Origin of the sequence: Embleya sp. NPDC059237 (genome assembly GCF_042754105.1) — a bacterium.
Classification (GTDB): domain Bacteria; phylum Actinomycetota; class Actinomycetes; order Streptomycetales; family Streptomycetaceae; genus Embleya.
In genome coordinates, this window is the sequence record NZ_JBHZAE010000014.1 from 55,863 (window position 1) to 168,700 (window position 112,838).

The window sequence follows — 112,838 nt, forward strand, 5'->3', positions numbered from 1 at the left end:
TCTCCTGACTCGACTTCGATGACGATGCGCCAGTCGTCGGGGTTCGGTTTCAGGGTCAGGAAGTGGCGCGGGCCGAGCGTTACGAGGCGTCGAATGCGCCGGGGAAGGTCCGGAGTTGGATCCGACATGCGCGGTGGGCAGGCGGCACGTCGATCGCGAGCCGATTACCGGCCACTTGGTACCGGCGTCCCGGCCGGTGGTCAGGTGCCGAGGATGGTGGCTCGGACGGTTGGCCAGGCGGCTGCGCCGAGCTTGGCGTCGGCATCGGGGGTGCCGCCGTGGTCGAAGTGGGGGGATGGGGGTGGAGGGGCCTCGCCTGGGAATACGGTTCGGTGGCCCGCGTCGGGGCGGGAGATGAGGGCTGCTTTGCGTCCGGTTGCCGCGTAGCGGTCCGCGAGTTCGTGCGCGAAGCGCATCGAGGGCCACATCCGGTCCGCGCCGCCCGCGATCAGGACCAGGTCGGCTGCGGTCCTCTCCACGGGGATGGTCGCGGCGGGGAGCCGGTCCGGGTGCGTCGCGAGGCTGCGTTCGTACCAGCCGAGCACGGACACCGGAGCATCTCGAGGTTCCGTCGGCTGCCAGGAGTCGTCGTAGGGGACGAAGGGGAGCGGCTGCCCCTGCCAGGTCCAGCCGGAGCGACACGGGCGCTCGCAACCGTCGCGGCCGGCGCCGACGTTGGCCCGGACGACCGACGTCGGGGCGAGCGCGATCACGGCGTCGGCGCAATCCGAGACGGTGGACACCAGTAGCGCGGCCTCGGCGCCCTTGGACACGCCGAGAACACCGACGCGTTCCGTGCCGCGCTCTCGCAGCCACCCGGTCGCGGCGACGAAGGTCTCCAGCGCGACCTCGCAGATACCCGACGGCTGCCCGGACCCGCCGAACCACCGGATCGACACCGCCGTAACCCCGGCGCGGGCGAAGAGTCGACACCGCTCGCGCTCGATCCGTCCGCTCGAACCGGACAACACCAGAACACCCGCCGCCGCAGGACCACTGATCGGCTCCGCCAGAAAGCCCTCCCACGGGGAGGCCGACTCGTACTCCACGATCTCGACGCCCAAGGCTCCCCCGACTCCGCACCAACGGCTCGGATTTCGACGGCACGAGCCTACCGACGAGTCAATCTCGGGCGGCAACACCCAAGTCCGCCTCGATGACAGAGCATCTCGAAGACGTGTACGGCGTCGCCCGGCCGCGGGTAGGTGGGTAATTCGCCGAACTTCGGCCGCTGGAGCGGGTGGAGGCGGCCGGAGGTGCCTCGTCCTCCTCGAAGACGACCGGGTCCTCGACGTCGGCCTCGATGGTTGCGATGCAGTGTATCGAGTAATACGGTGTATCGACATGAGACACCGCATCGCCGTAGTCGGGAGTGGTCCCGCCGGCCTTACCTTTGCCCGAGTCCTGTACCGCCATGGCCACCCCGTCACCATCCTCGAACGTGATCCCGCCCCCGATGCGCGCCCCCCGGGTGGCACGCTGGACCTGCGCGAGGGGATGGGCCAACTCGCGCTGGACAGGGCCGGGTTGGCGGCGGAGTTTCGGGCGCTGTCTCGTCCCGAGGGGCAGGCCATGCGCATTCTGGACCCGGACGGGGCCGTCCTGCGCGACTGGCGACCCCGTCCGGACGATCGGGCCAATCCCGAGATCGACCGCGGGCAACTCCGCGACCTGCTGCTCGGCCCTCTCGACGTCCGGTGGGGGAGCGGCGTGACGGAGGTGGTGCCGGGGACCCGGGACGGCGTACTGCTCCACTTTGCGGACGGGCGACAAGAGACGTTCGACCTCGTGATCGGCGCGGACGGTGCCTGGTCTCGGGTCCGCCCGGCCCTCTCGTCGGTGACGCCGCACTACACCGGCATCACCATGGTCGAGACCTCCCTGGACGACGTCGACAACCGCCGGCCCGACCTGGCCCGGATGATCGGCGACGGCTCCATGGCCGTGTACGGCGTGAACCGAGGTCTTGTCGCCCAACGCAACAGCGGCGGCCACGTCAAGGTGTACGCCCAGTTCCGCGCGCCGCTGGAGCGGCACACGAACCAGGAACCGGCCGACGTCGAGGCCGTGCGATCAAGCCTGTTGGCCCTGTTCGACGGCTGGGCCCCTCCCGTACTCGACCTGCTCCGCCACGGCACCGATTTCGTCCACCGCCCGCTCCACGTGCTGCCCGAGTCCCACACCTGGACCCACGTCCGCGGGGTGACGCTCCTGGGCGACGCCGCCCATCTGATGCCGCCATTGGGGGCGGGCGCGAACCTCGCGATGCTGGATGGCGCCGAACTCGCCGAGTCGATCGCCACCGGCTCCGGGGATGTGGACGAGGCCGTGCGTACGTTCGAGGAACGGATGTGGGTACGGGCCGCCAAATGGGCGAAGATCACGACGGCCGGTCTGGACCGCCTCGTGAGCCCGAACCCCGCCGACGCCATCGCCCTGTTCGACGAGGTCCAGTCGGCCTGACCACTTCGCCGGCGGGATCAGGAACGGCCCGGCACCGGCTGTCCGGCGCCGTAGGCCGCGGCCATGGGGGACTTCGCGTTGGTCACGAAGCTCCGGATGCCCGCCAGGTAGGCGTCGCGGTCGACCAGTCCGTCACCGTCGGTGTCGAGGGCGTCGAATGCCGCGGCGGCGTCGGTTTCGGCGTTGCCCCCGGCCGTACGCAGGCGGATGAACTCGGCGCGGTCCAGGCGTCCGTCGGCGTCGGCGTCGGCGATGTCGAACAGGGAACCCAGCGCGGGTCGGCAGGAGCGTTCGAACGCGTCGTGCCCGACCCACGTGCGGTATTCCTCGAATGTCACGCGCCCGTCGCGGTCGGCGTCCATGTCCCGGAAGACCGCCTCGTGAGCCGCCCGCGACGCAGTGACGACCGAATGGTCGGCGTCGCGGCCGACGGCGGAGGCGACGCGGTCCACCCGTGAGAGGTATTCCTCGTGGGTGATGGCGCCGTCGCCGTCGACATCCAACATGGCGAAGATGCGGTGCTGCGGTGAGTCGGACACTGCGTTTCCTCCAGGGTGCTCCGCGGTTTTGCAACCGCAAGATACCCCGAAGGTGCCAAAATGCTCATTTGCAGAATAAGTAATATATAGGGCTTAATGCCCTCGGGTGGGATCGGTGTGAGACTGGGCGAGGAAGGGGTGGTCCTCGTGCCGGACACACCGCGCGTGTTCTCCGTTCCCGACGACGCCGTCGACGAGAATCGCCTGGAAGAGCTGATCATCGAGGCGCAGACCGCGCTGCCGGTCGAGTTGCCCGCGCTGGCGAATCGGTGTGCCGACCTCCTCGGCCTGGACACCGCGTCGATCTACCTCGTCGACCTGCAACAGCGTCTGCTCGTGCCACTCGACGAGGCCGCGGAGTCGTTGCGGATGGAAGGCACGTCGGCCGGATGGGCGTACCGCACGGTCTCCCCCCGGGTGGCCGAGGTCGACGACGGCCTGATCCTGTGGATGCCCCTGGTCGACGGCGCGGAGCGGCTGGGCGTACTGGCGGTGTGGACCGCCGCGCTCGACGCGGTGCGCATGCGCCGCAGCCGGATGCTGGCCCATCTGCTCGCCATGCTGATCACCTCCAAGCGGGCCTACAGTGACTGGCTCGCCGCCCGTACCCGCACCGAGTCCATGGGCGCGCCCGCCGAGATGTTGCGGGCCTTCCTGCCCCCGCGCACGATCGGCAGCAGGCGGTGCGTGTCGACCGCGGTCCTGGAACCGGCGTACGACATCGCGGGCGACGCCTTCGACCATTCGGTGGTCAAGAACATCCTGCACACCATGATCCTGGACGCCATGGGTCACGATCTGACCGCCGGACTGACCTCGTCGGTCGCCATGGCGGCGGCGCGCAACGCCCGCCGAAACGGGGCCGAACTGCCCGACATCGTCGGCTCCGTCGACCGGGCGCTCGCCCAATGGCTGCCCGACCACTTCTGTACCGGCGTGCTGTGTCGGCTCGACGCGGAGACCGGAGTGCTGCACTGGGTCAATTGTGGTCATCCTCCGCCGCTGCTCATCCGTGCCGAGCGGGTACTCCCCGGGGCGCTGGACCGGCCCCCGCAACCGCCGATCGGCCTGGCCGGTTCGCTCGCCCCGGCGGCCCGGCAGGTGCACGAGGCGACCTTGGAACCGGGCGATTGTGTCCTGCTCTACACCGACGGCGTCGTGGAGGCCCGGGACGCGAACGGCGCGGAGTTCGGCCTCGACCGGTTCACCGACTTCATCATCAGCTCCTCCTCCGCGGGGCAGCGCCCGGAAGAGGTGTTGCGGCTGCTCATCCACGCCATCCTCGACTACCAGCGCAACCCGCTGCGCGACGACGCGACCATCCTGCTCTTCGAATGGAGTCCGCCGCCCCGGTGACGCGGAACGGCACGCCGCGACCGTGACCGTGACCGGTTCAGGGTCACCCCGTTCCGCACGTGCGTCGGTAGGACCGACCCGGGATCAGCTGCCGCCATTCCTCCCGGGTCAGGTCGCGGGCGAGCGTGGCGCACAGGTCGGTCGCCGTGCGGGCGGGGTCGGTGTCCCACAGGCGGACGACATGGTCGTCGCCGCCGCTGGCCAGGGTGTGACCGTCGGGCCCGAAGGCCACGGTGCGGACCTGTCCGGTGTGACCCGTCAGGGTGGCCAGACGGGTGTGGTCGGCGACGTCCCAGATCATCACGGACGTGTCCGCGTCGGCCGTGGCCAGGATGCGGCCGTCAGGGCTGAAGGTCAGCGAGATCGTGGCGCCGGCGGTGTTCAGTAGCGTGGCCCGCCGGGTCTGTCGAGCCGGGTCCCACAGCTGCACGGTCTGATCGATGCCGGCGGTGGCCAGGGTGCGGCCGTCGGGACTGAAGGCCACCGCGCGCACCTGCCCGGTGTGTCCGGTGAGCACGGCCGTACGGACCCACCGGGTCGTATCCCATAGGGTGACGCGCCCGTCGTAGTTGGCGGTGGCCAGGGTATGGCCGTCGGGGCTGAACGCGATCGCGTTGACGCCGCTGCCCTCCGTGCCGGTGTCCACGACGAGTCGGGTCAGGGGTGTGTGTCGCACGGCGTCCCGCACGATGACCGTCTTGTCGACGCTCGCGGTGGCGATCATGCGGCCGTCCGGGCTGAAGGCCACGTCCGTCACCCGTTCGTCGTGGCCGATCAGCCGCACCGGCGGGGCGCCGCCCGCGAGGTCGAACAGCGTGAGGACCTGCTCGTTGGGGTCGGGTGGTTGGGCGGGGCCGTTGGTGCTGTCCGGGGACACGCCCGCCACGGTGGCCAGGGTCCGGCCGTCGGGACTGAAGGCGACGCCCCGGATCGCGCTCGTCCCGGGGGCGAGCGCGCGTGGGCCGGTGCCGCGAGCGAGGTCCCACAGCAGCGTGGCCCGATCGGTGCCGCTCGTGGCCAGGGTGCGTCCGTCCGGGCTGAACGCGATGTCGTTGACCCGGTCCGAGTGCCCGTCGAGCGGACGCCTGGTGGGATCCCACAGGGAAACCGTGCCGCTTTCGCCCGCCGCGGCCAACCGGTCGCCACGCGGATGGAACGCGATGCCGTAGATGTTGGAGCCGTGCCCGACGAAGGTGGCCCCGAGGCTGTGTCGCGCCGTGTCCCACAGCTTGATCAGGTGGTCCTGGCCGGCACTTGCGAGCGTGCGGCCGTCGGGGCTGAAGGCCACGGCCCTGACCTCCGCGTCGTGGCCGCGCAGGACGGCCACACTCGTGCCGTGGGCGATGTCCCACAGCTGCGCGGTGCGATCCCGGCTGCCCGTGGCCAGCAGTGTTCCGTCGGGGCTGAACACCACGGAGTCGACGGAGGCGGTATGGCCGGTCAACACGGTCAGCGGGGCGCCGTCCTCCGCGCGCCACAGCCGAGCCGTGTGGTCCGCGCCGCACGTGGCGATCGTGCGGCCGTCCGGACTGAACTCCACCGACCACACCCGGCCGGCGTGCCCGGTCAGGGTCAGCCGGCGCTGCCCGCTCTCCACGTCCCACACCGCGGTGGTGCCGTTGTCCCCGGCCGCCGCCACGGTGCGGCCGTCGGCGCCGAACGCGACGCTCTTGATCGAGGCCCCGTAGCCGGTCATGGTCGCGCGCGGCCTGCGCTGCGCCACGTCCCACACCACGACCCGGCCGTCGTCCCCACCCGTGGCCATCGACCGCCCGTCCCGGCTGAAGGCCACCGCCCGCAACCAGCCCGGGTGGTCGGTCAGCGTCGCCAGGCGCACGCGGCGGACCGAATCCCACAGCACCACCTTCCCGTCCCGCCCGACACTGGCCAGGGTGCCGTCCGGGCTGTACGCCACCTCCGACACCGCATCGACGTGACCGGTCAACTCGGCCTGGTAGAAGCGGCGCGTGGACATGCTCAGCAGCGCGCCACGCGCCTCCGCCGTGTGCGCGGTGCGATACGCCTCCACGCTCAGCAGCATCGCCGTCCCGGGCCGGGAATCGGCCAGGTTCAGCGCCTGGGCGGCCAACTGCCGCGACAGCGCGGTGTCCCGGGACCGAAGCGCACTGCGGCGCTGCTCCACCGCCACCCCGCCGACGACCGTCACCGCGACCAGCAGCAGCGCCAGGCCCGCCGCCAGATACCGCAGACGACGGGTGCGTCGGGCGGCCACCATCCGCTCGCGGTCCTCGGCGGCGATGCTCGCGGCGAGGAAGTCCCCTTCCAGCTCGGTCAGTTCGTCGCGATGCCGATCCCGCTCGGCCCACTCCCGAGCCACCGCCAGCCGGGTTCCCCGGTACAGCGTGCCCGGGTCGCGCGCGAAGTCGGCCCAGACGCCGGCCGCCTCCGTCAGTCGTCGGTGGGTGAGGATTCCCTCGCGGTCCTCGTCGATCCAGGCCCGCAGCCGGGGCCAGGCGGTGATCAGCGCCTCGTGGACAAGCTCGACGTTCTCCCCGTCGAGGGTGACCAGACGGGCCTGCACGAGCTGTTCGAGGATCGACGCGATGCCCTGCGCCGGCCCTGTCCCCGGCGCGGCCGTGCCCGTGCCGACGGCCTCCAACTCGGCCCGGGCGACCGGGCGCCGGGTGTCCTGCGCTCCCTCGCCCGGCGTGATCAGCCGCAGCAACACCCGACGGACCAACACGAGTTCCTCGGACGAGAGCCGGGAGCACACCTGCTCCGCCGTGGCCGCGATCGCGCCGTGGACGCCACCCGCGGCCTCGTACGCCTCCACCGACAGGGTTCGGGCGCGACGCCTGCGCCAGATCTCCCGCATCACGTGCGACAGCAGCGGCAGTCCGCCCGGCTCGCCCTGCACCTCCTCCACCAGCCGTGCGGTCAGGGCCCGCTCGACGATCAGGCCGTGCGCCTGGGCGGGCCCGACGATGGCCTGACGCAACTCGGCGGGCGTCATGGGCCCCACCAGGAGGGTGGTTTCGCGCAACGCCTCGGCGAGTTGCCGGTGTTCGGCGCAGCGGCCGTAGAAGTCGGCGCGCACCGCGATGACGACGCGCACCCCGCCCTCGGGCCGTCGTACGGCCGCGATCAGGCCGTTCAGGAACTCCGTGCGTTCGGCCCGGTACCGGCAGAGCGTGAAGATCTCCTCGAACTGGTCGACGATCACGACGATGTCGCCGGTGTGCCCATCGCCGTCTTCGTCGCCGTCCCCGTCGTCGCCCCGAGGGCCGAACGCGGTGAGCACATCGGCGGGATGCGACCCGGGGGTACGGATCCGGATCTCGGCGGGACGCCCGAACGGGGCCGCGCCGGCAGGGTCGCCGTCGGATTGCCACAGCCGGGGTATCAACCCCGCGCGCAGCAGCGAGGACTTGCCGCTGCCCGAAGCCCCGACGAGCGCGGCCAGCCGACGGGTACGCACCAGGTCGAGAACGTCGTCGATCAGTCGATCCCGGCCGAAGAACTGCTCCGAGTCCTCGATCTCGAACCGGGCGAGGCCCGGATAGGGCGACGGGACGTCGTCGAGCGGTCGGGAATCCTCGTCCGCCGCCTCCTGCCAGCGCCGCTTCCACGTGTCCGGATCCCCGCCGCACGCGACCGCATAGGCCAGTGCAACCTTCAGCGTCGGCAACTGCTCGCCGGCCGCCGCGCGGGACAACACCGTGACCGAAACGCCGGCCTGCCGGGACATCTCGCGATACGTGGGGCCGCCCGCGTCGGCCCGTAATCGCCGGAGTTCGTGGGCGAAGCGCTGCACCGGCCCGGCACCCGGGTCCAGTGGCTTCTCCGGCCGTCCCGCCACCGGTTCCCCTCCCGTGAGCGTCGCCGAAGGGACGCCGAATCCCATACCACCCGGAACGGTACCCGCGTGCCGCCGGCCCCGACCAGTAGCGAATTCGGTCGGATACCGAAGATCACTCCGGAGAATCCGTTGATCTCGACGATTGTTTCGGGCGCCCGACCTGCCTGCGCAACAATTCCCCGCCCCGAAGGCTTGGATGTGTCCCCGGCGGCACGACCACCGGACCGCGCCGGGGCACGGTCTTGTTCGATACGAACGGGGGATCATGGAAACGGTGTTCGACCAAGAGGCGTTGCTCCGGGACGGCAACCCGGCCCCGGAGCCACCCGCCCACGGAGCGCGCGTGTCGATCGTGACCCGAGGGATCGTCCGGATATCCGCGATCTCGCACGGGTCGCGGGCATGCCGGCGCACACCGGCGGCGATCCGGCGCTCGGATCCCGAGGTGTACCTGCTCGCCCTGCTCCGCCACGGCCGTCAGCGCGTCGAACAGGCCCACAACCGGGCCTCGTTGGGGCCCGGCGACCTCGTCCTGGTGGACAGCTCCCGTCCCTTCGACGCCGGTGCCGAGGCCCCGGACACGGCGTCCGGGTCGGTGGTGCTGCAGTTCCCGAAACGACTGCTGCCCGTGCCGGAGTCCAAGGTCGCGCGACTGTTGGCGACCCCCCTGTGCGGCACGCGCGGAGTCGGCCGGCTCCTGGCCCGGTTCATGACCGACGTGGCCGACGAGCCCGCGCTCTACACACCCGATGACCATGCCCGGCTGGGCCACATCGCGCTCGACCTGGCCGTGGCCGTGGTGGCCCACCACACCGACGGCGAGGGTGCGTCGGCGGCAAACTCCTCACAACACGTCCTGTTCCTGCGGATCACCTCGTTCGTCGACCGTCACCTGCACGTACCGGAACTGAGCCCCGCGGTGATCGCGGCGGCCCACCGGATCTCGACCCGCTACCTGCAGCGGATCTTCCGGACGCACGGCACGTCGCCGAGCGCCTACGTCCGCCACCGGCGCCTGGACCGCTGCCGACGGGACCTGGCCGACCCCGCCATGGCGCACCTGCCCGTGCACGCCGTCGCCGCGCGCTGGGGGTTCACCCGGCCCGCCGAGTTCAACCGGGCCTTCCGCACCGCCACGGGCATACCGCCCGGCGCGTACCGTGTCGCCGCCGGGAGCAACGCCGAGGACGTCCCCACGATCGGCACACAACCGCGTCCGCCGACGCCCGTCGGCTCGTCGGGCACGGGGTTCCGGTGCGGCGGGTCGCCCGCGCGGCCCGCGGTCGCGACGTGGCAGCGCAGGCTCCGAACGGCGTAGGCCGGGCGCGCGCGGGCGACCTACACGATCGGATCGGCCTGGAAAAGATCCGGCGCCGTCGGCGTCACATCGTCGAGGAACGCGGTCACCATCGGCCCCAACACCGCCGACTCCCCGAAGATGCCGACATGCGACGTCGCCGGCAGGATCACCAGGCGCGCGGCCGGAACCTCTTGCAGCATCCCGGAGCCCGCCGCCGCCTCGTCGCCGCCACCGCGCAGCCGGAACATGGTCAGTGCGTGTTCCGGCCGCACGGCATCGGCATCCCCGGCGATCACCATCGTCTTCGCGGCGATCGAGCGCATCTGCGCGTCGGTGATGTGCTGGTCGTCGATGCCCAGGACCTTCATCTTGGCGACGTAGGCGTCGAACGCCGCGGCGTCCGGCGTATGTTCGCGAAATGCCCGCTCGACGGGCGTACCGGCAAAGGCCGAGGCGTCGAGCCCGTCGATGGCCTTGGACACCGACGGGTACCAGCCGTCCCGGCGACAGGTGGCCGACAGCGAGACCAGTTTCCCGACGAGCGCCGGATGCCGCAGGGCCAGTTGCAGCGCGACCCCGCCGCCCTGCGAGTAGCCCAGCACATCCGCGCGCTCGACCCGCAGCGCCCGCAGCAACGCGCCGGCGTCGTCGGCGAATTGCTCGTACGACATCGGGCGCGAGGTGTCCGGAGTGCGGCCGTGCCCCTGCTGATCGAAGACGATCACGGTGCGCCGATCGGCGAAGGCCGACACCCACGACGCCATCGACTCGGTGCCCATGAACCCGCCGGGGATGAGCAACAACGGAGGCGTAGCCGACGCGCCGAGTTCGCCGTGCACTTCGTAATAGAGACTCAGACCGTTGATCGGCAGTCGGCCGGTGCGTGGCGGCTTCATCGCCGTGCCTTGTCGGCATCCGGGTTCGGGCCGTACAGCCGGGCGACATCGGGCGAGCCGAGCCACTTGGAGTAGGTGGGCGACTTCGGCCAACCCTCGGGTGAATCCTGCCATTCCTCCTGCCGACCCCACGGCAGGATGTCGATCAACGGGAAGGTGTAGCTTAGTTGTTCGGTACCACGACCGGCGGTGTGCCAGGTGCGGTGGACCGTGTCGCCGTCGCGGAGGAACACGTTCACCGCGAAGCCCCCACCGGGCGGCGCGCCCACGTCGGCGCCGAACGAGCTTTCCGCCGACGAGTACCACTCCATCGTGTTGCCGACCTTGGCCCGGTAGGCGAGCGCTTCGTCGATGCGCCCGTTGGTCACGATGACGAAGCGGGCATCGTAGTTGTCGAGGAAGTCGAGCCGGACGTACTGCGACGTCAGTCCGGTACAGCCGCCGCACTGCCACTTTGCGCCCTCGGACCACATGTGGTGGTAGGTGATGAGCTGGGAGCGCCCGTCGAATACGTCGACCAGCCGGATCGGGCCGTCCGGACCGATCAGCGTGTAGTCCGGGAGCTCGACCATCGGCAGCCTGCGGCGCTGTGCGGCGATGGCGTCGAGTTCGCGGGTGGCGGCCTTCTCCCGCGCCCGCAGGTCGTCGAGCGCGGCCTGCCACTCCTGTTGCTCGACGACCGGGGGCAGGGCGCCGGTGCTCTGGTCGGTCATGGTTCCTCCCGGGTCGGATGAAGCTGCTCTGAGGTATGGACCGGAAACGTCGGCGGAACTCATCGGTGCGTGGCGGCCCGCGACACTGTCACGCTGTGTGACGGTCGGCGCCGATCGGCCCCGGGTCGCGATCCCACCCGTCGCGCCCGGGGTCGGGTATCGGCCACCCGGACGGGAGCAATCGCACAAACGCCCTGTATGAAGCGAATTGCCACAAGGCCGAAAAACGGCTGGTCCCTCACGCGCCGTGTGGATTCAATTACTGCTCATGCCCCATCCGACTACGGAGAGAGGCTGAAGATTGACGACTCATCGCGGCGTCGATCCTCGACGGCAACCCTCGCCCGTGACGGGGTCCCGGCCGTCGGTCGTGGTGCTCGACGCTCCGGGGGCGGGATACGCCGAGGGCGCCGAACCGGAAGGGGAGGTCATCGGCCCCCACGGCGACGTGCGGCCGCTGATCGTACCGGCACATCGGCGTGACCTGCTCTTCGACATGGAGGCCGACTACGTCATCCTGTGGCACCGGGTCGCACTGGACGCCGAGTTCTTCGAGAAATCCGCCGGCTGCCGGGCCGTGGTCTGCGCCAGCGTCGGCTACGACCACGTCGACATCGACGCGGCCAGGGCACACGGCGTCCCCGTCTACCACGTTCCCCATTACGGAACCGAGGAGGTCGCCGACCACACGCTGGCGCTCTTCCTCGCCCTGGAACGGCGCCTCGGCGAGCTGCGCGACCATGTGGCGAACGGCGGATGGGACTGGCGGGCCATCGGCGATCCACGACGGCTGCGGGGACTGGTCTGGGGTGTGGTGGGTCTCGGACGCATCGGGCTCGCGGTGGCCCGGCGGGCCGAGGCGTTCGGGCTCCGGGTCGTGTTCTTCGACCCGTACAACCATCCCGGGATCGAGAAGGCGCTCGCCGTGGAGCGGCGCCACGACCTGGACCGACTGCTCGCCGAATCCGACGTCGTCAGCCTGCACGTACCGCTCACCGCGGACACCCGCCATCTGCTGGACGCCGACCGGCTGCACCGCATGCGGCGGCGGTCCGTCCTGATCAACACCGCGCGCGGCGGGCTGATCGACCTCTCGGCGCTGGAAGGCGCGCTGGCCGAGGAGCGACCCGCGCGGGTGGGCCTGGACGTCGTCGACGGTGAGCCGGACATCCCCCACTGGCTGCGGAACCACCCCAGGGCCCTGATCAGTCCCCATGCGGCGTTCTACTCCTCCTCGTCCCTCACGGAACTGCGCACGCGTGCCGCCGAAGCCGTTCGCCAGATGATCGGAGGGGAGCCGATCACCTCGGCTGTCCCGGTGTCATGAGCCACGCATGAGCTACGCCTGAGCTACGCCCGACCCATGCGCCTCACTCCACTCCGAGGAGAGCAGGATGACCACCGACGCAGTCCGGTGCGCCGCGGACGGGGAGTCCACCCCGGACGACGAATGGACCGACTGGAAGTGGCAGCAGCGCAACGCGATCCGCACGGCCGGACAGTTCCGGACGCGCTTCCCCGGGTGTGACCAGGAGATCCTGGATCGCATCACCCGGCACAACTTCTCCAAGCGTTTCCAGGTGACGCCCTACTACCTGAGCCTGGTCGCCACCGACCCGACCACGGGCGGACCGGCGCTCGACGACCCGCTGTGGAAGCAGGTCGCCCCGCAACGGTTCGGCGGCGACGGCGGCGACGAACCGTACGCCTACGACGGCAAGACCGAGAACTGGGAACTCCCGCACGAGATGGTCACGCCCATCGCGCAGCACAAGTACGACAACCGCGTGATCCTGCGGTACGCGAACGTGTGTCATGCCTACTGCCAGTTCTGTTACGAGGCGCTGCGCACGCTCGACAAGGACTCCGCGAAGGCGAGCTTCGATCGCGACCACTGGCGGGCCACCCTGGACTACTTACACGCGCACCCGCAGGTCGAGGAGATCATCCTGAGCGGGGGCGAGCCGCTCATGCACGCCAACGGCCAGATCGACCAAGTGCTGGGTGAGGTCTCGGCCGCCCGGCCCGATCTGCTGGTGCGCTTCCATACCCGGGCCCTGACGTTCAACCCCTACCGGATCGACGACGAACTCGCCGCGATCCTGGCCCGGCACGGCGTCGTCTCGATCGGGCTGCACGTCACCCACCCCAGGGAGCTGACGCCGGAATTCGACGTCGCGGTCAAGAGGTTGCAGGCGGGGGTGCCCATCATCTTCGCGAACGTTCCGCTCCTCGGCGGTGTCAACGACTCCCCGGAGACCATGCGGGAGTTGTGCATGGGTCTGTATCGACGGGGCGTGCACGCGGGCTACCTCTACCACTTCATGCCGCACAGCCCCGAGTCCGAGTGTTTTCGCATCCCGGTGCAGCGCGGGGTGGAGATCATGCGGTCGCTCAAACGCCGGATCTCCAACCCCGCCGTCCCCGAGTACGTGCTGCCGCACGCCACGGGCAAGTACACGGTTCCGCTGGTGGACGTCGGCTCCACCGACGGCCTGCCTCGACACGTCCTGGACGACGAGGGTTTTCGGGTGTTGGAAATGGTCAACTGGCAGGGGGACCATGTGCGTTATCCCGACCCGGAGGTGGTGTGACGGCGATCCCGCGACGCGAGCGCGTCGCCTCCCTCGCCGCCGCCCGGCTGGAGAAGACCGTGTCCGCCGACGCGGTGCGGCACAACCTCGGGGTGCTGCGCGCGGCCGCCGGGGGCCGGCGCGTCATGGCCGTGGTCAAGGGCGACGCGTACGGGTTCGGCGCACCCGACCTCGCCCGCCTCCTGGTCGACGCGCGGGTGGACGCGCTGGCCGTGGACACGGTCGCCCAGGGGGCCGAGCTTCGGGAGGTCGGCATCGAGGTCCCGATCCTGGTGATGGACGTGGATGTCGCGGACAACGCCGCCGCCTGCGCGCGCCATCGGCTCATGCCGGCGGTCGCCACGGCGGAGCAGGTCCGGCGCCACGGCGCGGTGCTGCGGGATCGGGGCGGCGCGCCGGCTACGGTGTGGCTGCGTACCAATGTCGGGTTCAACCGGTTCGGGCCGCGCGAGGACGAGGGGTTCGGTGCCGTACTGGACGCGCTGCACGAGGCGCGTGACGCTGTGCGGCCGGCCGGGGTGTTCGCCCACCTGTCCAGCGCCGGTCGGGACGAGGGGGAGACCGCGGCGCAGGCCGATGCGTTCCGGGCCCGGCTGGCCTCGACCCGCGCCGTGCTGGGGCCTCGGGTGGTGGCCTCGCTCGCGGCGACGCACGGACTGCTGCACCCCGACGCGCTGCGCGGGACGGACTGGGTGCGGCCGGGGCTCGGTCTGTACGGGCTGCTCCAGGCCGACGATCGGGTACGCGCGACCCCGGCGGGTGCGCGTCTCGACGGGCTTCGGCCGGCGGTCTCCGTACGCGCCCGGGTCCTGGACGTGGTCACGGTGACCCGCTCGGAGGGGTTCGGATACGACCGGTCCGCGTCGGTCGCTCCCGGCCGGCGCCTGGGCTCGGTCGCCATCGGCTTCTCGCACGGGCTGGCCGGATCGGCCGCGGCGCCGCGCGGACTGCTGCGCGGGCGAAGTTGCGCCATGGTCGGCCGGCCCGGCATGGACTGCACCCAATTCGACGTGACGGACGTGCCGGGCGGCGCCCGCCCCGGGGACTGGATGACCTTCATCGGGCCGGAGCACGAGGGCGGCGGGCCGGCGCGCACCGCCCGGGATCTGGGCGCGGAGCTGGGGCTGAGCCTGTACGAACTCCTTGCGACCCTGCGGATGCCCGTGCGCGTCGAGGATTCCCGGCCGCGCCGAGACGGCATCGAGGCTTTCGAGGACTGACCACCGCCCCCGTAGCGAACGTGGAGGACAAACATGGTCGAGGACCCGGGTATGGAACGGATTCCGCCGCGCGAAGGTGTGCGGCGGCCGGCCGCGGACGTTCCGGAGGGCTCGGTGGAGAGCCTGCTCAACGCCGCCCTGGACGGTGCGGTCGAACCGCTCGAACTCGACGCCGGTCGTCGTCGCCTGCTGGCCGCACTCGGCGAAGCCCAGGAACGCGGGCGCAGCCACGGCGACGCGGCGGCCCTGCTCGACGTACACCGCAGCGCGTACACCGTGTACGAGGGGCTGCTCGGCCACCCGCTGGGCATCGCCGTGCACGAACGCACGGCCTGGTTCAACGCGTTCCGCCTGCTGTACGAGGACGAGGTGCTGCGTGCGGACACGGCCGAGATCCAGGACCGGCTGCCGTCCCCGCAGGACGCCGCCAGTCCCGACTTCGTGCGGGACTGGTTCGTCACCGAGGCCAAGGAACGCAACGAACTCGACCGCCTCGTGGAGACCTGTCTGGAAGAGCGGGCCACGATCGACCAGTTGGCCCTGTTCATCCGGGCCGACGGATATCTCAACTACCGCTTCTTCGACGCGCTGGTCCTGGCCCAGCCGCACTTCATGGAGACGGTCAAGCACGAGATCAGCCGTCATCTGTGGGACGAGTGCGGCGCGGGCGAACGACACCGGGCGCACACCCTCCAGTTCACCCGCAGCCTGCAGACCCTCGGACTGACCCTGCCGACCGTGCCGCCGTGGGAGGACTGGCGTCCCTACGCCGGGCACAACCTGTACTTCGTGCTGGCCTGCAACCGCCGGAACCACTTCAAGGCGCTGGGCAGCCTGGCCATGCCGGAACTGTTCGACGTGGACCGCGACGCCTCGGTGATCCGCGGCCTGGAACGGCACGGCTACGGCGCGGCGGAGGACTTCGAGTTCTTCCACAACCACGTGGAGGGCGACGCGGAGCACGGGCCCGAGTGGCTGGACGGAGTCGTACTGCCGATCGTCGAGGCCGAACCCGAGGCCGGCATCGAGTTGATCACGGGCGGAGCGCTTCGGATGCTCGCCATGCGCCGATACAACGAGTACCTCGCCACACTGCTCGGGGTGGGGCCGGCCGCCGAGCCGAACCCGTGAGCCCGGCGGCGGAGAATCCGTTTCCGTCGCTGGAGATGACGGAACGGGCCACGGGTCTGCGCGCCCGCGAACGATTGAGCACCAACGAGAACGAGTTCGGCCCGTCGGCCGAGGTGATCCGGGCGATCCACACCGCGGCCGCCCAGGCGCATCGGTATCCCGACTGCGAGCACTTCGCGCTGCGCGAACGGCTGGCCGCCGGGCTGCGGACCGACCGGGACACCGTCATGGTGGGCCCGGGTGTGGACGGGCTTCTCGCCATGACGACGCGGGCATTCCTCGGCGCCGGCCGGACGGCGGTGACCAGCGAGTCCACCTATCCGACATTCGGCTACTTCGCCCGGGCCGCCGGATCCGACGTGCACGCGGTGCCCTACCGGGCGGACGCGCCAGACCTGCGGGCGCTGGCGCGGCGCGCGCACGAGTGCCGTGCCGATGTCGTCTACCTCGCGGATCCCGACAACCCCGGCGGCGGTTCGCACGGCGCGGCGGCGGTGTCGGCCCTGGCCCGGGCTCTGCCGGCGGCGACGCTGCTCGTGGTCGACGGTGCCTACGCCGAGTACCAGAGTCCGGCCGAGCAGTTGAGCGCTCGACAGGTCACGGGCACACGGATGTTGTGGCTGCGGACGTTCTCCAAGGCGTATGCCCTGGCCGGGCTGCGGATCGGGTACGCGGTCGGGGACCGGTCGCTGCTCGACGCTCTGGCCCGCGGTGCCGAGCACTACGTGGTGGGCCGGGTGGCCGAGGCGGCGGCGCTGGCCTCGCTCGACGCCGAGGCGCACCTGGCGCGTGTCGTCGAGCGGACCGCGGAGGGGCGAGCGCACTACACGGCCGCCCTGGGCCGACTGGGCCTGAGTGTGCTGCCCGGAACGACCAACTTCGTCACCGTGCGGCCGACCGATCCGGCGACGGGCGAACACCTCGCCGAGGCGCTCGCGGCGCGGGGGATCTTCGTCCGCCACCTGAAGGTCCCCGACCTGGCGGGCTGCCTGCGGATCACCATCGGGCCGGCCGGTCAGCGGGCGAGGGTGCTCGACGCGATCGCGCGGTGTTCGGAGGAGCGGGTTGCGGCGGCTGCTCCCTAGCGCGCGAACGGCCCTCCCCGAACCGCTTTTTGTGCTCGGCCCTCTTGGAATCGTTCCCTGCGAACAGCGCCTTCGGCACAGCCCTCTCGGAACAGCTCTCTGCGAACAGCGCTTTCGGCACAGCCGTCCCGAACAGCCCTCTGTGAAGGAGAACCCGTGTCCCTGTCACCCTCCGAACCGGCGGCGGAGCAGATCGCCGAATCGGTATGCCCCGGCCACCCGGACAAGGTCGCCGACCAGGTGTCGGACAGCGTGCTGGACGCGTATGTCGCCGCGGATCCCCGCGCCCGCGTCAACTGCGAAGTACTGGTCACCCGGGGCGTCGTGGTGGTCACCGGACAGATCACCTCCACCGCCGATGTGGACGTCGAGGCCGTGGTCCGCGGCGTGCTGGCGGACGTCGGCTACCACGAGCCGGCGCGGCACGGCCTGAGTGCGAACACCAGTGGGATACAGCTGTTGTTGGACCGCCAGTCACCCGAGATCGCCCACCGCGTCGACCTGGGTGGGGCGGGCGATTCGGGCATCGTCTACGGCTACGCGACCGACGAGACACCCGAACACATGCCCCTGGGCTGTGTTCTCGCGCACGACATCGCCCGCCGGGTCGCCGGCACTCGCGACGACGACGGCGCCCGGCTCCTGGGACCGGACGGCAAGGTCCAGGTCCAGTTGTCCGGCGAACCGGCGACCGTCGGGGAGGAGACGCTCCGAGCCGTGGTCGTGGTCTCGGCGCAACACCCGCAGGCGCTCTCGCCGGCTGATCTGACCGAGACGGTGACCGAAAAGCTCGTCGTGCCCGCGCTGCGGGACCGTGGTGTGCGTCCCGACCGGATCTACGTGAACCCGGCGGGCACGTTCGTGGTGGGCGGGCCGTCCGCCGACGCCGGGCTCACGGGGCGCAAACTCATGGTGGACTCCTACGGCGGTCTGGTGCGACACGGCGGTGGCTGCTGTTCGGGCAAGGACGCCACCAAGGTCGACCGTTCGGGCGCCTATGTGGCCAGATACCTGGCGACCAACCTGGTCGCGGCGGGACTGGCCCGGCGCTGCCGGGTCGGGCTCGGGTACGCCATCGGGCATCCCACACCCGTATGGGTGAACGTGGATTTCGCCGGTACCGGCGTCGTGGACGCGGCGGAGGTGGCCCAGGCGCTGCCGGCCCTCGTGGACCTGCGGGTGGAGGCGGTGATCGAACGCCTGGAACTGCGCACGGCACGGTTCCGGCCGACCGCCACCTACGGCCACTACGGCCGTCCCGACCAGGACTTCACCTGGGACCGGACAGGATTGGTACCGGAGATACGGGAGCGTTTCGACCGCACCGGATGACGCGGCCGGTGGTCGGCGGTCGCCGTACGAGCCGGGTGGCCGGGTACTGCGGTCGGGTGTATGTCCGCGTATGCCCGGCCGCCGGCGCCCCGCGTTGTGGAAGGCTGTCAGCCGCGTCGCGACGGTCGGCCGCTTCCGCGGTGGTCGGCTTTTGACCCAACGCGCGACGCTTCGTCGTGCTCCATTGAATCCAAGGTGTGTTCCATGTCCATCGCATCCGCGGCACACGTGCTTTCACCGGCCGAACTGCGCAGCGTGTTCGAGCAGGACAAACAGGACGAGCTGGTCGGCATCGAGATCGAGTCGGCCGCGCTGAACCCGCGTACGGCGGAGGCGATTCCGTACGAGGGCGAGACCGGAATCGGGGCCTACCTCGCCCGGCTCGCGGCCGAGCCCGGCAACGAAGCCGTCCACGACTACGGCACGCTCGTCGGTGTCCGGCTGCCCGACGGTGGCCAGGTCTCCCTGGAGCACGGCGGGGCCGTGGAGTATTCGTCGGCTCCCGCGGCGTGTGTCGCGGACCTGATGAGGGTCGTGCGCACGACCCTGGAACGGCTCGCCGCCGTCGCGGACCGATTCGGTTTCGCTCTCGTGCCGGGCGCGCAGTACCCGTGTACGGCCTTCGAGGACGTGCGGTGGATGCCGCACTCGCGTACGTCGCTGATGCGCGACCACTTCGCGAGCCTGGGGCGGGAAGGGGAGTGGGGTCCGCGGATCATGTCCATGATCGTGTCGACGCAGGTGTCGTTCGACTTCACCTCGCCCGACGATCTCGCGGACAAACTCCGGGTCCAGGCCGCGGCCTCCACGCCGGCGGCCGCGCTGTTCGTCAACGCGCCGATGGACGCCGGAAAGCCGAGCGGACTGTTGTCGCGCCGGATGCGCTTCTGGAGTCGTGCCGACCCGATTCGCACCCGCGTCGTTCCCGTGACGCTGCGGGAGGACTTCACCGTCGACCTCTTCATCGACTGGGCCCTGGGCCTGCCGATGATGCACCGGGGCATGCCGGACGGAAGCCGCAAGCGCGTGCCCCCCGTGCCGTTCCGCACCCTGCTGGCCGAGGGCTTCGAGGACGGCACCCGGCCGGGACTGCGGGACTGGCGCGACCATCTGTCGCAGATCTTCCCGGACGTGCGGCTGCGCGACACCCTGGAACTGCGCGCGGTGGACGGGCTCCCCTACGCGGACCTCGCCGCGGTACCCGCGTTCTGGAGCGGATTGACCTACCACGCGCCCACGCGCGCGGCCGTATGGGAGTTGCTGCGCGACATCACCGCCGAGCAGCACCTCGTGGCCCTCGACGACATCGCCCGGCGCGGCATGCAGGCGACCCTGGCCGGCCGCCCCGTGCGCGAAACGGCGGCCGAACTGCTCCGTCTGAGCAGGACGGGGCTGCGCGCCCGTGTCGAAGCCGGCCTCGAACGTGCCGAGACACTGTCGTACCTGGAGCCGCTCGAAGCGGTCGCCGCGACGGGCGAGACTTTCGCCCACCGCACCCTCGCCCAGTGGCACCGAGACCCCATCGCCTTCCCGGCGAACTACGTCGAGACCCACCGGATCCCGAGCGCGGGATGACGCCGGCGCGGGATGCGGGTTCGGTTCAGCTTCCGGTGGTGATCATCGCGAGGAGAACGATGACGAGTAGGGCGATGTAGGCGATGGAGTGGACGCGGTCCGGGACGTGGCGGCCGAGGCGCTTCACCAGGGCGATCGTAGGTAGCGAGCCGCTGAGCAGGGCCGCGGAGGAGAGCAGGTCGACGTAGCCGACTCGGCCCGCGTGTGTCGAGGAGGTGGCGGCGAGCGCGTAGACGATGCTTCCGACCGCGGCGACGGGAAGGCTCAGTGGGTTTGCCATCGCTGCCGCATCGGCCATGGGGAGGCCTCTGCGCCGCAGGAGCGGGACCGTCATGACGCTTCCGCCCACTCCCAGGCACGCGGCGACCGCGCCTATTCCGGCTCCGCCGAATGTGGTGGTGAGCCGTCCGAGGGCCGCCGGTTGTGCCGCGTGTGCGGGTACGAGGAATCCCTTTCGCACCAGGCTGTCGATGATCGTCACGGCCAGATAGGCGGCGAAGAGGAGGTGCAGCTGCGGGCCTTCGACCCGGGTGGCTGCGAGGGATCCGAGGCCGGCGCCGATCGCGACGAAGGCGGTCAGCGGCCACATGTACTCCCGGCGGAGCCGCCCGGCGCGCAGTTGTACCAGGGTGGCGGTCAGCGCGTTCACGAGCATGACCGCCGTCGACGTCGCCACCGCGACATGCATCGCATCGGCGCCGGAATCGGCCGTGACGGTCCGGAAGCCGTAGACGACCGGGACGGTGATGAACCCGCCGCCGAAACCGAAGAGCACCGTCGTGACGCCGGTCAGGCAGCCGAACAGGAAGAGGACAAGGAAAAGGGTCGGCACTGCCGGAACGCTACGGGCGTCCGTAGCCGGCGGGCAATCGATCGTTCGCCATGTTCTTACGCGCAGCGGACAGGAGGGGGTAGCTTCGCCGTATGCGCAACATCCCCGTCGCGGAGGTGGACGACCTCGACCGTGCCGTGCTGGCCGTCGGCACGGACTATCCCCACGACCACCTGCTCCCGTTCCACGAGCATCGGCGCACCCAGTTCCTGTACGCCGTCACCGGCGTCATGCAGGTGGAGACGATCGACGGCACCTGGACCGTTCCCGCCGACCGTGCGGTGCTCATCCCGCCCCTGACCGCTCATCAGGTCACCATGACGGGGGTCTCCACGCGCAGCCTGTACATCGAGCCGAGCGCCGTCCCGTGGTTTCCCACGCGCTGCCGCGTCGTCGACGTCTCCGCGCTGCTGCGGGAGCTCATCCTCGTCGCCGTCGACATGGAACCCCGTTATCCCGACCACGGTCGCGACGCCGTCGTCATCGAACTGCTCCTGCACGAGATCAGAAACCTCACACCGCTTCCGCTCGATGTGCCGCTGCCCTCGGACCCGGGGCTGCGCCGATTGTGCGACGCGTTTCTCCGCGAGCCCGACATCCACGACCCGCAGGCTCGCTGGGCGACCGCGCTCAACGTGAGTGAACGCACGCTCAGTCGTCTGTTTCGTGGCGGCACGGGCTTGAGCTTCACCCAATGGCGACAGCGCGCCTGCGTCCTGCACTCCCTGCGGCCCCTGGCGGCGGGGGTTCCGGTCTCCCGGGTCGCGACCACACTCGGCTACGAGAATCCCGCCGCTTTCACGGCGGCGTTCAGGAACCTTCTCGGCCGCCCACCGACCGCGTATGGACCGGCGTGACGTCGGTCGGATGCCGCGGCTCGCTATGTGTTCGCGGGGAGGTGCGGCTCGAAGTGGCGGAAGGTGAGACTGACGCGAGGGCTGGCCGCGGGTTCCCGGGGGACGGCGTGGGTCCAGCCGCGTTGGGTCACGGCGGTCATGAGCAGCAACGAGCCGTGCACGAGGGCGAGTTCGTGGCGGTGGTTGCGGTCGAGGCTGCGGAAGGCGAGGCGGCGCGTCGCGCCGAGGGAGACGATCGCGATCGCGCTGCCGGGGGTGAGACCGTCGTAGGAGTCCCGGTGGAAGCCCATGGTGTTGTCGCCGGTCTCGTACAGGTTCGCCAGGCAGTTGTCGAAGGGATGACCGGCGTGTGAGCCGGCGCGGGCGCCGATCGCGGCGATCCGCGGGGGCATGGGTGCGACATCGTGCCGCCGTCCGGAGTAGTCGTACGGCACGCCGAAGCAGGCGGTCCGGCGCGCCCGCATGTCTTCGTCCCAGGTGACCTCGGCCAGGACCCGGGCAAGGTCGGTATCGGGATCGACGAGCGCACCCGGGTGGTAGCGGATGTCGAGAGGTGGCGGTGGCATCGATTCTCCACGTCACGTCACGTCCTGGCCGATGTCGACGGCCCATCGGATCGCGACTACCGGGAATGTAGTGCTCATTGGTCTTACGCGCGCCTGGTTTAACCCCCGCACGTCACGTATTGCCTGTGTCGGTCAGGATTGCGCCGGCGATGACGTCGAAGAGGTGAGCGGCGCGTGGGGTGGGTGCGGGTTGGTCGCCCAGCCAGGCGAGCATGGCCATCAGCGCGAACAGGTCGTCGCCGTCGAGGTCGCCGCGCGCCGTGCCCGCGGCCTGGGCGCGGGCGAGGAGCCGCGCGCCGGCCGCGCGCAGGGTGACGCACGAGGCGTGGAGCGCGGATTCGGTGTCCGCGATGGCGGCTGCCATCAGTACGGTCACGCCCCGATACTCGGTCGTCCACGCGACGCAATCGCGTACCCACGAGACGAGGGCTTCGTCGGGCGGGTTCGACGTCTCGGCGAGTGTGGCCGCCTTTTCGACGCGGGCACGATCCGCGTCGCGATCGACAGCACGTTCACCCTCGCGGACGCCCGGACAGCGCACGAACGCGCCGCCCGGGGGCACATCCGGGGCAAGATCGTACTCACGATCCCCTAAGGCGCGTTTCCCGTCGAGATCGGCGGGAGCTCCGACCGAGGGCGTCGAGCCGGATCATCGACCACGCTCCGCACGCGAACTCCAGCACCGGGTACGTGAGTTCGGACTTGCCGTCCGACCCCGGACCTGAGTACCGATCGGACGAGTCGAAGGAGGACTCCGGTCCTCGGACCGGCGGACGATGTGCGCCGAAAGCCCGGGTTCCTAGCCTGGGCGCCATGCCAAACGCAACGCCGCGTGTACCGCGTGCCCTCCCCGACCGCCCGTCCGATCAACGGATTCACCCGCATTCGCGGGCAGTCAGGCAAGTGCTGCGTACCTTCGTGCCCCTCGTGCTGTGCGTGGGTGCGACCGCCGGCGGGATCGGCACCGCATATGCGGGATCGTCGACCGACGCCAATTCTCCGGCCACCGCGTCGGTCTCCGCCGACGCCGCCACGCCCGCCGGCCCGGAGGACGCCGCGGCCGCGGCGTTTCGCTCCCCCGAGGCGGCCCTGGGCCGGGTGGCCCACCCGCTGCGCACCACCGAGCCACGCGGCGGCCTGGCTGATCTGCGTCCGTTCGGCCGCATGGTCGGCGACGCCCGAGTGGTGGGCCTGGGCGAGGCCACCCACAGCTCGCACGAGTTCCTCACCGTCAAGCACCGGGTCCTGCGGTACCTGGTCGAGGAGAAGGGTTTTCGGGCCTTCACCCTCGAAGCCGCGTGGAGCACCGGACTGCGGCTCGACGCCTACGTCGTGCGTGGCGAGGGCGACCTGAAGAAGATCATGGACGAGGAGTTCCAGGGCTCCTACCGGTTGTGGAACAACGCCGAGTACCGTGATCTGCTTCAGTGGATGCGCGCGTACAACGTCAAGCACCCGAAGGACCCGGTTCGCTTCGTCGGCGACGACAACGGGTTCGCCGGTGCCGAGCTGTACGACAAGGTCGGCGCCTACGCGGCTGCGGCCCGCCCCGAACTGGTTCCGCAGCTCACCGAGTTGTATCGGGGCCTGCGGCCCGCCACCGACGTCGACACGTACATCAACGAGTACCTGTCCAAGCCGATCGCCGAACGTAAGGCGATCGCCGAGCGGACGGGCCGGGCGGTGGAGTTGCTCAGGCAACGGCCCGGTACGGGCAGCGACGCCGACGCGCAGGCCTGGGCCGTTCAACACGCCACCGCGATCAACCAGATGACCACGCTGTACGCCTTCGACTGGGACGACCCCCGAAGCATTCCCGAAGCCATGACCTACCGCGACCGGAGCATGGCGGACAACGTCGTCTGGTGGCAGCGGCACACCGGCAACAAGATCATGCTCGCCGCCCACAACACCCATGTCGCCCTGAACACCTACGCCCCCGCCACTCACCCGAAGGTCCAGGGCGCCTTCCTCCGCGAGCAATTGGGCAACGGCTACCTGAGCGTCGGACTCACCTTCGACCAGGGCTCGTTCAACGCCTTCGGCCAGGACGGCGGCATCCACCGCTTCGCCGTCGGCCCGGCCGCACCCGGCACCGCCGAGTACACCCTCGACCGGGTGCGCTACCGCGACTTCGTGGTCGACCTGCGCAACGCCCCCGGCGAAGCCCGCACCTGGCTTGCCGAGCCGCACACCATCAAGAACATCGGCGCCACCTACCCCGGGATCGCGGACGCCCCGCAGATCCAACTCGCGAAGACACACGACGTGGTGATCCACCTCCGGCAAGTGAACGCGGCCGACATGCTCGACTAGGCCGTGTATCGGGTTGCCATCAACCCTGGGATCCGTCGTCGAGGCGGTCCCGATCCGGTGGATCGTCGTGTTGTGACTTCGAGAGCAACCGACGGATGTGGAGTGGGAGTTCAGCGGACCGTACCTGCCGATCGGTGCGTACGGTCCGTATCCCGAGCGATGATCGTCACGGCCGGCGTGCCGGCGAGCGTGCTCGCGCCCCGGCGCTGCCTCGCAACGGGCGGGCCTGAAGGTGGCCAGGGGAGGCGGCTCGGGTGCTCGCCTCCCCTGGTGCGGGGTGTGCGCAGGACGCGGAAGGTCTCAGGTCACCCGAGTTGCCCGGGCCGGTAGTCGCCGGCGGGCGTCCCGACCATGACATTGCCGCGGTTGAAGGCGTTGATGACGGCGATCTGGGCGACCAGGTCGGCGAGTTGGTCCTCGTCGTAGTACTTGGCGGCGTTCGCCCAGACCTCGTCCGGGACGCCGCCCGCCGCGTCGGCGATGCGGGTGCCCTGTTCGGCCAGTTCCAGGGCGGCGCGTTCGGCATCGGTGAACACGGTGGCCTCCCGCCAGGCCACGACCAGGTTCAGCCGTACCGAGCTTTCCCCGGCGTGGGCGGCGTCCTTGGTGTGCATGTCGATGCATCCCGCGCAGCCGTTGATCTGACTGGCGCGGAGCATCACCAGTTCCCGCGTCGCGGCCGGCACCGTCGAGTCCGCGAGCGCTTTGCCGGCCGCGATGAGGTGCTTCATGGCCTTGGCCGCGACGGGGCTGGTCATGAAGTTCAGACGGGCGTTCATGGTGCGCTCCTTGTTGTTGTCCGCTGTTGCCCCTCTAAGACAAGGGGCCTTGGCGGCTTGTGACAGGAGCGGGTGTGACGTGCGTCTCTCGGTCGAGCGATGCGTGCGGGGGTTGGGCGAGGAGGCCGTCGATGATCACGCGGAGTTTCCAGGCGGCCCTGGCGTCCTGGTTGCCGCCGGTGAGGCTCGGGGTCAGGGATCGCAGGGTGGGGTATCGGTCGGCGGGCAACGTCCGGAAGGTCGCGTCGAGTCGGGCGGTGAACGTCTCGGGCGTGGGCGGGTCGGCGCCGGCGCCGGTGTTCTCCAGGGCGGTCGAGTAGACGTACTGGCCGAGCAGGTCGATGGCCCAGGAGCAGGCGTCGTCGTCGAGTCCGCCCGCCCGGAGCAGGCGCGCCATCTCCTCGGTCAGGCGCAGGCCGTGCGGGCCGGGGAGGGCGTCCCGCAGGCCGACGGAGGCGATGTCGTTGTGGCCGGCCAGGGCCGCGACGATGCGTGCGACGAGCAGTTCGAGGCGGGTACGCCAGTCCCCGGCGCCCTCGTCGGGCACGACCACGTCGGCCACCGCGTGGTCGAGGACGAGCGCCATCAGCTCCTGCCGATCGCGGACGTACACGTAGAGCGAGGCGGGGCCGGTCTCCAGGGCCTGGGCGACGCGCCGCAGGCTCACCGCTTCGCAGCCCAGCTCGTCGACCAGCGCGATGGTCGCGGCCAGCACGGCGTCCAGGCCGAGCATGGATTTCGAGGGGCGGGAGCGTGAGCGGGCTTGCGGCATGGTCTGAGCCTACCTTGACGAATGCTGTTCGTTAAGGGCATTCTGCTTGACGAACAGTGTTTGTTAAGCGTGAGAGGGAGACCTGTGACCGTTCCCGCTTCGACGTCGGCTTCGGCGTCGACGTCGGCCGTTCGTACGGCGCCGCCGCGCGCCCATCCGCGTCGGTGGCGGATCCTGGCGGTGGTGCTGCTCGCCCAGGCGCTGGATCTGCTGGACGCGACCGTGATGAACGTGGCCGCCCCGTCGGTGCGCGCCGGGCTGGGTGGTGGTGCGGCGATGATGCAGTGGCTCACCGCCGGGTACACGCTCGCCTTCGGCGTCCTGCTGATCGTCGGCGGGCGGCTGGGTGATCGGTGGGGTCGGCGGCGGTTGTTCGTCCTGGGCGCCGCCGGGTTCACCGCGGCCTCCGCGGTGTGCGCGGCGGCGCCTTCGCCGACCGTGCTGGTGGCGGCTCGGGTGGTGCAGGGTGCGCTCGGCGCGCTGATGATCCCGCAGGGCTTCGGTGTCCTGACCTCGGTGTTCGACGAACGCGAACGCGGCCGCGCGTTCGCGACGTTCGGGCCGGTGATGGCGCTTGCCGGCGTCGGCGGCCCCGTCCTCGCGGGCGGCCTCATCGCGCTCGACCCGGCCGGACTCGACTGGCGGCTGATCTTCCTGATCAACCTTCCGCTCGGCGCGCTCGCCGTGGTCGGGGCGCTGCGGTGGATGCCGGCCGACCGTGGGGACCCGCTCGTGCGGATCGACCCGCCGGGCGCGCTCCTGGTCGCGATGGGGTCCGCGCTCGTCGTGCACCCGCTGATCCAGGGGCGGGAGGCGGGTTGGCCGTGGTGGACGTTCGCGGAGATCGCCGCCGGCATCGCGGCCTTCGCCGCCTTCGGCCGACGTCAACGCACCAGCCGCTCGCCGGTCCTGGTGCCGAGCCTGCTGCGCAAACCCGCGTTCGTCGGGGGCCTTGCGGTCACCGCGGCGTTCTTCACCGGCCTCGGCGGACTGCTGCTCGTCCTGTCCCTGCACTTCCAGCTCGATCTCGGTCGGTCCGCGTGGGGAACCGCGCTCCACCTGTCGCCGCTCGCGGTGGGTATCGGGCTCGCCTCGCTCTTCGCCCCGGCGGTGTCCGCCCGGCTCGGCCGCTCGCTCCTGCATCTGGGGCTCGGGGTCGAGGCGCTCGGCACGCTCGGCCTGGCGGCGGTGGCCGGGTCGGGGTCCGCGGTCTGGGCGCTGTCGATACCGACCCTGGTCGTGGGCCTGGGGGTGGGCCTGGTGTCCGGCACGCTGGTCCGGTCGATCCTGGCGGCGGCCGAACCCGCCGAGACGGGCAGCGCGTCGGGAACGCTCAACGCACTCCAACAACTTTCCACGGCCCTGGGTGTGGCGGTGTTGGGCACGGTGTACTTCGCCGCGCACGACGCCGGCGCTCCGGAGACGGGAGCGCACGGTCTGGTGATCGGTGCGCTGGTGGTCACGGCGACCTGTCTGGTCGGCGCGGGCCTGGTGTTCCTACTGCCACGTGCACGCGACGAGCAACCCACTTCGGCCCCTTCGACTCCTGCGACTCCTGCAACCCCTTCGACCCATTGATCACGTGAGGACACCGTCATGAGCAACGTCATCGTCTTCGGAGCCAACGGCCGTACCGGGCACCTCGTCGTCCGCGAGGCCCTGCGACAGGGCCACGACGTCACCGCCGCGGTGCGCGACCCGGCCCGGTGGCAGCCCCCATCCCCGGAGGAATCGCCCGGTACGGGGAAGTCGAACGTCGTGCGGGCCGACGTGCGCGACGCCGCCGACGTACGCGCCGCCGTCGAGGGCCACGACATTGTGGTCTGCGCGATCGGCCCGCCGGGGCGGCACGCACACGGGCTCTACTCCGACGCGGCGCGGGCGCTGGTGTCCGCGATGGAAGGGGCGGGCGTACCCCGGTTGATCGCGGTCACGTCGGGGGGAGTGCATGACCGTGACCCCAACTTCCCTTGGTGGTATCGCAATCTCGTCGCCCCCCTGGCTCGGGAGTTGTACGACGACATGCGGTTGATGGAAACGATCGTGCGCGGAAGCACCCTCGACTGGACCTTCGTCCGCCCCGCGCGGTTGCAGGACGAACCCCCCACCGGCAACTACCGCGTCGTCGACGCGAGCAACCCCAAGGGCGGCCGAAAGGTGACCCGCACCGACCTCGCCCGCTTCATAGCCCACGAACTCGACGAACACCACTGGTCCCACGCCGCCCCAACCCTGGCCGAATAACGCGCGAGGCGGTACAGCCGGCGAACACGACCACCTACGCGAGCGTGAGCATTGCCTCGGTGACCTTGGCGATCGCCGTGTTGGGGATCGTGGTGGCGGCGTCGAGGATGAGCAGTTGTGCTTCGGGGATTTCGTGTGCGATTGCCTCGCTGTTGGCGAGGGGGAAGAACGGGTCGCGGCGACCGTGGACGACGAGCGTGGGGATCTCGATGTCGGGCAGGCGTTCGCGCCAGCGGGGTGCGCAGTCGAGCCTGGAGAACACCATGCCCATCTGGTTGGCCATCTGGACCGGGGGCGTGGTGTTGGGTGTGCGGTCCCAGATGCGTGCGGCGATCGTGCGCGCGGCGACGGGGTCGTTGCCGAGGATCTCCGCGCCGGCGGCGGCGAATTCCGCGACCGCCTCGCGGTCGGTCCAATCGGGCATCGCCCGCGCGAACAGCCGGCCCATCGTCGCCTGGTCGTGCTCGGGGAGGTCGTCGTCGGCCGGGCCGGGGGCGACCGCGCGGGTGCCGACCAGGGTGAGCGCCGAGAACGCGCCCGGATGGTCGAGTACGGCTACCTGGGCGACCATCCCGCCGACGCCGATCCCGCCGAGGTGCGCGGGCCCGCCGCCGAGCGCGTCGACCAGGGCCGCCGCGTCGGCGGCGAGGTCGCGCAGCGTGTAGGCGGGCGCTTCCGGGTCCTTCGTCGTCGACTCCCCGCTGTCGCGCAGGTCGTAGCGCACCACGCGGCGCCCGCCGGCGGCGAGGCGCTCGCACAGCGCGTCGGGCCAGGACAGCATCGTGGTCCCGCCCGCAAGCAGGACGAGCGGTGCGTCGTCGTCCCCGAACGACTCGACGCCCATGGCGATTTCGTTGGCATGCACAGTGGTCATCGGTTCACCCGGAGATGTCGTGGGAGAGGTGCGTGGTCAGCGATGTTGCGGGTTGTACCAGGGCAGACCCGATCCGTCGGCCAAACTCATCGCTCACGCATGTACGGCCTGACGCGGCGGTGCACGTAATGGCCGGGTGAAGCGCCGCGGGCGCGGCGACGGTGCGGTTCACGATCGGTCGCAAAGGTCGGCCCGTAGCGCGTGGTCGTATACGTCGCAGCCCGGCGCTGGACCGGAACCGGGCCGCCGGCACCGAGAGGGTGCGGCGGCCCGGTTGGGTCGGGCTCGGGCATTGGGTTTTGATCCGACCTCGGGGCGCGGGGCGTTCGGCTTTTGGCACGGCCCCGGGTGGCTGGTTTCGTCAGATGGTGAGGACGAGTTTGCCTTGGAGGTGGCCGGTGTCCAGGTGTCGGTGGGCTTCCGTGATGTCTTCGAAGGGGAAGGTCTTTTGGATGTGGACTTGGAGTCTGCCCTGGTTGACCAGGTCGACGAGACCGCGTAGGGCGATGGGGTCGGGGTCGACGGCGATGCCGCTGAAGTGCATGCCGGCTGCTTCGTAGGCGGCGATCAGGCGTTGGTCGTCCTCGGCGACCGCTGTTACGAGCCGCCCGCCCGGGTGGAGAACGGCGAGGGAGCGTTCGGCGGTGTCGCCGCCGATCGTGTCCAGGACGACGTCGATGTCGCGGGCGGCCTTGGTGAAGTCGACGGTGGTGTAGTCGATTACCTCGTCGGCGCCGAGCGCCTCGACGAAGCTCCGCTTGTTCGGGCCGGCGGTGGTGATCACGTGTGCGCCGCGTGCTTTGGCGATCTGGATCGCGATGTGGCCGACTCCGCCGCCTCCGCCGTGGATCAGGACGCGGTGGCCCTCGGTCACGGCGGCGAGGTCGACGAGGCCCTGCCAGGCCGTGAGTCCGGCGATCGGCAGTGCCGCGGCCTCGATGTGCGAGAGCGACGGCGGCTTGTGGGCCAGGTGCAGGGCCGGGGCGGCGACCACCTCGGCGTACGCGTTCGCCGCGCGCGGGAACAGGGGCATCCCGAACACCTCGTCGCCGGGCCGGAACCGCCACGTCAGCGGGCCCTCCTCGACCACCCCGCTGATGTCCCAGCCCAGGACGAACGGTGGCCGGCCGAGCAGCGGGAACTCGCCCGCGCGCAGGCGCGCCTCCAGCGGGTTCAGGCCGATGGCCTTGACGCGGACCAGGACCTCGGTCGGCAGCGGGCGGGGTTCGGGTGCGTCCACGACGGTGAGGACCTCGGGGCCGCCGAGGGTGTGTTGGGTGACGACTCGCATGGCTCTCCTGATGTGAGGAAGGGGGAGAGATCCAGGCTAGGTTTTTGATGGGTACCGGCAGGTACCTTGGGGGCCATGAGCGGATTCGGTGCCGGCGATCCCTTCCTCGCCGACTGTCCGGGGCGGCTGGCGGTCGAGTTGATCGCCGACAAGTGGACGGTGGTCGTGCTCTACGGCCTGAGCAGGGGCCCGGTGCGTCATGGGGAGTTGGTCGGGCTGATCGGTGGGATCTCCCGCAAGGTGCTCACCCAGACGCTCCGACGGCTCCAGGCACACGGGCTCGTTCGACGCCACGCCCATGCCGAGGTGCCGCCGCGGGTCGAGTACGAGTTGACCCCGCTCGGGGCGACGCTGATCGATCCGATCCACATGCTGACCGAGTGGGCCAGGGCGCACGGCGACGCGGTGCTCGACGCGCTCGACGCCGATCCCGAACCCGTCGCCCACGGCGACTGAGGCCCCGTCAGAGCGTGGCTTCGGGTCAGTCGGGGGAGGCGGGTTCGGGATCGGGGCGACGGCTATTCGGTCAGACGCCCGCGACGGACTGGATCCATGTGCGGTACGCGGTCACGTTCGTGTACGCGGTGGTGCTCTGTCGGTCGCTGGTGGAGGCGACGCCGACCTGAATGCCGTTCGCGTTCATCGGACCACCCGAATCGCCGCCCGCGGTGATGCCGTTGCCGTAACCGGCGCAGATCGCCGAGCCGTTGTACGCGTCGCGGCAACCGCCGGTGACGGTCACGTTGGCGACTTTCAGGAACTGCGACTGGCAGTTGATCTCCTGGCCGCACCGGGACGTCGCGCCCCAGCCGTAGACCTGGACGCTCTGACCCACCGTCACCGATCCGGGCTGGCCCAGCCGGGAGTAGGTCGCCGAGACGGAGCGGTCCAGGCGTACCAGAGCCAGGTCCGCCGACGGATTGGTGTAGGTCTGGGCGCCGTTGGCCACGGTGCCGCCGGAACTCTGGTCGAGGCTGCCGATCCGGAACGTCAACTGCCCACCGCTGACGCAGTGTTTGGCAGTCAGGATCCAGGTGGGGGCGATGATGGTCGAGGTACAGGTCTGCCTGCCGGCGGAGAACAGGCGGGCCGCCCAAGGGGCGTTCTGTGCGTATCCGCCACCGATGATCGGCCGGGGACCTTCGGCCGACGGGTTCTCGTTGGAAACCTCGACCGGAGCGGGGGAGGCGGTGGCGGTGGCGCCGAGGGTGAGCACCATGAGCAATGCGGCCAAGAGGGCGGGGACGATCCTGGTTATTCGCAAAGTTCCTCGTTTCCGACGACACGCGATATCTCACGCGTGGGGTACAGGGGACACCAGGATCCCCAACGTCGGATTCCACGGGTAATAGCAATCTCCCCTTTTGGTGATGTTATGGCCAGGAAAAGAATCGCACCGGTGTCGGCCGGAGTTCCGTCGATCCGGTCGTTGTGGCTTCGGTCATGGCGTCCTTCGACGTGGATGCGGATGATCCTGTGGAGCGCGATGTCCGTGCTCACCACGACAGACGGGAAGCCCGACCCATCGTGAACTCGGCCCTCAAGTCGATCCTCGCCGCCCTCCTGGCGTCCGGCCTGCTCCTGGCGACGGCCGGCTGCCGACTCTCGGACAAAAAAGACGACAAGGATGAGAAGTACGTCACCGGCGCCGCGGATACCCGCCCGTACGAGGAGTGGCTCGCGGCACGCTCGGAGATACCGGCCGACCTCGCGCTCGCGGGGCGGTTCCGCACCGTTCCGGGCCACGACGAGGCCAGGGGCGGGACACGCGTACTGCGCTATCGCATACAGATCGAGGAGGGCCTGTCGATCGACGCCACATACTTCGCGCGCGCCGTGCACGAGACGCTCAACGACACGCGCAGTTGGGGTGGCGACGGGACCATCGCCCTGGAACGGGTGGGTTCGGGCGACTCCGACTTCGTCGTGACCCTCGCCAGCACCGGAACCGTCAACACCTGGTGCGCCAAGGACGGCCTGGACACCGGCGAACAACGTGTCTCGTGCAACGTCGCCTCCACCCGGCGGGTGATGATCAACGCGTGGCGGTGGGCGACGGGATCCACGACGTACGGCGACGACCTGGCGAACTACCGACGCATGCTGATCAACCACGAAGTCGGCCATCGCCTCGGTCACATGCACGAGACGTGTGACCGGTCGGGCGCACCCGCGCCGGTGATGATGCAGCAGACGTTGACCCTCGTCACCGGCAGCGCCACGTGCTCGCCCAACCCGTGGCCCCGCCCATGAGCCGAATTGGGTGATTCATCCATCCGGAACGGCTCGCTTCCCGTTACGCAGGCCCCGAGATTGTCGGCCCCACCCTCGCAGTCTCGCCACCTGAACCACTAGGCAACGGCGCGACACGAGCGGAAAATTGTCGGCGGGGTTGGTCAGCCCCACCGGGGAACCGCACCCGTGGTGAACCGGATTTCGGGGCCTGTCGTTTCGACAGCGTCGTCGAAGCGTGGACGGGCTCCGAGTACTCGGCCGGGCAATGGCCCGAGCCTCATCCTCGGAGGAACAGGTGACCGTCACTCATCACGGTGACAGGCTCAATGGCGAGCCCGTCACGATCGCGACATCCACCACACGGATCGCCTCGTGGCTGGAGGACATCGCGACGGTGGACCGGATCCACCACTACCTGGACGCGCAACTCCGGAACCGCACGACGGCTCCGGGCGCCAGATCGCTGCGTGCGATGCGCCTGCACAACGACGAGGCACAGGCCTCGATCCTCGCGGCCGTACGCGCCGGTGTCGCCGGTGACGCCGGTGCCACCGCCGGCGGTGCCACGGACCCGACGGGTGCCGCGCTCGCGCGGGAGGTGAGCGAGCACGCGTCGCGCTGGACGCACGCGCTGGCTCGCCTGATCGAGCACCCGGGCTGGTTCGACCACCTCTGCGACGCGCTGATCGCGACCCACCAGGTGGTACGGGTCGGCCCCGCCAAACCCTGCGCTCGCTGCGGGAACGACGGCGAGCGTGTGGTGTACACCAGCCTGTACCCGGGCGTCATGGACCGGGTCACCGTGTCCTGCGACCCGTGTGGTCGAACCGCCCATAACCCTTACGGCGAACCCGGCCCCGAGATCGACGTCCGCCTGGTCGCCCGTTCGGGCTCCGCCGTCCTGGAGATCGCGACGGTCGCGGACCCGCGAGCCGTGGCCCCGACGGCGATGCACCTTCGGTTCGCTCCCGGTGACGTGGAGGGCGGCCCGGTGAAGCCGTCGCCCGGGGAGCACTTCCGGTTGGAACCGGGCGGACGTTCGACCACGACCATGGAACTGCCCGACGCCGTGGGGGTGGGCGCCCGGCTCGAAGTCCTGTGCGTCAACGGTTTTCAGGTCTCGACCCGGAGCTTCGCGCTCCCCGGCCCGGCCGCGATCCCCCGCCCCCGCGCCACGATGTCCCGCCGCCGAGACGCCCGCAAGGTCGCGCCGAAGCGCGGTGCGGGGACCACCGACCCGGCGGTCGCCGCCGTCTCGTCGAAGGTCTGACAATCCCCGGAGGCCTGACTCCCGGCCCGAGACCCGACTCCCGCCCCCGCGCAGCGGCGGCGGGAGTCAGGGGGTGCGGCCGATGAAGGCGAGCAGGCGGGTTTGTGCGTCGGCGTCCTCCGGGACCTCGACCCGGGGGCCGTAGTGGCCGCTGCCGCGCAGGACTTCGTCGAGCGGCAACATCCCTTCCAGGAGCCGGGCGCACGTGGCCTGGTCCAGCCGCTCGTCCTGGCCGGTCGCCCGGGCCAGGTCCCAGGTGTGCATGAAGACGTCGACCGTATAGAACCGGTCGATCGCCTCGCTCAGCGGCAGTTCGCCGATATTCGGGTTCACCAACATCTTGCCGGTGGTGGCGGGGTCGTCGAGGAGGGCCTGCACCGCCTCGTTGTGCACGGTCCAGGCGGCCTCCGGGTCGTCGTCCACCGGCGGCCCCTTCGGCAGTTCGATCCCGGCGCCCGATCGGAGAAACGCCGGGAACCACTCGACCAGATGGCGCACCACGTCCCGGGCGGTCCACCCCTCGCACGGTGCCGGGTTGTCCCACGCGGCGGCCGGCACGCCGTGTACCCGCTCGGTGAACACGCCCGCGACGCGGCGGTGTTCGCCCGCGGCGGCGGTTTCGTGCGGCAAGGCCGTCTCGTCGTGGTACGGGTCGTTCGTGGCAGTCATGCTGCCGCCTCCTCGGTGTGGGATACGGAAGGGCGTCGCGCGCCCATCTCACATCATCGACCCGGGGGTGGGGGAGCGCAGCTCTCGGTGACGACCGCCGGCGGGCGTTCGGTGAGTTGGTGCAGGCGCAGGGCGAGTTGCAGTTCGAGTGCCTGCTGCGGCCCGTTCCAGTCCGGGCCCAGGAGGGCTTCGACGCGGTCCAGGCGTTGTACGACCGTGTTGACGTGGATGTGCAGTTCGTCCTTGGCGCGGGTCAGGCTGCCGCCGCACGCGAAGTAGACCCGGAGCGTGCGCACCAGCTCCGTGCCGCGCCGCGCGTCGTACGCCAGCAGCGGGCCCAACGCGTCGCCGACGAACGTGTCGACGTCCTGCCGGCCGCCGAGTACGACGCCCAGGAACCCCAGCTCCGCGGCGCACGCGCCGTCGCCGGTGCGGCCCAGCACGATCAGGGCGCGCAGGCAGCGGGCCGCCTCGGCGTGGGCCGCGGCGATGCCGCGCGCACCGACGGCGGGACCCGCCGCGGCGACGGTGACCGGCGCTCCGATACGTACCCCGAGCCGGCTCGCGGCGCGTCGGGCCGCCTCGCCGGGCGGTGTGCCGTCGTCCGGCAGGAGCAACACCGTGGACCCGGCGTGCTGCGCGGTCACGCCGCTGCCCGCGAACAGGTATTGCCGGGCGCGCGCCGCGAGCCGCTCCCGGTCCGACGTCGCGGTGTCGGCGACGAGGACCAGGTGGGGGCGGTCGAGGTCGATCCCGGAACGCCGCGCCCGGGCCGACAGCGTCACGGGATCGCGGTCGGGATCGGTCAGCAGGTCGGCCAGCAACTCGCCGCGGACCCGGTTCTCCGTCTCCGCGACCGAGCGGCGCAGCAGCAGCAGGAGCGCGGCCACGACGCCGGCCCGCTCGAAGACGTGCCGGTCGGCGTCGTCGAGATCGGCGCGACGCAGCACCAGGCTGCCGAGCGCCTCGGGCCCGGCCAGGACGGCGCAGACCCACCCGCCGTGCCACGCCACCGCGCGTCCGAGCGCGTGCGACTCCTCGGCGGCGCGGACCAGTTCGGCGCCGTCGAGCGGGGTGGAGCCGTCGTCCGTCGTGGTGCCGGTCAGGTCCAGGCCGGCGGTGTCGTGGATGGCGACCGCCCCGCCGAGGAGTTCGGCGACCGCGGCGGCCACGTCCGGCAGGTCGCCGCCGCGCAGCACCAGATCGGTGAGTTTGTCGTGCGCCTCCTCGGCGCGCTGCACCGCGTCGGCGTGGGCCCGGATCACGGTGTTCGCCTCGGCCAGTTCCGCGAGCGCCGCACGGGTGTCGGCCATGGCGCGCGCGGTGTCGATGGCGATGGCGGCGTGCGTGGCCAGCGAACTCATCAGCGCCACTTCGTCGCCGCCGAACGTGCGCGGCGCCCGGTCGGCCGCCATCAGGACACCGACGACCTTGCCCCCGTCCCCGCGCGTGGAACCCAGCAGGAGGGGCACGCCGAGGATGGCGACCAGACCCTCGTCGAGTACGCCCTCGTCGACCCGATCGACGTGCCGGAAACGGGTGTCCGTGCGGTAGTCGGGGGTCGCGTACGGTCGCGCGGTCTGTGCGACGAGGCCGCCGAGGCCGTCCCCGAGGCCCAGGCGCAGGGCCTGGAAGATCGGGGAGACCGATCCGTCGGTCACCCGCATGTAGGTGTCGCCGGCCTCCTCGTCGGGCAGGGTGAGGTACGCGGTGTCGGTGCCCAGCAACATCCGCGCCCGTCGGACGATCGAGCGCAGCACCGAGTCCAGGTCGCGCAGCGCCGCCAGGTCGCTCGCGGTGTCGAACAGCGCGGTCAACTCCCGCTCCCGACGCCGGTGTTCACGCAGCGTGCCACGGATGCGCAGGGCCTTCGCCGTGGCGTCGTCGAGGTCCGCGAGATCGTCGGGCGCGGCACCGGCCGCGCGGGCCTGCGCGGCCAGGGCCCGGAAGTCCTCGGCGGGCGCGTCCGCGGAGAGGAGGTCGAGGAGATCCCGGGCGAACCGCGCGGGTCGCACGGGGTGTTGCTCTGCCATGGTGGTCCGTCCGTCCGTTCGCCGTGCGAGTCAGTGTGCGGTCCAGCCGCCGTCCAGGACGAAGGACGTGCCGGTGACGTGGCGGGCGTGCGGTCCGCACAGGTACAGGGCCGCCGCGGCGACCTCCTCGGGCTCGATCAGCCGTTTGATCGCCGTGCGTTCCAGCAGGATGTCGCGGACGACGTCGTCGGCGGGGATTCCGTGCGCGGCGGCCTGGGCGGCGATCTGGCCCTCGATCAGCGGCGTGCGGACGTAGCCGGGGCAGACGCAGTTGCTGGTCACCCCGTGCGGGGCGCCTTCCAGGGCGGCGACCTTGCTGAGCCCCTCCAGGGCGTGCTTGGCGCTCACATACGCCGACTTGAACGCGCTCGCCCGCAGACCGTGCACTGAGGAGATGTTGACGATGCGCCCCCAGTTCTGCGCGTACATGTGCGGCAGGACGCGGCGCATGATGCGAAAGGGCGCCTCCACCATCACCTTGTGGATGAGGGCGAACCGTTCGAGGGGGAACTCCTGGATCGGGGCCACGTGTTGCAGGCCGGCGTTGTTGACCACGATGTCGACCCGGGTCGGCAGCGCGTCCACGGCGTCCGGGTCGGCCAGATCGGTCCCGTGCGCGGTGCCGCCGATCTCCTCGGCGACCGCTTCGGCCGCGTCGACCGCGATGTCCACGACGTGCACGTGTGCGCCGGCGGCGGCGAACGCGAGGGCGCAGGCGCGTCCGATCCCGCTCGCCGCCCCGGTCACCAACACGACGCGTCCGGCGAGGAAGGGGTCGTCGGGGGGAGTGGGCGAGAGGTCGCCGGTGATCGCACTGGTTGCCATGGCCATATCGTAGGAAAGGCGAGCCTGCGGGCACATGGAGTCCGTCGCCATAGTCGTGGGGTGTGCCGTGGGCCGAGGCGCCATGTCGGGCCTGCGGATGCGGCGGTGTCGCCGGGCGCGTATCGAGCGGCCCCGACCGGGGGTCACCACGTGCCGATGTCGCCGTCGTCGACGTCGTCGTTCCAGGCCACCGTGCGGTTCGACGGCGGGTTCGTGCCGTGTTCGACCCAGTCTTCGAGGGCCTTGAACACGGTGCGGTACGCGGGTAGGAGCGGACGCAGCCGAGTGGGGAAGAGGTCGCAGAACCCGTCGACGTGGTTGCCGCCCTCGATGCGGTACTGGCGGTGCAGCCGGCCGCGACCGGCGGCGGCGACGAGGTCGGCGTAGCGGTCGGAGTGCAGCGTGATGGGCAGGAACGCGTCGAGGGTCCCGTGCAGGGAGAGCAGCGGCTTGCCGATCGCCCCGGTGAGCGCGACCCGGGCGACGGCCTCGTGTACGGCGCGGGGGCGGTTCGGGTAGTCGTAGTCGGCGTCGCTGCCCGCTTCGCCGGGACCGGCGAAGGGGACTCCGGCGGGCGGTAGACCCGGGCCGGGGTGGTGCGGGTCGAAGACGGCCCGGTATGTGCGTTGGGTGGCATCCCAGTAGGTCCGGTGGTGGATGTCCCACAGGAACTCCGAGCCGGCCGGCAGCCCCGCGTCGATCAGCCGTGCCGCCGCGTCCGGATCACCGCCGTCCCGGTAGCGCGGATAGTGGGCCAGGGCCGTCGGCAGGTAGGTGAACAGGTTGGGTCCTTCGGCCAACCACAGCGGGCCCTCCCAGTCCACGCCGCCGTCGTACAGGTCCGGGTGCCGCTCCAGCTGAGCGCGCGTCAGGTAGCCGCCGTTGGAGATCCCGGTGACGTAGGTGCGGTGCGCCTCCGTGCCGTAGTGGCGGCGCACCACCAGGCGTGCGGCTACGGCGAGTTCGTACAGGCGCCGGGACCAGTCGACGAGCGCGTCGCCGGGGCGGCGCCCCGCGGTGTGGAAGTCGGGGCCGGAGTTGCCCTTGTCGGTGGCCGCGTAGGCATAGCCGGCGGCGAGCGCCCCATCGGCGATGATGCGGTCGGTGGCGTATTGGCGGCGGATCCCCGGGGCGGCGGTGACGACCAGTTTGCCGTTCCAGTCGTCGGGGAGACGCAGTACGAACTGCGCGTCGTGGTGCCAACCGTGATGGGGATTCAGCCGGGTCTCGGCGGGGAAGCAGCCGTCGATCTGCAGCCCCGGCACCGGACGTTCGGGCCGTGGAGTCCCGGACGCGTGCAGGTTTTCCCAGTCCGCGAGGGCGGTGTGCCCCGTGACGGCGGTGCCGACGGTGGTCAAATCCGCGAGGCGCACGACCTGTTGGCGTTCGGCTCCCGGCACGTGGACCGTGCGGCCGGTGTCGACGCGCACGGCGCGCGCGGCGCCGCCTTCCGTGGTGTCCGCCATCGCCGGCTCCTTCGGAGAGTGGTGGGATACGCCCGTACCGCGCGGGAGCGCCATGCCGGGGCGCCGCGCCGGAGCGCCGCGCATCCGCACGACGGTACGGGCGTACCCGGATGTCGTCCATGGCGACGAGCCACACATGTCGGCGCCCGGGCATGGTCGCGGAGCACACCAGCCGCCGGATCGGCCGCCGGCGCACGGCGATTGCACCGGCGCACGGACCGGTACGTCGTCGCTCGGTCGACCCCGGACCAGGGGTGTGACCCACACCTCCGGCCGCTCGTCGTGTGGGCCATCCTCATGGGCCCGGCCCACGTGTCCCGCCTACCGTGTCGGGGCGGGCCGCTCCGGGCCCGCCGGGCGGAGGAGTTGACGATGGTGCGGAAGTCGGGCGGCTGGATTCTCGCGGTGTTGCTCGCGCTGCTGACCGGGCTCGTCGGAGCGCCGGCCGCCTCGGCCGCGGCGCCGGCCTACCTCACGATGGAGGCGAGCTACACCTCGCCGGCCAACGGCTGGGAGCGCGTCGAGCGTTATCTCGACACCACCGCCGGTTTCCACCAGGAGCAGTACCCGCCGGACGGTCGCGGTGACCAGGACGGTCAGCGCCTGACCTTCTTCGGCGGGGTGAAGCAGCCGTATTCCGGGCGCTTCCTGCTCTATTCCGCGCCCGGCTGGAACAGCGGCGCACACCAGGTGCCGGTGCTGCTGGTGCACGGCGCCAACGACAACCCGGACCGGGCCTGGGCCAACCCGGGCGAGTCGGGTGGCTACGGGTGCGGGACGGCGTCCTGCCCGAACACCGGTCTGATGCAGTACCTCTCCACGCGGGGATACCGGGTTTTCGCCATCGGCTTCGCGCACAAGCAGGGCGACAACCTGATGCAGGCTCAGGAGGTGGGCGACGCGGTCGCGTTGATCCGCGCCCGGTTGGGCGTTCCCCAGGTGGATCTGGTCGGCTGGAGCAAGGGCGAGATGTCCACCAGGGCGTACGTCTCCTCGGTCAAGCCCTCCTGGGGGCGGCCGTACGCCGGCGACGTACGGCGGCTGGTCACCCTGGGCGGCCCCAACGGCGGCTACGACTACCCCTTCGCGCACGGCTGGGCGCACGATTTCAGCATCTGGCCGGAGTGCGGCGGCAAGGTCAACGCGCCCTCGCCGCACCTGCGCATGACGTGCTACGGGACGTATCAGGCACACCCGGAGTACGCGTTCACCCCGACCGGCGGCTACGACGACTACCCGGGGCAGCGGCAGATGTTGGCCCGCTGGGACGGTACGTACGGGGTCGACCAGAGCCAACAGGACTGGTACACCACGTACTACGGCGGCCAGGGGTTCTACACCGACGGCACCGGCATCCAACCCGCCATCGCCGCGGGCTCGTTGATCACACCGCTGCACCAGGCCGGCATCCCCGCCCAGGTCCGTACCTTCCTGCTGGCCGGCGGTACACCGAGCATCCTCGGCATCTTCAACGAGAACCGAGGGCCCAGCGACGGCGTGGTCTTCGTCTCCAGTGCCCTGGACACCACCGGAGTCGGTACGGTCGGCGGGACCGCGCTGGTCGCCGGCGCCAACCACCTCGAACTCGGCTGGAACACCACGGTCGCGGCCAAGGTCGCCGGCTGGCTCGACTGAAGGAATCAAGGATGCTGCTGCCCACCATCGCCGCCGGTCGGATCGCGACCTCCCGGCTCACCGTCAACTGCCTGCAGATTGAAGGACGTTCCGGTGAGCCGGTGGTCTTCGTGCACGGCAACGTGTCGTCCTCGCTCTTTTGGCGACAGGCGATGCTCGAACTGCCTTCGCACTACCGGCCGATCGCGCTCGACCTGCGCGGCTTCGGCGACACCGACCCGCTGCCGGTGGACGCGACCCGCGGCCTGCGCGACTACAGCGACGATCTGAGCGCGCTGATCGAGGCGCTCGACCTGGGCCGGGTACACCTGGTCGGCTGGAGCCTGGGCGGAGGCGTGGTCCTGCAACAACTGCGGGACCACGCCCAGCGGTTGCGCTCGGCGACCCTGGTCAACCCGGTCTCGCCGTACGGGTTCGGCGGCACGCACGGGATCGACGGCCGGCTGAACAGCCCGGACGGCGCGGGCTCCGGCGGCGGCGCCGCGAACCCGGAGTTCGTGCGGTTGCTGGCGGCAGGCGATACCGGCGGGGAGTCACCGCTGTCACCCCGCGCGGTGTTCGACGCGTGCTACGTCAATGCGCCCGTGGAGCCGGCCGACGCCTATGTGGCCTCGATGCTCACCACCCGGATCGGCGACGACCACTACCCCGGCGACTCCCGCACCAGCGAGGTCTGGCCGGGCCTGGCTCCGGGCGACCGCGGCGTGCTCAACTGCCTGGCGCCGACGCACTTTCGGATCGACGACCTGGAACTCGCCGAGGCCCGGCCCCCGGTGTTGTGGCTGCGGGGCTCGGCCGACGTGATCGTCTCGGACACCTCGCTCTTCGACCTGGCCCACCTGGGCGCACTGGGCGCCGTTCCCGGCTGGCCCGGCGCGGAGCACTGCCCGGCCCAGCCGATGATCGCCCAGACCCGCGCCGTCCTGGCCCGCTACGCGGCGGCCGGCGGCCCGGTCCGGGAGGCGGTGATCGAGGGCGCGGGCCACAGCGTGCACATCGAGCGCCCCAAGGAGTTCCTGACGGAACTGCTCCGGGTGCTGCACGAGGCCACCCCCGAAACCCCGGCCGGGTGACGCCCCGCGGGCAGCGTGCGGCCGCCGGGGACCCGGATGTCACATGTGTCCCCGGATCGTGCCGTTCCGGTAACAGCGGCCGGCGAGCGCGGTTCGCGGCTTTAGGGTCGTGATCACAAGCACGGCGCCGCCGTCGGGTACCCGGCACCAGGGGGGTTACGGGTACCCGCGTCACATACACGGCGGCGTCGTGGTCCGCGACAGACACCGAACTGGGGGGTTCACGGTGCGTATCACCATGCCGCGTCGCGCGGCGACCAAAGTTGTTGTACCGCTGACCGCGCTCGCGCTCTTCGGCCTTACGGCCTGCGAGAAGTCGGGCGGCGACGCCAAGGACGAGCCGTCCGCGTCCGCTTCGGCATCCGCCGACAGCGGCAAGGGGGACAAGAACGCGACCCCGGCGACGGACCGGCAGTTGTCCGCGGCCCTCATCGACGGCAAGGACCTCCCCGCCGGATACGGCGGCGGCAAGGTGTCGAACGAACGGTCACCGGACAAGCCGGGCCAGGTGGTCAGCCCCGCCGAATGTGTGGCGCTCGGCAGCGGCGGCACGTCGCACCCGGTCGGCCACGCCGAGCGGTCGTACGCCCTCGCTCCCGCGGACCCGGAGTCGGACGACTCGGTGCGGGTGAGCCTGTCCAGCGCGCCGCGCGATGTGCTGCAAAAGCAACTCGACGACGGGATCAAGGCGCTGGGTTCCTGCGCGCACTACACACTCACCGAAGGCGGCGACGTCACGACCTTCGCCGTGACCGACGTCAAGGTCGGCGTGCGGGGCAAGGACAGCGTCTCGTACAAGGTCGCGGTTTCCGGCAACGGCCGACTGCTCGGCACCGCCGTCAACACCCTGGTTCTCCGGGGCACCACCGGTCTCGCCGTCACGTCGTTCGCGACGCCGGGCAAGGGCGACCCCGCCGATACCGGCCCGTTCGTGAGCGCCCAGCTCTCCCGGCTCGACAAGATGCCTCCGGACACGGGGAGTTCCCCGTCCGAGCCGGCGCGGCCCACGGCCAAGCCTTCGGCCACGCAGAGCGCCGAGAGCAGGACGATGCCGACCGCCGACACACTGACGGCGGCCCTGCTCAACGCGCAGGAGATTCCGGCGGAGTACTCGGCCGAGGCCCCGGAACCCGCGACGCCCGAGGCCGCACCCCGACTGTCCGACCCGCGTTGTGCACCGTTGATGGACACCTCACTGGACCAGCGCACCGCCGCGATTCAGCAGAAGTATCGCAAGACGACCCTCGACGCGACCGTACAGCCCACCGAGGGTGTGGTCACCGAACTGTCGAGCGGCCGACACGCGGTGCTGAAGCAGGAGTTCGACGCGTACGTCGCGGCGCTCAAGGTCTGCTCGTCGTTCTCCGAGACCAACGACGACGGCACGGTCGACCGGTACACGATCACCGAGGTCTCCGTCGGACGCATCGGCGCGGACACCGTGGCGTTTCGGATGCGCGACGACCACCCCACGAACGGACGCCTGTACGCCTACCTCGTGGTGGCCGTGAAGGGCAACGTCGCCATGCAGATGGCGTCGTTCGCACAGGCCGGCCCGGCCGAGGTGCCGTCCGCGATGATCACCGGCCAGCTGTCCAAGGTGGCCCAGATCGCGGGCTGACGACCCGTCATGTGAGGCGAGCATGCCCGGGCGGCGGGGCCACGAGGTGGTCGACCTCGTGGCCCGCCGCTCAGTCCACGTAGCGGGCGGGGGGTGGGGTTGCGGTGGGGTCGGAGAGGTTCGCGGCCAGCCACTTTCGGTAGGAGGCCATCCATGGGCTGTTCGGGCCGCCTGCGCGGTAGTTCTCCAGGATTGCGTTGACCCGGCGGACGAGGTCGGTGTCGTTGGGATTCATCGCGACGCCGTACAACGTTTCGTCCAGGCGTGGTTCCAATACGCGGATCATCGGGTCCTGTGCGGCGAGTCCCGCGGCGAGTGAACCGTGTGTGAGGATCGCATCGGTCTGACCCTCCTGTAGGCGCACCAGGCAGTCGAGATGGTTGTCGGCGAGGTCGACGATCGCGCCCAGGTTCGCCTGTGCCAGTACGTCCACGGCCGTGGTGCCCGCGCCCACGCACACCCGCCGTCCGCGAAGCGACGCGTCGAATGCCCGCACGGGCGATCCCTTGGGCACCACGAGCTGCTGGCCGCTGCGGAAGTAGACGGTGGAGAAGGCCACTTCGGACTTGCGTTGACACGTGATGGTCATCGTCCGCACCATCACGTCGACGTCTCGGGCCCGGAGCCGCGGGACACGCTGGTCGGGGGACATGGTCACGAACCTGACCCGGGCGTTCGGGCCCAGGATCCCGCGGGCGATGGCCCACACGATGTCGATGTCGAACCCGACCACCTCGCCCGTCGCCGGGTCGACGGACCCCCATAGGTAACTGTTGAGGTCGATGCCCGCGACCAGGAGTCCGTTCTGCCGGATCCGGGTGATCGCCGGCCCGTCGTCGGCGTTCGTCGGCCGCAGACTGGCCCACGGATCGCACGCGGGCGGCGGCGCGGCCGGCGGCGTGGCGGGCGGTGTCGCCGCCGGCGCTCCGACGACCGCCGCGGGTAACGGGCGCCGCGTGGGCGGGGAACCACCGCATCCGACCGCCAGACCCATGAGCACGACCACTACCAGACATCCGGCCGCCACTCTCACCTGTTGTAAGCGCATCGTCCGCCACGTCCTCTCCGTACGGCGCCTGTCGGAGGCGCCGCGCGCACGATCCGCACCCGCCCCCCGGTTCGATCGACACCATCGTTGCGTCCCGAGAGGAGGCAGGTGTGGGTATCTCCCCATGCGGCCGGCCGGCTCACGGCCGATGCCCGGTTTATGGCGACATGGCGACTCGGCCGGGCCTCCGGCCCGAGGTTCGGCAGATTCAGCCGGGCCGGCTCGCCTGGGGAGTGGGCCGCTCGGGCTGCGCGTTGTAGCCGGCGATGTCGCAGTGCAGCGGGCCGCACAGGCCCGGCTTGCCGAGTTCGCGGAAGTTGACGTCGACGTCGGTGGCGGGTCGGCCGCCCGGAACGCGGGCGTTGGCCGCGGTGCAGGTGAGTTGGTGGATCGCGTCCACCGGCACTCGCCCGGCGTCGAGGGGCAGCGTGAGCGTGACGCTGCCGCCCCCGGTGTCGACAATCGACCCGGCCGGCCACCTCCCGCAAAAACCCCACCCAGAGGCCTCGTCATCGTTTCATCACACCCCGTGAGAGAAACGGTCATCCATCACGACCGACATCGCGGTGGCTGTCGGTATCGGTCTGCTCGCGACGTTGGCGGGAGCGGGGGTGATCCGAAACTCTTTGGTTTTTGTGCTGTATTCGTGGTCGTCGGGCAGAAGTCGGCCATGGGCACAGCGATGCGGGTTCCGCAGACGCGGGACATGAAGGGTGAGGAGTTGTCGGCCGACGAGGCGTGGGCGACGCTGCGTCGGTACGGCGGGTGGACGCTGGTCAAGAACGCGTTCATCCGCTTTCGGTACGCGGACGGGTTCACGCACTCGCGTGCGCTCGCGCTCCAGGCCGTGTTGTCGGTGCTGCCGTTCGCGATCGCCGTCGTGGGTCTGTCCAGGGTCTTGCACACGGACAAATTCGGCATGTTCGTCTCGTCGGTCCTCGGTCGGCTGTCCACCGGCCCCAGTTCGGCCGTCGTGCAGGACACGCTGCGCGACGCGGGTGAGGGCAGCGCGGCAGCGCTCTTCCTGGGGCTGCTGTTCGCGCTGGTCAACGTCGCGACGGCGATGAGCCAGATCGAGCGGGGCGCCAACCGGATCTACGGCGTGGAACGCGACCGCCCGTTCCCGCGCAAGTACGGCCGCGCCGCGGTGATGACCCTCGTGGTGGGCATCCCGATCGGTCTCGGCGTACTGCTGACCGTGGCAGGACGTGACATCGTCGGAGCGGCCGGCGACGTCTACGGCTGGAGCGACACCCAACAGGCGTTGGGGAACACGATGCGCTGGCCGGTGGGCATCGGGCTCGCGCTGCTCTCGGCGTCCGCGGTGTTCCGGTGGTCGCCGCGCCGTCGCCAACCCGGCTTCACCTGGCTGGCGTTCGGGGCGGCGGTGTACGTGGCGTTGTGGGTGTTGCTGACGTGGCTGCTGGGCCTGTACGTCCGCTTCAGCAGCTCGTTCGACTCGGTGTACGGCCCCCTCAGCGCGTTCGTGTCGTTGATCCTGTGGGCCTACCTGACCTCGATCGCGCTGTTCCTGGGCTTGGCATTCGCCGCACAACTGGAAGCGGTCCGCGCCCACCTCCCCGAACCCATAAAGCCCGATCCCGGAGCCTGACGCCGGCGGGCGCCCCGGCCAAATCGTCTTCGTGGGTGGGTGGTTGGGGAGGGTGTGGGGTTTTTGACAGATTGTGCCGTGCCGGTTGCGTTTTATTGACGGTCGACTTGTGCCTGTGTGAGCGTTTCGTTCGCTCGGGCACGAACCCGACGCACCTGACGGTCGGTTCCGTTCACCTCGCGGGGCCGGCGCGAGTCGGACTCGTGGTCGAGGCCTGTCCTCCATCCAAGGAGCCTCGATGAAACGCAGCACGGTGACGGTCGGGTCGGTCCTGGCCCTACTCGCCGGCCTCGTGGTCGGTACCTCCCAGTCGAACGCGGCGACGCCTCCGCCCGCGCCCGGATTGGCGGCGGCCGTGTCCGCCGCCGACCGGGCCGCGACGAGCGGCCTGGACGTCCTGGCCAAGGGCCCCGACGAGAGTTACGTGCGGCAGCAGGTCACCCCGTGGGTCGACAACCTGTACTCCGTGGCCTACGAGCGCACCTACCGCGGGCTGCCCGTGGTCGGCGGCAGCGCGGCGGTACTGGCCGACGGCAACGGCACCGTCCGGGCCGCCCAGTCGGCCACCGATCAGCGGATCGACGTCCCCGTCAAGCCGACGGTCGGCAAGGACGCGGCCGAGAACGTCTCGCGTGCGCAACTCAAGGTCGTCGAGAAGGTCGACTCTCGACGCCTGGTCGTCCGGGTCCGGGAGGGTGGCGCGAACCTGGCCTGGGAGACCGTGCTGATCGGCAACACCGACACCGCGCCCAGTCGGCTGCACGTCTTCGTCGACGCCCGCTCGGGGCAGCTGCTCGACTCCTACGACGACGTCAAGGGCGGCACCGGCACCAGCCAGTGGAACGGCCCCAACCCGCTGACGATCACCACCAGCGGCAGCGCCGGCAACTACAAGATGACCGACCTGACCCGGCCCGGCCTGTCCTGCTCCGACTACAACGGCGGCGTCTTCACCAAGGCCACCGACACCTGGGGCAACGGCAACGCCGCGAGCAAGGAGACCGGCTGCGTGGACGCCCTGTGGGCCGCGCAGAAGGAATGGAACATGCTCCGCGACTGGCTCGGCCGCAACGGCCACAACGGCACCGGCGGAAGCTGGCCGGTCCGCGTCGGGCTGCCCGCGGTCAACGCCTACTGGACCGGCTCGCAGATCCAGATCGGCCACAACCAGAGCAACCAGTGGATCGCGTCCATGGACGTCGTGGGCCACGAATTCGGGCACGGCATAGACCAGTTCACCCCCGGCGGCGCCGGCTCCGAGGCCGGTCTGGGTGAAGGCACCGGCGATATCTTCGGCGCGCTCACCGAGGCGTACACCAACGAGCCCTCGCCCTACGACCGCCCGGACTACCTGGTCGGCGAGACGGTCAACCTGGTCGGCAACGGCCCGATCCGCAACATGTACAACCCCTCGCAGATCAGCAACAACCCGAACTGCTACAGCGCCTCGATCCCGGGCACCGAGACCCACGCGGCGGCCGGGCCGTTGAACCACTGGTTCTACCTGCTCGCCGAGGGCACGAACCCCGGCGGCGGCAAGCCCAGCAGCCCGACCTGCAACAACACGCAACTCACGGGCGCCGGAATCCAGACCGCGGGCAAGATCTTCTACGGCGGCATGTTGCTCAAGACGAGCGGCATGACCTACAAGAAGTACCGCACCGCGACCCTGAAGTCAGCCAAGGCGCTCGACTCCACCTGCGGCCTGTTCAACAAGACCAAGGCCGCCTGGAACGCGGTGAGCGTCCCGGCCCAGCCCGGTGACCCGACCTGCCCGTGATGCCGAACGCACCTCGATAGGCATCCGACGACAGGCACCCGACGTCCGTTCCCCAGACGAGGCCGCGGCCCCCGCCGCGGCCTCGTTCGCCGTGTCGGGTTCCGCGCATCCGGCGCCGTCGACGGGAGCCGTTCCCGGAACGTCCCGGGAGATCGGATGGCTGAGGACCCGAGGGTGTGGGGGCGACGCCGCGAGCGGCCGATGGGTGGTGGTCCAACCAGCCCTGTTTTCCGGTGCGCCCGGCCGTCATACTGGAAGTCATCGGACCTCTGGAAGGATCATCGGCATGGCTGTGACGGACGAGGCCATCGACAGGATCAAGGAGATGATCGTCTCCGGGGAGCTGCGGCCCGGCGACAAGCTTCCGAAAGAGGCGGACCTGGCCACCAAGCTGGGGTTGTCGCGCAACTCGCTGCGCGAGGCGGTCAAGGCGTTGTCGCTGATCCAGATCCTGGACGTACGCCAGGGCGACGGCACATATGTGACCAGTCTGGAACCGGGCCTGTTGATGGGCGCGATCGCGTTCGTCGTGGACTTCCACCACGACAAGAGCGTGCTCGACTTCCTCCAGGTCAGACGGATCCTGGAACCCGCCGCGACCGCGCTCGCCGCGGCCCGGATCGACGCCACGGGGATCGCCGAGCTGCGCGGCCTCGCGCAGGTCGACGAGCCGCAGCCGACCACCGAGCAACTGATCGAGCAGGATCTGCGCTTCCACCAGGCCATCGCGGGCTTCAGCGGCAATCCCGTGCTGTGCTCGCTGCTGGACTCGCTGTCCAGTCCCACGATGCGCGCCCGGCACTGGCGCGGCCTGACCCAGAGTGGTTCGTGGGAGCGTACGGTGCGCGAGCACCAGGCGATCGTGGACGCGCTGGAGAGCGGCGACGCGGAGGCCGCGCGGGCGTGGTCGACGGCGCACATCGCGGGCGTCGAGCAGTGGCTGCGCAAGGTGGCCTGACGCGCGGTCGGGCCGGGCCCGGCAGTGCCCGACCCGACCGCGCCCGGCAGTGCCCGACCGCGCGGTCAGGCCAACGACGCGGCGTGTGCGGGGTCGATCGCGTGCCGAAGCGGCCGGTCCTCGGTGAAGCGGCGCACTTCCTCGAGCACGAGCTGTCCGAGGCGGTGGCGTTCGGCGCCCATGGCGCCGGCCAGGTGCGGTGTCAAAACGACGTTGGGAAGGGTGAACAGTGGCGAGTCGGCGGCCGGGGGCTCGGGGTGCGTGACGTCGAGTACGGCGGTGAGGTCGGGCCTGGCCCGCAGGACCTCCGTGGCGGCGGTCTCGTCGATCAGCGCGCCCCGCGCGGTGTTGATCAGTGTCGCGCCCGGCCGCATGGAGCCCAGCAGCCGTGCCCCGATCGAGCCGCGGGTCTCGGGCAGCAGCGGCGCGTGGAGGCTGACGACATGGCAGCCGGCGAAGAGTTCGTCGATGGAGACCAGCCGGACTCCCGCGCGCTCGGCGGTGTCCGAGGAGGCGATGGGATCCGTGGCGAGCACCTCGACGTCGAAGCGCGCCAAGTGGGCGGCGACCAGCCGGCCTATGTGCCCGAGCCCCAACAGGCCCACCCGTGACCGGTAGGCGCCCGGGACGTCGGGATTGGTGGGGAAGCGGCGGTTGTGCGCCACCTCCCGCGCGATGTGGTGGGCCTGCTTCAGCCCGAGGAGGACATGGGCGAGGGTGAACTCCGCCACCGGAACCGCATTGGCCGCGGCGGCCGAGACGATCGGGATGCCGCGGTCCCAGAAGGCGGGTGTGGTCAGATGCCGGACGGATCCCGCCGCGACGAGAACCGCCCGCAGCCGTGGGGCATGTGACAGGAGGGCGCCATCCAGGACGGGTGCACCCCAGCCCGTGAGCAGAAGGTCGACGTCCCGCAGCACACCCGGGTCCGCGGCCAACTCCTGCCTGGTGAGGGGAGGGCCCTGCCAGTGCACGAGCCGGCCGAGCCCGGCCAGCACTTCGGGCGGGTAGACGTCGGCCCGGCGTGCTTCCTCCATGACCAACAGCGCTGTCGGTACGGTGGCCGGTTCGTTCATGGCGGGTCGGTCTCCTCGGCCTGTCCGATGGTGGACCGACAGCCGGACGATCGGCGGTCCCTGCTCGGATGCGGTGGCAAACGTCTGACTGAATGTCGCGATTGGTACGGCCTGGCCCGGGTTCGGCGCGGGCCGGCCCGGGTGTTGTCCGGCCTGAAGCTCACGGAAACCATACATCGGATCATTGAAATGTCATCGCTGTGACCTTGACTGCTCGAACTTCTCGACTCGGACGACTACTCGCCGTTCCCGTCGATGCCCAAAATCCACGCGTAAGCGCCCATCCACCGGTGCCAGGCCGTCTCTACCGCCCGTCGGATCACGTGGAGCCGGTGCGGGAGCGCGCCGGACGAGTGTTCTCGTCGGCCGCTGAAACCTCTTGTATTCATCGGACTATTGACCGGCGAATCGGACCCCGTTACCGTCCCAGCAAGCGCTTTCCAGGCCACTGCGATCCGGCGAAAACAGGAGTAGTCATGCAAAGATCGCGATGGATCGGTGTCGGGGCCCTCGCCTCCGCCCTGATCCTCACCAGCTGTACATCCGGGCCTGCGGGAGTGGATGCCAAGCAGAACTCCAAGGCGCCTCTCGAGCTTTGGACCCGCACGACGCCGGGCGGACCGGGCGAGAAGGGTGCGCAGGAGCTGGCCGCCGCCTTCGAGAAGGCCACGGGCTTCAAGGTCGAGGTCACGGCCATCTTCGACGACTTCGAGACCAAACTGCAGCAGCGCGCCGCCCAGAAGAAGCTTCCCGACATCGTCATGAACGACGCGACGCAGATCGGGACCATGCACAGCCAGGGTCTGCTCCGCGAGATCGACATGGGCAAGATCAAGGACAGCGCCCAGATCATCGCTCAGGGACTGCAGTCCGGGAAGAGCCTGGACGGCAAGCAGTTCGGCCTGCCCATCTCCGCGCAGGCGTCCGCGCTGCTCATCCGCAAGGACTGGCGCGAAAAGCTCAAGCTCGAGCCCCCGCGGACCTGGGACGAGTTCGCCGCGATGGCCGCGGCCTTCACCACCCAGGACCCCGACGGCGACGGCAAGAACAACACCGCCGGGCTCGCCGCGCCGCTGTCCACCAAGCGCGGCTACGCCTCCTGGTATTTCTCCAACTTCCTCTGGGCCGCGGGTGGCGACTTCATCACCGAGACCGGCAAGGGCAAGTACAAGCCGGCCATGACCACCCCTGCATCGGTGCAGGCCATGCAGTGGTTCCGTGACCTCGGCTGCAAGAGCAAGGCGATCCAGCCCGGCGCCGTGACCATGGACACCCCGCCGACGAACGAGACGTTCGAGGCGGGCAAGGCCGGGATGTACGTCGTCGGCCCGTACCTGCTGCCGCGCTTCGACAAGTCGCTCGGCGCGGACAAGTACGAGGTCGTGCCGATGCCCAAGGGGCCGAAGGACGCCACCGTCCTCGCCGAGGGCAGCTCCGTCTACCTGATGGCCGGCTCCGACAACCGCGCCGGCCAGGACGCCTTCGCCGCCTTCGCGGTCTCCGTCGAGGGCCAGAAGAAGGGCATGGAGGGCACCACCGGCTACACCGTGCAGATTCCCGTCAACACCAACGTGGACATCGCCCAGATCCGCACCGACCCGCGCTGGAAGACCTACGCCCAGGCGTATCAGGACTCCGGCCGCTACGCGCCGTCCATCCCGAACTGGACGCCGGTGCGACAGGTGACGGCGGACGCGGTGAACGCGCTGATGGCGGACTGCGGCCTCGACATCAACGCCAAGTTGCGTGAGCTCGACAAGCAGCTCGCCGACATCCTCAAGGAGCAGGGGATCGCCGCGTCATGAGCCTCGACCAGGCGGATCCGGCCGCCCTGCCGGCGACCGGCCCCGCCCCGCGAAAAGTGGGTCGCCGGGGCGGCGGGGCCGCCGACCGCCGGGTCCGCGGCCGCAGGGGAGGGCGGTGGTGGACGCCCTGGCTGTTCCTGGCCCCGGCGCTGATCCTCTCCCTGTACTTCAAGTTCATTCCCATGGTCAACGCGGTGACCATGTCCTTCCAGGACGTTCAGCCCTACCTGGGAAACCGGTGGGTCGGCACCGAGAACTACAGCACGGTGTTGCAGTCCCACGGCTTCCGCGAGGCCGTGTGGCACACGATCGTCCTCGCCGTCGGCCAGACCTTCGGCGCGATGGCGCTCGGTTTCGCACTGGCCCTGCTGATGGAGGGGCAGAGCCGCCGGCTGGGATTCGTGCGCTCCGCCGCGTTCCTTCCGGTGGTGGTGCCGATGGCGGTCGTCGCCGAACTGTGGCGGATCATGTACCACCCGACCGGCGACGGCATGCTCAACTCCATTCTCGCTCTGGCGGGAATGGGCCCATCGGGGTTCATCAACGACCCCGACACCTCGATGGCATCCATCATGGTTACCGGCATCTGGCGCGGCGCCCCCTACGACATGATGATCTTCCTCGCCGGTCTGACGAGTGTGGACCGCGGTCTGTACGAGGCGGCCAGGGTCGACGGTGCCTCCCGGTGGCAGCGGGTGCGGCATGTGACGGTGCCCGGGCTGCGATCGGTGTTCTCGATCCTGTTCATCCTCGCCGCCATTCGCGGACTGCGCGTGTTCACCGAGGTGTTCCTGCTGACCAACGGCGGGCCCAACGGCTCCACCGAGGTCGTCATGACCCTCATCTACAAGCTCGGACTCGAGCAGAACCGGCTCGGAGTCGGCGCGGCGGGAGCGGTCCTGCTGTTCGCGGCGACGCTGATCCTGACCATCATCGTCCAACTGCTGCGGCGGAGGGAGAGCAAGTGAGCGAGTCGACCGAAACCGCGCTGGGCCTGACCGAGAGCCGCAGCATCGGCGGACGGATCCTGAAGGCCGTCGTCTACCTCCTGGTCCTGACCATGTTCGCGGGTCCGCTGCTGGCCCTGCTCGTCGGCGCCTTCGGCGACATCAAGGACCCGACGCAGCTGAGCATCGTGCCTTCGGGCTTCACGTTGGACAACTTCAGCATCGCCTTCGACCAAGGGGTGCTCAAGTATCTGCTGAACTCCTTCTTCGTCGTCGGCTTCGGGCTGCTGCTCCAAGTGTCCGTCTCCGTCCTGGCCGGATACGCGCTGGCCAGGAAGGTCTTCCCCGGCATGACGCTGGCGTTCGTTGCCATCCTGGCGACGCTGATGCTGCCCGAGGAGATCCTGGCCATCCCGCTGTCCGTCGTGCTCGCCGACCTGCCGGTCGTGCACTTCAACCTCATCGGCACCCTCGCCGGAATGATCGTTCCGCTGGGCGCCTGGGGGTTCTCCATCCTGGTGATGACCGAGTTCATGAAGGACGTGCCGCGCGAACTCGAGGAGGCGGCGCGCATCGACGGCGCCGGGGACTTCCGGATCTTCGCCCAGATCATCCTGCCGATGTGCAAGCCCGCGCTCGGCGTCATCGGGGTCTTCGGCTTCACCATGATCTGGGACCAGTACCTGCTGCCCCTGCTCGTGGCCACCGACTCCTCCTCGTACACGCTGCCACTGGCGCTGCGGACCCTGCGGATCGATCCGGCCGTGACCCCCGGCGTGGTGATGGCGGCCTCGCTGCTGGCGCTGCTGCCCTCGGTGATCGTCTTCCTGTTCTTCCAGCGGTCCTTCGTCAGCGGCCTGTCCTCCGGGGCACTCAAGGGCTGACCCGCACACCCGTCGGCCCCCTTCCCCACCCCCCTCCCGTACGACCAGCCCGACGCGCACGAAAAGCCGGCGCGCGCCGACGGCCGACGAGAAAGAGCGATTCCCCATGACCGCGAGCGCTGACACCCCGCAGGCGCATTCGTCCGCGACCCCGGATCCCGAGGCAGGCCCGGAGACGAACTGGTTCACCACCGCCCGGTTCGGCATGTTCGTGCACTGGGGTCTGTACTCCCTCGCCGCACGGCACGAGTGGGTCAAGAACCGGGAGGAACTGACCGACGAGCAGTACCAGGTCTACTTCGACCACTTCGACCCGGACCGCTACGACCCCGTCGAGTGGGCCAGGACGGCCAAGGCCGCGGGCATGCGCTACGTCGTGCTCACCACCAAGCACCACGACGGCTTCTGCCTGTGGGACAGCGCCCTCACCGAGTACAAGGTCACCAACACCCCGTACGGCCGCGACCTCGTGGGGCCGTTCGTCGAGGCGTGCCGCGCCGAGGGGCTCAAGGTCGGCCTCTACTACTCGCTGATCGACTGGCACCACCCGTCCTTCCCGGTGGACGGCACCCACCCGCAGCGCGACGACGAGGCGTTCAAGGCCGCCAACGCCGACCGGGACATCCGCGAGTACCAGCGCTATCTGCACGGCCAGGTGCGTGAACTGCTGACCTCGTTCGGACGGATCGACTACCTGTTCTTCGACTTCTCGTACGTCGGGCGCGCCTGGTGGGGCGGCAAGGGACCCGACGACTGGGACTCCCCGCAACTCCTGAAGACGATTCGCGAACTGCAGCCGCACGTCCTCGTCAACGACCGGACCGGCCTGCCCGGGGACTTCGTCACCCCCGAGCAGTACCAGCCGTCCGGCCCGATGACCGAGAATGGGCGACCCGTGGTCTGGGAGGCCTGCCAGACGCTCAACGGCAGCTGGGGCTACGACCGGGACAACCTGGACCACAAGAGCCCCGACCTGCTGATCCGCATGCTCGTCGACGGCGTGTCCAAGGGCGGCAACCTGCTGCTCAACGTGGGGCCCGACGGCCGCGGCGCGCTCGACCCGCGCGACACCGCCATCCTCGACGAGATCGGCCGGTGGACGCGGCTGCACGAGCGGTCGATCCGCGGCTGCGGCCCCTCCTCGTACACCGCCCCCGCCGAATGCCGGTACACCCAACGCGGCGACCGGCTCTACGTGCACCTGTTCGCCTGGCCGCCGCGTCACCTGCACCTGCCCGGCCTGGCCGGGCGGGTGCGCTACGCCCAACTGCTCAACGACGCGTCCGAGATCATCCCGGTCCACATCGACCCGGACCGGCCCGCGGTCAACACCGAGATGGGCGGCCAGCCCGCCGGAACGCTCACCCTCCAGATCCCGGTCGGGCGCCCCGACACCCCCGTACCCGTCATCGAACTGTTCCTGGACGCCCAGGCGCCCCGGGACGCCGACGACACCACCGGGGACACCCCGATCGCCGGCTGATCACCAGCCGCAACACCGTCCGTACCTCCACCACATCCTCACGGAGGCACCATGCAACGCCGCACGTTCCTGATGGGTACCGCGGCAGGGGTGGCGCTGGCCGCCGCCCCCGTCGGCGGAGCGCTGACCGCGAGCGCGAGCGCGGCCCGCGGCGCCGTCCGCACACTGGACGAGCTGCAGGCCGCGATCGACCGGGCACGACCCGGCGACCGGATCGTGGTGGCCGACGGGACCTACACCGTCCCCTCGGACCGCCCGCTCACCATTCGGAACAAGCAGGGCATCGGGTTCGCGCCGATCACCATCGAGGCCCGGACGCAGGGCGGCGTCGTCCTGGAAGGCGAACACAGCTTCGTCTTCGAAGCGTCCACTCACATCACCCTGAGCGGCTTCTCCTTCCGGCAGCGGAACACGCTGGACATACCACCGGACTGCTCGCACATCAGGCTCACCCGCAACGACATCCACCTCGCCGACATCGAGGGCGTGCACTGGGTGATGGTGCGCGCGGACGACAGCACCGTCGACCACAACCACTTCCACGGCAAGAGCACCCTCGGCATCTACCTCGGCATCGAGGGCGCGAACACCGAGGAAATGGCCCAGCGCGTCCACGTGTACCGCAACTACTTCTCCGACCACACCTTCACCGGCTCCAACGGCGGCGAACCGATCCGGCTCGGCGTCAGCCCCCGGGCCCTGTCCAGTGCCCACGCGATCGTCGAGTACAACCTGTTCGAGCGGGCCAACGGGGACCCCGAGGCGATCTCGGTGAAGAGCTCGGACAACACCATCCGGCACAACACCATCCGCAACAGTTTCGGCGGAATCGTCCTGCGGCACGGCAACCGCAACCGGGTGGAGGCCAACCACTTCATCGACGGCACCGAAGGTGTGCGGATCTATGGCAACGACCATGTGATCGTCAACAACCACCTCTCCGGCCTGGCCGGGCGCGCCCTGGTGATCGGCAGCGGATCGGAGCGCGATCACGTGCCCGGCGAGACGCCCGAGGCGCGCCGCGGCAACGACGCCCCCGACCGCATCCTGATTGCCCACAACACCCTGGTGAACAACGGCGGCACGATCTCCGGCGAGAGCCAGCGCCCGCACGAGCCGCGCGATGTCACCGTTGCCGACAACCTGTTCGTGGCGGACACGGGCCAACTGGTCGCCATGGCCAACACCGTGCGCTTCACCTGGTCCGGCAATCTCCTGTGGGGCGCCGCCGCGGACGGCAACATCCCCGCCGGCGGCGGAACCCGGGTCGACCCGAAGCTGGTGAAGGACGCGTACGGCATCGCCCGCCCGGCCGCCGGCAGCCCGGCGATCGACGGCGGCACGCCGCGCCGGCCGCGCATCACGCACGACATCGACGGACAGCCCCGCACCAGGACGCCCGACGTGGGCGCGCACGAATACTTCCGCCGGGCGCCGAAGTGTGGCCCCCTGACCCCCGCCGACGTCGGTCCCCTGGCCGACTGAGCGACCCGCCCGCCCACTTCGACGCAGGAGGCATCATGCAACGACGCACGTTCCTCAAAGGCTCCGCCGTGGCCGCACTCGCCGCGGTACCCCTCACCACCTCACTGTCGGGCAGCGCGTCCGCGGCCGACATCCCGGTCGCCTCCCTCGCGGCGCTCCAGAGCGCGATCAACGGCGCCGCGCCCGGTGACCGGATCGTCGTCGCCGATGGAACCTACACGGTCCCCACTGGCGGCTCGATCACCATCTCCGGCAAGAACGGCACGAGCGCCGCACCCATCACCATCGTGTCGAAGACGCGCGGCGGTGTGGTGCTGCGGGGCGAACGCAGCTTCGTGCTGAGCAATTCGACCAACATCGTGATCAGCGGCTTCGCCTTCCGGCAGAGCACCACGCTGGAGATCCCGACGAACTGCCCGGCGATCCGGCTGACCCGCAACGACTTCCAGTTCGCGGACAACGGCGACCCGTACTGGGTCGTCGTGCGGGCGAACGACACCAAGATCGACCGGAACCACTTCCACAACAAGACCACCACGGGCATCTTCGTCGTCGTCGACGGTCCCAACAAGACCGACATGGCGCAGAACGTACAGATCTTCCGCAACCACTTCTCCGACCACAGCTTCACCGGGGACAACGGCGGCGAGCCGATCCGCTTCGGCGTCAGCGGCAAGGCCCTGGCGAACGCCGGCGGAAAGGTCGAGTACAACCTGTTCGAGCGCTGCAACGGCGACCCCGAGGCCATCTCGGTGAAGTCCTCGGGCAACACCATCCGATACAACACCATTCGGGACAGCAAGGGCGGCATCGTGCTGCGCCACGGCAACGGCTCGACGGTGGAGGGCAATTACCTCATCGGCGGCGTCGACGGGGTGCGGATCTACGGCAACGACCACGTGATCGTCAACAACTACCTGAGTAGTCTGTCCGGCCGCGCCCTGGTGGTCGGCAGCGGCAGCACCCGGGACCACACCCCGAGCGAGACGGAAACCCAGCGGCGGGGCAACGACGCCTGCGACCGCGCGGTGATCGCGCACAACACGCTGCTCAACAACGCGGGCATGTTGGAGGGCGAGACGCGGGCGTTCGAACCGCAGAACGTGACCATCGCCGACAACCTGCTGGTCGGCGACTCCGGCGACCTCGTGGCCATGGGAGCCACCACCGGCTTCACCTGGAAGAGCAACCTGCTGTGGGGAGCGGCCGGCAACGGCAACATCCCCGCCGGCGGTTTCACCCGGGCCGACCCGCTGCTCGCCCAGGGCACGGACGGTGTGTCGCGACTGACGGCGGGCAGCCCGGCGATCGGCGCGGCCACGCTGAACATCACCCTGGCCGACGACATCGACGGAGACCAGCGCGGCAGCGTACGGGACATCGGTGCCGACGAGTATTCGACGGCGCCCGCACTCCGGCACCCCCTCACCGCCGCGGACGTGGGCCCGAACGCTCCCTGAGCGACCGGCGGTGACGGGGCACCGGACACCCGACCGGTTCGTGCAACCGACCGCGCCCGACCTTGCGAAGCGGTCCGCCCGGTCCCGTCCGGGCGGACCGCTTCGGACCCCGCAGACCACTCACAGGCCGACCGCAGGAAGGCAGGGCCATGACCGAGGAGAGCCAACGGAGCGCGGCGGACCACCCCCCGCTCCGCCCGTCGGCCGCGTCGGACGCCGGGCGGATCCGTCCGGGCCTGTGCTCGGTCACCTTCCGCCGGCTGCCCGCCGCCGAGGTCGTGCGCCTCGCGGTCGACGCGGGCCTGGAGGTGATCGAGTGGGGCGCGGACGTGCACGCGCCGGCGGAGCGGCCCGGCGCGGTCCGTGCGGTCCGTGAGGTCTCCGCCCGCCACGGGCTGGTGTGTTGCTCGTACGGCTCGTACTTTCGCGCCACTCCCGCCGAACTGGCCGGATTCCCCGCCGTCGCCCGGGCCGCCGTGCTGCTCGGGGCACCCCGGATACGGGTCTGGGCGGGCGCGACCGGATCGCGGGAGGCCCGGCGCGACGAGCGGCACACCACCGTGCGCGGCCTGCGGGAGGCGGCCCGGATCGCCGCCGACCACGGCCTGGAACTCGCGACGGAATTCCACGGCAACACACTCACCGACACCGTCGCCTCGACCATTCGGCTGCTCGACGAGGTGGACGCCGACAACGTCCGCACGTACTGGCAGCCGCCACAGAACGCCCCCGACGAGGAAGCGCTGGCCGGGCTCGTCGCACTCGGCGACCGGGTCACCGCCGTGCACGTCTTCTCGTGGTGGCCGGGCAACAACCGGCTGCCGCTCGCGGATCGCCGGGACCTGTGGGTCGCGGCCCTGGGCCTACAGGCGGGCCGGGGCATCGAGGCACTCCTGGAGTTCGTCCCCGGCGACGACCCTGCGGTGCTGGCACGCGAGGCCGAGACGCTGCGGCGCGCGGCAGGATGAACCCCTCGACCCGACATGGTCGAGACTGTGATCCGGCGGGCCACGCGTGGGATGTCCCGCCGGGCCGCCACCCATCGACGCCAGGACGGCAGGCATGCACTTCAAGGACGACGACACGCTCCTGTTCATCGGCGACTCCATCACCGACGCGGGCCGCGACCGCACGGACCCCACGTCGCTCGGCGGGGGATACGTGCACGAGATCGCCCGGACCCTGCGCGAGCGGGCACAGAACGGACCCGGGCCTCGCGTCGTCAACAGGGGCATCAACGGCCACCGCGTGTACGACCTCGAATCCCGCTGGAGCACCGACGTCCTGGACCACCGGCCCACGGTCGTCACGGTCAAGATCGGCATCAACGACACCTGGCGACGCTACGACCGTGACCTCCTCAGCCCGGTCGACGAGTTCGAGGCATGCCTGGACCGGCTGCTCGCGGCCACCGCGCGGAAGTCCTCCGCGCGGCTGGTCGTGATCACCCCGTTCCTGCTCCCGGTCGGGCCGGACCAGGAACGCTGGTTCGAGGACCTGTCACCGCGCACCGACGCCGTGCTGCGGGCGGCTGCGCGCAATGCGGCCCAGGTGGTTCGCGCCGACCTCCTGCTGCCCCGCGCGGCGCAGGAGCGGGAATCGGCGGAGCTGGCCCCGGACGGAGTGCATCCGAGCCCGCTGGGACACCGACTGATCGCCGACGCGTGGCTCGCCGAGGTCGCTCCCGCCGCCCACGACGTACGGCGGTAGCCGACTCCGGGACCGCGTACCGCTCTATCCGCTCTATCCGCTCTATCCGCTCGGCCGCGGGCCGCGCCGGGCCCGGGCCGTCGAGTCGCGGACGACCAGCTTGACCGGCAGGGTCATCGGCTTGCCGGTGCGCGGTGCCGGTTTGCCGCGCGAGGACAGCAGCGCGTCGACGGCGGCCCGTCCCTGGGCGCGCAGCGGGGCGGCGACGGTGGTCAGTCCGGGCCGGACGATGCGCGTCGGGAAGATGTCGTCGAAGCCGACCACGCTGACGTCCCGGGGCACTCGCACGCCGCGCGCCTGGAGGGCGAGCACGACCCCGATCGCGAGTTGGTCGTTGTACGCCACGACGGCGGTCGGCAGGTCCTCGGGGAGCGCGTCGACGGCTTCGCGACCGCCCGCGACCGTCGGCGCGAACGGGCCCACACGCTGCACCCGCAGGCCCAGCCCGGTCGCCGCCTCGCGCAGGCTCCGCAACCGCATCCCGTCCGCCCACGAGGCCTCCGGGCCGGCCACGTAGGTCACCGTGCGATGACCCAACCGGGCCAGGTGTTCCGCGGTCACGAGCATGCCGTGCGGGTTGTCGAGGGTGATGCTGGGGACGTCGGCGACATCCCGGTTGAGCACGACCACCGGCCGCTGCTTGGCGGTCATCCGGATGGCCGAGTCCGACAGCCGGGTACCCGCCAGGACCAGTCCCTCGACGGCGGGCAACGCCCTTTCCAGACTGGCGCGTTCCACCCGGTCGTTCTCCTGGGCATCGATCAGGAGCAGGACGAACCCGGCCTCGGCGGCGGCCGACTCGGCGCCCCGGATGATCTCGGCGTAGAACGGGTTGGTCACGTCGGAGACCACCAGCGCGAGCATCGAGGTGCGGCCGGTGGGCAGCCCCGACGCCAACGGATTGACCCGGTAGCCCAGCTCCGCGGCCACCCGCCGGATGCGCTCCGCGGTCGCCGCGTTGACCCGGCCGGGCCGGGCGAACGCCCGGGACACGGTGGACGCGGCCACCCCCGCGGCCCGGGCGACATCGTAGATCGTCGGCGCCTTCCCGCCGGTCGGTGCGCTCGGTGCGCTCGGTGCGCCGTCACGCTCGCTCACCCGATCTCACTTCCGTTCTCGCGGGAAAACCCCACGTCCGGGGCGGCGACACCGGTGGTCGGACGATGCCGTGACCGCCCACGGGATGGTGGGAGGCAGCGCACTGTACCCCGTTTCGTCGCCGCCACCCACCGCGCGGCGGCGCCCCGGGTTCAGGCCGGTTCGGGGGCGAGCGTGCGCGGAGTGGGGGCGCCGGTGGTCAGGGCCGCCCGGTGGGCGGCGGTGGTGGTGGCGGCGAGGACGACGTGCACGGGAAGGCCGAGCCGGGCGGCGAGGGCGGCGGCGGGGGCGTACTCGGGGGTCGCCTGGAGGATTCTGCCGCCGCGGTGGCCCACCTTGACCGGGAGGCGATCGCCGAGCACGTCCACGTGCATCCAGCCTCGTTGCAGCTCGGTTTTGCGGACCGGCCGTTCGCGGACGCCCAGGGTGGTGGTGAGGCGGAAGACGGCGTCTCGCAGGGGTTCGGCGCCCTGTGGTGGGCACAGCACGGAGAGCGTGTGTGCGGGGCGGCCCTTCTTCATCAGGATGGGGGTCAGCCAGGCGTCCGAGGCGCCGGCCTCCATGAGGGAGGCCAGGACGCTGGGCCACGCGCGCGGGTCCAGGTCGTCGATGTTGGTTTCCAGGACGACGGCTTCGGCGGCGTCCGCGGCGGCGTCGCCGCTCGCGGCGGGGACCGGGGTGCCGAGGAAGACGCGCGTGACGTTGGGGCGTCCGGGGATGTCCCGGCTGCCGGCCCCGACGCCGGTGCGCTCCAGCCGCAGGTGCGGCAGGGGCGAGCACTCGCGAGCCAGTGTGGTGAGCAGCGCCAGGCCCGTGGGAGTGGCGAGTTCGCCCTCGCCGCCCGCGAACACCTGCCACTCGGCGGCGAGTTCGGCCACCGCGGGGGCCGGGACGGGAAGTTCGCCGTGGGCGGTGCCGACGCGGCCGAAGCCCAACGCCACCGGACCCGCCGTCAGTTCGGTCACGGTGAGGTCGTGCAGCGCGGCACACACCCCGACGACGTCGGCGATGGAGTCCCAGGCACCCACCTCGTGGAAGTGCACCTCCTCCGTGGTGGTGCCGTGTACGTGCGCCTCGGCGACGGCGAGGCGGGCGAAGGCGGCCAGTGCCGACGTGCGGACCGGATCGGCCAGGGGAGCCTGCTCGATGAGGCGGCGTACGTCGCGCCATGTGCGGTGTGCGTGGTCGTGCGCACTCGGCGTCACCTCGATCCGCGTCGCCCGCATCCCGGCGCGCGTGACCTGCGTTTGTTCCAGACGTACCTCGCCCGGGACCACGGCCTCCACCGCGGCGCGTACGGTGCTCAACGCGGCCCCGGCGTCGACGAGGGCGGCGAGCAGCATGTCCCCGGCGATGCCGGCGGACGCGTCGATCCACGCGGCCCTCACGGGCGCAACCGATGCAGGATCTCGCCCGCCTGCGGCACGACGAGGGTGTCCGGATCGGCCGCGAACGCCGCGAAGTCCACCGCAGCGGGGTCCAGATGGCCCAGGTTCGCGCCGCGGACGATGTCTTCGGGAATGCCGGTCGCCAGGGTGACGGTCAACCGGCAGCGCTCGCCCTGCTCTTCGTCGTACGTACCCGCGCCGCGCAGGTGGGTGGAGTGCGCCAGGACGCCCCAGTGCAGATGCTTGAACCGGTCCCACTGCTTGGTGAAGTAGTCGCGGCAGTGGTAGCCGATCTGCTCGATCTCCGGGTGCATCGCGGCGATCGTGCGCACGTGCGGCGCGTACAGGATGACCTCGCCGCCGTCCGCGACGACCGGTTCGAGCTTGTAGAAGCCCTTCGCCGCGGTCCAGATGTCCTCGTACTTCTCCGGGATCACGGACACCACCCGCCGTACGGGTGCGTCGAGGTAGCGGACGTGGACCTGCGCGGACACGTCGGCCGCCGCCGACCACGCCGCCTCCGGGGTTCCGTACGCCATCGCGTGCAGCGCCCCGGTGCCGGATTCGACCACCACGCACAACGCGCGCCGGCGGCTCGGAATCAGCGCGGCCGCCTCGTGGATCAGCGCGCGCACCGGAGTGATGCCGCGCGTGCCGATGATCTCCGCACTGGTGATCAGGGCCCCGAGCCAGTGCGACAGGTCGATGATGTCGGCGCCCGCGACGCCGGGGAAGAAGTACTTGTCACCGCCGGAGAAACCGACCACCTCGTGCGGGAAGACCGGGCCGACGACCAGGGCCACGTCGTGCTCCACGACGGCCCGGTTCAGGCGTACGTCGACCTCTTGGCGCAGCAGCCCGCCGGACAATTCGGCCACCCGGTCGGCGCCGATCGTGCCGACCGAGGCGAACGTCGACGGCTCCCACCACTCGTGGTTGAGCACGGTCATGCCGGGCAACGGCGGGATGTGGGCGGCCAGTTCGGCCTCTCCCATCGGCGCGTGCGTACCCAACGCGACCAGCACCGTCAACCGGGAGACCCGGCCGTACAGCGCCTCGTGCACCGCGGAGAGCAGCAGCGGAAGCGGGCAGCTGCGGGTGCCGTCGGGTACCACCAGGCAAACGCTCCGGCCGTCGAGGTCCTCGCCGGCCAGTTGCTCGGCGACGAAGGCTCGCACCCGGTCCTCGGGCAGGACGGTGCCCGGCCCACCGATCTGTGCTGTCATGGCGGCCAGAGGACCATGGTGTCCGACGTGGTGCAAGTGCCCGGGGCAACACATGGCAACCGGTTGCCGCGCCGAGCCGGCGGCGGCGAACATGCCGTCATGCCAAGCCCCCGCCCCACGACCCGACCGCTGTCCCGCGCGGTCGACGCACGCCCCGCCGCGCCGGTGCGCATGCTCCATCTCGGCCTGGGCGGCTTCTTCCGAGCCCATCAGGCCTGGTACACCGAGCACGCCGGAGACGCCGACCGGTGGGGGATCGCGGCGTTCACCGGGCGCAGCACCACGGTCGCCGAGCGGCTGACCGCCCAGGACGGGCTCTACACGCTGGTCACCCGCGGTCCCGACCGCGACCGCCTAGAGGTGGTCGGTTCGCTCACCTCGGCGCACCCCGGCGGCGACCACGCCGCGTGGCTGGACCACTGGCGGCGGCCGGAACTCGCCGTGGTCACCCTGACGGTCACCGAGGCGGCGTACGCCCGAGCGCCCGGAGGCGGCCTGGACACCCGACGCGCCGATGTGAGCGCCGACATCGCCGCGCTGCGCGCCGATCCGACGGCCCCGGTGTCGACGGTCGCCGCGCGGCTGCTGGCCGGGCTGGCCGCCAGGCGGCGCGCGGGTGGTGGCCCCGTGGCCGTCGTGCCGTGCGACAACCTGCCGGGCAACGGCGAGGTCACCGCGCGGATGGTCGGCGAACTGGCGGACACGATCGGGCGCCCCGAATGGCGCGAGGCTGCCGCGCACGCCTCGTATGTCGCCACCATGGTCGACCGGATCACCCCGTGGACCACCCCGGAGGACGTGGCGGCCGTGCGCGACGCGACCGGGCGTGCCGACGAAGCCCCCGTCGTCACCGAGCCGTTCACCGAGTGGGTGCTCAGCGGCGAGTTCCCGGCCGGGCGGCCGCGCTGGGAGGACGCCGGGGCCCGCTTCGTCGCCGACGTCACGCCGTACGAGGAACGCAAACTGTCGCTGCTCAACGGCGCCCACTCGCTGCTGGCGTACGCGGCGCCGCTGCGCGGGCACGCCACCGTCGCCGAGGCCGTGGCCGATCCGGTCTGCCGGGTGTGGATGCGCGAATGGTGGGACGAGGCGTCGGCCCACCTGGACTTCCCGGAAACCGTGCTGACCACCTACCGGGACGCGCTGACGGACCGCTTCGCGAACCCGCGCATCCGGCACACCCTCGCCAAGATCGCCGAGGACGGGGCCCAGAAGATCCCGGTGCGCATACTTCCGACGCTCTACGCAGAGCGGGCCTCCGGGGCGATGCCGTCCGGCGCGATCCGCGTCATCGCCGCGTGGATGCTGCACCTGCTGGGAAAGAACGGGATCCCGGTACGCGACGGCGCCGCGCCGGTGCTCACCGGATCACCGGCCGAGGCCGTGCCCGCGGTGCTGGCCTTCCTCGATCCAGCCCTGGCCGGGGACGTCGAACTGGTCGAGGCGCTCACCGCGCGGGCCTGGGAACTCGGCTGACCGAAGTCGTCGTCGGCGGCGTGGACATGCGCCGCCCGGATATGCGCTGCGGACCTGCGCTGCGGACCTGCGCCGCGGACCCGACGGCGGCACATCGGCGAACCAACCTCGAACAGGAGAAGCACGTCATGCTCCCGGGACTGTCCGACACCGACGGCGCGGCCGTCGACCGCGTCGGCGCACTGCTCCACACGCCCGGCCGGCTCGGGGTGGCCTTCTCCGGGGGCGTGGATTCCTCCGTGTTGCTGGCCCTGGCCGTGCGCGCGCTGGGCGCCGACCGCGTGATCGCCGTGCTCGGCGTCTCGCCCAGCCTCGCCGCGGACGAGCACACCGCGGCGCTGCGCGTCGCCGCGACGATCGGGGCGCGCGTGGTCGAGGTCGAAACCCGTGAGGGCGACCTGCCGGCGTACCGGGCCAACGGCCCCGACCGGTGTTTCCACTGCAAGAACGAGTTGTTCGCCCGCATTTCCGCCGAGGTGGTCCGGGCGCACGGCCTGACGGCCGTCGCCTACGGCGAGAACGCCGACGACGTGGTACGCGTGGATCGCCCCGGTGCCGAGGCCGCCGTGCGCCACCGGGTGTTGCGCCCGCTCGCCGACGCGGGCCTGGACAAGGCGGCGGTCCGCCGGATCGCCGCCGCGCTGGGCCTGCCCTGCGCGGACAAGCCGGCCGCGCCCTGTCTGGCCTCGCGGATCCCGCACTTCAGCGAGGTCACACCGGACAAGCTGGGCCAGGTCGAGGCAGCCGAACGGGGCCTGCGGGGGCTGGGGTTCAGCGACTGCCGGGTTCGCCACCACGGCGATGTCGCCCGGATCGAGGTGCCCGTCGCCGAGATCGCGGCGCTCGCGGGCGACCTGCGCGAGGCGGCTCTGGCGGTGGTTCGCGACGCCGGGTTCCCGATGGTCGCCGTCGACCTCGCGGGCCAACAATCGGGTGCCTTCACGTTGTCCCTGATCGGAGTTCGCCATGGCTGAAACGACCGAATCGTTCGCACGTCTGGATCACGAGCGGATCGACCGCAGGGGATATCCGGAGGCGATCTTCTGCGAGGGCAAGACCCCGGAGCAGGTGGGCGCGATCGCCGCCGAGCTGCGCGAGCACGGCCGAGGCCCGGCCCTGTTCACCCGCGCCGGTTCCGAGCACGCGCGGGCGGTGCTCGCCGAACTGCCCGACGCCCGGCACGAGTCGCAGGCACGGCTGCTCGTGTGGCCGCCCGTACCGCCCGCTCCGCAGGGAGGTCTCGTGGTGGTGTTGGCGGCGGGCACCTCCGACCTCCCGGTGGCGCTGGAGGCCGAGTTGACCGCCCGCTATCTGGGCCGGCGCTGCGAGCTGGCCGTGGACGTGGGCGTGGCCGGACTGCACCGCGTGATCGGCATGCTCGACCTGCTGCGCTCCGCCCGGGTCGTGGTGGTCGCCGCCGGCATGGACGGCGCGCTGCCCAGCGTGGTGGCGGGGCTGGTCGCGGCACCTGTCGTCGCGGTGCCGACCTCCGTCGGGTACGGAGCGGCCTTCGGCGGCCTGGCGCCGCTGCTGTCCATGCTCAACGCGTGCAGCCCCGGGGTCGCGGTCGTCAACATCGACAACGGCTTCGGGGCCGGGCACCTGGCCGCGCAGATCGCGGCACCCGTCACGCCGGCGGTCGGCGCGGCATCGTAGAGGTCGGCCGGGAGCCAGCCGCGCCTCGCGGCAACACATGACAACCGATTGCCGTGCTCTTCGGCCACGGACGACGATTCGGGTATGCCCTCCTCACTCCATCCCGACCGGCTCCTGCCCGTCGACGCACCGGCACGCGCCGTCGCCCGCCGGCTCTACGAAGCCGTTCGCGACCTGCCGATCCTGTCGCCGCACGGTCACGTGGACCCTCGCCTGCTGGTCGACGACCAGCCGTTCAACGATCCGGCGAGCCTGCTGATCTCCACCGATCACTACGTCACGCGCCTGCTGCACGCCTGCGGCGTCTCGCTGGACGAACTCGGGGTGGGACAGGGGCCGTTGTCTGAATCGCAGGCCCGCCGGGCGTGGCGCGCGATGTGTGGGAACTGGACCGCCTTCCGGGGCACCCCCGTCCGCTACTGGATGGATGCGGAACTCGTCGAGATCTTCGGCGTGACCGAACGCCCCGCCGCGGCCACGGCCGACCGGATCTACGACACGATCGCCGCGCGCCTGGCCGAACCGGCCTACCGCCCGCGGGCGCTGTTCCGCCGCTTCGGCATCGAGGTGCTGGCCACCACCGACGACCCCGCCGACGATCTGGCGGCCCATCGGGCACTGGCCGCCGACCCCGAGTGGACGGCGCGGGTCCTGCCCACCTTCCGCCCCGACCGCTACCTGGAACCCGGTGCGGGCTGGGCGGCGGCCGTGGCGCGCCTGGGTGAGGCCGCGGACACCGACACCTCGGACTACGACGGCTACATCCGGGCGTTGGAGGACCGACGACGCCACTTCATCGCACACGGCGCCACCTCCGCCGACCACAGTCACCCGGACGTGGGCACCGAACCGCTGACCCCCGGCGAGGCCGCCCGCATCTACCGGGCCGCCCTACAGGGCACGGCGAGCGAGGCCGAAGGCGTCGCCTTCCGTCGGCACATGCTCCTGGAGATGGCCCGCATGTCCTGCGACGACGGCCTCGTGATGACCCTGCACCCGTCCGTGCGCCGCAACCACCACGAGCCCACCCACCACCGGTACGGCCCCGACACCGGCCACGACATCCCGCTACGCGCCGAGTTCACCGACGCCCTGCGTCCGCTCCTGCACAGGTACGGAACCGCCGAAGGGTTCCACCTGATCCTGTTCACCCTCGACGAGACCGTCTTCACCCGGGAGATCGCCCCGCTGGCCGGCTTCTACCCCTCGGTCTACGCGGGCGCCCCGTGGTGGTTCCTCGACGCCCCCGACGCCATCCGCCGATTCCGCCGCGCGGTCACCGAGACGGCGGGCTTCGCCCGGACGTCCGGCTTCGTCGACGACACCCGGGCCTTTTGCTCGATCCCCGCCCGCCACGACATGTCACGGCGCCTGGACTGCGGCTACCTCGCCGAACTGGTCGCCGAACACCGACTCGACGAGGACGAGGCGATGGAAACGGCCGTGGACCTGGTCACGGTCAACCCACGAAGGGCATTCAAACTGTGACCCCTGCCTGACCCGGCCCCCGGGCCGACCATCTCGTCGTTCGCGGACCACCCGCAGGTCGCCGAGGACGCCGCCGCCGGAGTGGGCGAGGGGCTCTTTGCCCGTCCTTCTCCGGACTTCGGCACGTCCCACGAGACACGCGGGTGGTCCGTGCCCGGGCTTTGCCCGCGTTCGGCGGGTGCGGCCGGTCGATGTGGACGGTCGGCTGTGAGGTGACGGTGATCCGGCCCGCCGCCCGGTCGGTCCGCGTCCTCGACCACCAGGCACCCCGTCGGGTGGACCGCCAGGCGCCGGGCGGCCTCCAGGAACAGGTCCGGGGCCGGCTTCCCGTGCGCCACGTCCTCGCGCACGACCACCGTGTCGAACAGCTCCCCGAGCCCCACCGCCGCGATGCCCGCCCGCACCACGGGCCCACCACCGCCGGAGGCCACCGCACACGGCAGCCCGAGCCCCCGAGCCCGCCGCACCAGCGCCACGACCTCGGGGAACGTCCGTAACAGATGCGCCTGTTCGACCAGAACCGCCCCGCACCGCGCGAGCACGTCGTCCGTGTGCACCGAGGCACCGAGCTCGACGAGGAGACCGTCGACCGACGTCCCCAACCGCGCCCGATACCAGTCCTCGTCCAGGACCACACCGGCGACCGACGCCAACACCTCGCGCAGAGCCCGGAAATTCATCGGCTGGGAATCGACGACGGTGCCATCCCAGTCCACGAGCACCGCCTCGACGCCCCCCAAATCCACATCCTCCACACCCCGAACCGTACGTCCGGACACACACGACGTCGAGACCCGAACCCCGCCGTGCCCATCCTGCGACAGCAGGGCGCGAGAGTGGCACGACGGACTCCGGCCCCACGCCCCGACATCATGCCGAACTCGGTCGAGCCGGCCGGCTCATAGCCAACTGGCCGAGACCGGCAAGGCGTTCCTCGGCCTCGCACCGGGCGCGGGGGTGAACGTCGTCGAGCCGGCGGACGGCGTGGGCGTGTGCGTCGTACAGGCCGCGTGGCGGCAAGGTGTACGTCGCACCGGCTTCGCCGCCGGCGGCGTCGATGGCCGGGTGATGCCGGGGGAGCGGCGCGGCGGGGTGGCGTGCCAGTTTTGTGAGCGAGTGCTCACCTATGGAGGTGGCGGTGGGTCGCAAGCAGCTCTGGGACCAGGCGGAGGTACTGGGGTCCGCCATGCGACTGTTCCGTGCCCGCGACTATCTCGGGGCCTCGCTGCGGGACATCGAGGAGGCGACCGGGCTGCATCCTGCCGGCGCTCTACCAGGGCCTGTTGGTGCTGGTCCGAGCCGGCACCCCCCGCACGAAACTGCACACCGTCACCGATGGCGCGATGGCGTCGATCGGCCCCCGCCGGATCAGCCGACGTGGACGTGCGGGCGTCGGGCGCGGTCCGGCTCGGCCTCGCGGAGCACCTCGCGGGTCACGGGCGCGACCTCGCCTTGGCCGAAAAGGAAGAACCGCAGGAAATTGGTGAGGGGATTGCCCTCGGTCCATTCGAAATAGATGTGCGGGCGCTGCCCCGACGCGTCGCGCACATGCAGGAGAAGCGCGGCGAGCGCGTTCGGCACCGACGAACTCTCCAGCGTCAGCACCCGGTACCTGCCGTGCAGCACCTCACCTTTGACCCGCATGCCCGCCTCGAACTCCGACGGGTCCACGATCGTCACCTCGACGAAGATCACGTCGTCGCCGGACGGCAGGTGGTTGTCGGCGCGGATCTGCTCGGCCTTGTCGCGGTATTCGGCCTTGTCGCGCGTACCGGGCTGATTGGCGATGAAGCGGATCGTGCGGCGCGTGCAGTCGCGCACGAACCGCTGCGCCATGTCGTCCAACTCCATGTCGGTCACCCGCAGCTCGAACGACCGCACCAGGCGCGAGAGCAGCGACAGCGCCATGATGCCCGCGATGAAGCACGCGCCGATCTTGACGCCGTCCGGGCGCTCGATGACGTTGACCGCGGTCGTGTACACGAACACCGAGGCGATGACGCCGAACGCGATCGTCCACCCGCGCTGGCCGGCCCGGCGGGCGGCGATGGTCACCGCGATGGCCGCCGAGGTGATCAGTACGAGCACGCCGGTCGCGTAGGCGCCGCCCTGCTTGTCGACGCTCGCGTCGAAGATCCAGGTCACCAGGAACCCGACGAGCGTGAAGACGATGACCATCGGGCGTACGGCGCGGGCCCATTGCGGGGCCATGCCGTAGCGGGGCAGGTAGCGCGGCATCAGGTTGAGCAGGCCGGCCATCGCCGACGCGCCGGCGAACCACAGGATGAGGATCGTCGAGACGTCGTAGACCGTCCCGAACGCCGACCCGAGGTTCTCGTGTGCCAGATACGCCAGCGCGCGTCCGTTCGCCGGACCGCCCTCCTCGAAGGCGTCCTTCGGGATCAGCACCGTGGTGATGAAGCTGCTGCAGATCAGGAAGACGCTCATGATCAGCGCCGCCGTCGTGAGCAGCTTCTTGGTGTCCCGGATCCGCGCGGCCGGGCGGTGCGGGTCGTCGTCGGGCGCGCCCTGGACGTGCGGCATGACCGCGACGCCCGTCTCGAACCCGGACAGACCCAGCGCGAGCTTCGGGAAGACGACCAGCGACACACCGACCATCACCCAGATGCTCCCGCGCTCCGCGACCAGCGCGTGCCGCCAGTCGGTGACGACGTGCGGGTGGGCGAACACGCGCCACAGGCCGTCGGCGACCACCACCGCGTTCAGCACCAGATAGACGAACACCAGCACCACGGCCAGGCCGATCGCCTCGCCGAAACCCTTGAGGAACACCGCGCCGAGCAAACCGACCATCAGCAGGGTGATCAGCACCTCGTGGCCGCTGAGCGTGGCCGTGAAGTGCGGGTTCTCCGTCACGTGCGCGGTGGCGTCGGCGGCCGAGAGGGTGATGGTGATGAGGAAGTCGGTGGCCGCGAAGCCGAGCAGGGTGAGTACGAACAGCTTGCCCTTCCAGAAGGACAGCAGCCGTTCGAGCATCGCGATCGAGCCTTCTCCGTGCGGGCTCTCCTCGGCCACCCGTCGATACACCGGCAACGCCCCGAACAGGGTCAGCGCGACCAGCACGATCGTCGCCAGGGGCGAGAGCAGCCCGGCGGCCAACGCCGCGATGCCGGGCTGGTAGCCGAGGGTGGAGAAGTAGTCGAGACCGGTCAGGCACATCACGCGCCACCACGGGCGGCCCGCCTGGCCGGGTGCGGCCGACGTCCCCGGTTTCCCGACGTCGGCCTGGTCCCGGAGCAGCCACGTGCGCAGGCGTGGACGGTGGGCGGCGGGCGCGGCCATGGGATGGTCTCCTGTCGTGCGTGCTGGTCCGACGATGTGGGGAAGTCCGGGTCGCGGACCGGCGGATGCACCCCGGGTGGACAACCGCCGACAGGCGCGATCATGCCCGAATGTCCTATTTACCCGAGATTGCCACACCGTCCGGGCGGCCATCGGTCGGAGATGACGGCTACGCGACGTCGAACGTACACACGGATCACCGTCAAAACCCGCCGGAGAAACGTCAAGATCCCGTCAGGATCACAAACAGAACCGACAAGACGCCAGCACACCAAGAGCAGGCTGAAAACCGAACAGATAAAAGGTTTTCAAGCTTTGGTGGAAACCGAACGCCCACTAGAGTTTTGTGGGCCGGTCCGCCCGCTCGCCGACTTCACCGTCCACGCCCGCGCCACGTTCACCCGAGATTCAGCCAGGAGGTTCCGCTGTGATCGACCACGCGGACGTCATCGTCGTCGGTGCCGGCCTGGCAGGCTTGGTGGCCACGTACGAACTCACCCGTGCGGGGCGGCGGGTGATCGTGCTGGACCAGGAGAACGAGGCCAACCTGGGTGGCCAGGCGTTCTGGTCGTTGGGCGGGTTGTTCCTGGTGGACAGTCCCGAGCAGCGCCGTATGGGTATCAAGGACTCGCGGGAACTCGCACTCGCCGACTGGCTCGGCTCGGCGGGCTTCGATCGCGAGCGTGAGGATCGGTGGCCGCGCCGGTGGGCGGAGGCGTACGTCGACTTCGCCGCCGGGGCCAAACGGGCCTACCTGCACGGGCTCGGCCTGCGGCTGACCCCCGCCGTCGGGTGGGCGGAGCGTGGCGGCGGCACCGCGACCGGGCACGGCAACTCCGTACCGCGTTTCCACGTGACCTGGGGCACCGGCCCCGAGGTGGTGCGGGTGTTTCGCGAACCGGTGCTCGCAGCGGCCGAACGCGGCCTGGTGGACTTCCGGTTCCGGCACCGGGTCGACGACCTGGTGGTCGAGGACGGCGCGGTCACCGGTGTGCGCGGGACCGTACTCGTACCCGACGACGCGCCGCGCGGCGTGCGCTCCTCGCGCGAGGCGGCCGGGGAGTTCGAACTGCGCGCCCAGGCCGTCGTGGTCACCTCCGGCGGGATCGGCGGCGACCACGAACGGGTCCGCGCACACTGGCCGGTCGACCGGCTCGGCCCCGCCCCGGCGGAGATGATCACCGGGGTGCCCGCGTACGTCGACGGCCGGATGCTCGACGCCGCCGAACGCGCCGGGGCGTCCCTGGTCAACCGGGACCGCATGTGGCACTACACCGAAGGCATCAAGAACTGGGACCCCATCTGGCCCGACCACGCGATCCGGATCATCCCCGGCCCGTCCTCGCTGTGGTTCGACGCCACCGGCAAACGCCTGCCCGCCCCGCTGTTCCCCGGCCACGACACCCTCGCCACACTGCGCCACATCGGCGCCACCGGACATCACCACACCTGGTTCGTGCTCACCCGCACCATCGTGGAGAAGGAGTTCGCGCTCTCCGGGTCCGAACAGAACCCCGACATCACCGGTAAGGACCTCAAACTCGCCCTCTCCCGGGTCAAGAAGGGCGCCCCCGGGCCGGTACAGGCATTCCTCGACCACGGCGAGGACTTCGTGGTCCGCCACGACCTGCGTGCCCTCGTCGACGGGATGAACGCACTCACCCCCGACACTCCGCTCGACTACGCCGACATCGAGCGCGAGGTGCTGGCCCACGACCGCGAGGCGGCCAACCCGTACGGCAAGGACCTGCAACTGATGTCCATCCGCAACGCCCGCGCCTACCTGCCCGACAAGATCACCCGCGTGGTCAAACCGCACCGCTTCCTCGACCCCGCACACGGTCCGCTGATCGCCGTACGCCTGCACATCCTCACCCGCAAGAGCCTCGGCGGCCTCGAAACCGACCTCGACGCACGGGCGCTGCGCCCGGACGGCGAGGTGATCCCGGGCCTGTACGCGGCAGGCGAGGCGGCCGGCTTCGGCGGCGGTGGTGTCCACGGCTACAACGCCCTGGAGGGCACGTTCCTCGGCGGCTGCATCTTCTCCGGCCGCGCGGCCGGACGCGCACTGGCGCAACGCCTCGCGTGACGCGTCACGCGCCCCGGGCGCAGCGAAAACAAGGAGACAGCGTCGAGCTGTGCTGCGTCGTCTCCGCCGAGGCGACCGCCGCCGACCACCCCGCCCACCCGTACTTCGTCGCCCGCTACCGGCGCGTTCGCACCGGGATCACCGAAGCCTTGGAACACGCGGGCCGCAAGGGCGCACTACGCGCCGGCGTGGTCCCCGAGCGGTCCGCCCGCGCCCGGCCGAGCCGGATCCTGCGCGGCCCGGGCTTCGGCCTCGGCCTCGGCCGCATGAGCCGAAGCCCAGGCCGAAATTCCTAGCGGCTCAGGTCGCGGAAGCGCTTGACCGCCAGTGGGGAGAACACCGCGATCAGCGCCACCGGCCAGGCCACCGCGAGGAGTTCCGCGTGGGTCGCGGCCCAGGAGCCGCCGCCCGCGCCTGGGTTGCCGAACAGATCGCGTACCGCGCCGGCCGTCGCCGACATCGGGTTCCACTCCACGACCGCGCCCAGCCACGACGGCATCGACTCGGGTGTGGCGATGGCGTTGGAGAGGAAACCGAGCGGCCAGACCAGGATCTGCACCGCCTGCACCAGTTCCGGCCTACCCGCGACCATCGCCAGGTGGATGCCGACCCACAACATCGCGAACCGGAGCAACAACAGCAGCCCCACCGCGCCCAGGAAGGAGGCGAATCCCTCGTGCGTGCGCCAGCCGATGGCGTATCCGACCGCGATCATCACGGTCAGGCCGACCGCCGACTGCAACATGTCGGCGATGCTCCGTCCGACCAGAACCGCGCCGGAGTTCATGGGCATCGAGCGGAACCGGTCGACGACCCCCTTGTCGAGGTCCTGGGTGACCGCGAGCATCGTCGCCTCCAGGCCGAACGCCATGGTCATGGTGAGCATGCCGGGCACCAGGTAGGCCCGGAAGTCCCCGGCGACGCCCCGGCCGCCGCCGATCAGGTAGCCGAACATCAGCAGCATCATCACCGGGAAGACCAGGCCGACGACCACCTGCACGGGTTGGCGCGCCCAGCGGGCCAGTTCGCGCCTGGTCATCGTCCAGGAGTCGACGGCCGCCCAGCCCAACCTCGAACCCACACCATGTGCCGTGCCCGCGCCGTGAATCGCACTCATCCGGCGTCCTCCTTCGTCAGGTGCATGAAGACCTCGTCGAGCGTCGGTCGGCGTACCACGATGTCCTCGGCCTCGATGCCGGCCGCCGCCAGTAGCCGTACGGTTTCGGTCAGCGCGGCCATCCGGTCGGTGATCGAGGTGCCGACCATGCGCCGGTCCTCGTCGACCACCACGTCACCGGGCAGGAGCGAGGCCGCGCGTGCCAACTGGGCCGCGTCGCGCAGGACCACGTCGATGCGGTCGCCACCGGTCTCGGACTTCAGCTCGTCCGCCGTACCCTCCGCGATGACCCTTCCGCGGTCGATCACCGCTATCCGATCGGCCAACCGGTCGGCCTCCTCCAGGTATTGCGTGGTCAGCAGGACGGTGGTGCCGCCGTCCACCAGGGAGCGCACCGCGCTCCACACCTCCGCGCGGCCGCGGGGGTCGAGCCCGGTCGTGGGCTCGTCCAGGAAGAGCACCTGCGGCCGGGAGATGAGCGACGCCGCCAGGTCGAGCCGCCGCCGCATGCCGCCGCTGTACTGCTTGACGGCCTTGTCGCCGGTGTCCGCGAGCCCGAACCGGGCCAGGAGCTCGTCGGCCCGGACCCGGGCGCGGCGGGCGCCGAGATGGTGGAGGCGGCCGAACATCTCCAGGTTCTGGCGGCCACCGAGCTCCTCGTCGACCGCGGCGTTCTGGCCGAGCAGTCCGATGCGCGAGCGCACCTCGGCGGCCCGGCTCCGGACGTCGATTCCCGCCACCTCGACACGTCCCTCGTCGGGGCGCAGCAGCGTGGACATGATGCGTACGGCCGTGGTCTTGCCGGCGCCGTTCGGGCCGAGAATCCCCTGCACGGTCCCGGCGCGGACGGTGAGGTCGAGGCGGTCGAGCGCCTGCTTGTCCCCGTAGCTCTTGCGCAGTCCTTCGACGACGATCGCCGGATCGTAGTCGGGCAAGTCGGCCTCCCTCAATGTCAGTGGTCAAACTTGACTAGAGGGAACGTACGACGTCCCGAGCGGCTAGTCAAACTTGATTACACCTCGACGACGACCCGCGCCGCACTCGCTAGTCAAACTTGTATAGTGATATCGGTAAAAACTGCCCGGAGAGGAGATCGCATGTCAGCGATCCGGCTGCTGATCCTTGGCGCGGTCCGTCAGCACGGACGGGCGCACGGCTATCAGGTCCGCAACGACCTGGAATTCTGGGGGGCCCACGAGTGGTCCAACGCCAAGCCGGGCTCGATCTACCACGCGCTCAAGCAGATGGCGAAGCAGGGACTCCTCGTCGCGCACGACGTCGCCCCGAGCACCGTCGGCGGCCCGCCGCGCGTCGAATACGAGATCAACGACAGGGGAACCGAGGAGTACTTCACCCTGCTTCGCGAGGCCCTGCGTTCGCACGAGCAGAAGACCGACGTGCTCTCGGCCGGCATCGGCTTCATCGTCGACCTGCCGCGGGCCGAGGCGGTCGCACTCCTGGAGGAGAGGGTCGCGGGACTCCAGCGGTGGCGGTCCTCGGTCACCGAGTACTACACGCCGGCGGAGGGGCTCGAACAACTCGGACACATCGGCGAGATCATGAACATGTGGGTGCACTCGGCCGACGCCGGCGCGGCATGGACGCGCGGCCTGATCGAGCGCATCGAGAGCGGCGCGTACACGTTCGCGGGCGAGGGCGAACCCTTCGTGGGCGTACTCGCGGACGACGAGCCGAACCCGTACGCCACGCACCCGGCTCCCGAAAACGACATCCGCGGCAACCGCGAAGAACCCTAGTCGACCCTGACCACGTACTTGCCCCGCACCCCGCCCGCCTCCAGCGCCCGGTGTGCCACCGCTGTCTCTTCCAGCGGGAAAACCGTATCCACCGCCGGCCGCAGCTTCCCCTCCGTTACGCCGGTCGCGCCGGTGCCGAGTGCGGCGATTTCGCCGGCGAAGTCCGGCCCGATGCGGGAACTTTCGGCCGGTGGTGAGGCGGACTCGACCGGAACGGCCGGCCGGTTCGCCGCCGTTCACGCTGAACGCGTGCACGCGTACGAGGACTTCGCCGGGTGCCGGTGCGGGACGTGGCACCCGGCCCGTATACAGCACCTCGGGGCCGCCGAAGCGGTCCGCCGGCGCGGGCAACGCCACCACGTACGGATGGGCCCGGCTTGCGCATCCATCACGCGCCGGCCCACCTCACCAACGGGTGGGAGGAGGGCAACATGCGGGAACTCGCGGGACGGGTCGGTGTGGTCACCGGGGCGGCCGGTGGCATCGGCTACGGCATCGCGCAGGCCTTGGCGGACGACGGGATGCGCGTGGTCTTGGCCGACACGGACACGGGTCGGCTGGAGGAAGCCGCCGCGATGTTGAGGGCGGACGGCGCGGAGGTGGCGGCGGTGCCCACCGACGTGCGGGACGCGGCTGCCGTCCGGGCCCTCGCGGATGCCGCACTGGCCGGTTTCGGACGGGTCGACGTCGTCTGCAACAACGCCGGGGTGTGGACGTTGAACAGGCAGTGGGAGACCGAACTCGTCGACTGGCAGTGGGTCGTGGACGTCAACCTGTGGGGCGTCGTGCACGGCGTGCGCACGTTCGTTCCGCTGATGCTCGCGCAACCGGAAGGCGGACACATCGTGAACACCGCGTCGATGGGCGGCTTGATCGGCGGCGCGATGACCGGACCGTACGGCGCCACGAAACACGCGATCGTCGGCCTGACCAAGGGACTTCGTGCCGAACTGGCCGACACCGCGGTCGGGGTGTCGCTGTTGTGTCCGGGCAAGGTGCGATCCGAGATGCTCGACCGGGTCAACGCCCGCCCGGTCGCGGACGCCGACGGGATGCCCGGCGACGGCGGGCCGACGCCGTCCGCCCGGGACATGATCGACGCGATGCGCAGGTCGCGGGCGGGGGCGATGAGCGCCAGGGAGTCCGGCGAACAGGTCGCCGCGGCGATCCGCGAGGACAGGTTCTGGGTGCTGCCGGGCGCCGATGCCCACGCGCCCTTGGTGCGCGCGGAGTTCGACGAACTGATCGGCGCGTTCGGATCGACGCCGGCAGACGGGTGAGTCCCGGACCGGGCGCGTGCCGGCGTCCGGCGTGGTCAGCCCTCGCGGCGGAGCGCGGACAACAGGGCGAGCGTCGCGGCGCGTTCCTCGGCGGTGCCGGTCAGGCTCGCGGTCAGCTCGGTCGCGCCGGCCTCGGCGTAGCGGCGAATCCCGCGCGCCACCGTCTCCTCGTCCCCGGCGATCACCGTCTCGACCACGCCCTTCTTCCCCTGGCGGTCCAACTGTGCGCGGTATGCGGGCAGTTCGCCGGCGAAGCCGAGGCGCTGCCCGACCTCGCGCAGTACCCGTGCCGGGTCGGCGGTGACGCTGACGATGGCGGTGACCACGATGCGGGGGGCGGGTCGCCCGGCCGCCGCGGCGGCCTCGGTGACGGTGGGGCGGATGTGTTCGGCGATCGCGTCCGGGCCGGTCCACACCACGACCACGCCGTCGGCGAGTTCGCCCGCGACCCGCAACATCCTCGGTCCCAGCGCGGCCAGGAGCAGATCGGGCGTGCCGGCGCCGGGGGTATCCAGGGTGCCGACCGCGGTGACGGTGCGACCGCGGTGCTCGACGCCCTCACCGCGCAGCAACGGGCCCAGAACGGTGAGGTATTCGCGGATGTGGTCGGCCGGACGATCGTAGGAGTGGCCGAACACGCCCTCGATCACCGGCTTGTGCCCGGGACCGACCCCCAACGTGAACCGCCCGCCGGTGGCGGCATGCGCGGTCAGGGCCTGACCGGCCAGCGCGATCGCGTGTCGGGGGTAGGTGGGCACGATCGAGGTGCCGACGTCGATGCCCGGGACGCGAGCGCCGGCGAGGGCGGCCACGGTGATCGCGTCCCAGGAGGCGAGTTGGGGAAGGAAAGCGCTGTCCAGCCCGGCCCGAGCCGCGTCCCGGACACCGTCCAGGAGGTCGTCGAGGCCGGGTCGTTCCGGGTTGACCAGGGTTCCGATGCGCATCGCGACTCCAAGGTGAATCGTGGATTCATGTTGCCCGATGCAGCGTAACCTAAGCTGAACCCGTCCTTCAGGTTGGTCGTGGTGCATCTTCCGCGACGAAAACGAAAGAAAGGGTTCCCCGAGTGCGAGCCGACGCCGAACGCAACCGCGCGCTGATCGGCGCGGCGGCGCTTCGCCTGTTCTCCCGGCACGGCGCCGACGTGTCGATGGAGCGGATCGCCCGCGAGGCCGGCGTCGCCGTCGGCACCCTGTACCGGCATTTCCCGGACCGCAACGCCCTGGTCCACGCGATCGCCGCCTGCACGCTGCGCGATCTGCTGGCCCATGCCCGGGAGGCGGTCGGGCGAGACGAGCCGCGGCGACGCACGCTGATCGAGATCGTGAAGTACTGCACCCACCTCCCACTGGCCCTGGTCGCCACGCTGACCGCGACGCCGGTGGCGGACCCAGAGGTGGTGGAACTGCAACGCGAGGTCGACGCCCTCCTGGAGCAGGTGATCGGCCAAGCACAGGAGGAGGGCGACCTGCGCCGAGACCTCACGGCCACCGAAATCCTGACCCTGGTCAAGGTAATGGTCTGCCGCGCCGACGCCCGACCCGACGACCCGCTCACCGTGGTGATCCTGGCCGGCCTGGCACCATGAACGCGCACCGCCCGCCGCCGAGGGCCGGGTCGCGGTCGACGACGACGCGCGACCCGGCCGGGTGGCGGGACGGGGACGGGGACGGGACGGGGCGGAGAGGCTGCCCGCGGTCCCGCTCCGGCTACTTGCCGAACGTGAGCGATACCGCCGGTGAGGCGTTGCCGTACGCGTCCACGGCCACGACCCGGGCCACGTACCGGCCACGCGCGACCGTGCCCGGTACGGGGATGTCGAGGGTGTTCGGGCGGGGCATGAAGTAGTAGTCCGACAAGACCTTGGACGAGACGAGCGACTTGCCCGTCGCCGCGTCGGTGATGTCGACGTTGTAGTGGTGCACCATCTGGTCGTCCGTGGCCTGGGCGATCCGTACGGCCGTGCCGCCCTTGGCGTCGCGCACCGCGGACAGCGGCTCACGCGTGGTGAACCGCGGTGCCACGGTGTTGCGCGCGGCCTTGGTATACGTGAAGTTGTCCTTGATCTGCTGGTTCGTCGAGCCCTTGAGGCGCACGGTCCAGGTGGGACCGCTCAGGGTGCCCGCGCTGGCGTACGGTGGCTGCCAGCTCGCCGACCACTTGCCGTCGGTGTAGATGTCGTGCTTGTCCGCGGCCATGTTCACCCGCGCGATTTCCGTGCGGTCCCGGTAGACCTCGACGAACAGCGCCTGCGCGGTCGGCGACTCGAACCGGTCGGCGAGACCCTTGTCGGTGACCATTTGGTAGCCGTGGTCCATCTCGACGTACGACATCGAACCGTCGTTGACCGAGGTGAAGTCGCGCTGCTGGATGGAACGTTCGTCGTTGATGTTCAGGTGCGAGTGGCCGGAGAAGTAGACGGCCTGCGGGAACGCGCTCAGGTCCTCCGTGAGGCGCGGGTTGCTCGCCTGCTGTCCGTCCATGACCGTGTCCGTGGCGGGCCGGTGGCCCTGGACCAGGACGGGCTTGCCGGCGTACGCCCGGTCGGCGGTGATCGCGGCGAGCCGCTGCTTGAGCCAGGCGCGCTGGGCCGTGTCGGAGTTGTACGTCTCGGAGTTGATCGTCAGCACGTGCAGGCCGCCCACCACGGAGTCGTAGTAGCCGCCGCCCGAATCGGGGAACCACGCCTTGGGGTAACCGGCCCGTATCGCGGCCAGGCTGTCGTCGTGGTTGCCGGTGGAGATCAGCACCTGTGTGTCGGTCATGCTCTTGCGGGCCAGGTTGGCCTGGAAGATCTCGGAGACGATTTTGTGGTCGGGGCCCTTGCCGTCGCCGTTGTCGTTGATCATGTCGCCGTTCACCAGGATCGCGTCCGGCTTGGGGAAGACGGATCCGATGGTGTCGAAGAAGCTCTCGTACTTCTTGTCGTTGGCGGCGTGACCACCGACGTGGACGTCGGACATCACGACCATGCGAGCGAGGGGCTTCTCGGCGGTCTTGATCAGATAGCCGTACGACACCGGGACACTGGCCCGGTTGCCGTGGAAGGCGACCGCCGTGACGTTGGTGTCCTTGTCGATCCGCAGCGGACGGCCGGGGGAGTAGACGCGGCTGTCGCGGGTCGGGGTCGTGCCGTCCAGCGTGTAGCGCACCGTCGTGCCGCGCTGGACCTGGAACTTCACGTCCACGGCGTGCTCGTAGCGCCCGCCGGGGACGGTGACGTGCGGCGCGGACGGGGTGGCGGGATCGGCCTGCGCGACGGCCGGGGCGACGGCGGGGGAGACGAGCGCGATGGAGGCCGCGGCGATCACGAGAGGGGTGAGTCTCACGGGTTTCCTGTTCTCTGGTTCCGGTGGCGGACGCGGCTTCTCCATGCGGTTTATAACGTATGGATAACCGGTCTGGTCCAGAGAGGCTATGCGGGCCGTGTCGATCGGAGGCGCGTTCGAATCGACCTTCCGGTGAAGTGATCATGAACGTCTGGCAGGTTGGGTGGAGCCTGCGGTTCGGGCGTGTCCCGACCGTGGGGCGGATGTTCCGGCGGCGGTCGGGGAGAGTTTCTGCCGGTTTCTACCGATCGCGCGTGACGGACCAGGCCGGCAGGTGTGCGAAGAACGCCACGGCCTCCGGCCGCCATCGTTCACCCCACGTGCCGGTCAGCGCCGCCGCCTCTCGCGCGTGGTGCTCGGCGTCGGCTCGCAGGCTGCTGTCGATGCCGTGGGCGCGGGCGATCCGGCGGATCCGGTCGAGGGCGTCGTCGTCACAGGCCGGATCTCCCAGAACGGCGTCCACCACCTTGCGTTCGGCGTCGTCGGCCGCCGCCAGGAGGGCGCGGACGACGTAGCTGCGTCGCCCGGTGCGGATATCCGATCCGAGGGGTTTGCCGAGGGTTGCCGAGTCGCCGAACAGGTCGAGCCAGTCGTCGTGGATCTGGTTGGCGATGCCCACCGCGGTGGCGTAGGCGCGCAGTTCGCCCTCGTACGGAGCGATGTCGGCGCCGGCGGCGAGCAGGCCGAGGCGCAGCGGGGCGAGCACCGAGTAGCGGGTCGACTTGTATTCGGTGACGGTGTGCAGGAACCCGATGTCGGCGTCCGGGTGGAAGTCGCGTTCCAGGTCCAGGATTTGCCCGTTGATCATGGCGGCCCCCGCATCGGCGGGAACGGCGGCCATGGTCGCGATGCGGGCGGGTGGCAGGTCGCCGGTGAGCAGGACGCGCAGGGACAGGAACGCGGCCAGGTCGCCGGCGAGGACGGCCAGGGCGAGGGCGACGTCGGGTCGGTCGGGGAACCGGCTGCGGTAGGCGTAGTAGGTGGATGGGCCGCCTCGGCGTACGGCCGCGTCGTCGATGATGTCGTCGTGGATCAGGCCGTGGGTGTGCAGCAGTTCGATGCTCACGGCGGCATCGTCGAGTCCGGGCACCGGCTCGTGCGTGACCAGGGCGGCGGCCTCGTGCAGCAGGGCGACCCGAAGGCGTTTGCCGCCGCGCAGTGACAACTCGCGTACCAGGTCGAGGGCCTGGCGGGGAAACGCGCCCTGCGGCGGCAGGTCCAGGGCGCCGCGCGCCGGATCGGTCAGGGCGTCGAAATAGGCCGCGAAGCGGACTTCGAACCGCTGCTGGTGGGCGGCTGCGCGATGTAGGGCGGCTGTCAGGGCGTCGTTCACCGAACCAGGGTTGCATGCCGCCACGCGGACCCCGTCGCTGCCGGGTCGGTCCCGCCGACCACGCGGCGCGGACTCGGGGTTCGCGCGCATCGGCCTCGACGGACGCATTCGCGGCCGCGCGTCGGGTGGCGCGTGACCCGTTGACAGGTGCCTTATCGGGCTCTAGCGTGCTCCATCACCAGTTAGGAAACTTTCCTAACTATCCAGGTCCAGCGCCAACTTCCCCCGCGTGAAAGACCGTTGCCGGAAATCGCGCACCGCGAAGACGCCCGCAGCGGCCCGCTCGGGGAGCACCACGAGCCGCCGAGCCGCCCCCGCGCTCGGTCCCTCTTCGCTGGAGGACACCGTGAGACGCAGCAAACCCCGGCCGTCCAGGGCATTCGGCGCCCTGGTGGCCGCGGCCACCACCGCCTCGCTCTGCGTGGCGCTGCCCGCCGCCCACTCCGCTCCCCTTCCTCGCGCCGCCGCCACGTACGAGGCGGAGGCCGCCCAGGTCGTCAAGGGCAAGGTGGAGTCCAACCACGCCGGTTACACCGGCACCGGCTTCGTGAACTTCGACGCGGTCTCCGACGCGTACGTCGAGTTCACCGTCCAGGCGCAGCAACCGGGTGCCACGAAGCTCGACTTCCGCTACGCCAACGGCACGTCCGTGGACCGGCCGCTGGACGTCACGGTCAACGGAACCCAGGCCGCCAACGATCTCTCCTTCCCCGGCACCGGCGCCTGGACGACCTGGAAGACGGCCTCCGTCACGACGGCACTGGTCGCCGGTACCAACAGGATCCGCGCCACCACCTCGGGCGTGGACGGCCCCAACCTCGACAGCCTGATCGTCACCCCGCAGGGCCCGGCCGACACCGAGAAGCCGACGGCCCCGAAGAACCTGCGCAAGGACAAGGAGCCGACCACCACCTCCGTCTCGCTCGCCTGGGACGCGGCCACCGACAATGTGAAGGTCACCGGGTACGACGTCTACCAGCACGGCCAACTCATGAAGCAGGTCGACGGCTCCACGTTGGCCACCACGGTGACCGGCCTGACACCGGAGACCAGCTACGACTGGACCGTCTTCGCGCGCGACGCCGTCCCGAACGTCTCCGACGCCAGCAACGCGGTCACCATCGCCACGCTGCCCGCGCCGCCCGACGGCGAGGCGCCGAGTGTGCCGCAGGGGCTGCGCGCCACCGGCAAGACCGCGACGAGCGTCGACCTGGCCTGGACCCCGTCCACGGACAATGTGCAGGTCACGGGATATGACATCTACCGTGACGGCGCCGCCGCCGGCACCTCGGAGACCGCGTCCACGACCGTCGCCGGCCTGAAGGCGGCCACGGCGTACCGGTTCAAGGTGCGGGCCTTCGACGCCAAGGGCAACCGGTCGGCGTTCGGCCCGGAAATCAGCGTCACCACCGCCGGTTCCCAGCCGGGTGGCGTTCCCGATCCGGGCACCGTGAAGACCCTGGCCAGTGGTGTGGATGTGGCCTGGGGCGTGGCGTTCCTGCCGGACGGCTCCGGGATCTACACCGAGCGCAACACCTTCGACGTCTATCGACTGACCAAATCCGGCCAGAAGACGAAGCTCGGCAAGGTACCCAACTCGCAGACCACCGGCGGCGAGGGCGGCCTCATGGGGCTGGAGGTCTCCCCGAACTTCGCCACCGACCACTACCTGTACTTCCTGCACACCTCGACCGACGGCAACCGCATCGCCCGGATGAAGCTGGAGAACAACACGCTCAGCGGCTACAAGGTGCTGCTCGACGGCATGGCCAAGAGCCGCTTCCACAACGGCGGACGGCTTCGCTTCGGCCCCGACGGCAAGCTGTACGCCGGCATGGGCGACGCCCAGAACGACTCCAGGGCGCAGGACAAGAACTCCCTCAACGGCAAGATCCTGCGCATCAATCCGGACGGCTCGATCCCGTCGGACAACCCGTTCGGCAACGCCGTCTGGTCCATCGGGCACCGCAACCCGCAGGGCCTGGACTTCGACTCCCAGGGCCGGCTCTGGCAGGCGGAGTTCGGCGACAGCATCATGGACGAGGTCAACCTGATCCAGAAGGGCGGCAACTACGGTTGGCCCAACTGCCAGGGCACCGAGGGTAGTTGCGCCGGATACATCGCGCCGAAGAAGACCTGGCCGGTGTCGTCCGCCTCGCCGAGCGGCCTGACCATCATCAACGACTACGTGTTCGTGGCCACGACCCGGGGTGAGCGCGTCTACCGGTTGCGTATCGACTCCGACTCCAACCTGGTCGAGCAGAAGGCGTACTTCGAGGGCACGTACGACCGGCTGCGCACCGTGGAGGTCGACCCCGACGGGGACATCTGGCTCACCACGTCCACGGACAAGGACGGCACGGCGGGCAACGACCGGATCCTGCTGATCGACATCGTCTACTCGAACGGCGTAGCCCAGGATCCCGGCAAGCCCGAGCCGACGGGCACAACCTCCGCAGCCTGGGACGCTTCGCCGACCCGGGACACCACACCACCCCCGACCAACCCCTGACCCTCCGCCCCGCCCCAACCGGACCGAGCCCACCGCGGCCCGGCCCGGTTGCGGGCACGCGCACGGGGAAGCCGGGTCGCGCTGGTCAGACGGCGGCGAGGGCGGTCGGGAGCGTGTCCGCGCGCAGGCGGATCCCGGGTGTGTCGGCCCCGGTGACTCGGACGCCGGCCTCGACGGTTTCCCAGTCGATGGCGTATCCGGCGTAGTGGGACAGCGGTTCCAGGAACGTGCGCGGGTTACGCCCCCAGATCCATCCAACGATCGGGGCGGGCGGCCCCCAGTCGTCGGGTCCGGCGGCTTGCGGCGATGTGTGGTTGTTGCCGAGGTGGGGGTTGTGACTGCGGGGAGTTACCTCCGGGTGTGTTGGTGGGGGTGCTCGGGTTCGGGTCGGTGCGTGTCTCAAGATCAATGTCACCTTGTCGATCCTATCGATTGTGAAATCTGACGCATCGTCATATCGTCACGCCGGTCGAGCGGAATGATCGACTCCGGTGGGGGCACCGGGTGTGCTCGAACTCGCGCGCATACGGCACTGGTTGCAAGGAACGACGGATCGTACGGACTTCAGGGGTGAGACACGTGGGCCAGGAACCGCCCGAGCCGGCCGCGCAGGCCGGCAGGATCCGAGCTGCCGGGGTCGAGCGCCGGTTCGGTCGCGGCGCGAGTCGCGTGCACGCGCTCGGGCCCCTCGAATTGGAGGTCGCGGCCGGCGAGTTCTGCTGCATCGTCGGCCCGTCCGGGTGCGGCAAATCCACCTTCCTGCGGATCGTGGCCGGCCTGGTCAAGCCGACCGCCGGCCGGGTCGAGGTGACGGCCGCGACCGCGAACCCCGCCGCGATGGTTTTCCAGAACTACGGCATCAGCCCGTGGAAGACGGTGCTGGCGAACGTCCGGTTCGGCCTGGACCTGCGTCGGGTGCCCCGCAAGGAGGCGAATGCCCGAGCCCGCGACTGGTTGGGCCGACTCGGACTCGCGGACTTCGCCGACCGTTACCCCGCGGCCTTGTCCGGCGGGATGCAGCAGCGCGTGTCGATCGCGCGGGCCCTCGCGGTCGAGCCGGAAATCCTGCTCATGGACGAGCCGTTCGCGGCCTTGGACGCGCAACTGCGGACGATCCTGCAGGACGAACTCCTCGAGATTTGCCAGGCCGACAAGCGCACCGTCCTGTTCGTCACGCACAGCCTGGAGGAGGCGCTGGTCCTCGGCGACCGCGTCCTGGTGATGTCCGCGCGCCCGGGTCGACTGATCGCCGAGCGGGTACCGCCGTTCGTCCGCCCCCGCACCGGAGAGGTGCGCAGGTCACCGGAGTTCGCCGCGATGCAGGCCGAACTGTGGGAACTGCTGCGCGGAGAGGTCGAGCAGGGGAGGGGTGTGGGCCGGGAGACGGGCCCGGATCACGAAACGGGCCCGGAGACGGACCCGGATCCGGTTCGGGACCCGACCCAGGGCCGCGCGCGCAACCAGGATCAGGAATCGGGCAAGAAGGAGGTCGCACCGTGACGGTCACCGTGAAGGACGCCGCGCCGATCCGGGTGCTGGTCCGCGAGCCGGGCCCCGCGGAGCGTGATCCCGGCCGGGCGCGGACGCGACGCCGACTCCTGGAGATCGGCCTGGCCGTCGCCGTTCCCGTGCTGCTCCTGCTGTGGTGGCAACTCGCCGCGAAGCAGGGGTGGATCGACGACCGGCTCTACCCCGCGCCCTCGACCATCGTTGCGGACGGCTGGTCCGACGCCACCGACGGCAAACTGTGGCCGGACGTGTGGGCCACACTCGCCCGGGTCCTGCCCGGCTACGCGATCGGCGCCCTCGGCGGATTCGTCGTCGGCCTCCTGATGGGTACCAACGCGCTGATTCGGGCCGCGCTCGAACCCACCCTGGACGCCCTGTACGTGGTGCCGAAGCTCGCGCTCCTCCCCATCTTCATGACCATGTTCGGCCTCGGCGAGGCGCCGCACATCGCGCTCGTCGCGGTGACGGTGTTCTTCTTCGTCTGGATCGCCACGATGGCCGCCGTCATCGCCGTGCCCGACGGCTACCGCGAGGCCGGAGCGGTCTTCGGCGCCGGCCCCTGGCAGATGTTCCGACACGTGTTGCTGCCCGCGTCGCTGCCGCAGGTGATGGTGGGCCTGCGGATCTCGGCGGGCGTCGCGGTCCTGGTCATCATCGCCTCCGAAGGAATCGCCTCGCCCGACAACAGGGGCCTGGGCTACGTGATCTTCAATTCACGGCAACTCTTCGACAACCGCGCGATGTTCGTCGGAATCATCGTGGTCGCCATCGTCGGCGTGCTGTTCTCCGAGCTGATCCGCCGCGTGGGCCGACTGTGCACCCCGTGGGCACCGCGCGACCGCGGTCCCGGGCAGTCCTGACCCGACGTCACCACCTCCGCCGGGCCGGCTCGCGCCCGGCCGGCCCGAATACCACGGGCGCACCGACCCCGAAAGGCACATCATGGCGAGACGTGGATTCCTCACCACCACCGCACTGTTGGCGTGCACCGCGCTGCTCGCCGCGTGCGGCGGCGGCTCTTCCGACTCCGGTTCGAACCGGTCCAAGTCCCCGCAGCCCAAGCGTGCGATCGAAGCGGTCGCGGGTTGCGAGAAGGCATGGACCGACCCGGCCGACCTGGCCCCGACCCGCAAGCCCGCGCGCTGCGCCGCGGGTTCGCCCGCCGCCAAACCGCTCGCGCAGAAGGCAAAACTCACCGTGACCGCGGGATCGTTGTCGGCCGAATACCTCGGGCCGCTGCGCACCGCGATCGCCAAGGGCGAGTTCGCCAAGGAGGGCCTGGACGTCGAGCTCAAGCAGATGCCGGCCACCGACGCGATCACGCTGCTCGCCAAGGGCCAGGTGGACGTGCTGTATTCGGCGCCCGAGGCCGGCATGGTCAACGCGGTCAAGCAGGGCTTCGACATCAAGTGGGTCGCGGGCAACTACTCGGCGGCACCCGAATCCAAAACCGGAGTCTGGGCCAGGGTCAAGAACGGCCGGACCGGAGACGCGGTCGACCTCAAGAACGCGCGCTTCGGGACGCTGGTGGGCAAGACGTCGGTGATCATGTACCCGATCCAGAGTGTGCTCGCCCGGCACAAGACGAAGCCCACCGAGGTCTCGTTCCAGCAACTGGACGGTGCGGGTGTGCCCGAGGCGTTCAAGAACGGCGGCATCGACGCCGCGTGGCTGCTCGACCCGGTCTGGAAGGACTTCGAGGGCAAGCCGGAGTACACCTTCCTGGGTGGTCAGCCGGTCGGCGAGCCGCTCGGCGGAATGCTCTACGGGCAAAACCTCCTGGAGAAGAACCGGGACGCCGGCGTCGCGTTCCTGCGCGCGCTCATCCGCACCGTGAACACCTACTTCGCCGGCGACTACAAGCAGGACCCGGCTTTCGTCGAGGAGTTGGCGACGACGCTCGGCAGCAAACCCGAACTGCTGAAGGCCGTGCCCGCGCAGGTGGTCGACTGGGAGATCCGCGGCGGCACGACCGACCGGGTCCAGAGCATGTACATCGAGGGCAAGGTCATCGAGGCCCCGGCGCTGCCGGAGGACAAACTCGTCGACCGCTCCTTCTACGCCGAGGCCGTGGGCCACACGACACCCTGACCGCGCCGGCGACCGCACGGGTCGCCCATGAGCCATCGGTCGAACGCGGCGCCGCCGACGTCGACGACGTCGGCTTCGGTGGCGTCGGCTTTGACCGGTCAGGCCGGCACGCGGCGGAAGCGGGCCAGGGCCGACGCGCCGAGTACCACGGCGATCACTCCGACGATCAGGGCGACGATGCCGCCGCCCAGGCCGTTGCCGGTCCCGAGGCCGCCTTCGGCGGTGACGACGACCAGCAGCCCGAGGGCCGCGCCGACCGTACCCGCGGCCAGAGCGACGAAGGCGCCGTTGCATCCGGTGCCCGGTCCGGAGCGGGTGCGGGCGCGGCCGGTGGCGCGGGCCAGGGCCAGGGCGCCGACGATCGCGCCGGCCGGCCCGAGCAGGGCCGCCACGGAGGCGCCGATCCGCCTGGACGCGCTGCGTGCCGGCGCCGCCGGGTTCCTCGTCAAGGACATCGTGTCGGAGGACTTCCTGCACGCCGTACGCGTCGCCGCGCGTGGCGACGCGCTGCTCGCCCCGTCCATCACGCGCAGGCTGATCGACCGGTACATCACCCAGCCACTGCCCGGAGCCGCCACCGGCCCGGACGAACTGACCAACCGCGAACGTGAATCCGTCGCCCTGGTCGCCCAGGGACTGTCCAACGACGAGATCGCCGCGCGCATGGTGATCAGCCCGACGACCGCGAAAACCCACATCAACCGAGCCATGACCAAACTCCACGCCCGCGACCGCGCCCAACTGGTGGTCATAGCCTACGAATCCGGCCTGGCCACCCCAAGAGGCAGCACCTGACCCCAACCCACCCACCCCAACACCAACGCGACACCTGCGACACCGCGCCAAGGCATGCCCGCGGCGGCGAGCGCGCAGAGCGTGAATCGCACCGCACCGTCGTGCGCAGGCCGCGGCGGGCCGGGTGTTCATCGGCGTCCCAGCCGATCCAGACCGTTTGCAACCATATAGAAAATGGTTCACAGCGATGATTGCCCGACCATGATCCCGCTCGTCGGGTGTTTGCGGGACCTGCTCGTCAATGGCCGGTGAATCGTGGTTGGGTCTTGTTGAGGAAGGCGTCCACCGCTTCCCGATGGTCTGTGGACTTGCCGGCGCGGAGTTGGAGGGCGCTCTCCTTACCCAGCGCCCTTGCGAGCGGTAGCGTGGCCGCGCACACCAGGGCCTCCTTGATCGCGGCGAACGCCACCGTCGGCCCCGCCGCCAGGCGTCGGGCGAGGTCGTTCGCCGTCGCCGCGACGGCCTCGACGGGCACCACGCTGTTGGCGAGTCCCAGCTCCAACGCGCGCGACGCCGAGATCGTCTCGGACAGCATCAACAACTCGGTCGCCCGAGCGTGTCCCACCAGCCTCGGCAGGGTCCACGATGCTCCCGAGTCGGCACCGAGCCCGATGCCCGCGAACGCCGGGTTCACCGTCGCGGTCTCGGCGAAGACCCGGAAGTCGCACGCGAACGCGAGTGCCGCCCCGGCGCCCGCCGCCACACCGTTGACGGCCGCGATCACCGGCTTGCGCATCGTGGTCAGGGCCATCACCAGCGGGTTGTAGTGCTCGGCGACGGTGCCGAGGGCCGCCTGGGGGCTGCGGGCCAGTTGCTCCCGGTGTTGCCGCAGGTCCTGGCCCACGCAGAAGGCGCGCCCGGCGCCGGTGAGCACCACCGCCCGCACCTCCGCATCGCCGGCGGCCCGGGCCAGTGCCTGGCGCAAGGCCACCTTCGTCGCGTGGTCCAAGGCGTTGAGGGCGGCTGGTCGATCGATGGTCACCGTGGCTACGGCGTCGACGCACTCGTATCGGACGAACTCGCTCATGGTCGTACTCCTGGGTCGCGATGGCGCGTGGCGAGCCGACTCGGTCGTGTCGAAAAGGGCGCGGCGCCGCCCGCCGCGCGGTGGACGGTCAGGTCGCCTGGATCCGCAACCCGCCCTCGTCCTGGGCGTCTTCGCGCAACCGGGTGCGGATGGTCATCCGGGTCCGGTCCGCGCGGAACAGGTCGTGGGACAACTCGAAGACCCGTCCCTGGTGATCCGCCGCCACCCGGACGACGGAGATCAGTGGCGCGCCGGGCTCGACCTCCAGCACCCGGGCTTCGTCCGCGGTGGCGGCGACGACCTCGATTTCCTCGGTGACTTCGGCCGGTGTGGTGCCGTAGTGCTCGGCGATCAGCTCGTACACGGATCCGCCGAGGGGGCATTCCAGGAGGCCGGGGAAGTGTTCGGCGACGAGTTGCGCGTGTTCGAGGCTGATCGGCCGGCCGTCGGCGAGTCGCAGCCGCACCAGGTCGAACACGAGGTCGCCGGACGACAGGCGCAGCCGTCGGGCGGTGTCCTTGTCCGCGGAGCGCAGCGCGGTGGACAGCACGTTGGTGCCGGCTTCGAACCCCTGCCGGCGCAGGTAGGCCGGTACGCCGACGGCCGCGGAAAGGTCGCGCTCGGCCTTGCCGTGACTGACGAAGGTGCCGCCGCCGCGTCCGGGCACACGGCGTACGACGCCGCTTTGTTGGAGGGCATCGAGCGCCTGCCGCAGGGTGGATCGGCTGACGTCGTACTGCTGGGCGAGGTCGCGTTCGCCACCGAGCTTGTCGCCGGGCCGGAGCAGACCGCTGCGGATCTGGTCGAGGATGCGGCGGCGGACGTCCTCGGCGGTGCCGGACGTCGGGACTGGGGCTTCGTCATGTTCCATGGACACAAGTATGGTTTACACCATTTCCGGATTCGGTTGCCTCCGGTACTCCAAACGGCCGTACGGTCGTCGGCGGAACCGGAGGCGGAGCCGAGGCGCGACGTCAGGTCGCCCGCTCCGTGGATTCCTCCAACACCACGCGGCCGATCAGCGCGAACCGATGCGGCGCCCGGACCTTCGTGTAGAGCGCGAGCACGACACCGAACACGGCGACGCCGAGCACCAGGTAGGGGATCATCCGAAAGATCGTGCTCCGCGACGCGGCGCCGCCCGCCGTGTCGAGGTTTTGGAAGAGCAGGACCACCACGTGGACCATTGCGATGCCGCCCACCAGCGGCGCGGCGAACGTGCGGAGCGGGTGGGCGGTTTCGGGGTGCTTGCGCCGCACGTGGAAGTAGCCGATGACGGCCGCGGAGCTGAGGATCTGGACGATGAGGATGGCCATCGTGCCCAGGACGGACAGGACGACGAACAGGTCGAGGTAGGGGTCCTTGCCGGCCAGCGCGAAGCCCAGGACCAGTGTCGTGGCGATCGCGCACTGGACGTGGCCGGCGACGTGGGGCGAGCCGTGTTTCGGGTGTGTGGCGCCGAGGGTGCGTCGGGTGCCGGGTACGACGTCTTCCCGGCCGATCGCGTAGAGGTACCTGGACGCGCAGTTGTGGAACGCCATGCCGCAGGCGAACGAGCCGGTGACGAGCAGGATTTGGAAAAGGGTGACGGCCCAGTCGCCGAGCAGGAGGCGGGTCGGCCCGAAGAGCAGTTCGGCGGGCGAGTCGCCGCCGGCCACGCGCACCGATCGGTCCAGTCCGTTGGCGGCCACGACCATCCAGGACACGAAGACGTAGAAGACGCCGACGCCGACGACCACCAGCATGGTGGCGATGGGGACGATGCGCTTGGGGTCACGGGACTCCTCGCCGTACATCGCGGTCGACTCGAAGCCGACCCACGACCAGAAGGCCATGAACAGGCCGAGGCCGACGCTTGCGCCGGCGACTCCCGAGGCGGCGTGGAAGGCGTTCAGGGGGTTGACCACCTGCGGTACGAAGCCGTCCGGGCCGCCTCCGTGCACGAGTATCGCCATGGCGAGCGCGGTGAGGATGAGCACCTCGGAGACCAGGGCGAGGCCGAGGACCTTGCTGGTCAGGTTGATGTCGAAGTGCGACAGCACGGCGTTGAGCGCGAGCATGAGCAACGCGTAGCAGAGCCAGGGCAGCGAAATGCCGAAGAGGTCGGCCGTGGTCAGTTTCGCGAAGTAGGCGAACAGGCCGGTCAGCGACGCCTCGAAGACGATGTAGGCGACCGTGGCGAGCAGTCCGGCGCACATGCCCGCGACCTGGCCCAGCCCATGTGAGACGAAGCCGTAGAACGCGCCCGCCGCGGTGATGTGCCGCGCCATGGCCATGTAGCCCACGGCGAAGACGGTGAGCACGATGGTGGCCACGAGGTAGCCGGCGGGAGCGCCGGTGCCGTTGCCGAAGCCCACGGCCACCGGCACGTTGCCGACCATCGCGCTGATGGGTGCCGCGGTGGCCACGGCCATGAACACCACGGCCGTGAGGCCGACCGCGTTGGGCCGCAGCCGCTGCACGTGCTCTCGCGGGTCGGGCTCGGGCGGGTGGGGCGTCGTTCTCGAACCAATATCGGTCATGGCATCGACCTTTCAGTGGCTACGGTCGGCATTGTGATCGTCTACGACGGAGATCCCCTGATAAATGTGGCTTTTGCGAAGATTCATCGGCGGGATACCGGCGATGCTGCCACTGCTGTACGAGGCCAGGCAAGACCTTCGCGGCATACGGTTGAGTTGTTGCGAGCGTTGACAACCGAAAAGCTAATCGGTACACATACGGTATGAACCAAAACAGCGGCCCGGACGTGGTCCGCCCATCGAGGAAGGAGTGATGATGCGCGACTACGGCTTCGTCTCCTACGCATCCAGAGACGACTTCTTCGATCGCTCCCGTGCCGCGTGGAACCCCGGCAAGACGCAGTTCTGGCTGGACCAGGGCGTCGACCTCGTCATCGATCGCCGGGAGGGGTATCACCTCTGGGACGCCGACGGTCGAAAGTTGATCGACGTCCACCTCAACGGCGGCACCTACAGCCTCGGCCACCGACACCCCGAACTGGTCGCGGCCATGAACGAGGCGATGACCCACTACGACGTGGGCAATCACCACTTCCCGTCGGTCGCCCGCACCGCACTGGCGGAACGCCTGCTCGCCACCTGCGACGGCACCATGGGCAAGGTGATCTTCGCCGCCGGCGGCGGCGAGGCGATCGACATCGCGCTCAAGACCGCCCGGCACGCCACCAAACGCCGCAAGATCGTGTCCATTCGGAACGCGTTCCACGGCCACACCGGACTCGCCGTCAACGCCGGCAACCCGCGGTTCTCACGGTTGTTCCTGGTCGACGAGCCGTCCCAGTTCCCCCAGGTCGACTTCAACGACCTGGCCGCGATGGAGTCGGCACTGCGCGGCGGCGACGTCGCCGCGGTGCTTGTGGAGACGATCCCGGCGACCTACGGCTTCGTGATGCCCGAACCCGGATACCTCGCCGGGGTCAAGGACCTGTGCGAACGGTACGGGACCGTCTACATCGCCGACGAGGTACAGACCGGCCTCATGCGCACGGGCGAGATGTGGGGCATATACAAGGCCGGCGTCTCGCCGGACATCCTGGTCACGAGCAAGGGCACCGCCGGCGGCCTCTACCCCCTGGGCGCGGTCATCGTCGCCGACAAGGTTGCCGGCTGGCTGGACGAGGACGGCTTCGGCCACATCTCGACCTTCGGCGGAGCCGAACTCGGCTGCATCGTCGCGATGAAGGTCCTGGAGATCACCGCCCGACCGCAGACCGGAGCAACCGTCGCCTCGATCGCCGCCCGCCTCGCCCGCGGACTGGCCGACATCCGGTCCGATCACCCGGACTATTTCGTCGGCATCCGACAGAACGGCCTGGTGATCGGCCTGGAATTCGACCACCCCACGGGCGCCCAACTCGTCATGCGAGCACTGTACGAGAACGGCGTCTGGGCCATCTTCTCCACACTCGACACCCGTGTCCTCCAGTTCAAGCCGGGATTGCTGATGTCACCCGAACTCGTCGACGACCTGCTCGAACGCCTCCACGCGGCGGTCGGCCAGGCCCGCGCCGCCGCCCGAGCGACGTCCGGACGCGCCGCGTGAGCGCCCGGCGGGACCGGACCCGCACCACCGAGGCCCGCACCACCGATTGGGGCCCCGATCCGGCGGCACACGCGCGAACCCTGCTGGAACGCGCGCGCTGGGCAGCCGACGAATTCGCCGCGCTCGACCGCGCCCGGGTCGACCGCATCGTACGAGCCGCCGCACAGGCCGGGCACGACAACGCCGCCCGCTACGCGGAATGGGCGGTGCGGGAAACCGGGATGGGCGTGGTCGCCGACAAGACCACCAAGAACGAGGCGTGCTCGCTGGGTCTCCTGGCCCGCTACGGAGCCGAGGACCATGTCGGCGCCCGCTTCGACGCGGACGCCAAGATCCTGGAAATTCCCCGTCCCGCAGGGGTCGTCGTCGCCCTGACACCGTCGACCAACCCGGTCTCGACCGTCTACTTCAAGGTCCTGCTCGCCCTGATGACCCGGAATGCCATCGTCATCAGCCCGCACCCCGCGGCCAAGGCCGCCAGTGCGGACGCCGCCCGCACACTCAACGCGGCGGCCGTGGCGGCCGGAGCACCCGCCGACGTCGTCCAGGTCGTCGACGAACCGACCATCCCCCTGGTGGATGCCCTCATCACCGACCCCGGCTGCAGTGTCGTACTGGCGACCGGTGGAACCCCCATGGTGCGCGCCGCCTACAGCTCCGGGAACCCGGCCCTGGGCGTCGGACCCGGCAATGTGCCCGTGCTCGTCGACGCCACGGCCGACCTCGTTGCGACCGCCGAACGCATCGTGGCCAGCAAGGTGTTCGACAACTCCGTCCTGTGCACCAATGAATCGGTGCTGCTGGCCGAAGACTCCATAGCCACGGACCTGTTGCGCGCTCTGGAGAACGCCGGCGCACACGTGTGCGACCCCGTCGAGCGCGACCGCCTGCGGGACTGGCTCTACCCCGAGGGCCGCCTGCGCGCCGCCGCCATCGGCCGGGACGCCGCCTGGATCGCCGAGCAGGCCGGACTCCGCATCCGTCCGGGCAAGCGGGTACTCGTCGCGCCGTTCGAGCGCCCCTTCGAGGAACCGCTCACCCAGGAGAAGCTCTGCCCCGTCCTGGGGTTCCACCCGGTGGCCGACGCGGCCGGCGGCATCCGACTGGCCCGGCTGCTGCTGCGCCGGGGCGGACGCGGACACTCCGCCGCCATCCACAGCCGCGACCGCGCCACCGTCATGGCCTTCGGAGCGGCTGTGGAAGTTGTCCGGGTCAGCGTCAACGTCGGTGCCAGCCTGGGCAGTTCGGGATTCGAGACCAACCTGGCGCCCACGATGACCATCGGTACGGGGTTCACCGGCCGCAGCTCGCTCGGCGAGAACCTGGAACCGCGCCACCTCGTGCAATACACGCGCATGGCGTACAACCGGGATGCCGGCGTCGCGTTCGACGACTTCGCGGGCATGCAGCCGTGGACCGCCCGGCCGACGCCGCCGGCGGCTCGTCCGGCTCCCCACGACACGGCCCGGCCGGTCGGCGCATCCCACGCTTCCAACGGTCAGGCGGCCGGTCGGGAACTCGGCCTGCTGCGCGAGGAGATCCGCCGGCTCGTCCGCGCCGAACTGCACAGCGCGCTGGGAGCCCACCATGGCTGAACTGCGCTCGTTCATCTTCATCGACCAACTCCAGCCACAGACCATGTGCTACCTGGGCACCTTCGTGCGAGGCAGCCTGCCCCGCACCAACATGTCGGCGCAGATCATCGAAGTCGCGCCGGGTCTGGACATCGAGCCGCTCACCGACGTGGCGCTGAAATACGCCGATGTGCAGGCCGGCATCCTGGTCGTCGAGCGGCAGTTCGGCTACCTCGAAATCCACTCGCGGTCCACCGACGCCGTGCGCTCGGCCGCCGACGCCATCCTGGACGCACTGGGCGCGGATCCCGCCGCGGTGCCCGCCCCGACCATCCTGGCCGACAAGACGATCACGAGTGTCGATCCCAGACATGCGTTCCTCATCAACCGGAACAAGTCCGGCTCGATGGTCCTGCCGGGCGAGTCACTGTTCACCCTGGAGGTCACCCCGGCGTCCTACGCGATCCTCGCCACGAACCAGGCCGAGAAGGCCGCCGACATCAAAGTCGTCGACTACCGCATGATGGGCGCCACCGGGCGCGTCTACCTCAGCGGTTCCGAATCCGACGTCCGCATGGCCGCGGAGGCCGCGCGCGAAGCCGTGCGAGCCAGGCCGTGAACGGCACGCCGTCGGCCGTCGGCGCGTCGGCCGTCGGGACCTCGTGGGACCAACTGCGCGGCCTCGTCGCCGAGGCGGTCCGGGAAGCGGTCGCCGAATTGACCTCCGCCGGGGCGGGCCGGGGGAGCTCGCCGCCCTCTGCCGGCGTCGCACCGACCGCCGCCGAGCCGACCACCGTCGCACCTACCGTCGCCGCACCGGACAACCGCCCTGTGCTGCTCCGGGACGACGCGGACCTCGCGCGTTTCGTACGGCTGCTGCTCGACCTCACCGCAACACCCGAGGGGCGGGCAGCCCTCGACGACCGCAGGATCCGGTTCCGGCTCGACCACGCTCACCCCGCCCACGCCCGCGGTGCCGAGCCCGCTCCGGCACAGGGCGTACATCGGATCGAGCGCGGCGCCGTCGGCGAGGCCGCGGTCACCGCGGCCGCCGCCGCCGGACACCACATCGTCGCCGGCCCCCGCGCCGTCATCACCCCCCTGGGGCGGGACACGGCCCGCCGACTCGGCATCCGCATCGACCGGGAGGAGACCTGATGCGCATCGGCACCGTCACCGGATCCGTCTGGTCGACCCGACGCGTCACCGGCGTTCCGTCCGGCGCGTTCCTGACCGTGGCATTCGAGGCGTCACCGGAGGTGATCATCGCGTTCGACGTCCTGGGAACCGGCGTCGGCGAACGTGTACTCGTGGCCCAGGGCATGAGCGCCGCCCGCCGATTCCCCGACAACGCACCGATCGACGCCTTGATCATCGGCTCCGTCGACGAGACCTCCACCACCCACCGCACCTCCTGAACACGAAAGTTGGGACCTCATGTCCGACGCCATCGGAATGATCGAAACCCGCGGCTACGTCGCGGCGTTCGCCGCCGCCGACGCCATGGTCAAAGCCGCGAACGTGACCATCATCAGTCGCGAGGAGGTCGGCGACGGCCTGGTCGCGATCGTCATCAACGGCGACGTCGGAGCGGTCAAGGCCGCCGCCGACGCCGGCGCGGACACCGCCGCCCAGGTCGGCGAACTCGTCTCCGTCCACGTCATCCCCCGCCCCCACCCCGAAGTGAACCGGCACTTCAACGGCGGCGGAAACACCACGGGCTGAGCGCGATGACAACGACCTCCGACGAGCCGACCGGGGGCGCCACACGGCGGCGCCCCCGCACCGCGCAGGACCGCACCGCTGCGCCGGCTGTCGCGCCGCAGCCCGCCGCACCGCAGGCCGCCCCGTCGCAGCCCGCCGCACCGCAGGCCGCCCCGTCGCAGCCCGCCGCGCCGGCGACCGAACTCCGCGTATACCTGACCCTGCGCAGCCTGCAGCGGCAGTTCGCCGCATACTTGGGGACCCCCACGCGAGCCCGCGGCTATCCACCCCTGGAAGGCGACCACGCCCTGATCATCGAAGTGGCCCCCGGACTGGCCATCGAGCGTGTCATCGACCTGGCGCTCAAGGCCGTACCCACCGCGGAACCCGGGCTGCTCTTCGTGGAACGCCAGTTCGGCATCCTCGAACTCCACACCAAGAAGACCGACGACCTGGAGCGCGCCGGCGCCGCCATCCAGGCCGGGATCCGCCGCAGCCCGACCGACCAGCTCAAGCCCCGCCTGCTGTACACCGACGTGATCGAGGACGTCACCGACCAGCACGCGGTCATCCTGAACCGCACCCGCCAGGCATCCATGATCCTGCCGGGGCAGACGCTGCTGGTGATGGAGATGACCCCCGCGCTGTACGCGGCCCTCGCCGCGAACGAGGCGGAGCGCGCGGCGCCGAAGAACACCCTGGTCGACGTGCAAATGATCGGCGCCGCCGGCCGCGTCTACATCAGCGGCACCCTGGAAGACGTCACCACCGCACGCCACGCGATCGACGCGGCACTGGCGGCCGTCGAGGGACGTGACCACTGAACCGACGAGTCCGGTCCAGCCGGCTCCACCGCCCCCGACGCCACCGCCCCTTCGGCTGTCCGCGCCCTCAGGAGAAGGCATGTCCCCCGAAAGACCCGAGTCCGACCGCGACGACACACCACCCGGTGCCGTCGCCGATGAACCGTACGACTCCCTGGCACGCCGCATCCTGCCCGCGTACGGCATCGACCGCGACACCCCGCTCGAACTGCTGAACCTCTCGGAGAACGCGACCTATCGCATCCACGCCGGGCCGGGCGCGGCCCCGCGCATCCTGCGGGTCCACCGTCCCGGCTACCACACGGCCGCCGAGATCCGGTCCGAACTGGCCTGGGTCGCGGCACTGCGCAACGAGACCGAGATCGCCACCCCGGAGCCGATTCCCGCCTCGGACGGCCGCCTCGTCGTCGGCGTCGATCCGCTCACCGCGGGCGGGCAGCGGCGGCATGCCGTGCTGTTCCACCTCATCCCCGGTGACGCTCCGGACGAGAACGTGCCCGCTCCGCAGTTCGAACGCCTGGGCGAAATCACCGCCCGCCTGCACCGGCACGCCGAAACCTGGACGCCTCCCGCCGGGTTCACCCGGATGCGGTGGGACCTCGCCGCGATGCTCGGCACACACGCGCACTGGGGACGGTGGCAGGACGGGCCCGGCGCCGGCGGCGAGGTCCGCCGGGTGCTCGCGGACACGGAAGCGATCATTCGCCAACGGTTGTCGCGATACGGAACCCGTCCGAGCCGATTCGGCTTGATCCACGCCGACCTCCGGTTGGCCAACCTTCTCGTGCACGGCGACCGGACCGCGGTGATCGATTTCGACGACTGCGGGTCCGGCTGGTTCCTGTACGACCTGGCCGCCGCCCTCACCTTCCTCGAGGAGTCCCCGCAGGTCCCGGACCTCATCGGCAGTTGGCTCACCGGCTACCGCCGGGTCCGCGCGCTCACCACCGAGGACGAGAACGAGATCCAGACCTTCATCATGCTCAGACGCCTGATGGTCGTCGCCTGGCTGGGCTCGCACCCCGACACCGACCTCGCGCGGGCCAAGGGCGCGGCATTCACGGAGGCGAGCGCCGAACTGGCGGACGCATACCTCGGCAAACAGAACCGATGGTGGCGCGGTCGGTCGGCCAACAGCCGCTGACCGCCGCACCGCGGATTCGTCCTGCCCACGGCGCCGGCGCCCGGGCCCGACCCACATCCGACCGACTCCACCCGAAACACCACAGGAGCATTCATGACACCCCCATCCATGGACGGCCGCCGTGTCGTCGTCACCGGCGGCTCGAAGGGCATCGGGAAGGGAATCGCCGCTGTCTTCGCCCGATCCGGAGCCCACGTGGTCATCACCGGCCGCAACGCCGCCGACGTCCACGCGACCGCGACGGAACTCACCGGCACGAGCGGGAAAGTCACCGGCATCGCGGCGGACGTCGGCGACCCCGCGGCGATTACGCGGCTCGCCGACGAGGCGGTCGAGGTACTGGGCGGCGTCGACGTCGTCTGCTGCAACGCGGGCATCTTCCCCAGCGCGCGGCTGACCGACCTCACCGCCGAGCGCATCGACGAAGTCTTCAACGTCAACCTGCGCGGCACCATGCTCACCGTGACGGCCTTCCTGCCGGCCCTGCGGCGCAGTGCGCACGCTCGGGTCGTGGTCACCGCGTCCATCACCGGACCCGTCACCGGCTACCCCGGCTGGAGCCACTACGCGGCCAGCAAGGCCGGACAAATGGGCTTCGTACGGGCCGCGGCCCTGGAACTGGCCCCCCACGGCATCACGATCAACGCCCTGCTGCCCGGCAACGTGCTCACCGAGGGCGTGGCGGACCTCGGTGCCGACTACATCCGCGACATGGCCCGGTCCATTCCGATGGGCAGGCTCGCGACGAGCGAGGAGATCGGCCACGCGGCGCTGTTCCTGGCCTCCGAACACGCGGGGTTCATCACGGGCCAGGGCCTGATCGTCGACGGCGGCCAAGTACTCGCCGAATCACTGGACGCGGTCACCACCGCGGGCGCCTGACGGCTTCGCCGCGCCCGGGCGACGGTTGCGCCCGGTCCGGGGCCGGCGCGTCGTTCCCGCGACCACCGGCCCCGGCGGGAATCCCCGGCCGCCGCGACGACATCGTGCCGGCCACGAAGGCGAGCCTGCCGACGGGCGAGGAGCACCACCGTCGGGGCGGTTCGCGCCGTCGGCCTGTCACCGCGTTGGACAACGACGTGGGTCAGACGAGCTCGCCGGCGCAGTATCGGTGGGGACCGCAGGCATCGCAGCCGTACTCCATACATCCTGTGCAAACGTAGATGTTTCCCATGCGGTATGTGTCCCAGCAGCCCGCGCACACGGCGCGCACGCGCAGCATGGTTTCCCAGCCGTCGTCACCGCCGTTGAAGTCGTGGGAAACGGCGACGAATTCCCCCAACACCGGATCGTGCTCGTCCCGGTGTCGGAGGTACCAGGAGTAGACGGTGAAGAACGCCTTGTCGGTCACCACGTGGTCGCGGCCCCGGCCGTCTCGGACCCACACTTCGACGAGTTGCGCGATGCGCTGTATGAAGGGCAGCCGACCATCGAGAACGACATCGTTGTGGTTCGTCATCGTCATCGCCACAGTATCCGGGCGGACGTGTCTCCCGGACAGCCACGGAGGCGGGTCTCGTCTCCCGGGTTCGTGCTGCGTGGCTCCCGCTGCCCGGTCGGGACTCGATTTCGACTCGCGGGCAAGTATGGCAAAGCAGGGCGACACGGCCTCGGCTACGCCGCGGCCCGACTCAGTCCTGGGCGGTCTCCACGACGTGGATCGTGAACGGTTGCCTGTCGTTCCCGGGCTTGCGGTCGTCCTCGTCGCGGACCGCGACGTAGCCGCCGGTCAGGTCGCCGATGGGGACGGTGTCGGCGATCCGTACCGGGACGACCGCCGTGGCGATTCGGGACTGCGGCAGACCGGCGGGGAAGACGCAGCGCACTCGGTGGCCGTTCTGGAACACGGCGCAGTCCTCCGGGAAGAACGGGCCCTCGGGCGTTACGCCTTGCGGCAGCGTGATCACCACGGTGAACGGTGAGGCCGTCCGGTCCGGCCCGGCGTTGTTGATGAGAGCGTGCACCGTGGTGGTGCTGCCCGGCGCGACGGAGTCCGGATCGATCCGGATGACCTCCAGGTCGGAACCCGACGGGCGAACCGCGGCCGCAACCTGCGCCGAGGCCGGCTCCGTGACCGGGGGAGCGATGGCACAGGCCTGCCCGGCGGCCAGTACCACCAGCGCGGAGCCCACCGTCAGCGACCGCCCGACGAACCCTCGAATCGACCCGTTGCGCGACATCGCCGCTCACCCTGCTCTCTGTGTCCGTCCGTACGCCCCGCATCGTCGAGGGCCTGTCCGGGCCGAGCGTGACCGATCCGCGCGCCGGCGTCCGAGCGACCCGCCCTCGGGTCGCTCGAACGGGCGAAGGCGAACACCGGACGGCGGTACCGCATCCGCGGCGCGACCATGCCCACGACGCCACGGCCGACGGCGGATCCGCCGGTCCGCACGGTCGTGTGCCGAGCCCACGTCCGCGATGTGCTCCCGGCTGCTGCGGCCCTGCTCTCTCGAAGGAACGCCCAAGCCGCAGGCCGTACTTGCCCCGTGGAATCCCGGGCGTCGCGGCCGTGGCGGTCCCGGACGCGTAGGTGCAAATCTCGGAGCCGAGGGCGCCCGTGGTGCATGATTATCCGTATGGAAACGCCTGAGCTCGCGCTCTCTCGCGCCCCTGCCGCGTATGCCTGCATGATCGTCCGCAAGCCCGCCGAGGAGGTGTTCCGCGCCTTCGCCGACCCGGCTGTGACCTCCCGGTTCTGGTACAGCAAGAGCAGCGGGCCGATGGTTGCGGGCGCCGAGTTGCACTGGGAGTGGGAGACGTACGGTGCATCGGCCGACGTCCGGGTCAAGGAGGTCCAGGACGCCCGGCTGATCCGGTTCGAGTGGGGCAACTACGGGCAGCCGACCACCGTCGAGCTGCGGTTCACCCCGCGCGCGGAAGGAGCCACGTTCGTCGAGGTCACCGAGACCGGTTTCGTGGGCTCGGGCGACGACGCCGTGCGCTGGGTGAACGACACCGTCGGCGGATTCGCCACAGCCCTGTGCGCCATGAAGGCCCTGTTGGAATACGACATCGAACTCGGCGCCGTCTCCGACCACCACCCGACCTGACGGGTTCGGCGGCCACAACCGTGGCATGGGTGGTGTCGTCGCGCCATGTCGCGGCGACCAAGGCCGAAAGGCGCTTGGCGACGACACCCGCCAGGCCGAAGCCGCCGTATGTTCCCGGATCGAGCCGGCGCCACTGTTCCGACACAGAGGCGCCGGCCCGTCCCCGGTAGCCCCAGCACGCGGAACAGCCCCTGGTCGAGGCGGACTTCGAGGACGAAGCCCGGATCCCATCGGGCGACTTCCGGTATACGGATGCCGGGAACCGCCAAGCCTCGAACGGTACTTCGGCCGCACACGTCAGGTGCGTACCGCCGGCTCGGTGAGCCGCCGACAGGGATCAGGTCGTCGAGGACGTCGACGACGAACCGGGACGCTGGGCCCGTCGGTCAGTCGATGCCTTCGATGATGCGGAAGTCGCGTTCGTAGCCATCGGGGAGGGCCACCAGAGCCTTCTGGTATGCCTCGCTCTCGTATGCCCCGACGGCCTGTTCGAAGTTGTCGAACTCGACCAGAACGACGCGTTGCGTGATTCCGGCCTCGTGGGCGACGACTCGACCGCCGACGGACAGGGTGCGCCCGCCCCCGGCACGGACAGCCGGACGGGCCAGCTCGTTGTAGGCGGTCAGCATCTCCGGGTCGGAGATGGCGGGGTAGACACTGACCCAGTAGCCCTTGGCCATGGGAAACCTCCTGTGCTCGGCCGGACACGTCCGACGTCGAATCGACACGCGGATTGATCGATCCGCGCGACGGATACTGCGGTCGGTGGGATCGTCATATGCGCAGGTTAGGGCTCGATACGCGGCCGAGGGAAAGACCGGTACGGGATAGAGTCAGAACGGATCGTTATCAATCGGCAGGGAGGGCGCGTGGCGCCGGATACGGTGAGCCTGCGCTACTTCCTGGTGCTGGCGCAGGAGTTGAACTTCACCCGCGCGGCCGCACGGATCGGTATCGCACAGCCCGCACTCAGCGCCCGAATGCGCCGATTGGAGGCGGAACTCGGTACGGCCCTGCTGGTCCGCAACACACGTAGCGTCGTATTGACCACGGCCGGTGCGGCTTTGGCGGAGTCCGCGCCGCCCGCGCTGGCGGCGCTGGACCGGGCATGGGACACCGCCCGCAGCGCGGCGGCCGGTGAACTGGGCACGCTGCGCATCGGATACAGCCTCAGCACCGGGGCCGAGACGACACCGGCCCTGGTGGACAGGCTGATTCGCGGCAACAGCGGACTCGAGGTCGGCGCGGTCCCGATGGCGACCCCCGAGATCTCCCCCGCGGTCGCCGACGGCCGCATCGACGCCGGGATCACCCGCGGTGAACAGCCGGGCCGCGGCGTGCGCCGGTACCTGCTGCGGCGTCAGCGCATCGGGGTCCAGCTGGCGCGGCAACACCCGCTGGCCGAACACCCGGAGATCGAGATCGCCGACGCGGCCGCATATCCGCTGCGACTCCCGGACCGGGCGGCCAACCCCGTGATCCACGATCAGCTGTCCGCACTGTTCCGAGACGCCCGACCGCACCCCCGATTCCACACGCCCGCAGTCTCTTTCGACATGTCTCAGCGCGACCTGCGCGACGGGGTCACCCTCGCCCCGGCCGGAGAAGCCGCGGTCACGGCATCACCGCCCGATCTCACCTGGCGACCGCTGCGGGGCGCGCCCAACCTGACGATCCACCTGGTCCTCCCACGCGAACAGTCCCCATTCCACCGCCGCATCCGTGCCGTCGCCAAAACCCTGGCACACGAGCTGAACTGGCTGCCGGACTGACGCGCAAGAGGCCAAGCGAGACGGACGTCTCGCGTGGGGTGGGAAATCGTGTGGCAGGTATCGCCAACCGATGGATGTGCGGGCCGCGTACAGGACCGCGTTCACCACCTCGCGCCGGTCCGTCGTCGGCGGCCGACCACCGGCACGATTCTTGCGCCGGGCGAGCAACAGCGGCTCGATCAAGGCCTATGGGGCGACGCCGAGGGCGGCACATTCACGCGATGCTCCCGGCCCGCGTACATCGCGTCGCATCGCCGAAGGCGACCCCGCTGCACGTCGCGGGTGCCGGAGACGGTAGAGACGTGGTTGTCGTCGGGTGAGAGGACGAGAAGACGTGGATGTGTACGAAGCCGTGGACACACGCCGGGCCGTGCGGGCGTTCAGCGACGAGCCGGTGCCCAGGGACGTACTCGAACGGGTGCTGACCGCGGCCACGCGGGCTCCGTCGAGTGGGAACCTCCAGCCATGGCACGTGTATGTCGTGACCGGCGAGCCGTTGGCCGAACTGAAGAGGCTCGCGACCGCCAGGGCGCTGGCGGGAGACTCCGGTGACGAGCGCGAGTACCCGATGTACCCGCCCGAACTGGCCTCGCCCTATCGTGACCGCTTTTCCGCCGCGGCCGCGCAGCGGTACGCGGCGCTGGGGATCGAGCGCGACGACCCCGCCAGGCCCACCCGGATCGCTGCCGTGAACGCGGAGGCGTTCGGCGCGCCCGTCGTGCTGTTCTGCTACCTCGACCGGACGATGGGTCCCGGGCAGTGGGGGGACGCGGGCATGTACCTGCAGACGGTCATGCTGTTGCTGAGAGCGGAAGGCCTGCACAGCTGCCCCCAGGTGATGTGGACGATGTATCGCAAGACCGTCGGCCACATCGTCGAACCCGACGACGGGCTCGTGCTGTTCTGCGGTGTCGCGGTGGGATTCGAGAAGGAAGGCGTGCCACGGCTGCGCACCGGCCGGGCGGACCTGGCGGAAACAGTGAGCTTCCTCGGAACGTGACCGCCGGCGGAGCAGCTCCGTAGTCTCGGGAGGCCGAGGGTCATGCCGTGCCCGGGGCGGTGCCGATAGCGCCTGCCGAGCGAAGCGAACGCCCAAGGTCTTGACGCCCACCAGAGCGGCCCACGCGTTCACCCTTTCGCCGACGGTGAATGCCGACCGCCAACCGCGTTGGTGCAACAGCTCTCCCACCTCGGTTTCACTGGCCACGGATGTGAGGCTCTCACACCGGATCCGTCGGGTTTCAGCCCCGCAGGGTGGTGATGGCCTTCGCGATGCGCCGTTGGCGGGTTTCGGGCCTCTTTGCGGTTTCGACGGCGCGCACGTGCTCGCGTTTGTGGCTGTAGGCGAGGTTGTCGTAGGCGGTGCGGGCGATGGGGTCGTCGTCCAGGGCCTGGGCGAAGTCCGGGGGCTCGACGACGACGCGCGGCTCGGTGTCGAGCTTCAGTTCGACCTCGACCTCTTCGCCGATCGCGACACCTGCGGCCTGCCGGTTGGCGTTGCCGAGGCCGAGCAGGTGGCGGCCACGCAGGAGGGCGACCCGGCTCTTCCAGGAATGCCCGTTGACCGTGATCGTCACGGGCGGCCGCGCGCCTGCGCCGAGCGCCGCCACCACCTCGGGCGGAACTTCCAGGCCCCGCATGGGCTCGGGCGGCTCGACGTGGGACAAGAACTTCATGATGTTTGTCTTTCTCGTGTTGTTCTGCCGGCTTACTGCGATTCGGCCCGCCGGCTACGTCCGGAACGGCGCGGCGCGTGCCACGCCGCGCCGCGCCGTTCCGGACGGCTCTGAGGTGAGGGATCGCGGCTACTCGGCGTAGGGCTGGTCGGTTCCCTGGGCGCTGTAGCCGAGGCTCCAGATGTAGCCCTCCGGGTCGGCGAAGGTGCCGCCGTAGCCGCCCCAGGGCAGGGCGCCGGCAGGGTTGAGGATCGTGGCGCCGGCCTTGCGGGCCTCGGCCATGATCTCGTCGACTCGTGCCTCGCTGCGGACGACGTAGGTCAGGACCAGGCCGCTGAAGCCGCTGCCTTCGGGGTCGGTGCCCACCTGGCCGGCCAGACCCTCGCGGGCGTAGAAGCCGACCGGCGAGGCGCCGTCGGATGCGAAGAACACAGAGATGCCGAAGTCGTTCTCGATCTTCCAGCCGAGCCCCTCGGTGTAGAACTCCTTGGCCCGGTCCATGTCACGGACACCGAGGAGGATCGAGCTGACGTGCGCCTTCATGCCTTGCCCCTTGCATTGTGGATGTGTCGTACCCGCCGGGCGTCCGGATCCCGGCCCGGATGCCCTGCGGTTGCCATGACCATCACGCTAGGGGCCGCGCGGCGGCCGGGGCTTCTCGAATCCTGCTCGGTGTCGTGGCGCCGCGCCGACGAGAACCCAGGTCCCAGGTGTCCCGGGCCGGGTAGCTGCTTCGGCCTGGTACCCGACCGCGTGGGTGGCGTGGTGCCGCAGCGTCCCGACCACCATCGGCAGTCGGTGATCTCTGGTCCAAGATCCGATCACGCCTATGTCCGTCGTCCAGGGTGGTCGCGGCCCCCTGGCCGTTCGTGGGCAACGCGGCGTGGGCCCCGTCCCCGATGTCCGGTGACGGTTGCGGATGCGTGCGTGTCCGCTCGCCGGCCGCTGCGCTTCCGGCCCCCGGGCGGGCCGACCGCCGTATCGAGCCGCCGACGGCGAGTGTCAGCCGCCCTGGCCGGCGCTGCCGATCGGGCCGACCTTGATCGGGGCGCCACCACTCTTGACGGGGAGCCTGCCGACGCCGGGCCAGTTCAGGGTCACGGACTTCGTCTCGTCCGGCGGGGTCACCACCAGGCCGGTGATGCGCAGGCCGGAGGCCTCGCCCATCGTCTCCAGCGGGTAGTTGATGCCGAAGGACACCGACTTGCCGCTCTCGAGAACGAACGAGACGGGCTGCGCGCCGGTGCGCTGCGCGGATATCTCGCCCGCGTCGGTCTTCAGGTTGACGCCCGCGTAGCCGGACATCGAACAGTCCGGGCCGTTGTTCTTGAATGTGACCGCGACAGTGCCGTCGGAGTCGCCGCCGATGGTGCCGTCGATCGCGGTGGCCTTCAGGTTGTCGGTCCGGCACTTGGCGGTCTTGCCGTTCCCGCCGCCGCCCGAGGTGGTTCCGGAGCCGGCGCTCGTGCCCTGGCCGCCACCGCTGCTCTGGCCGCCGGAGGTATTCGCTCCGCCCTGGGTGCCGCTGCTCTGGGTTCCGCCCTGACTGCCTTGACCGCCCTGGCTGTTGGTGCCCTGACTACCGCCCGGGCTCGCCGTGTTGGGCGCGGCGGGCGCCTGACCGCCCGGAGTGTTGGACGAAGTGCCTTTCGCGGCGCCGGAGTCCGAGTCCTGGCAGGCGGTCATCGACAGGACACCGGCGACGAGGGTCGCGGCGGCGAGGACGGTCCGGCGGCGGGTGGCGGACATGAAAAACCCCTTGGTATCGCGTAGTTGAAGCCTCGATGGCGCATGGCTTCCCGGTGCTTGCGTGATCACCATGCCGGGGCGGCGACCCCCCTGGGAACCGACGTCGGCGTTCCACGACAGCGCTGTCACCAACCGGTGACATGGTCACAGAACGCAACAAGAGCGAGGACGGCGCCGATCGCGGAGCACCGTCTCCGCGCCCGGGTGGCTCAAGTCGTCGGCGGTGCGGGTCGCGCGGAAGAACCACGCGGCAGTGCCCGCGCTTACGACACGGCAATTGCCAGGAGCCCCCGAACGGCCTCCCGCAGATCGTCCCTGCTCTCCGGTGTCCCGGGTGCCGGGACGGTGCCGGGCGGGGCCGTCAGTCGATCGAAGATCAGCCCATCCACGCAGGCCAGATGCCGACGGGCCCGCTCCTCGGCTCGGGCCCGGGGTATGCCGGCGGCCGCCAGCAGCGCGCACATCTGCGCCCTGGCCGCGTCCCCGTGCCGAAGGATCTCCCGCAACTCCGGTTCGTGGACGGTCTCCAGGATGCAGTGGTAGCGCGCGAGGGTACGTACGCGTCCGGGCCCGAGCATGTGGTCGACGAAGGCCGCGGTGGCGTCCGCGAGTCGGTCCAGGTGCTCGGGGCCGAGCAGTCCGGCTCGCGGCGGGGCGAGCAGTGGTCCGTCGGCGGCCAGTGCGACCTGCCGCAGGTCCTCGGCATCCAACTCGACGAGGCGCTGGACCGCTTTGGTGATCAGCGCTTTCCGGGTCCGGAAGTACGCCGAGGTGGTGCCGACGGGCAGTTCGGCCCGGGCATCGACGCCGCGATGGGTGAGGGCTCGCATGCCGCCGGAGGCCAGCAGTTCGATCGCCGTGTCCGCGAGAACCGTCCGACGATCGGGTACCGCACGCACGCCTGCTCCTTCCGGCCCCCATGTCGCTTTCTACATCCGTAGTATACGGTCTTCTACAGAAGTAGAAGCGAGGGGGCGTGAACAATGCCGGAAAAGAACGCTACGAACACAGACGCGAACAGCCACGCGCACACACACGCGAACCACCCGACCGCCCGGTCGGCGGTGGTCGTCGGCGGTGGCATCGGCGGCCTGGCGGTCGCCGTAGGGCTACGTCGGATCGGTTGGCGGGTGACCGTCCTCGAACGCAAGGCGGTCGGCGGCGAGGTCGGGGCGGGGATCGCCCTGATGAGCAACGCGATGCGCGCGCTGGAGAGCCTGGGCCTCGGCCCCGCGGTCAAGGCCGGCGGCCGGCCACAACTGTCCACCGGAGTGCGCGACGGCGACGGCCGGTGGTTGTCCCAGGTCGACGGCACGGCACTGGAGGCCAAGCTCGGTACCGGGATCTATTCACTGCACCGGGCCGAACTCCACGACATCCTGCGAGGAGCCCTCCCCGCGGACTGCGGCGTTGTCACCGGGGCCGAGGTCACCGACATCACGCAGGACCCGAACCGGGCTCTCGTCCACTACACCGGCCCGGGCGGGACGGCGACCATCGGGGCCGATCTGGCCGTCGTCGCCGACGGCGTCAACAGCCGCGTCCGCGCCCGACTGTGGCCGGACGCCCCGGCCCCCGTCTACAGCGGCTCGACCGTCTGGCGCGGAGTAACGACCGAGGCGTTCGTGCCCACGCCCGACATCGCGCAGACCCTGCACGACGGCGCCGAGATCGGCGTCATGCCCATCCGCGACGGCCGGGTGTGCTGGCACATGGTCACCAAGGCGAAGGCCGGAGTGCGCCACGACAACGAGTGGGCCGAGGTGTGGCGACGCCTCGACGGCCTGCACGACCCGATTCCGGCCCTGCTGAAGGCCACCGCCCCGGAAGCCGTCCTCCACCACGACATCCACATCCTGGGCACCCCCTTGGACACGTACGTGGCGGGCCGCGTCGCCCTGCTCGGCGACGCCGCCCACGCGATGCCCCCACACCTGGGCCAGGGCGCGTGCATGGCCATCGAGGACGCGGTCGTCCTGGCCGCGTGCCTGCACACCCACCAAAACCAGGCCACCGCGCTGGCCACATACGACAAGACCCGCCGCCCCAGAGTCGCGGCCGTAACCAAGGCCTCACACCGCATGGGCCGCATCCAAAAGGCGGAAGGCCGCCTGGCGGTGGCCATGCGCAACACCGCGATGCGCCTGACCCCACCGGCAGTGGCAATGAAGGCAATCCTCAAATTCGCCGACTGGACACCCCCGAGAATCCCACTATCCGACACCGGCACGACGGCGTAGCCACAGACGGGCGTGGGCCTCGTCGCCGGCGGGGGAGGCGTGACCGAACATCAAGGCACGTGCGTCCGCGAGGACTTCGGTCGTGTACGCCCGGCTGTTCGCCGACTCGGTGACCGGGGCGATGGAGAACCCTGTCAGTGCCGGGCGCCGGTCCGGAAGATTCCGTCGCGGGCGAGCCAGACCAGGGTCGGGGTGCCCAACTCGTCGAACCAGGCCGGGGGTCGCGCCGAGGCGAAGGCTGCGGCCATCGCCTCGAACCAGGCCGTGAATGACGGGAAGTCGGGTACGGCATCGGCCTGTTCGTCCCATGTGCCGTCGGCGAGGCAGCGTGCCCGCGGCTCGTCTTGATGGTGGTAGTAGACCGGGTACTCGCCGTCTGCGACGGGTTGTGCGACGTCGAAACACCACACCGCCTCGTAACCGGCTTCGGCGAACCCGACCAGGTGATTGGTCGACAGGTGCCGTCCCGGTTCGCGACCGACCCCCTCGGGCATGTGCACCAGATCGGCGTTCAATTCGATGAGCTCGTCCTCGTCCACGAGAACGAACTCACGCTCGCGATCATCCTCTTCGCGAAGGCAGCGCAGCCGATTGTGCTCCGCCAGCAGCGCACGGTAGCTCGACGGCGCCGACCAGGCGACGGTACCGAAGTGCGGCGCCAGGAGGGTCTCCCGCGCCCGCACCGCCTCGCGCGAAGCGGGGCCGGAGCCGTCGAGTTCGAGCAGACCCGCCGTGGCGGCCCGGCGCAGGTCCAGGAGGGTGTCGAGAGGTTTGGCCATGGTGGTCCGACTCCTGAAGTCCTCGGGCGCTGCCTGCCGCCCCGCCGGCGGTGCCGCACCGTGAGAGCCGGCGACGCCGGGCGCCCAAGGGCGCTCCGGCGTCGCGGAGTTACGGTGTTGCGGCGCTGCGATGGAGAGGAAAGCGAGAGGACTAAAGAATACCCAAGTGGGTTGAGAAGGAAGCCCCCTCATGGCCTCGCCGCCGCCGACGCTACCAGTTAAGCGGGGATCAGGTCGCGCAGATTTTCCGTGGTGACCACCCGCGACTCCGGGTGCAGGCCCTCGGGCCGCTCCAGGCCGATGAACGTGACCGGACCCTGTGGCAGCGGCCCTCCGTCCCATCGGGTGACCGCCGCGGCGCGCTCCGCCAGCAGATCGGTCAGGTACCGCACCGTCGACTGGTCGCGCTCGACGATGCCGCGGACCAGCGTCGCGACCGTCACCCGGTTGTCCTCGACCCGGTTCGCGGCCGGCTTGCCGCGCAGGTACAGATGCAACCACTTGGCACGCCACTTCCCATCCTTGCCGCGCAGGAATACCAGCGGCAGCGCGACCCGCCCCTGCCCGCGCAGTTCCGACTTCATGCGCACCGTACGCGGCTCGAACGGCTGCCCCCGCTGCTCGTCCTCACGCAGCATGAACCCGAAGAACGACTCGGCGACCTCCTCGAACCCCTCGCCCGCGTAGATGTTGACCTGCGGCACGATGAAGCCCCCGCGGACGGCGCCCAACCGCAGGTTGATGAACTCCGAAGCCCCCTCGGGCGCATCGACGATGTCGCCGGAGTGCTCGCCGTCGACCGAGGACAGTGCGGTGTACGAAAGCCACGACACCGTCCGGTAGTCGACGTCCAGCATCAGCGCCGACAGGTCGAAGTCCGTCGTATGCCGGGTCTGCTTCCAGTACACGAAGAATCGCAGCAGGTCCCCGCGGATCCGCGAGACCGAGCCGCGCGGGAGCACGCCGAGACCCGCCGCGGACGCCTTGCCGCTCAGCGGCAGCGCGACGTCGAGCACGTCCGGACCGAGGACCAGGTGTCCCGGGTCCGGCAGGCGGCCGCGTATCTCCGCATCCACGGCGGCGACGACGCGGTCGCGATGCGCGGCGGACACCGGCGCACGCCGCTCGGGCGTCACCCACGCACCGCCGAGTCGGTTCACGAACACCCGGCTCTGGTCGCGCGGTTGATCCCCAGGAGCCGAATCGGGGCCCACCACCCGGCGGTTGAGGAAATGTTCGCGGACCGACAGCAGCACCCGCCCGGACACCTGCGGTGCGGCCTCGACGGCCGCGGTCATCACCATGTCCCGCACCTGCTCGGTCCGGGCGGCGCGCAGCAGCCGGTCCAGCGAGCGGAACAGTTTCCCCGGCGCGGCGGACGCCAGCAGCAGCGCCGCTCCCGCGACGTCCTCCGCCGCGAGGAGCGTGTCGACGCGGCTGTCCACCGACGGGACCACCGACTCGCCGCGGGCCACCGCGAACACCTCGGCGGCGTGCGGCCACTGCGGGTATTCGTGCGGGTGGAGCCGCTCACCGAGCCGCTTGAACGCCTCCCGGTGCACGCGCACGTCGGCGAGCTTGGCCGGCGACGCCGCGACCACCGCGTCGAGCGCGGCGAGCAGTCCCCGGCGCATCGGCCGCGGCACCGACCGGAAGCGGGTCGGCTCGACCAGCGTCACATCGCCGTCCGACAGCGCGCAGGCGAGCCGCAGTACGTCGGTGACGGTGTCCACCAGCGGGCCCATCCCGGAGGTCAGCCGCGCGCGGTTCACCACGGCACGGTTCTCCCGTACCGGGATCACGTCGGGCTGCGGCCCGGCGACGCATGCCTCGGCCAGCAACTCCAGGTCGAACAACGCCTCTTCCCCGAGCGGCGTGGTGCTGCCGGCCAGCGCGAGGTACAGCGCCACGACCTCGTCGTCCGGGTCGCCGCCGGGGTGCAGCACGGTCATGCGGTCGCCTGCCGCGTGGATCAACTCGTCGTGCGCGAGCAGCATTTCCTCGTAGGTGTGCCGATAGTTGCCGTACGAGGGCAGGGTCAACAGGTCGATCACACCCGTGCCCGCTTGCGCGAGCGTGCCGGCCCGCGAGGACGTGTCGGCGAGCGCGTCCGCGATGCACCCCATCCAGAAATCGAGCGTATCGGGCACGTTCGCC

Annotated in this window: 101 protein-coding genes and 5 pseudogenes (1 of these 106 only partly in view); 59 read left to right on the forward strand and 47 right to left on the reverse strand. The window is 70.5% G+C overall.

Annotated elements, in window-relative coordinates; genetic code table 11:
* Positions 1–200: 200 nt before the first annotated feature.
* On the reverse strand, positions 201–1,064 hold the full coding sequence (locus ACFXKZ_RS35520; RefSeq protein WP_380006214.1) for an acyl-CoA thioester hydrolase/BAAT C-terminal domain-containing protein: 864 nt from the start codon (positions 1,062–1,064) through the stop codon (positions 201–203).
* A 280-nt stretch (positions 1,065–1,344) separates the two neighbouring features.
* Between ACFXKZ_RS35520 and ACFXKZ_RS35525 the strand changes: the two genes are divergently transcribed.
* On the forward strand, positions 1,345–2,463 hold the full coding sequence (locus tag ACFXKZ_RS35525; protein ID WP_380006216.1) for an FAD-dependent oxidoreductase: 1,119 nt from the start codon (positions 1,345–1,347) through the stop codon (positions 2,461–2,463).
* Positions 2,464–2,480: 17 nt separating this feature from the next.
* Here ACFXKZ_RS35525 and ACFXKZ_RS35530 read toward each other — a convergent pair whose 3' ends face one another.
* The gene (locus tag ACFXKZ_RS35530; RefSeq protein WP_380006218.1) at positions 2,481–3,002 is read right to left on the reverse strand and encodes an EF-hand domain-containing protein; all 522 of its coding nucleotides are present in this window, start codon (positions 3,000–3,002) and stop codon (positions 2,481–2,483) included.
* A 138-nt stretch (positions 3,003–3,140) separates the two neighbouring features.
* Here ACFXKZ_RS35530 and ACFXKZ_RS35535 point away from each other — a divergent pair, with 138 nt between their 5' ends.
* Entirely contained in the window at positions 3,141–4,358 is a 1,218-nt protein-coding gene (locus tag ACFXKZ_RS35535) for a PP2C family protein-serine/threonine phosphatase (protein ID WP_380006861.1), read from the forward strand.
* A 43-nt stretch (positions 4,359–4,401) separates the two neighbouring features.
* On the opposite strand, the gene ACFXKZ_RS35540 is transcribed toward ACFXKZ_RS35535, so the two are convergent.
* Complete coding sequence (locus ACFXKZ_RS35540; protein ID WP_380006220.1) at positions 4,402–8,178, reverse strand: hypothetical protein; 3,777 nt, start codon at positions 8,176–8,178, stop codon at positions 4,402–4,404.
* A gap of 274 nt (positions 8,179–8,452) precedes the next feature.
* Between ACFXKZ_RS35540 and ACFXKZ_RS35545 the strand changes: the two genes are divergently transcribed.
* A complete protein-coding gene (locus tag ACFXKZ_RS35545) occupies positions 8,453–9,496 on the forward strand; it encodes a helix-turn-helix domain-containing protein (RefSeq protein WP_380006222.1) in 1,044 nt (347 codons plus the stop codon).
* A 20-nt stretch (positions 9,497–9,516) separates the two neighbouring features.
* On the opposite strand, the gene ACFXKZ_RS35550 is transcribed toward ACFXKZ_RS35545, so the two are convergent.
* On the reverse strand, positions 9,517–10,374 hold the full coding sequence (locus ACFXKZ_RS35550; protein WP_380006223.1) for an alpha/beta fold hydrolase: 858 nt from the start codon (positions 10,372–10,374) through the stop codon (positions 9,517–9,519).
* On the reverse strand, positions 10,371–11,087 hold the full coding sequence (locus ACFXKZ_RS35555) for a DUF899 domain-containing protein (RefSeq protein WP_380006224.1): 717 nt from the start codon (positions 11,085–11,087) through the stop codon (positions 10,371–10,373). Before ACFXKZ_RS35555 ends, ACFXKZ_RS35550 begins: the two co-directional genes overlap by 4 nt.
* 346 nt (positions 11,088–11,433) lie before the next feature.
* On the opposite strand from ACFXKZ_RS35555, the gene ACFXKZ_RS35560 reads away from it, so the two are divergent.
* The 7 genes from ACFXKZ_RS35560 to ACFXKZ_RS35590 all read left to right on the forward strand — a co-directional run bounded on the left by ACFXKZ_RS35560 (position 11,434) and on the right by ACFXKZ_RS35590 (position 20,024).
* Positions 11,434–12,414: a C-terminal binding protein gene (locus tag ACFXKZ_RS35560; RefSeq protein ID WP_380006226.1), complete on the forward strand. Its 981-nt coding sequence runs from the start codon at positions 11,434–11,436 to the stop codon at positions 12,412–12,414.
* Positions 12,415–12,481: 67 nt separating this feature from the next.
* A complete protein-coding gene (locus ACFXKZ_RS35565; protein WP_380006228.1) occupies positions 12,482–13,681 on the forward strand; it encodes a KamA family radical SAM protein in 1,200 nt (399 codons plus the stop codon).
* Positions 13,678–14,901, forward strand: a complete 1,224-nt coding sequence (locus ACFXKZ_RS35570) for an alanine racemase (RefSeq protein WP_380006230.1) — start codon at positions 13,678–13,680, stop codon at positions 14,899–14,901. The genes ACFXKZ_RS35565 and ACFXKZ_RS35570 overlap by 4 nt, the downstream gene beginning before the upstream one ends.
* Positions 14,902–14,952: 51 nt before the next feature.
* Positions 14,953–16,032: an iron-containing redox enzyme family protein gene (locus ACFXKZ_RS35575; protein ID WP_380006232.1), complete on the forward strand. Its 1,080-nt coding sequence runs from the start codon at positions 14,953–14,955 to the stop codon at positions 16,030–16,032.
* Between the two features lie 35 nt (positions 16,033–16,067).
* Positions 16,068–17,117, forward strand: a complete 1,050-nt coding sequence (locus ACFXKZ_RS35580) for a pyridoxal phosphate-dependent aminotransferase (RefSeq protein ID WP_380006234.1) — start codon at positions 16,068–16,070, stop codon at positions 17,115–17,117.
* 156 nt (positions 17,118–17,273) lie between these two features.
* Complete coding sequence (gene metK, locus ACFXKZ_RS35585; RefSeq protein ID WP_380006237.1) at positions 17,274–18,449, forward strand: methionine adenosyltransferase; 1,176 nt, start codon at positions 17,274–17,276, stop codon at positions 18,447–18,449.
* Positions 18,450–18,653: 204 nt separating this feature from the next.
* On the forward strand, positions 18,654–20,024 hold the full coding sequence (locus ACFXKZ_RS35590) for a glutamate-cysteine ligase family protein (RefSeq protein WP_380006239.1): 1,371 nt from the start codon (positions 18,654–18,656) through the stop codon (positions 20,022–20,024).
* Positions 20,025–20,049: 25 nt separating this feature from the next.
* Here ACFXKZ_RS35590 and ACFXKZ_RS35595 read toward each other — a convergent pair whose 3' ends face one another.
* Positions 20,050–20,856: a sulfite exporter TauE/SafE family protein gene (locus tag ACFXKZ_RS35595; protein ID WP_380006244.1), complete on the reverse strand. Its 807-nt coding sequence runs from the start codon at positions 20,854–20,856 to the stop codon at positions 20,050–20,052.
* Positions 20,857–20,948: 92 nt separating this feature from the next.
* Here ACFXKZ_RS35595 and ACFXKZ_RS35600 point away from each other — a divergent pair, with 92 nt between their 5' ends.
* Positions 20,949–21,713 carry an AraC family transcriptional regulator gene (locus ACFXKZ_RS35600; RefSeq protein ID WP_380006246.1) on the forward strand — a complete coding sequence of 255 codons (765 nt, stop codon included), beginning with the start codon at positions 20,949–20,951 and terminating at the stop codon, positions 21,711–21,713.
* A gap of 23 nt (positions 21,714–21,736) precedes the next feature.
* On the opposite strand, the gene ACFXKZ_RS35605 is transcribed toward ACFXKZ_RS35600, so the two are convergent.
* Both ACFXKZ_RS35605 and ACFXKZ_RS35610 read right to left on the reverse strand, forming a co-directional pair.
* Positions 21,737–22,279: an alpha-ketoglutarate-dependent dioxygenase AlkB gene (locus tag ACFXKZ_RS35605; RefSeq protein ID WP_380006250.1), complete on the reverse strand. Its 543-nt coding sequence runs from the start codon at positions 22,277–22,279 to the stop codon at positions 21,737–21,739.
* Positions 22,280–22,391: 112 nt separating this feature from the next.
* Positions 22,392–22,733: pseudogene (locus tag ACFXKZ_RS35610) on the reverse strand (TetR family transcriptional regulator); the annotation flags it as partial.
* Between ACFXKZ_RS35610 and ACFXKZ_RS35615 the strand changes: the two are divergent.
* Positions 22,728–22,874: pseudogene (locus ACFXKZ_RS35615) on the forward strand (zinc-binding dehydrogenase); the annotation flags it as partial. The pseudogenes ACFXKZ_RS35610 and ACFXKZ_RS35615 overlap by 6 nt on opposite strands.
* A gap of 308 nt (positions 22,875–23,182) precedes the next feature.
* The gene (locus ACFXKZ_RS35620; protein WP_380006253.1) at positions 23,183–24,595 is read left to right on the forward strand and encodes an erythromycin esterase family protein; all 1,413 of its coding nucleotides are present in this window, start codon (positions 23,183–23,185) and stop codon (positions 24,593–24,595) included.
* A gap of 305 nt (positions 24,596–24,900) precedes the next feature.
* On the opposite strand, the gene ACFXKZ_RS35625 is transcribed toward ACFXKZ_RS35620, so the two are convergent.
* Both ACFXKZ_RS35625 and ACFXKZ_RS35630 read right to left on the reverse strand, forming a co-directional pair.
* Positions 24,901–25,374, reverse strand: coding sequence for a carboxymuconolactone decarboxylase family protein (locus tag ACFXKZ_RS35625; protein WP_380006255.1), 474 nt, complete (start codon positions 25,372–25,374; stop codon positions 24,901–24,903).
* Between the two features lie 34 nt (positions 25,375–25,408).
* Positions 25,409–26,146: a TetR/AcrR family transcriptional regulator C-terminal domain-containing protein gene (locus ACFXKZ_RS35630; protein ID WP_380006257.1), complete on the reverse strand. Its 738-nt coding sequence runs from the start codon at positions 26,144–26,146 to the stop codon at positions 25,409–25,411.
* A gap of 84 nt (positions 26,147–26,230) precedes the next feature.
* Between ACFXKZ_RS35630 and ACFXKZ_RS35635 the strand changes: the two genes are divergently transcribed.
* Positions 26,231–27,724 carry an MFS transporter gene (locus ACFXKZ_RS35635; RefSeq protein ID WP_380006260.1) on the forward strand — a complete coding sequence of 498 codons (1,494 nt, stop codon included), beginning with the start codon at positions 26,231–26,233 and terminating at the stop codon, positions 27,722–27,724.
* Positions 27,725–27,742: 18 nt separating this feature from the next.
* The gene (locus tag ACFXKZ_RS35640) at positions 27,743–28,390 is read left to right on the forward strand and encodes an NAD(P)-dependent oxidoreductase (protein ID WP_380006263.1); all 648 of its coding nucleotides are present in this window, start codon (positions 27,743–27,745) and stop codon (positions 28,388–28,390) included.
* A gap of 34 nt (positions 28,391–28,424) precedes the next feature.
* On the opposite strand, the gene ACFXKZ_RS35645 is transcribed toward ACFXKZ_RS35640, so the two are convergent.
* Entirely contained in the window at positions 28,425–29,264 is an 840-nt protein-coding gene (locus ACFXKZ_RS35645; RefSeq protein WP_380006265.1) for an alpha/beta fold hydrolase, read from the reverse strand.
* A gap of 361 nt (positions 29,265–29,625) precedes the next feature.
* Positions 29,626–30,555, reverse strand: a complete 930-nt coding sequence (locus ACFXKZ_RS35650; RefSeq protein WP_380006268.1) for an NADP-dependent oxidoreductase — start codon at positions 30,553–30,555, stop codon at positions 29,626–29,628.
* Positions 30,556–30,630: 75 nt separating this feature from the next.
* Between ACFXKZ_RS35650 and ACFXKZ_RS35655 the strand changes: the two genes are divergently transcribed.
* Positions 30,631–31,011, forward strand: a complete 381-nt coding sequence (locus ACFXKZ_RS35655; protein WP_380006271.1) for a winged helix-turn-helix transcriptional regulator — start codon at positions 30,631–30,633, stop codon at positions 31,009–31,011.
* 70 nt (positions 31,012–31,081) lie between these two features.
* Here the strand turns inward: ACFXKZ_RS35655 and ACFXKZ_RS35660 are convergent, their stop codons facing one another.
* Complete coding sequence (locus ACFXKZ_RS35660; protein ID WP_380006275.1) at positions 31,082–31,819, reverse strand: S1 family peptidase; 738 nt, start codon at positions 31,817–31,819, stop codon at positions 31,082–31,084.
* A 263-nt stretch (positions 31,820–32,082) separates the two neighbouring features.
* Between ACFXKZ_RS35660 and ACFXKZ_RS35665 the strand changes: the two genes are divergently transcribed.
* Both ACFXKZ_RS35665 and ACFXKZ_RS35670 read left to right on the forward strand, forming a co-directional pair.
* Positions 32,083–32,808: a DUF3152 domain-containing protein gene (locus tag ACFXKZ_RS35665; RefSeq protein WP_380006277.1), complete on the forward strand. Its 726-nt coding sequence runs from the start codon at positions 32,083–32,085 to the stop codon at positions 32,806–32,808.
* A gap of 277 nt (positions 32,809–33,085) precedes the next feature.
* Positions 33,086–34,060: a hypothetical protein gene (locus ACFXKZ_RS35670; protein WP_380006280.1), complete on the forward strand. Its 975-nt coding sequence runs from the start codon at positions 33,086–33,088 to the stop codon at positions 34,058–34,060.
* 66 nt (positions 34,061–34,126) lie between these two features.
* Here ACFXKZ_RS35670 and ACFXKZ_RS35675 read toward each other — a convergent pair whose 3' ends face one another.
* From ACFXKZ_RS35675 to ACFXKZ_RS35690, 4 genes are all read right to left on the reverse strand, one after another.
* Positions 34,127–34,729 carry a TIGR03086 family metal-binding protein gene (locus ACFXKZ_RS35675; RefSeq protein ID WP_380006283.1) on the reverse strand — a complete coding sequence of 201 codons (603 nt, stop codon included), beginning with the start codon at positions 34,727–34,729 and terminating at the stop codon, positions 34,127–34,129.
* Positions 34,730–34,782: 53 nt separating this feature from the next.
* A complete protein-coding gene (locus ACFXKZ_RS35680) occupies positions 34,783–36,762 on the reverse strand; it encodes a helix-turn-helix domain-containing protein (RefSeq protein ID WP_380006286.1) in 1,980 nt (659 codons plus the stop codon).
* 30 nt (positions 36,763–36,792) lie between these two features.
* Positions 36,793–37,587, reverse strand: coding sequence for a 3-hydroxybutyrate dehydrogenase (locus ACFXKZ_RS35685; RefSeq protein ID WP_380006289.1), 795 nt, complete (start codon positions 37,585–37,587; stop codon positions 36,793–36,795).
* Positions 37,588–37,730: 143 nt separating this feature from the next.
* Positions 37,731–39,053: a tannase/feruloyl esterase family alpha/beta hydrolase gene (locus ACFXKZ_RS35690; protein WP_380006292.1), complete on the reverse strand. Its 1,323-nt coding sequence runs from the start codon at positions 39,051–39,053 to the stop codon at positions 37,731–37,733.
* 372 nt (positions 39,054–39,425) lie between these two features.
* On the opposite strand from ACFXKZ_RS35690, the gene ACFXKZ_RS35695 reads away from it, so the two are divergent.
* From ACFXKZ_RS35695 to ACFXKZ_RS35705, 3 genes are all read left to right on the forward strand, one after another.
* The gene (locus ACFXKZ_RS35695) at positions 39,426–40,688 is read left to right on the forward strand and encodes an esterase/lipase family protein (RefSeq protein ID WP_380006295.1); all 1,263 of its coding nucleotides are present in this window, start codon (positions 39,426–39,428) and stop codon (positions 40,686–40,688) included.
* 11 nt (positions 40,689–40,699) lie between these two features.
* On the forward strand, positions 40,700–41,761 hold the full coding sequence (locus ACFXKZ_RS35700) for an alpha/beta fold hydrolase (RefSeq protein WP_380006298.1): 1,062 nt from the start codon (positions 40,700–40,702) through the stop codon (positions 41,759–41,761).
* A 226-nt stretch (positions 41,762–41,987) separates the two neighbouring features.
* Positions 41,988–43,382: a hypothetical protein gene (locus tag ACFXKZ_RS35705; RefSeq protein WP_380006301.1), complete on the forward strand. Its 1,395-nt coding sequence runs from the start codon at positions 41,988–41,990 to the stop codon at positions 43,380–43,382.
* A 70-nt stretch (positions 43,383–43,452) separates the two neighbouring features.
* Here the strand turns inward: ACFXKZ_RS35705 and ACFXKZ_RS35710 are convergent, their stop codons facing one another.
* On the reverse strand, positions 43,453–44,376 hold the full coding sequence (locus tag ACFXKZ_RS35710; RefSeq protein ID WP_380006864.1) for a glutamate ABC transporter substrate-binding protein: 924 nt from the start codon (positions 44,374–44,376) through the stop codon (positions 43,453–43,455).
* 262 nt (positions 44,377–44,638) lie between these two features.
* On the reverse strand, positions 44,639–44,830 hold the full coding sequence (locus tag ACFXKZ_RS35715) for a hypothetical protein (protein ID WP_380006304.1): 192 nt from the start codon (positions 44,828–44,830) through the stop codon (positions 44,639–44,641).
* 270 nt (positions 44,831–45,100) lie between these two features.
* Here ACFXKZ_RS35715 and ACFXKZ_RS35720 point away from each other — a divergent pair, with 270 nt between their 5' ends.
* The 3 genes from ACFXKZ_RS35720 to ACFXKZ_RS35730 all read left to right on the forward strand — a co-directional run bounded on the left by ACFXKZ_RS35720 (position 45,101) and on the right by ACFXKZ_RS35730 (position 48,780).
* The gene (locus ACFXKZ_RS35720) at positions 45,101–46,042 is read left to right on the forward strand and encodes a YihY/virulence factor BrkB family protein (protein ID WP_380006307.1); all 942 of its coding nucleotides are present in this window, start codon (positions 45,101–45,103) and stop codon (positions 46,040–46,042) included.
* A 238-nt stretch (positions 46,043–46,280) separates the two neighbouring features.
* A complete protein-coding gene (locus ACFXKZ_RS35725; protein ID WP_380006310.1) occupies positions 46,281–47,822 on the forward strand; it encodes a M4 family metallopeptidase in 1,542 nt (513 codons plus the stop codon).
* 286 nt (positions 47,823–48,108) lie between these two features.
* Positions 48,109–48,780, forward strand: coding sequence for a FadR/GntR family transcriptional regulator (locus tag ACFXKZ_RS35730; RefSeq protein WP_380006313.1), 672 nt, complete (start codon positions 48,109–48,111; stop codon positions 48,778–48,780).
* 65 nt (positions 48,781–48,845) lie between these two features.
* On the opposite strand, the gene ACFXKZ_RS35735 is transcribed toward ACFXKZ_RS35730, so the two are convergent.
* A complete protein-coding gene (locus ACFXKZ_RS35735; protein WP_380006317.1) occupies positions 48,846–49,856 on the reverse strand; it encodes a hydroxyacid dehydrogenase in 1,011 nt (336 codons plus the stop codon).
* Positions 49,857–50,332: 476 nt separating this feature from the next.
* Between ACFXKZ_RS35735 and ACFXKZ_RS35740 the strand changes: the two genes are divergently transcribed.
* The 8 genes from ACFXKZ_RS35740 to ACFXKZ_RS35775 all read left to right on the forward strand — a co-directional run bounded on the left by ACFXKZ_RS35740 (position 50,333) and on the right by ACFXKZ_RS35775 (position 59,630).
* Entirely contained in the window at positions 50,333–51,661 is a 1,329-nt protein-coding gene (locus ACFXKZ_RS35740; RefSeq protein ID WP_380006320.1) for an extracellular solute-binding protein, read from the forward strand.
* Positions 51,658–52,629 (forward strand): carbohydrate ABC transporter permease, encoded by a 972-nt coding sequence (locus ACFXKZ_RS35745; RefSeq protein WP_380006323.1) that lies wholly within the window; start codon positions 51,658–51,660, stop codon positions 52,627–52,629. The genes ACFXKZ_RS35740 and ACFXKZ_RS35745 overlap by 4 nt, the downstream gene beginning before the upstream one ends.
* The gene (locus ACFXKZ_RS35750) at positions 52,626–53,492 is read left to right on the forward strand and encodes a carbohydrate ABC transporter permease (RefSeq protein WP_380006326.1); all 867 of its coding nucleotides are present in this window, start codon (positions 52,626–52,628) and stop codon (positions 53,490–53,492) included. Before ACFXKZ_RS35745 ends, ACFXKZ_RS35750 begins: the two co-directional genes overlap by 4 nt.
* Before the next feature lie 106 nt (positions 53,493–53,598).
* Positions 53,599–54,975: an alpha-L-fucosidase gene (locus ACFXKZ_RS35755; protein ID WP_380006329.1), complete on the forward strand. Its 1,377-nt coding sequence runs from the start codon at positions 53,599–53,601 to the stop codon at positions 54,973–54,975.
* Between the two features lie 51 nt (positions 54,976–55,026).
* Positions 55,027–56,460, forward strand: coding sequence for a polysaccharide lyase 6 family protein (locus ACFXKZ_RS35760; protein ID WP_380006331.1), 1,434 nt, complete (start codon positions 55,027–55,029; stop codon positions 56,458–56,460).
* A gap of 35 nt (positions 56,461–56,495) precedes the next feature.
* A complete protein-coding gene (locus tag ACFXKZ_RS35765; protein WP_380006335.1) occupies positions 56,496–57,920 on the forward strand; it encodes a chondroitinase-B domain-containing protein in 1,425 nt (474 codons plus the stop codon).
* A 149-nt stretch (positions 57,921–58,069) separates the two neighbouring features.
* Positions 58,070–58,888, forward strand: coding sequence for a sugar phosphate isomerase/epimerase family protein (locus ACFXKZ_RS35770; RefSeq protein WP_380006338.1), 819 nt, complete (start codon positions 58,070–58,072; stop codon positions 58,886–58,888).
* A 94-nt stretch (positions 58,889–58,982) separates the two neighbouring features.
* A complete protein-coding gene (locus ACFXKZ_RS35775) occupies positions 58,983–59,630 on the forward strand; it encodes an SGNH/GDSL hydrolase family protein (RefSeq protein ID WP_380006341.1) in 648 nt (215 codons plus the stop codon).
* A gap of 42 nt (positions 59,631–59,672) precedes the next feature.
* Here ACFXKZ_RS35775 and ACFXKZ_RS35780 read toward each other — a convergent pair whose 3' ends face one another.
* The 3 genes from ACFXKZ_RS35780 to ACFXKZ_RS35790 all read right to left on the reverse strand — a co-directional run bounded on the left by ACFXKZ_RS35780 (position 59,673) and on the right by ACFXKZ_RS35790 (position 63,342).
* Positions 59,673–60,728, reverse strand: coding sequence for a LacI family DNA-binding transcriptional regulator (locus tag ACFXKZ_RS35780; RefSeq protein WP_380006345.1), 1,056 nt, complete (start codon positions 60,726–60,728; stop codon positions 59,673–59,675).
* A gap of 152 nt (positions 60,729–60,880) precedes the next feature.
* A complete protein-coding gene (larC, locus tag ACFXKZ_RS35785; RefSeq protein WP_380006347.1) occupies positions 60,881–62,116 on the reverse strand; it encodes a nickel pincer cofactor biosynthesis protein LarC in 1,236 nt (411 codons plus the stop codon).
* Positions 62,113–63,342, reverse strand: a complete 1,230-nt coding sequence (locus ACFXKZ_RS35790) for a lactate racemase domain-containing protein (protein ID WP_380006350.1) — start codon at positions 63,340–63,342, stop codon at positions 62,113–62,115. Before ACFXKZ_RS35790 ends, larC begins: the two co-directional genes overlap by 4 nt.
* Before the next feature lie 99 nt (positions 63,343–63,441).
* On the opposite strand from ACFXKZ_RS35790, the gene ACFXKZ_RS35795 reads away from it, so the two are divergent.
* The 4 genes from ACFXKZ_RS35795 to uxaC all read left to right on the forward strand — a co-directional run bounded on the left by ACFXKZ_RS35795 (position 63,442) and on the right by uxaC (position 67,962).
* Positions 63,442–64,818, forward strand: coding sequence for a mannitol dehydrogenase family protein (locus tag ACFXKZ_RS35795; protein ID WP_380006353.1), 1,377 nt, complete (start codon positions 63,442–63,444; stop codon positions 64,816–64,818).
* A gap of 26 nt (positions 64,819–64,844) precedes the next feature.
* On the forward strand, positions 64,845–65,792 hold the full coding sequence (locus ACFXKZ_RS35800; protein ID WP_380006356.1) for an asparagine synthase-related protein: 948 nt from the start codon (positions 64,845–64,847) through the stop codon (positions 65,790–65,792).
* On the forward strand, positions 65,785–66,474 hold the full coding sequence (gene larB / locus ACFXKZ_RS35805; RefSeq protein ID WP_380006359.1) for a nickel pincer cofactor biosynthesis protein LarB: 690 nt from the start codon (positions 65,785–65,787) through the stop codon (positions 66,472–66,474). Before ACFXKZ_RS35800 ends, larB begins: the two co-directional genes overlap by 8 nt.
* Before the next feature lie 84 nt (positions 66,475–66,558).
* Complete coding sequence (uxaC, locus tag ACFXKZ_RS35810; protein WP_380006362.1) at positions 66,559–67,962, forward strand: glucuronate isomerase; 1,404 nt, start codon at positions 66,559–66,561, stop codon at positions 67,960–67,962.
* Here the strand turns inward: uxaC and ACFXKZ_RS35815 are convergent.
* Positions 67,857–68,717 carry an HAD family hydrolase gene (locus tag ACFXKZ_RS35815; protein WP_380006365.1) on the reverse strand — a complete coding sequence of 287 codons (861 nt, stop codon included), beginning with the start codon at positions 68,715–68,717 and terminating at the stop codon, positions 67,857–67,859. The genes uxaC and ACFXKZ_RS35815 overlap by 106 nt on opposite strands.
* Before the next feature lie 613 nt (positions 68,718–69,330).
* Complete coding sequence (locus ACFXKZ_RS35820) at positions 69,331–71,265, reverse strand: amino acid transporter (RefSeq protein ID WP_380006368.1); 1,935 nt, start codon at positions 71,263–71,265, stop codon at positions 69,331–69,333.
* A 427-nt stretch (positions 71,266–71,692) separates the two neighbouring features.
* Here ACFXKZ_RS35820 and ACFXKZ_RS35825 point away from each other — a divergent pair, with 427 nt between their 5' ends.
* Positions 71,693–73,354 carry an FAD-binding dehydrogenase gene (locus ACFXKZ_RS35825; protein WP_380006371.1) on the forward strand — a complete coding sequence of 554 codons (1,662 nt, stop codon included), beginning with the start codon at positions 71,693–71,695 and terminating at the stop codon, positions 73,352–73,354.
* Positions 73,351–73,650, forward strand: a complete 300-nt coding sequence (locus ACFXKZ_RS35830; RefSeq protein WP_380006374.1) for a hypothetical protein — start codon at positions 73,351–73,353, stop codon at positions 73,648–73,650. Before ACFXKZ_RS35825 ends, ACFXKZ_RS35830 begins: the two co-directional genes overlap by 4 nt.
* On the opposite strand, the gene ACFXKZ_RS35835 is transcribed toward ACFXKZ_RS35830, so the two are convergent.
* Together ACFXKZ_RS35835 and ACFXKZ_RS35840 are read right to left on the reverse strand one after the other, a co-directional pair.
* Positions 73,647–74,471 (reverse strand): ABC transporter permease, encoded by an 825-nt coding sequence (locus tag ACFXKZ_RS35835; protein WP_380006377.1) that lies wholly within the window; start codon positions 74,469–74,471, stop codon positions 73,647–73,649. The genes ACFXKZ_RS35830 and ACFXKZ_RS35835 overlap by 4 nt on opposite strands.
* Positions 74,468–75,406, reverse strand: a complete 939-nt coding sequence (locus ACFXKZ_RS35840; protein ID WP_380006380.1) for an ATP-binding cassette domain-containing protein — start codon at positions 75,404–75,406, stop codon at positions 74,468–74,470. The genes ACFXKZ_RS35835 and ACFXKZ_RS35840 overlap by 4 nt, the downstream gene beginning before the upstream one ends.
* 162 nt (positions 75,407–75,568) lie before the next feature.
* On the opposite strand from ACFXKZ_RS35840, the gene ACFXKZ_RS35845 reads away from it, so the two are divergent.
* The gene (locus tag ACFXKZ_RS35845) at positions 75,569–76,228 is read left to right on the forward strand and encodes a PadR family transcriptional regulator (protein ID WP_380006383.1); all 660 of its coding nucleotides are present in this window, start codon (positions 75,569–75,571) and stop codon (positions 76,226–76,228) included.
* On the opposite strand, the gene ACFXKZ_RS35850 is transcribed toward ACFXKZ_RS35845, so the two are convergent.
* Together ACFXKZ_RS35850 and ACFXKZ_RS35855 are read right to left on the reverse strand one after the other, a co-directional pair.
* Positions 76,225–76,320, reverse strand: a complete 96-nt coding sequence (locus ACFXKZ_RS35850; protein ID WP_380006867.1) for a zinc-binding dehydrogenase — start codon at positions 76,318–76,320, stop codon at positions 76,225–76,227. The genes ACFXKZ_RS35845 and ACFXKZ_RS35850 overlap by 4 nt on opposite strands.
* Before the next feature lie 15 nt (positions 76,321–76,335).
* Positions 76,336–76,585, reverse strand: a pseudogene (locus ACFXKZ_RS35855) (alcohol dehydrogenase catalytic domain-containing protein); the annotation flags it as partial.
* Positions 76,586–76,605: 20 nt separating this feature from the next.
* Here ACFXKZ_RS35855 and ACFXKZ_RS35860 point away from each other — a divergent pair.
* Positions 76,606–77,508 (forward strand): SDR family NAD(P)-dependent oxidoreductase, encoded by a 903-nt coding sequence (locus ACFXKZ_RS35860; protein WP_380006386.1) that lies wholly within the window; start codon positions 76,606–76,608, stop codon positions 77,506–77,508.
* Between the two features lie 35 nt (positions 77,509–77,543).
* Here ACFXKZ_RS35860 and ACFXKZ_RS35865 read toward each other — a convergent pair whose 3' ends face one another.
* Positions 77,544–78,452 carry a TIGR03564 family F420-dependent LLM class oxidoreductase gene (locus ACFXKZ_RS35865; protein WP_380006389.1) on the reverse strand — a complete coding sequence of 303 codons (909 nt, stop codon included), beginning with the start codon at positions 78,450–78,452 and terminating at the stop codon, positions 77,544–77,546.
* A gap of 122 nt (positions 78,453–78,574) precedes the next feature.
* On the opposite strand from ACFXKZ_RS35865, the gene ACFXKZ_RS35870 reads away from it, so the two are divergent.
* Entirely contained in the window at positions 78,575–79,096 is a 522-nt protein-coding gene (locus ACFXKZ_RS35870) for a TetR/AcrR family transcriptional regulator (protein ID WP_380006392.1), read from the forward strand.
* Between the two features lie 121 nt (positions 79,097–79,217).
* Here the strand turns inward: ACFXKZ_RS35870 and ACFXKZ_RS35875 are convergent, their stop codons facing one another.
* Both ACFXKZ_RS35875 and ACFXKZ_RS35880 read right to left on the reverse strand, forming a co-directional pair.
* Positions 79,218–80,837 (reverse strand): metallophosphoesterase, encoded by a 1,620-nt coding sequence (locus ACFXKZ_RS35875; protein ID WP_380006395.1) that lies wholly within the window; start codon positions 80,835–80,837, stop codon positions 79,218–79,220.
* 241 nt (positions 80,838–81,078) lie between these two features.
* The gene (locus ACFXKZ_RS35880) at positions 81,079–82,170 is read right to left on the reverse strand and encodes a polyprenyl synthetase family protein (protein ID WP_380006398.1); all 1,092 of its coding nucleotides are present in this window, start codon (positions 82,168–82,170) and stop codon (positions 81,079–81,081) included.
* Positions 82,171–82,678: 508 nt separating this feature from the next.
* Between ACFXKZ_RS35880 and ACFXKZ_RS35885 the strand changes: the two genes are divergently transcribed.
* Complete coding sequence (locus ACFXKZ_RS35885) at positions 82,679–84,682, forward strand: PQQ-dependent sugar dehydrogenase (RefSeq protein WP_380006870.1); 2,004 nt, start codon at positions 82,679–82,681, stop codon at positions 84,680–84,682.
* 85 nt (positions 84,683–84,767) lie between these two features.
* On the opposite strand, the gene ACFXKZ_RS35890 is transcribed toward ACFXKZ_RS35885, so the two are convergent.
* Positions 84,768–85,085, reverse strand: a complete 318-nt coding sequence (locus ACFXKZ_RS35890; RefSeq protein ID WP_380006401.1) for a hypothetical protein — start codon at positions 85,083–85,085, stop codon at positions 84,768–84,770.
* Positions 85,086–85,261: 176 nt separating this feature from the next.
* Here ACFXKZ_RS35890 and ACFXKZ_RS35895 point away from each other — a divergent pair, with 176 nt between their 5' ends.
* The 3 genes from ACFXKZ_RS35895 to ACFXKZ_RS35905 all read left to right on the forward strand — a co-directional run bounded on the left by ACFXKZ_RS35895 (position 85,262) and on the right by ACFXKZ_RS35905 (position 88,282).
* Complete coding sequence (locus ACFXKZ_RS35895) at positions 85,262–86,182, forward strand: ABC transporter ATP-binding protein (protein WP_380006404.1); 921 nt, start codon at positions 85,262–85,264, stop codon at positions 86,180–86,182.
* Complete coding sequence (locus ACFXKZ_RS35900) at positions 86,179–87,051, forward strand: ABC transporter permease (RefSeq protein ID WP_380006407.1); 873 nt, start codon at positions 86,179–86,181, stop codon at positions 87,049–87,051. Before ACFXKZ_RS35895 ends, ACFXKZ_RS35900 begins: the two co-directional genes overlap by 4 nt.
* An 82-nt stretch (positions 87,052–87,133) precedes the next feature.
* Positions 87,134–88,282, forward strand: a complete 1,149-nt coding sequence (locus ACFXKZ_RS35905; RefSeq protein ID WP_380006410.1) for an ABC transporter substrate-binding protein — start codon at positions 87,134–87,136, stop codon at positions 88,280–88,282.
* A gap of 98 nt (positions 88,283–88,380) precedes the next feature.
* Here ACFXKZ_RS35905 and ACFXKZ_RS35910 read toward each other — a convergent pair whose 3' ends face one another.
* Positions 88,381–88,737 carry a DUF6223 family protein gene (locus ACFXKZ_RS35910; RefSeq protein ID WP_380006413.1) on the reverse strand — a complete coding sequence of 119 codons (357 nt, stop codon included), beginning with the start codon at positions 88,735–88,737 and terminating at the stop codon, positions 88,381–88,383.
* Here ACFXKZ_RS35910 and ACFXKZ_RS35915 point away from each other — a divergent pair.
* Positions 88,694–89,077 (forward strand): annotated as a pseudogene (locus tag ACFXKZ_RS35915) (DNA-binding response regulator); the annotation flags it as partial. The gene ACFXKZ_RS35910 and the pseudogene ACFXKZ_RS35915 overlap by 44 nt on opposite strands.
* 238 nt (positions 89,078–89,315) lie before the next feature.
* Here the strand turns inward: ACFXKZ_RS35915 and ACFXKZ_RS35920 are convergent.
* The 3 genes from ACFXKZ_RS35920 to ACFXKZ_RS35930 form a co-directional block, all read right to left on the reverse strand.
* The gene (locus ACFXKZ_RS35920) at positions 89,316–90,104 is read right to left on the reverse strand and encodes an enoyl-CoA hydratase-related protein (RefSeq protein WP_380006416.1); all 789 of its coding nucleotides are present in this window, start codon (positions 90,102–90,104) and stop codon (positions 89,316–89,318) included.
* Positions 90,105–90,192: 88 nt separating this feature from the next.
* Positions 90,193–90,975, reverse strand: coding sequence for a GntR family transcriptional regulator (locus ACFXKZ_RS35925; protein ID WP_380006419.1), 783 nt, complete (start codon positions 90,973–90,975; stop codon positions 90,193–90,195).
* A 103-nt stretch (positions 90,976–91,078) separates the two neighbouring features.
* A complete protein-coding gene (locus ACFXKZ_RS35930) occupies positions 91,079–92,626 on the reverse strand; it encodes an APC family permease (RefSeq protein ID WP_380006422.1) in 1,548 nt (515 codons plus the stop codon).
* A gap of 253 nt (positions 92,627–92,879) precedes the next feature.
* On the opposite strand from ACFXKZ_RS35930, the gene ACFXKZ_RS35935 reads away from it, so the two are divergent.
* The 9 genes from ACFXKZ_RS35935 (at position 92,880) to fabG (ending at position 100,297) form a co-directional block, all read left to right on the forward strand.
* On the forward strand, positions 92,880–94,169 hold the full coding sequence (locus ACFXKZ_RS35935) for an aspartate aminotransferase family protein (RefSeq protein WP_380006426.1): 1,290 nt from the start codon (positions 92,880–92,882) through the stop codon (positions 94,167–94,169).
* Positions 94,166–95,764, forward strand: coding sequence for an aldehyde dehydrogenase family protein (locus ACFXKZ_RS35940; RefSeq protein WP_380006429.1), 1,599 nt, complete (start codon positions 94,166–94,168; stop codon positions 95,762–95,764). Before ACFXKZ_RS35935 ends, ACFXKZ_RS35940 begins: the two co-directional genes overlap by 4 nt.
* A complete protein-coding gene (locus ACFXKZ_RS35945; RefSeq protein WP_380006432.1) occupies positions 95,757–96,362 on the forward strand; it encodes a BMC domain-containing protein in 606 nt (201 codons plus the stop codon). The genes ACFXKZ_RS35940 and ACFXKZ_RS35945 overlap by 8 nt, the downstream gene beginning before the upstream one ends.
* Entirely contained in the window at positions 96,359–96,901 is a 543-nt protein-coding gene (locus tag ACFXKZ_RS35950; RefSeq protein WP_380006435.1) for a hypothetical protein, read from the forward strand. The genes ACFXKZ_RS35945 and ACFXKZ_RS35950 overlap by 4 nt, the downstream gene beginning before the upstream one ends.
* Positions 96,901–97,161, forward strand: a complete 261-nt coding sequence (locus ACFXKZ_RS35955; RefSeq protein ID WP_380006438.1) for a EutN/CcmL family microcompartment protein — start codon at positions 96,901–96,903, stop codon at positions 97,159–97,161. Before ACFXKZ_RS35950 ends, ACFXKZ_RS35955 begins: the two co-directional genes overlap by 1 nt.
* A gap of 19 nt (positions 97,162–97,180) precedes the next feature.
* Entirely contained in the window at positions 97,181–97,468 is a 288-nt protein-coding gene (locus ACFXKZ_RS35960) for a BMC domain-containing protein (RefSeq protein ID WP_380006441.1), read from the forward strand.
* A 5-nt stretch (positions 97,469–97,473) separates the two neighbouring features.
* Entirely contained in the window at positions 97,474–98,271 is a 798-nt protein-coding gene (locus tag ACFXKZ_RS35965; protein WP_380006444.1) for a microcompartment protein, read from the forward strand.
* A gap of 79 nt (positions 98,272–98,350) precedes the next feature.
* Complete coding sequence (locus ACFXKZ_RS35970; RefSeq protein WP_380006447.1) at positions 98,351–99,415, forward strand: phosphotransferase enzyme family protein; 1,065 nt, start codon at positions 98,351–98,353, stop codon at positions 99,413–99,415.
* 93 nt (positions 99,416–99,508) lie between these two features.
* Complete coding sequence (fabG, locus tag ACFXKZ_RS35975; protein ID WP_380006450.1) at positions 99,509–100,297, forward strand: 3-oxoacyl-ACP reductase FabG; 789 nt, start codon at positions 99,509–99,511, stop codon at positions 100,295–100,297.
* Positions 100,298–100,499: 202 nt separating this feature from the next.
* Here fabG and ACFXKZ_RS35980 read toward each other — a convergent pair whose 3' ends face one another.
* Complete coding sequence (locus tag ACFXKZ_RS35980; RefSeq protein ID WP_380006454.1) at positions 100,500–100,880, reverse strand: hypothetical protein; 381 nt, start codon at positions 100,878–100,880, stop codon at positions 100,500–100,502.
* Between the two features lie 166 nt (positions 100,881–101,046).
* Positions 101,047–101,595, reverse strand: coding sequence for a hypothetical protein (locus tag ACFXKZ_RS35985; RefSeq protein ID WP_380006457.1), 549 nt, complete (start codon positions 101,593–101,595; stop codon positions 101,047–101,049).
* Between the two features lie 396 nt (positions 101,596–101,991).
* On the opposite strand from ACFXKZ_RS35985, the gene ACFXKZ_RS35990 reads away from it, so the two are divergent.
* Positions 101,992–102,465, forward strand: a complete 474-nt coding sequence (locus ACFXKZ_RS35990; RefSeq protein WP_380006460.1) for an SRPBCC family protein — start codon at positions 101,992–101,994, stop codon at positions 102,463–102,465.
* 386 nt (positions 102,466–102,851) lie between these two features.
* Here the strand turns inward: ACFXKZ_RS35990 and ACFXKZ_RS35995 are convergent, their stop codons facing one another.
* On the reverse strand, positions 102,852–103,145 hold the full coding sequence (locus ACFXKZ_RS35995) for a DUF1330 domain-containing protein (protein ID WP_380006463.1): 294 nt from the start codon (positions 103,143–103,145) through the stop codon (positions 102,852–102,854).
* A 189-nt stretch (positions 103,146–103,334) separates the two neighbouring features.
* Here ACFXKZ_RS35995 and ACFXKZ_RS36000 point away from each other — a divergent pair, with 189 nt between their 5' ends.
* Positions 103,335–104,237: a LysR substrate-binding domain-containing protein gene (locus tag ACFXKZ_RS36000; protein WP_380006466.1), complete on the forward strand. Its 903-nt coding sequence runs from the start codon at positions 103,335–103,337 to the stop codon at positions 104,235–104,237.
* Between the two features lie 33 nt (positions 104,238–104,270).
* Here ACFXKZ_RS36000 and ACFXKZ_RS36005 read toward each other — a convergent pair.
* Positions 104,271–104,420: pseudogene (locus tag ACFXKZ_RS36005) on the reverse strand (transposase); the annotation flags it as partial.
* Between the two features lie 151 nt (positions 104,421–104,571).
* Between ACFXKZ_RS36005 and ACFXKZ_RS36010 the strand changes: the two are divergent.
* Complete coding sequence (locus tag ACFXKZ_RS36010) at positions 104,572–105,237, forward strand: nitroreductase (protein WP_380006469.1); 666 nt, start codon at positions 104,572–104,574, stop codon at positions 105,235–105,237.
* A 241-nt stretch (positions 105,238–105,478) separates the two neighbouring features.
* Here the strand turns inward: ACFXKZ_RS36010 and ACFXKZ_RS36015 are convergent, their stop codons facing one another.
* The 4 genes from ACFXKZ_RS36015 to ACFXKZ_RS36030 form a co-directional block, all read right to left on the reverse strand.
* Positions 105,479–105,913, reverse strand: coding sequence for a YdeI/OmpD-associated family protein (locus ACFXKZ_RS36015; RefSeq protein WP_380006472.1), 435 nt, complete (start codon positions 105,911–105,913; stop codon positions 105,479–105,481).
* 129 nt (positions 105,914–106,042) lie between these two features.
* Positions 106,043–106,456 (reverse strand): VOC family protein, encoded by a 414-nt coding sequence (locus ACFXKZ_RS36020; protein WP_380006475.1) that lies wholly within the window; start codon positions 106,454–106,456, stop codon positions 106,043–106,045.
* A gap of 459 nt (positions 106,457–106,915) precedes the next feature.
* Positions 106,916–107,662: a DUF4232 domain-containing protein gene (locus tag ACFXKZ_RS36025; protein WP_380006477.1), complete on the reverse strand. Its 747-nt coding sequence runs from the start codon at positions 107,660–107,662 to the stop codon at positions 106,916–106,918.
* Positions 107,663–107,925: 263 nt separating this feature from the next.
* The gene (locus ACFXKZ_RS36030; protein WP_380006480.1) at positions 107,926–108,561 is read right to left on the reverse strand and encodes a TetR/AcrR family transcriptional regulator; all 636 of its coding nucleotides are present in this window, start codon (positions 108,559–108,561) and stop codon (positions 107,926–107,928) included.
* An 84-nt stretch (positions 108,562–108,645) separates the two neighbouring features.
* Between ACFXKZ_RS36030 and ACFXKZ_RS36035 the strand changes: the two genes are divergently transcribed.
* On the forward strand, positions 108,646–109,902 hold the full coding sequence (locus ACFXKZ_RS36035; RefSeq protein WP_380006483.1) for an FAD-dependent monooxygenase: 1,257 nt from the start codon (positions 108,646–108,648) through the stop codon (positions 109,900–109,902).
* Between the two features lie 134 nt (positions 109,903–110,036).
* On the opposite strand, the gene ACFXKZ_RS36040 is transcribed toward ACFXKZ_RS36035, so the two are convergent.
* Both ACFXKZ_RS36040 and ACFXKZ_RS36045 read right to left on the reverse strand, forming a co-directional pair.
* On the reverse strand, positions 110,037–110,681 hold the full coding sequence (locus ACFXKZ_RS36040; RefSeq protein WP_380006486.1) for an SMI1/KNR4 family protein: 645 nt from the start codon (positions 110,679–110,681) through the stop codon (positions 110,037–110,039).
* A 218-nt stretch (positions 110,682–110,899) separates the two neighbouring features.
* Positions 110,900–112,838 carry the 3' portion of a hypothetical protein gene (locus tag ACFXKZ_RS36045; RefSeq protein ID WP_380006489.1) on the reverse strand. Its footprint extends 311 nt past the window's final position, so only the last 1,939 of its 2,250 coding nucleotides appear in the window; its start codon lies off the right edge, out of view; it ends in the stop codon at positions 110,900–110,902.

What these genes read in the sequence shown, in the direction of transcription:
- ACFXKZ_RS35525 (WP_380006216.1), top strand. Translation starts at nt 1,345, where the DNA reads ATGAGACACCGCATCGCCGTAGTCGGGAGTGGTCCCGCCGGCCTTACC.
- ACFXKZ_RS35550 (WP_380006223.1), bottom strand. Translation starts at nt 10,374, where the DNA reads ATGAAGCCGCCACGCACCGGCCGACTGCCGATCAACGGTCTGAGTCTC.
- ACFXKZ_RS35555 (WP_380006224.1), bottom strand. Translation starts at nt 11,087, where the DNA reads ATGACCGACCAGAGCACCGGCGCCCTGCCCCCGGTCGTCGAGCAACAG.
- ACFXKZ_RS35565 (WP_380006228.1), top strand. Translation starts at nt 12,482, where the DNA reads ATGACCACCGACGCAGTCCGGTGCGCCGCGGACGGGGAGTCCACCCCG.
- ACFXKZ_RS35575 (WP_380006232.1), top strand. Translation starts at nt 14,953, where the DNA reads ATGGAACGGATTCCGCCGCGCGAAGGTGTGCGGCGGCCGGCCGCGGAC.
- ACFXKZ_RS35580 (WP_380006234.1), top strand. Translation starts at nt 16,068, where the DNA reads ATGACGGAACGGGCCACGGGTCTGCGCGCCCGCGAACGATTGAGCACC.
- ACFXKZ_RS35590 (WP_380006239.1), top strand. Translation starts at nt 18,654, where the DNA reads ATGTCCATCGCATCCGCGGCACACGTGCTTTCACCGGCCGAACTGCGC.
- ACFXKZ_RS35600 (WP_380006246.1), top strand. Translation starts at nt 20,949, where the DNA reads ATGCGCAACATCCCCGTCGCGGAGGTGGACGACCTCGACCGTGCCGTG.
- ACFXKZ_RS35605 (WP_380006250.1), bottom strand. Translation starts at nt 22,279, where the DNA reads ATGCCACCGCCACCTCTCGACATCCGCTACCACCCGGGTGCGCTCGTC.
- ACFXKZ_RS35625 (WP_380006255.1), bottom strand. Translation starts at nt 25,374, where the DNA reads ATGAACGCCCGTCTGAACTTCATGACCAGCCCCGTCGCGGCCAAGGCC.
- ACFXKZ_RS35630 (WP_380006257.1), bottom strand. Translation starts at nt 26,146, where the DNA reads ATGCCGCAAGCCCGCTCACGCTCCCGCCCCTCGAAATCCATGCTCGGC.
- ACFXKZ_RS35640 (WP_380006263.1), top strand. Translation starts at nt 27,743, where the DNA reads ATGAGCAACGTCATCGTCTTCGGAGCCAACGGCCGTACCGGGCACCTC.
- ACFXKZ_RS35645 (WP_380006265.1), bottom strand. Translation starts at nt 29,264, where the DNA reads ATGACCACTGTGCATGCCAACGAAATCGCCATGGGCGTCGAGTCGTTC.
- ACFXKZ_RS35650 (WP_380006268.1), bottom strand. Translation starts at nt 30,555, where the DNA reads ATGCGAGTCGTCACCCAACACACCCTCGGCGGCCCCGAGGTCCTCACC.
- ACFXKZ_RS35655 (WP_380006271.1), top strand. Translation starts at nt 30,631, where the DNA reads ATGAGCGGATTCGGTGCCGGCGATCCCTTCCTCGCCGACTGTCCGGGG.
- ACFXKZ_RS35675 (WP_380006283.1), bottom strand. Translation starts at nt 34,729, where the DNA reads ATGACTGCCACGAACGACCCGTACCACGACGAGACGGCCTTGCCGCAC.
- ACFXKZ_RS35680 (WP_380006286.1), bottom strand. Translation starts at nt 36,762, where the DNA reads ATGGCAGAGCAACACCCCGTGCGACCCGCGCGGTTCGCCCGGGATCTC.
- ACFXKZ_RS35685 (WP_380006289.1), bottom strand. Translation starts at nt 37,587, where the DNA reads ATGGCAACCAGTGCGATCACCGGCGACCTCTCGCCCACTCCCCCCGAC.
- ACFXKZ_RS35690 (WP_380006292.1), bottom strand. Translation starts at nt 39,053, where the DNA reads ATGGCGGACACCACGGAAGGCGGCGCCGCGCGCGCCGTGCGCGTCGAC.
- ACFXKZ_RS35695 (WP_380006295.1), top strand. Translation starts at nt 39,426, where the DNA reads ATGGTGCGGAAGTCGGGCGGCTGGATTCTCGCGGTGTTGCTCGCGCTG.
- ACFXKZ_RS35700 (WP_380006298.1), top strand. Translation starts at nt 40,700, where the DNA reads ATGCTGCTGCCCACCATCGCCGCCGGTCGGATCGCGACCTCCCGGCTC.
- ACFXKZ_RS35710 (WP_380006864.1), bottom strand. Translation starts at nt 44,376, where the DNA reads ATGGGTCTGGCGGTCGGATGCGGTGGTTCCCCGCCCACGCGGCGCCCG.
- ACFXKZ_RS35720 (WP_380006307.1), top strand. Translation starts at nt 45,101, where the DNA reads ATGGGCACAGCGATGCGGGTTCCGCAGACGCGGGACATGAAGGGTGAG.
- ACFXKZ_RS35725 (WP_380006310.1), top strand. Translation starts at nt 46,281, where the DNA reads ATGAAACGCAGCACGGTGACGGTCGGGTCGGTCCTGGCCCTACTCGCC.
- ACFXKZ_RS35730 (WP_380006313.1), top strand. Translation starts at nt 48,109, where the DNA reads ATGGCTGTGACGGACGAGGCCATCGACAGGATCAAGGAGATGATCGTC.
- ACFXKZ_RS35735 (WP_380006317.1), bottom strand. Translation starts at nt 49,856, where the DNA reads ATGAACGAACCGGCCACCGTACCGACAGCGCTGTTGGTCATGGAGGAA.
- ACFXKZ_RS35740 (WP_380006320.1), top strand. Translation starts at nt 50,333, where the DNA reads ATGCAAAGATCGCGATGGATCGGTGTCGGGGCCCTCGCCTCCGCCCTG.
- ACFXKZ_RS35745 (WP_380006323.1), top strand. Translation starts at nt 51,658, where the DNA reads ATGAGCCTCGACCAGGCGGATCCGGCCGCCCTGCCGGCGACCGGCCCC.
- ACFXKZ_RS35755 (WP_380006329.1), top strand. Translation starts at nt 53,599, where the DNA reads ATGACCGCGAGCGCTGACACCCCGCAGGCGCATTCGTCCGCGACCCCG.
- ACFXKZ_RS35760 (WP_380006331.1), top strand. Translation starts at nt 55,027, where the DNA reads ATGCAACGCCGCACGTTCCTGATGGGTACCGCGGCAGGGGTGGCGCTG.
- ACFXKZ_RS35765 (WP_380006335.1), top strand. Translation starts at nt 56,496, where the DNA reads ATGCAACGACGCACGTTCCTCAAAGGCTCCGCCGTGGCCGCACTCGCC.
- ACFXKZ_RS35770 (WP_380006338.1), top strand. Translation starts at nt 58,070, where the DNA reads ATGACCGAGGAGAGCCAACGGAGCGCGGCGGACCACCCCCCGCTCCGC.
- ACFXKZ_RS35775 (WP_380006341.1), top strand. Translation starts at nt 58,983, where the DNA reads ATGCACTTCAAGGACGACGACACGCTCCTGTTCATCGGCGACTCCATC.
- ACFXKZ_RS35790 (WP_380006350.1), bottom strand. Translation starts at nt 63,342, where the DNA reads ATGACAGCACAGATCGGTGGGCCGGGCACCGTCCTGCCCGAGGACCGG.
- ACFXKZ_RS35795 (WP_380006353.1), top strand. Translation starts at nt 63,442, where the DNA reads ATGCCAAGCCCCCGCCCCACGACCCGACCGCTGTCCCGCGCGGTCGAC.
- ACFXKZ_RS35800 (WP_380006356.1), top strand. Translation starts at nt 64,845, where the DNA reads ATGCGCCGCCCGGATATGCGCTGCGGACCTGCGCTGCGGACCTGCGCC.
- larB (WP_380006359.1), top strand. Translation starts at nt 65,785, where the DNA reads ATGGCTGAAACGACCGAATCGTTCGCACGTCTGGATCACGAGCGGATC.
- uxaC (WP_380006362.1), top strand. Translation starts at nt 66,559, where the DNA reads ATGCCCTCCTCACTCCATCCCGACCGGCTCCTGCCCGTCGACGCACCG.
- ACFXKZ_RS35820 (WP_380006368.1), bottom strand. Translation starts at nt 71,265, where the DNA reads ATGGCCGCGCCCGCCGCCCACCGTCCACGCCTGCGCACGTGGCTGCTC.
- ACFXKZ_RS35835 (WP_380006377.1), bottom strand. Translation starts at nt 74,471, where the DNA reads ATGAGTGCGATTCACGGCGCGGGCACGGCACATGGTGTGGGTTCGAGG.
- ACFXKZ_RS35845 (WP_380006383.1), top strand. Translation starts at nt 75,569, where the DNA reads ATGTCAGCGATCCGGCTGCTGATCCTTGGCGCGGTCCGTCAGCACGGA.
- ACFXKZ_RS35865 (WP_380006389.1), bottom strand. Translation starts at nt 78,452, where the DNA reads ATGCGCATCGGAACCCTGGTCAACCCGGAACGACCCGGCCTCGACGAC.
- ACFXKZ_RS35905 (WP_380006410.1), top strand. Translation starts at nt 87,134, where the DNA reads ATGGCGAGACGTGGATTCCTCACCACCACCGCACTGTTGGCGTGCACC.
- ACFXKZ_RS35910 (WP_380006413.1), bottom strand. Translation starts at nt 88,737, where the DNA reads ATGTCCTTGACGAGGAACCCGGCGGCGCCGGCACGCAGCGCGTCCAGG.
- ACFXKZ_RS35920 (WP_380006416.1), bottom strand. Translation starts at nt 90,104, where the DNA reads ATGAGCGAGTTCGTCCGATACGAGTGCGTCGACGCCGTAGCCACGGTG.
- ACFXKZ_RS35925 (WP_380006419.1), bottom strand. Translation starts at nt 90,975, where the DNA reads ATGGAACATGACGAAGCCCCAGTCCCGACGTCCGGCACCGCCGAGGAC.
- ACFXKZ_RS35930 (WP_380006422.1), bottom strand. Translation starts at nt 92,626, where the DNA reads ATGACCGATATTGGTTCGAGAACGACGCCCCACCCGCCCGAGCCCGAC.
- ACFXKZ_RS35935 (WP_380006426.1), top strand. Translation starts at nt 92,880, where the DNA reads ATGATGCGCGACTACGGCTTCGTCTCCTACGCATCCAGAGACGACTTC.
- ACFXKZ_RS35945 (WP_380006432.1), top strand. Translation starts at nt 95,757, where the DNA reads ATGGCTGAACTGCGCTCGTTCATCTTCATCGACCAACTCCAGCCACAG.
- ACFXKZ_RS35955 (WP_380006438.1), top strand. Translation starts at nt 96,901, where the DNA reads ATGCGCATCGGCACCGTCACCGGATCCGTCTGGTCGACCCGACGCGTC.
- ACFXKZ_RS35960 (WP_380006441.1), top strand. Translation starts at nt 97,181, where the DNA reads ATGTCCGACGCCATCGGAATGATCGAAACCCGCGGCTACGTCGCGGCG.
- ACFXKZ_RS35965 (WP_380006444.1), top strand. Translation starts at nt 97,474, where the DNA reads ATGACAACGACCTCCGACGAGCCGACCGGGGGCGCCACACGGCGGCGC.
- ACFXKZ_RS35970 (WP_380006447.1), top strand. Translation starts at nt 98,351, where the DNA reads ATGTCCCCCGAAAGACCCGAGTCCGACCGCGACGACACACCACCCGGT.
- fabG (WP_380006450.1), top strand. Translation starts at nt 99,509, where the DNA reads ATGACACCCCCATCCATGGACGGCCGCCGTGTCGTCGTCACCGGCGGC.
- ACFXKZ_RS35980 (WP_380006454.1), bottom strand. Translation starts at nt 100,880, where the DNA reads ATGACGATGACGAACCACAACGATGTCGTTCTCGATGGTCGGCTGCCC.
- ACFXKZ_RS35985 (WP_380006457.1), bottom strand. Translation starts at nt 101,595, where the DNA reads ATGTCGCGCAACGGGTCGATTCGAGGGTTCGTCGGGCGGTCGCTGACG.
- ACFXKZ_RS35990 (WP_380006460.1), top strand. Translation starts at nt 101,992, where the DNA reads ATGGAAACGCCTGAGCTCGCGCTCTCTCGCGCCCCTGCCGCGTATGCC.
- ACFXKZ_RS35995 (WP_380006463.1), bottom strand. Translation starts at nt 103,145, where the DNA reads ATGGCCAAGGGCTACTGGGTCAGTGTCTACCCCGCCATCTCCGACCCG.
- ACFXKZ_RS36015 (WP_380006472.1), bottom strand. Translation starts at nt 105,913, where the DNA reads ATGAAGTTCTTGTCCCACGTCGAGCCGCCCGAGCCCATGCGGGGCCTG.
- ACFXKZ_RS36020 (WP_380006475.1), bottom strand. Translation starts at nt 106,456, where the DNA reads ATGAAGGCGCACGTCAGCTCGATCCTCCTCGGTGTCCGTGACATGGAC.
- ACFXKZ_RS36025 (WP_380006477.1), bottom strand. Translation starts at nt 107,662, where the DNA reads ATGTCCGCCACCCGCCGCCGGACCGTCCTCGCCGCCGCGACCCTCGTC.
- ACFXKZ_RS36035 (WP_380006483.1), top strand. Translation starts at nt 108,646, where the DNA reads ATGCCGGAAAAGAACGCTACGAACACAGACGCGAACAGCCACGCGCAC.
- ACFXKZ_RS36040 (WP_380006486.1), bottom strand. Translation starts at nt 110,681, where the DNA reads ATGGCCAAACCTCTCGACACCCTCCTGGACCTGCGCCGGGCCGCCACG.